The 112036-nt window shown below is 60.6% G+C and carries 113 protein-coding genes, 1 tRNA gene, 2 pseudogenes, 1 riboswitch and 1 other annotated feature (2 of these 118 running past the window's edge); of the genes and pseudogenes, 68 read left to right on the top strand and 48 right to left on the bottom strand.

Translation table 11 applies throughout. From position 1 onward, the window contains the following. Positions 1–622, top strand: the 3' portion of a protein-coding gene (locus K7H22_RS09120) for a sulfite exporter TauE/SafE family protein (protein ID WP_230800435.1). It extends 131 nt beyond the left edge of the window; the window shows 622 of its 753 coding nt (coding positions 132–753); the start codon falls outside the window, past its left edge; the stop codon is at positions 620–622. Positions 623–632: 10 nt separating this feature from the next. Here K7H22_RS09120 and K7H22_RS09115 read toward each other — a convergent pair whose 3' ends face one another. Next, a complete protein-coding gene (locus tag K7H22_RS09115) occupies positions 633–947 on the bottom strand; it encodes a hypothetical protein (RefSeq protein WP_230800434.1) in 315 nt (104 codons plus the stop codon). 196 nt (positions 948–1143) lie between these two features. Here K7H22_RS09115 and K7H22_RS09110 point away from each other — a divergent pair, with 196 nt between their 5' ends. The 11 genes from K7H22_RS09110 to K7H22_RS09060 all read left to right on the top strand — a co-directional run bounded on the left by K7H22_RS09110 (position 1144) and on the right by K7H22_RS09060 (position 9012). Beyond that, complete coding sequence (locus K7H22_RS09110) at positions 1144–1989, top strand: HpcH/HpaI aldolase/citrate lyase family protein (RefSeq protein ID WP_230800433.1); 846 nt, start codon at positions 1144–1146, stop codon at positions 1987–1989. A 14-nt stretch (positions 1990–2003) separates the two neighbouring features. Then, positions 2004–2549, top strand: a complete 546-nt coding sequence (locus tag K7H22_RS09105; protein WP_230800432.1) for an NnrU family protein — start codon at positions 2004–2006, stop codon at positions 2547–2549. Between the two features lie 5 nt (positions 2550–2554). Continuing rightward, positions 2555–2761 (top strand): DUF1737 domain-containing protein, encoded by a 207-nt coding sequence (locus K7H22_RS09100; RefSeq protein ID WP_230800431.1) that lies wholly within the window; start codon positions 2555–2557, stop codon positions 2759–2761. Further along, the gene (locus tag K7H22_RS09095; protein ID WP_230800430.1) at positions 2758–3819 is read left to right on the top strand and encodes a MaoC family dehydratase; all 1062 of its coding nucleotides are present in this window, start codon (positions 2758–2760) and stop codon (positions 3817–3819) included. The genes K7H22_RS09100 and K7H22_RS09095 overlap by 4 nt, the downstream gene beginning before the upstream one ends. 322 nt (positions 3820–4141) lie before the next feature. Then, positions 4142–4525, top strand: a complete 384-nt coding sequence (gene sdhC / locus K7H22_RS09090; RefSeq protein ID WP_230800429.1) for a succinate dehydrogenase, cytochrome b556 subunit — start codon at positions 4142–4144, stop codon at positions 4523–4525. Between the two features lie 12 nt (positions 4526–4537). Next, positions 4538–4909, top strand: coding sequence for a succinate dehydrogenase, hydrophobic membrane anchor protein (gene sdhD, locus K7H22_RS09085; RefSeq protein ID WP_230800428.1), 372 nt, complete (start codon positions 4538–4540; stop codon positions 4907–4909). An 18-nt stretch (positions 4910–4927) separates the two neighbouring features. Next, positions 4928–6733 (top strand): succinate dehydrogenase flavoprotein subunit, encoded by a 1806-nt coding sequence (gene sdhA / locus K7H22_RS09080; RefSeq protein WP_230800427.1) that lies wholly within the window; start codon positions 4928–4930, stop codon positions 6731–6733. Further along, positions 6730–7071, top strand: coding sequence for a hypothetical protein (locus K7H22_RS09075; protein WP_230800426.1), 342 nt, complete (start codon positions 6730–6732; stop codon positions 7069–7071). The genes sdhA and K7H22_RS09075 overlap by 4 nt, the downstream gene beginning before the upstream one ends. Positions 7072–7084: 13 nt before the next feature. Then, positions 7085–7864 (top strand): succinate dehydrogenase iron-sulfur subunit, encoded by a 780-nt coding sequence (locus tag K7H22_RS09070; protein WP_230800425.1) that lies wholly within the window; start codon positions 7085–7087, stop codon positions 7862–7864. Between the two features lie 84 nt (positions 7865–7948). After that, a complete protein-coding gene (locus K7H22_RS09065) occupies positions 7949–8161 on the top strand; it encodes a hypothetical protein (RefSeq protein WP_230800424.1) in 213 nt (70 codons plus the stop codon). A gap of 8 nt (positions 8162–8169) precedes the next feature. Further along, on the top strand, positions 8170–9012 hold the full coding sequence (locus K7H22_RS09060) for an urea carboxylase-associated family protein (RefSeq protein WP_230800423.1): 843 nt from the start codon (positions 8170–8172) through the stop codon (positions 9010–9012). A 3-nt stretch (positions 9013–9015) separates the two neighbouring features. Here K7H22_RS09060 and deoD read toward each other — a convergent pair whose 3' ends face one another. Together deoD and K7H22_RS09050 are read right to left on the bottom strand one after the other, a co-directional pair. Continuing rightward, positions 9016–9726 (bottom strand): purine-nucleoside phosphorylase, encoded by a 711-nt coding sequence (gene deoD, locus K7H22_RS09055; RefSeq protein ID WP_230800422.1) that lies wholly within the window; start codon positions 9724–9726, stop codon positions 9016–9018. Positions 9727–9741: 15 nt separating this feature from the next. Further along, complete coding sequence (locus K7H22_RS09050; RefSeq protein ID WP_230800421.1) at positions 9742–10182, bottom strand: GNAT family N-acetyltransferase; 441 nt, start codon at positions 10180–10182, stop codon at positions 9742–9744. Between the two features lie 200 nt (positions 10183–10382). Here K7H22_RS09050 and K7H22_RS09045 point away from each other — a divergent pair, with 200 nt between their 5' ends. Further along, the gene (locus K7H22_RS09045; protein ID WP_230800420.1) at positions 10383–10826 is read left to right on the top strand and encodes a DUF4168 domain-containing protein; all 444 of its coding nucleotides are present in this window, start codon (positions 10383–10385) and stop codon (positions 10824–10826) included. A 66-nt stretch (positions 10827–10892) separates the two neighbouring features. On the opposite strand, the gene K7H22_RS09040 is transcribed toward K7H22_RS09045, so the two are convergent. Beyond that, entirely contained in the window at positions 10893–12860 is a 1968-nt protein-coding gene (locus tag K7H22_RS09040; RefSeq protein WP_230800419.1) for a protein meaA, read from the bottom strand. Between the two features lie 160 nt (positions 12861–13020). On the opposite strand from K7H22_RS09040, the gene K7H22_RS09035 reads away from it, so the two are divergent. The 6 genes from K7H22_RS09035 to K7H22_RS09010 all read left to right on the top strand — a co-directional run bounded on the left by K7H22_RS09035 (position 13021) and on the right by K7H22_RS09010 (position 19991). Beyond that, a complete protein-coding gene (locus tag K7H22_RS09035) occupies positions 13021–14376 on the top strand; it encodes a 1-acyl-sn-glycerol-3-phosphate acyltransferase (RefSeq protein ID WP_230800418.1) in 1356 nt (451 codons plus the stop codon). Positions 14377–14537: 161 nt separating this feature from the next. Next, on the top strand, positions 14538–15827 hold the full coding sequence (gene ccrA, locus K7H22_RS09030; RefSeq protein WP_230800417.1) for a crotonyl-CoA carboxylase/reductase: 1290 nt from the start codon (positions 14538–14540) through the stop codon (positions 15825–15827). A gap of 480 nt (positions 15828–16307) precedes the next feature. Beyond that, entirely contained in the window at positions 16308–16961 is a 654-nt protein-coding gene (locus K7H22_RS09025) for a helix-turn-helix transcriptional regulator (RefSeq protein ID WP_230800416.1), read from the top strand. A gap of 90 nt (positions 16962–17051) precedes the next feature. Continuing rightward, a complete protein-coding gene (locus tag K7H22_RS09020; RefSeq protein WP_230800415.1) occupies positions 17052–17690 on the top strand; it encodes an acyl-homoserine-lactone synthase in 639 nt (212 codons plus the stop codon). A gap of 46 nt (positions 17691–17736) precedes the next feature. Then, complete coding sequence (locus K7H22_RS09015) at positions 17737–19275, top strand: ATP-dependent DNA helicase (protein WP_230800414.1); 1539 nt, start codon at positions 17737–17739, stop codon at positions 19273–19275. After that, positions 19272–19991, top strand: a complete 720-nt coding sequence (locus K7H22_RS09010) for an SDR family oxidoreductase (protein ID WP_230800413.1) — start codon at positions 19272–19274, stop codon at positions 19989–19991. The genes K7H22_RS09015 and K7H22_RS09010 overlap by 4 nt, the downstream gene beginning before the upstream one ends. A 73-nt stretch (positions 19992–20064) precedes the next feature. Here the strand turns inward: K7H22_RS09010 and K7H22_RS09005 are convergent, their stop codons facing one another. The 10 genes from K7H22_RS09005 to K7H22_RS08960 form a co-directional block, all read right to left on the bottom strand. Beyond that, positions 20065–20856, bottom strand: coding sequence for a TIGR02186 family protein (locus tag K7H22_RS09005; RefSeq protein ID WP_230800412.1), 792 nt, complete (start codon positions 20854–20856; stop codon positions 20065–20067). Beyond that, on the bottom strand, positions 20853–21791 hold the full coding sequence (locus tag K7H22_RS09000; RefSeq protein WP_230800411.1) for a sulfite exporter TauE/SafE family protein: 939 nt from the start codon (positions 21789–21791) through the stop codon (positions 20853–20855). Before K7H22_RS09000 ends, K7H22_RS09005 begins: the two co-directional genes overlap by 4 nt. Positions 21792–21891: 100 nt before the next feature. Next, positions 21892–22857 carry an ABC transporter permease gene (locus K7H22_RS08995; protein ID WP_230800410.1) on the bottom strand — a complete coding sequence of 322 codons (966 nt, stop codon included), beginning with the start codon at positions 22855–22857 and terminating at the stop codon, positions 21892–21894. Further along, entirely contained in the window at positions 22857–23951 is a 1095-nt protein-coding gene (locus K7H22_RS08990; RefSeq protein ID WP_230800409.1) for an ABC transporter permease, read from the bottom strand. The genes K7H22_RS08995 and K7H22_RS08990 overlap by 1 nt, the downstream gene beginning before the upstream one ends. Further along, on the bottom strand, positions 23951–25534 hold the full coding sequence (locus K7H22_RS08985) for an ABC transporter ATP-binding protein (protein ID WP_230800408.1): 1584 nt from the start codon (positions 25532–25534) through the stop codon (positions 23951–23953). Before K7H22_RS08985 ends, K7H22_RS08990 begins: the two co-directional genes overlap by 1 nt. Before the next feature lies 1 nt (position 25535). After that, entirely contained in the window at positions 25536–26531 is a 996-nt protein-coding gene (locus tag K7H22_RS08980) for a BMP family lipoprotein (RefSeq protein WP_230800407.1), read from the bottom strand. A gap of 173 nt (positions 26532–26704) precedes the next feature. Further along, entirely contained in the window at positions 26705–27124 is a 420-nt protein-coding gene (gene rimI / locus K7H22_RS08975; protein WP_230800406.1) for a ribosomal protein S18-alanine N-acetyltransferase, read from the bottom strand. A 7-nt stretch (positions 27125–27131) separates the two neighbouring features. Further along, complete coding sequence (tsaB, locus tag K7H22_RS08970; protein WP_230800405.1) at positions 27132–27749, bottom strand: tRNA (adenosine(37)-N6)-threonylcarbamoyltransferase complex dimerization subunit type 1 TsaB; 618 nt, start codon at positions 27747–27749, stop codon at positions 27132–27134. A 25-nt stretch (positions 27750–27774) separates the two neighbouring features. Then, entirely contained in the window at positions 27775–28338 is a 564-nt protein-coding gene (locus K7H22_RS08965) for a NifU family protein (RefSeq protein WP_230800404.1), read from the bottom strand. A 73-nt stretch (positions 28339–28411) separates the two neighbouring features. Further along, positions 28412–31045, bottom strand: coding sequence for a cation:proton antiporter (locus K7H22_RS08960; RefSeq protein WP_230800403.1), 2634 nt, complete (start codon positions 31043–31045; stop codon positions 28412–28414). A gap of 241 nt (positions 31046–31286) precedes the next feature. Here K7H22_RS08960 and K7H22_RS08955 point away from each other — a divergent pair, with 241 nt between their 5' ends. The 6 genes from K7H22_RS08955 (at position 31287) to K7H22_RS08930 (ending at position 37143) form a co-directional block, all read left to right on the top strand. Then, complete coding sequence (locus tag K7H22_RS08955) at positions 31287–32201, top strand: lipid A-modifier LpxR family protein (RefSeq protein ID WP_230800402.1); 915 nt, start codon at positions 31287–31289, stop codon at positions 32199–32201. 205 nt (positions 32202–32406) lie between these two features. Next, entirely contained in the window at positions 32407–33471 is a 1065-nt protein-coding gene (locus K7H22_RS08950) for a Hint domain-containing protein (RefSeq protein WP_230800401.1), read from the top strand. Between the two features lie 181 nt (positions 33472–33652). Next, positions 33653–34273, top strand: a complete 621-nt coding sequence (rpsD, locus tag K7H22_RS08945) for a 30S ribosomal protein S4 (protein ID WP_230800400.1) — start codon at positions 33653–33655, stop codon at positions 34271–34273. A gap of 229 nt (positions 34274–34502) precedes the next feature. Continuing rightward, positions 34503–35588: a histidinol-phosphate transaminase gene (hisC, locus tag K7H22_RS08940; protein ID WP_230800399.1), complete on the top strand. Its 1086-nt coding sequence runs from the start codon at positions 34503–34505 to the stop codon at positions 35586–35588. Continuing rightward, positions 35585–36505, top strand: a complete 921-nt coding sequence (locus K7H22_RS08935; protein WP_230800398.1) for a prephenate/arogenate dehydrogenase family protein — start codon at positions 35585–35587, stop codon at positions 36503–36505. The genes hisC and K7H22_RS08935 overlap by 4 nt, the downstream gene beginning before the upstream one ends. Further along, on the top strand, positions 36502–37143 hold the full coding sequence (locus K7H22_RS08930) for an extensin family protein (RefSeq protein WP_230800397.1): 642 nt from the start codon (positions 36502–36504) through the stop codon (positions 37141–37143). The genes K7H22_RS08935 and K7H22_RS08930 overlap by 4 nt, the downstream gene beginning before the upstream one ends. Positions 37144–37168: 25 nt before the next feature. Here K7H22_RS08930 and K7H22_RS08925 read toward each other — a convergent pair whose 3' ends face one another. Continuing rightward, a complete protein-coding gene (locus K7H22_RS08925; protein ID WP_230800396.1) occupies positions 37169–38194 on the bottom strand; it encodes a DUF2125 domain-containing protein in 1026 nt (341 codons plus the stop codon). 74 nt (positions 38195–38268) lie between these two features. Between K7H22_RS08925 and K7H22_RS08920 the strand changes: the two genes are divergently transcribed. From K7H22_RS08920 to K7H22_RS08910, 3 genes are all read left to right on the top strand, one after another. Then, the gene (locus K7H22_RS08920; protein WP_230800580.1) at positions 38269–38802 is read left to right on the top strand and encodes a gamma-glutamylcyclotransferase; all 534 of its coding nucleotides are present in this window, start codon (positions 38269–38271) and stop codon (positions 38800–38802) included. 81 nt (positions 38803–38883) lie between these two features. Then, on the top strand, positions 38884–40110 hold the full coding sequence (locus K7H22_RS08915) for a biopolymer transporter ExbB (protein WP_230800395.1): 1227 nt from the start codon (positions 38884–38886) through the stop codon (positions 40108–40110). 3 nt (positions 40111–40113) lie between these two features. Next, positions 40114–41757, top strand: a complete 1644-nt coding sequence (locus K7H22_RS08910; protein ID WP_230800394.1) for a peptidoglycan -binding protein — start codon at positions 40114–40116, stop codon at positions 41755–41757. A gap of 11 nt (positions 41758–41768) precedes the next feature. On the opposite strand, the gene K7H22_RS08905 is transcribed toward K7H22_RS08910, so the two are convergent. The 3 genes from K7H22_RS08905 to gloB all read right to left on the bottom strand — a co-directional run bounded on the left by K7H22_RS08905 (position 41769) and on the right by gloB (position 45990). Next, positions 41769–42707: a M23 family metallopeptidase gene (locus K7H22_RS08905; protein ID WP_230800393.1), complete on the bottom strand. Its 939-nt coding sequence runs from the start codon at positions 42705–42707 to the stop codon at positions 41769–41771. A 26-nt stretch (positions 42708–42733) separates the two neighbouring features. After that, a complete protein-coding gene (clpA, locus tag K7H22_RS08900; RefSeq protein ID WP_230800392.1) occupies positions 42734–45061 on the bottom strand; it encodes an ATP-dependent Clp protease ATP-binding subunit ClpA in 2328 nt (775 codons plus the stop codon). A gap of 161 nt (positions 45062–45222) precedes the next feature. Next, entirely contained in the window at positions 45223–45990 is a 768-nt protein-coding gene (gene gloB, locus K7H22_RS08895; RefSeq protein ID WP_230800391.1) for a hydroxyacylglutathione hydrolase, read from the bottom strand. A gap of 62 nt (positions 45991–46052) precedes the next feature. Between gloB and K7H22_RS08890 the strand changes: the two genes are divergently transcribed. The 8 genes from K7H22_RS08890 (at position 46053) to K7H22_RS08855 (ending at position 52524) form a co-directional block, all read left to right on the top strand. After that, positions 46053–46805, top strand: coding sequence for a class I SAM-dependent methyltransferase (locus K7H22_RS08890; protein ID WP_230800390.1), 753 nt, complete (start codon positions 46053–46055; stop codon positions 46803–46805). 29 nt (positions 46806–46834) lie between these two features. Continuing rightward, positions 46835–47002: a hypothetical protein gene (locus K7H22_RS08885; protein WP_230800389.1), complete on the top strand. Its 168-nt coding sequence runs from the start codon at positions 46835–46837 to the stop codon at positions 47000–47002. Positions 47003–47155: 153 nt separating this feature from the next. Beyond that, on the top strand, positions 47156–47716 hold the full coding sequence (locus K7H22_RS08880; protein WP_230800388.1) for a F0F1 ATP synthase subunit delta: 561 nt from the start codon (positions 47156–47158) through the stop codon (positions 47714–47716). After that, complete coding sequence (gene atpA / locus K7H22_RS08875; protein WP_230800387.1) at positions 47717–49255, top strand: F0F1 ATP synthase subunit alpha; 1539 nt, start codon at positions 47717–47719, stop codon at positions 49253–49255. Positions 49256–49267: 12 nt separating this feature from the next. Then, on the top strand, positions 49268–50143 hold the full coding sequence (locus K7H22_RS08870) for a F0F1 ATP synthase subunit gamma (protein WP_230800386.1): 876 nt from the start codon (positions 49268–49270) through the stop codon (positions 50141–50143). Between the two features lie 17 nt (positions 50144–50160). Next, positions 50161–51585 carry a F0F1 ATP synthase subunit beta gene (atpD, locus tag K7H22_RS08865; protein ID WP_230800385.1) on the top strand — a complete coding sequence of 475 codons (1425 nt, stop codon included), beginning with the start codon at positions 50161–50163 and terminating at the stop codon, positions 51583–51585. Positions 51586–51597: 12 nt separating this feature from the next. Next, on the top strand, positions 51598–51996 hold the full coding sequence (locus K7H22_RS08860) for a F0F1 ATP synthase subunit epsilon (RefSeq protein WP_230800384.1): 399 nt from the start codon (positions 51598–51600) through the stop codon (positions 51994–51996). Between the two features lie 177 nt (positions 51997–52173). After that, a complete protein-coding gene (locus K7H22_RS08855) occupies positions 52174–52524 on the top strand; it encodes an H-type lectin domain-containing protein (RefSeq protein WP_230800383.1) in 351 nt (116 codons plus the stop codon). 24 nt (positions 52525–52548) lie between these two features. Here K7H22_RS08855 and K7H22_RS08850 read toward each other — a convergent pair whose 3' ends face one another. After that, on the bottom strand, positions 52549–53565 hold the full coding sequence (locus K7H22_RS08850) for a ribose-phosphate pyrophosphokinase (protein WP_230800382.1): 1017 nt from the start codon (positions 53563–53565) through the stop codon (positions 52549–52551). Positions 53566–53685: 120 nt separating this feature from the next. On the opposite strand from K7H22_RS08850, the gene K7H22_RS08845 reads away from it, so the two are divergent. Together K7H22_RS08845 and K7H22_RS08840 are read left to right on the top strand one after the other, a co-directional pair. Further along, on the top strand, positions 53686–54285 hold the full coding sequence (locus K7H22_RS08845; RefSeq protein ID WP_230800579.1) for a 2-hydroxychromene-2-carboxylate isomerase: 600 nt from the start codon (positions 53686–53688) through the stop codon (positions 54283–54285). Then, positions 54248–55150, top strand: coding sequence for an alpha/beta fold hydrolase (locus K7H22_RS08840; protein WP_230800381.1), 903 nt, complete (start codon positions 54248–54250; stop codon positions 55148–55150). Before K7H22_RS08845 ends, K7H22_RS08840 begins: the two co-directional genes overlap by 38 nt. Positions 55151–55172: 22 nt before the next feature. Here the strand turns inward: K7H22_RS08840 and K7H22_RS08835 are convergent, their stop codons facing one another. From K7H22_RS08835 to K7H22_RS08810, 6 genes are all read right to left on the bottom strand, one after another. Next, positions 55173–56219: a threonine aldolase family protein gene (locus tag K7H22_RS08835; RefSeq protein WP_230800380.1), complete on the bottom strand. Its 1047-nt coding sequence runs from the start codon at positions 56217–56219 to the stop codon at positions 55173–55175. Beyond that, entirely contained in the window at positions 56219–56689 is a 471-nt protein-coding gene (locus tag K7H22_RS08830) for a YcgN family cysteine cluster protein (protein WP_230800379.1), read from the bottom strand. Before K7H22_RS08830 ends, K7H22_RS08835 begins: the two co-directional genes overlap by 1 nt. Further along, the gene (locus tag K7H22_RS08825) at positions 56686–57624 is read right to left on the bottom strand and encodes a bifunctional riboflavin kinase/FAD synthetase (RefSeq protein ID WP_230800378.1); all 939 of its coding nucleotides are present in this window, start codon (positions 57622–57624) and stop codon (positions 56686–56688) included. Before K7H22_RS08825 ends, K7H22_RS08830 begins: the two co-directional genes overlap by 4 nt. A 59-nt stretch (positions 57625–57683) precedes the next feature. Beyond that, positions 57684–58127 carry a MaoC family dehydratase gene (locus K7H22_RS08820; protein ID WP_230800377.1) on the bottom strand — a complete coding sequence of 148 codons (444 nt, stop codon included), beginning with the start codon at positions 58125–58127 and terminating at the stop codon, positions 57684–57686. 114 nt (positions 58128–58241) lie between these two features. Beyond that, positions 58242–59114, bottom strand: a complete 873-nt coding sequence (locus K7H22_RS08815; RefSeq protein ID WP_230800376.1) for a TIGR01459 family HAD-type hydrolase — start codon at positions 59112–59114, stop codon at positions 58242–58244. 157 nt (positions 59115–59271) lie between these two features. Continuing rightward, positions 59272–60192 carry a manganese-dependent inorganic pyrophosphatase gene (locus tag K7H22_RS08810; RefSeq protein ID WP_230800375.1) on the bottom strand — a complete coding sequence of 307 codons (921 nt, stop codon included), beginning with the start codon at positions 60190–60192 and terminating at the stop codon, positions 59272–59274. A gap of 165 nt (positions 60193–60357) precedes the next feature. On the opposite strand from K7H22_RS08810, the gene K7H22_RS08805 reads away from it, so the two are divergent. The 3 genes from K7H22_RS08805 to groL all read left to right on the top strand — a co-directional run bounded on the left by K7H22_RS08805 (position 60358) and on the right by groL (position 63129). Further along, positions 60358–61002, top strand: coding sequence for a DUF2161 domain-containing phosphodiesterase (locus K7H22_RS08805; protein ID WP_230800374.1), 645 nt, complete (start codon positions 60358–60360; stop codon positions 61000–61002). A gap of 150 nt (positions 61003–61152) precedes the next feature. Next, positions 61153–61440, top strand: a complete 288-nt coding sequence (locus tag K7H22_RS08800; protein WP_230800373.1) for a co-chaperone GroES — start codon at positions 61153–61155, stop codon at positions 61438–61440. A gap of 39 nt (positions 61441–61479) precedes the next feature. Continuing rightward, positions 61480–63129, top strand: coding sequence for a chaperonin GroEL (gene groL, locus K7H22_RS08795; RefSeq protein ID WP_230800372.1), 1650 nt, complete (start codon positions 61480–61482; stop codon positions 63127–63129). 159 nt (positions 63130–63288) lie between these two features. On the opposite strand, the gene K7H22_RS08790 is transcribed toward groL, so the two are convergent. Beyond that, positions 63289–64248: an alpha/beta hydrolase gene (locus tag K7H22_RS08790; protein WP_230800371.1), complete on the bottom strand. Its 960-nt coding sequence runs from the start codon at positions 64246–64248 to the stop codon at positions 63289–63291. A 190-nt stretch (positions 64249–64438) separates the two neighbouring features. Here K7H22_RS08790 and K7H22_RS08785 point away from each other — a divergent pair, with 190 nt between their 5' ends. After that, positions 64439–65290 (top strand): DMT family transporter, encoded by an 852-nt coding sequence (locus tag K7H22_RS08785; protein WP_230800370.1) that lies wholly within the window; start codon positions 64439–64441, stop codon positions 65288–65290. On the opposite strand, the gene K7H22_RS08780 is transcribed toward K7H22_RS08785, so the two are convergent. Next, positions 65257–65700 carry an NUDIX domain-containing protein gene (locus K7H22_RS08780; RefSeq protein WP_230800369.1) on the bottom strand — a complete coding sequence of 148 codons (444 nt, stop codon included), beginning with the start codon at positions 65698–65700 and terminating at the stop codon, positions 65257–65259. The genes K7H22_RS08785 and K7H22_RS08780 overlap by 34 nt on opposite strands. Positions 65701–65739: 39 nt before the next feature. On the opposite strand from K7H22_RS08780, the gene K7H22_RS08775 reads away from it, so the two are divergent. Further along, positions 65740–66555, top strand: coding sequence for an alpha/beta fold hydrolase (locus tag K7H22_RS08775; RefSeq protein ID WP_230800368.1), 816 nt, complete (start codon positions 65740–65742; stop codon positions 66553–66555). Further along, complete coding sequence (locus K7H22_RS08770; protein WP_330165848.1) at positions 66552–67697, top strand: alpha-D-ribose 1-methylphosphonate 5-triphosphate diphosphatase; 1146 nt, start codon at positions 66552–66554, stop codon at positions 67695–67697. The genes K7H22_RS08775 and K7H22_RS08770 overlap by 4 nt, the downstream gene beginning before the upstream one ends. Positions 67698–67781: 84 nt before the next feature. Here the strand turns inward: K7H22_RS08770 and K7H22_RS08765 are convergent, their stop codons facing one another. Next, complete coding sequence (locus tag K7H22_RS08765) at positions 67782–68714, bottom strand: MBL fold metallo-hydrolase (RefSeq protein WP_419248164.1); 933 nt, start codon at positions 68712–68714, stop codon at positions 67782–67784. Between the two features lie 190 nt (positions 68715–68904). On the opposite strand from K7H22_RS08765, the gene gltX reads away from it, so the two are divergent. The 5 genes from gltX to gcvP all read left to right on the top strand — a co-directional run bounded on the left by gltX (position 68905) and on the right by gcvP (position 75684). Next, complete coding sequence (gltX, locus tag K7H22_RS08760; protein WP_230800366.1) at positions 68905–70230, top strand: glutamate--tRNA ligase; 1326 nt, start codon at positions 68905–68907, stop codon at positions 70228–70230. Between the two features lie 231 nt (positions 70231–70461). Continuing rightward, complete coding sequence (locus K7H22_RS08755; protein ID WP_230800365.1) at positions 70462–70908, top strand: RrF2 family transcriptional regulator; 447 nt, start codon at positions 70462–70464, stop codon at positions 70906–70908. Between the two features lie 69 nt (positions 70909–70977). Beyond that, a riboswitch (glycine riboswitch) is annotated at positions 70978–71062 on the top strand. A gap of 154 nt (positions 71063–71216) precedes the next feature. Continuing rightward, positions 71217–72341 (top strand): glycine cleavage system aminomethyltransferase GcvT, encoded by a 1125-nt coding sequence (gene gcvT, locus K7H22_RS08750; RefSeq protein ID WP_230800364.1) that lies wholly within the window; start codon positions 71217–71219, stop codon positions 72339–72341. Positions 72342–72378: 37 nt separating this feature from the next. Continuing rightward, positions 72379–72738, top strand: a complete 360-nt coding sequence (gcvH, locus tag K7H22_RS08745) for a glycine cleavage system protein GcvH (RefSeq protein ID WP_230800363.1) — start codon at positions 72379–72381, stop codon at positions 72736–72738. Positions 72739–72834: 96 nt separating this feature from the next. Further along, on the top strand, positions 72835–75684 hold the full coding sequence (gene gcvP, locus K7H22_RS08740) for an aminomethyl-transferring glycine dehydrogenase (protein WP_230800362.1): 2850 nt from the start codon (positions 72835–72837) through the stop codon (positions 75682–75684). A 126-nt stretch (positions 75685–75810) separates the two neighbouring features. Here gcvP and K7H22_RS08735 read toward each other — a convergent pair whose 3' ends face one another. After that, on the bottom strand, positions 75811–78339 hold the full coding sequence (locus tag K7H22_RS08735; protein WP_230800361.1) for an ABC transporter permease: 2529 nt from the start codon (positions 78337–78339) through the stop codon (positions 75811–75813). Continuing rightward, on the bottom strand, positions 78336–79043 hold the full coding sequence (locus tag K7H22_RS08730; RefSeq protein WP_230800360.1) for an ABC transporter ATP-binding protein: 708 nt from the start codon (positions 79041–79043) through the stop codon (positions 78336–78338). The genes K7H22_RS08735 and K7H22_RS08730 overlap by 4 nt, the downstream gene beginning before the upstream one ends. Positions 79044–79113: 70 nt before the next feature. Between K7H22_RS08730 and K7H22_RS08725 the strand changes: the two genes are divergently transcribed. Continuing rightward, entirely contained in the window at positions 79114–79767 is a 654-nt protein-coding gene (locus K7H22_RS08725; RefSeq protein ID WP_230800359.1) for an arylesterase, read from the top strand. A 57-nt stretch (positions 79768–79824) separates the two neighbouring features. Here the strand turns inward: K7H22_RS08725 and K7H22_RS08720 are convergent, their stop codons facing one another. Then, positions 79825–80031, bottom strand: a complete 207-nt coding sequence (locus K7H22_RS08720; RefSeq protein ID WP_068290543.1) for a cold-shock protein — start codon at positions 80029–80031, stop codon at positions 79825–79827. A gap of 273 nt (positions 80032–80304) precedes the next feature. On the opposite strand from K7H22_RS08720, the gene trxC reads away from it, so the two are divergent. After that, on the top strand, positions 80305–80739 hold the full coding sequence (trxC, locus tag K7H22_RS08715) for a thioredoxin TrxC (protein WP_230800358.1): 435 nt from the start codon (positions 80305–80307) through the stop codon (positions 80737–80739). 76 nt (positions 80740–80815) lie between these two features. Here trxC and K7H22_RS08710 read toward each other — a convergent pair whose 3' ends face one another. Continuing rightward, complete coding sequence (locus K7H22_RS08710; RefSeq protein WP_230800357.1) at positions 80816–81022, bottom strand: cold-shock protein; 207 nt, start codon at positions 81020–81022, stop codon at positions 80816–80818. A 303-nt stretch (positions 81023–81325) separates the two neighbouring features. Here K7H22_RS08710 and K7H22_RS08705 point away from each other — a divergent pair, with 303 nt between their 5' ends. Then, positions 81326–81568 carry a hypothetical protein gene (locus K7H22_RS08705; protein WP_230800356.1) on the top strand — a complete coding sequence of 81 codons (243 nt, stop codon included), beginning with the start codon at positions 81326–81328 and terminating at the stop codon, positions 81566–81568. A gap of 103 nt (positions 81569–81671) precedes the next feature. Continuing rightward, the gene (locus tag K7H22_RS08700) at positions 81672–81875 is read left to right on the top strand and encodes a YgaP family membrane protein (RefSeq protein ID WP_230800355.1); all 204 of its coding nucleotides are present in this window, start codon (positions 81672–81674) and stop codon (positions 81873–81875) included. A gap of 67 nt (positions 81876–81942) precedes the next feature. Here the strand turns inward: K7H22_RS08700 and K7H22_RS08695 are convergent, their stop codons facing one another. Then, positions 81943–82509: a L,D-transpeptidase gene (locus K7H22_RS08695; RefSeq protein ID WP_230800354.1), complete on the bottom strand. Its 567-nt coding sequence runs from the start codon at positions 82507–82509 to the stop codon at positions 81943–81945. Positions 82510–82646: 137 nt separating this feature from the next. Next, positions 82647–84302, bottom strand: a complete 1656-nt coding sequence (ettA, locus tag K7H22_RS08690; protein ID WP_230800353.1) for an energy-dependent translational throttle protein EttA — start codon at positions 84300–84302, stop codon at positions 82647–82649. A 170-nt stretch (positions 84303–84472) separates the two neighbouring features. Between ettA and K7H22_RS08685 the strand changes: the two genes are divergently transcribed. Continuing rightward, a complete protein-coding gene (locus K7H22_RS08685) occupies positions 84473–85087 on the top strand; it encodes a nicotinate-nucleotide adenylyltransferase (protein ID WP_230800352.1) in 615 nt (204 codons plus the stop codon). Positions 85088–85147: 60 nt separating this feature from the next. Continuing rightward, a complete protein-coding gene (dacB, locus tag K7H22_RS08680) occupies positions 85148–86647 on the top strand; it encodes a D-alanyl-D-alanine carboxypeptidase/D-alanyl-D-alanine-endopeptidase (protein WP_230800351.1) in 1500 nt (499 codons plus the stop codon). Between the two features lie 54 nt (positions 86648–86701). Here the strand turns inward: dacB and K7H22_RS08675 are convergent, their stop codons facing one another. Together K7H22_RS08675 and K7H22_RS08670 are read right to left on the bottom strand one after the other, a co-directional pair. Next, a complete protein-coding gene (locus K7H22_RS08675; RefSeq protein WP_230800350.1) occupies positions 86702–87334 on the bottom strand; it encodes a hypothetical protein in 633 nt (210 codons plus the stop codon). Between the two features lie 184 nt (positions 87335–87518). Then, positions 87519–87944, bottom strand: a complete 426-nt coding sequence (locus tag K7H22_RS08670; protein ID WP_230800349.1) for a tellurite resistance TerB family protein — start codon at positions 87942–87944, stop codon at positions 87519–87521. Between the two features lie 136 nt (positions 87945–88080). Between K7H22_RS08670 and K7H22_RS08665 the strand changes: the two genes are divergently transcribed. The 3 genes from K7H22_RS08665 (at position 88081) to K7H22_RS08655 (ending at position 92549) form a co-directional block, all read left to right on the top strand. Continuing rightward, positions 88081–89655 carry a lysine--tRNA ligase gene (locus K7H22_RS08665; protein ID WP_230800348.1) on the top strand — a complete coding sequence of 525 codons (1575 nt, stop codon included), beginning with the start codon at positions 88081–88083 and terminating at the stop codon, positions 89653–89655. 79 nt (positions 89656–89734) lie between these two features. Further along, entirely contained in the window at positions 89735–90148 is a 414-nt protein-coding gene (locus K7H22_RS08660; protein WP_230800347.1) for a DUF4864 domain-containing protein, read from the top strand. A 112-nt stretch (positions 90149–90260) separates the two neighbouring features. Further along, entirely contained in the window at positions 90261–92549 is a 2289-nt protein-coding gene (locus K7H22_RS08655) for a right-handed parallel beta-helix repeat-containing protein (protein WP_230800346.1), read from the top strand. A gap of 4 nt (positions 92550–92553) precedes the next feature. Here the strand turns inward: K7H22_RS08655 and K7H22_RS08650 are convergent, their stop codons facing one another. Further along, positions 92554–93048 carry a HugZ family protein gene (locus tag K7H22_RS08650; RefSeq protein WP_230800345.1) on the bottom strand — a complete coding sequence of 165 codons (495 nt, stop codon included), beginning with the start codon at positions 93046–93048 and terminating at the stop codon, positions 92554–92556. A gap of 48 nt (positions 93049–93096) precedes the next feature. Beyond that, entirely contained in the window at positions 93097–93807 is a 711-nt protein-coding gene (locus K7H22_RS08645; protein ID WP_230800344.1) for a hypothetical protein, read from the bottom strand. Between the two features lie 174 nt (positions 93808–93981). On the opposite strand from K7H22_RS08645, the gene K7H22_RS08640 reads away from it, so the two are divergent. The 3 genes from K7H22_RS08640 to K7H22_RS08630 all read left to right on the top strand — a co-directional run bounded on the left by K7H22_RS08640 (position 93982) and on the right by K7H22_RS08630 (position 95531). Then, entirely contained in the window at positions 93982–94299 is a 318-nt protein-coding gene (locus K7H22_RS08640) for an antibiotic biosynthesis monooxygenase family protein (RefSeq protein ID WP_230800343.1), read from the top strand. A 105-nt stretch (positions 94300–94404) separates the two neighbouring features. Then, the gene (locus tag K7H22_RS08635; protein WP_230800342.1) at positions 94405–94812 is read left to right on the top strand and encodes a universal stress protein; all 408 of its coding nucleotides are present in this window, start codon (positions 94405–94407) and stop codon (positions 94810–94812) included. A gap of 125 nt (positions 94813–94937) precedes the next feature. Beyond that, the gene (locus K7H22_RS08630; protein WP_230800341.1) at positions 94938–95531 is read left to right on the top strand and encodes a rhodanese-like domain-containing protein; all 594 of its coding nucleotides are present in this window, start codon (positions 94938–94940) and stop codon (positions 95529–95531) included. A 2-nt stretch (positions 95532–95533) separates the two neighbouring features. Here the strand turns inward: K7H22_RS08630 and uvrB are convergent, their stop codons facing one another. Further along, positions 95534–97711 (bottom strand): excinuclease ABC subunit UvrB, encoded by a 2178-nt coding sequence (gene uvrB, locus K7H22_RS08625; RefSeq protein WP_230800340.1) that lies wholly within the window; start codon positions 97709–97711, stop codon positions 95534–95536. A gap of 409 nt (positions 97712–98120) precedes the next feature. On the opposite strand from uvrB, the gene K7H22_RS08620 reads away from it, so the two are divergent. Next, on the top strand, positions 98121–98432 hold the full coding sequence (locus tag K7H22_RS08620; RefSeq protein WP_230800339.1) for an ETC complex I subunit: 312 nt from the start codon (positions 98121–98123) through the stop codon (positions 98430–98432). Between the two features lie 218 nt (positions 98433–98650). Continuing rightward, positions 98651–98727: transfer RNA gene (locus K7H22_RS08615), tRNA-Arg, on the top strand. 228 nt (positions 98728–98955) lie between these two features. On the opposite strand, the gene K7H22_RS08610 is transcribed toward K7H22_RS08615, so the two are convergent. Continuing rightward, entirely contained in the window at positions 98956–99117 is a 162-nt protein-coding gene (locus tag K7H22_RS08610; protein WP_230800338.1) for a hypothetical protein, read from the bottom strand. 95 nt (positions 99118–99212) lie between these two features. On the opposite strand from K7H22_RS08610, the pseudogene K7H22_RS08605 reads away from it, so the two are divergent. Then, positions 99213–100446, top strand: a pseudogene (locus K7H22_RS08605) (IS3 family transposase). Further along, positions 99500–99616, top strand: a sequence feature (AL1L pseudoknot). (Overlaps the previous pseudogene by 117 nt.) A gap of 39 nt (positions 100447–100485) precedes the next feature. Here K7H22_RS08605 and K7H22_RS08600 read toward each other — a convergent pair. Next, positions 100486–100599: pseudogene (locus tag K7H22_RS08600) on the bottom strand (IS3 family transposase); the annotation flags it as partial. Positions 100600–100872: 273 nt separating this feature from the next. On the opposite strand from K7H22_RS08600, the gene K7H22_RS08595 reads away from it, so the two are divergent. After that, entirely contained in the window at positions 100873–101805 is a 933-nt protein-coding gene (locus K7H22_RS08595; RefSeq protein WP_230800337.1) for a pirin family protein, read from the top strand. A gap of 54 nt (positions 101806–101859) precedes the next feature. Here K7H22_RS08595 and K7H22_RS08590 read toward each other — a convergent pair whose 3' ends face one another. Beyond that, positions 101860–103317, bottom strand: a complete 1458-nt coding sequence (locus K7H22_RS08590) for a bifunctional sugar phosphate isomerase/epimerase/4-hydroxyphenylpyruvate dioxygenase family protein (RefSeq protein ID WP_230800336.1) — start codon at positions 103315–103317, stop codon at positions 101860–101862. On the opposite strand from K7H22_RS08590, the gene K7H22_RS08585 reads away from it, so the two are divergent. Continuing rightward, positions 103296–103511 (top strand): hypothetical protein, encoded by a 216-nt coding sequence (locus K7H22_RS08585; RefSeq protein ID WP_230800335.1) that lies wholly within the window; start codon positions 103296–103298, stop codon positions 103509–103511. The genes K7H22_RS08590 and K7H22_RS08585 overlap by 22 nt on opposite strands. Before the next feature lie 199 nt (positions 103512–103710). On the opposite strand, the gene K7H22_RS08580 is transcribed toward K7H22_RS08585, so the two are convergent. From K7H22_RS08580 to K7H22_RS08565, 4 genes are all read right to left on the bottom strand, one after another. Next, entirely contained in the window at positions 103711–104952 is a 1242-nt protein-coding gene (locus tag K7H22_RS08580) for a GAF domain-containing sensor histidine kinase (RefSeq protein ID WP_230800334.1), read from the bottom strand. 355 nt (positions 104953–105307) lie between these two features. Further along, a complete protein-coding gene (locus tag K7H22_RS08575; RefSeq protein ID WP_230800333.1) occupies positions 105308–105928 on the bottom strand; it encodes a hypothetical protein in 621 nt (206 codons plus the stop codon). Between the two features lie 137 nt (positions 105929–106065). After that, a complete protein-coding gene (locus K7H22_RS08570; RefSeq protein WP_230800332.1) occupies positions 106066–106800 on the bottom strand; it encodes a sulfite exporter TauE/SafE family protein in 735 nt (244 codons plus the stop codon). Between the two features lie 51 nt (positions 106801–106851). Further along, on the bottom strand, positions 106852–107322 hold the full coding sequence (locus K7H22_RS08565; protein WP_230800331.1) for a DUF3237 domain-containing protein: 471 nt from the start codon (positions 107320–107322) through the stop codon (positions 106852–106854). Between the two features lie 134 nt (positions 107323–107456). Here K7H22_RS08565 and K7H22_RS08560 point away from each other — a divergent pair, with 134 nt between their 5' ends. Beyond that, positions 107457–109217: a feruloyl-CoA synthase gene (locus K7H22_RS08560; RefSeq protein ID WP_230800330.1), complete on the top strand. Its 1761-nt coding sequence runs from the start codon at positions 107457–107459 to the stop codon at positions 109215–109217. A 119-nt stretch (positions 109218–109336) separates the two neighbouring features. Here K7H22_RS08560 and K7H22_RS08555 read toward each other — a convergent pair whose 3' ends face one another. Next, complete coding sequence (locus K7H22_RS08555; RefSeq protein ID WP_230800329.1) at positions 109337–110374, bottom strand: TRAP transporter substrate-binding protein; 1038 nt, start codon at positions 110372–110374, stop codon at positions 109337–109339. 118 nt (positions 110375–110492) lie between these two features. Then, complete coding sequence (locus K7H22_RS08550; RefSeq protein WP_230800328.1) at positions 110493–111689, bottom strand: cytochrome P450; 1197 nt, start codon at positions 111687–111689, stop codon at positions 110493–110495. 125 nt (positions 111690–111814) lie between these two features. On the opposite strand from K7H22_RS08550, the gene K7H22_RS08545 reads away from it, so the two are divergent. Continuing rightward, a protein-coding gene (locus tag K7H22_RS08545; RefSeq protein ID WP_230800327.1) for a LysR family transcriptional regulator crosses the window boundary here: on the top strand, positions 111815–112036 show its 5' end (the start). It continues 708 nt past the right edge of the window; only the first 222 of its 930 coding nucleotides appear in the window; it begins with the start codon at positions 111815–111817; the stop codon falls past the right edge of the window.

Below are 112036 nucleotides of genomic sequence, written 5' to 3'. Positions count from 1 at the left end.
GCAGGCGCTGGGCATCATGTTGCCGCTTCTGATGCTGATGGATGCGGCCAATCTGCGCCCCTACTGGAAGAAATGGAGCGCGCCTGACGCCAAGCTGCTGATCCTCGGCGCATTGCCGGGGGTCGCCTTGGGCGCGTGGCTCTATACCATTGCCAATGCCGATGTATTCCGTCTGCTGATCGGGGTCATTTCTGTGGGCTTCGTGGCATGGCAGTTGGGTTTGAAGCTTGGCTTGATCCGCGCAGCGCGGGCAGAGTTGCCCCTTTGGGCGGGGGCGCTGGCGGGGGCGACTGCGGGGTTTACCAGTTTCGTCAGCCATGCGGGCGGACCGCCCGCCGCTGTGTGGCTGTTGTCGCGCAAGCTGGGCAAGACCCCGTTCCAGGCGACAACGGTGATTGTCTTCTGGGCGGTCAATATCGCCAAATTCGTGCCTTATGCCTTTCTGGGCATTTTCACGGCGCAAACATTGCTGGCCGATCTGATCCTTGCCCCTGTTGCCTTGCTGGGGGCATGGCTGGGCGTGAAGGCGCATCACGTCGTGCCGGAACGGGCCTTCTTTGCCCTGACCTATGTTTTGCTGACGGTGACGGGGTGCAAGCTGATCTGGGACGCGCTGACCTGAAACAGGGGCTTCAGGCCCCGTTACCTTTGGCAGGCGGGGCGTCGGCCAGCGCCTCGAACGCCTGACCGCTGGCGACGAGGCAGGTGATTCCGTTGGGCAGGGTGACTGTGATCGTCCAACTGCCGCTGTCATTGCTGGCAAAAACCTCGACCACAGCATTGTTCGCGCCCAACCCCATCGACCGGCGCGTTTCGCCATAGGTATTGGCCAGCCGGTCCACGACCGTGTCGCGTGGCGCACAGTTGCGGGTATCCAGCGCGATGGCGGGCGCGGCCAACCCCAGAAGGCTCAGCGTTGCCGTCAAAACAGTCTTCGCATGTCGCATTGTGCCAGCCTTTCCCGATATGCCACCTGTCCAGATTGCGGTGGCAAGGTTTCATTAAGGTTAACGATGCGCGCCAGCCGATCTTCCTGTATGCTGTCGCATGCGCTTTTTTCTGCATTGCGGCACGAATGGCCTTGAAGGTTTCCACCAAAAAATGCCATCCCTACGCAAGATAATTACAAGGAAGACTCAAGCCATGGACATCCGCCCCTATCGCTCGGTTCTCTATATTCCCGGCTCGAAAGAACGTGCGCTTGAAAAGGCGCGGGACTTGCCCGTCGATGCGATCATCTTTGATCTGGAAGACGCTGTATCCCCCGATGCCAAGGTCGAGGCGCGCGCGACGCTGGCGCAGGCTTTGGCCGTGGGCGGCTATGGCAACAAGGTGCGGATCATCCGAATCAATGGGCTGGATAGCGCATGGGGAGCCGGTGATGTCGCCGCATTGCGCGATGCGGGCGCAGATGTGTTCCTGCTGCCCAAGGTGAATTCCGCCGCGGATGTGCAGGCGCTGTCGGATATGCTGGGCAATGGCACGCCGATCTGGGCGATGATGGAAACACCGCAAGGCATCTTGAATGCAGCCGAGATTGCCGCGCATCCGCAACTGACAGGCTTTGTCGCGGGCACCAACGATCTGGCGAAAGAGCTGAATTGCCGCTTCCGTGCGGATCGACTGCCGCTGCAAATGGCCCTGCAGACCATCTTGATGGCCGCGCGCGCCGAGGGTGTGATTGTGATTGATGGTGTCTACAACCAGTTCAAGGATGACGAGGGCCTGCGTGCCGAATGCGAGCAGGGCCGTGATCTGGGCTTTGACGGCAAGACCCTGATCCATCCCGCGCAGGTCGATGTCACCAACGCGGTGTTTGCCCCGTCAGAGGCCGAGGTCGAACTGGCCCGCCGCCAGATTTCGGCCTATGAAGAGGTGCAGGCCAGCGGGCAGGGCGTTGCTGTTGTGGATGGCAAGATCGTCGAAAACCTGCATGTTGAGACCGCCAAGAAAACCCTCGCCATGGCATCCGCCATCGCATCCCTTTAAGTGGAGCGTCGCAAATGATCCTTCTGAGCCTCGGTGTTATCCTTTGGGCCGCCGCCCATTATTTCAAACGCTTCGCGCCCGAACAACGCGCGGCGATGGGTGACAAAGGCAAGGGTCTTGTGGCTGTCGCCATCGTGGCGAGCCTGTTGATGATGATTTTCGGCTATCGCGGGGCCGAGTTCATCCATGTCTGGGCACCGCCAAGCTGGACCGTGCATCTGAACAATCTGATGATGCTGGTCGCAGTCTTCGTCTACGGAATGAGTGCCACGACAGGCCGTTTGCGTGGCAAGATGCGGCATCCACAACTGACAGCGGTCAAGATCTGGGCGGTGGCGCATTTGCTGGTGAATGGCGATCTGGCCTCGATCATCCTGTTCGGTGGCTTGCTGGCATGGGCTGTGGGGTCGGTGATCCTGATCAACCGCGCGGGGCCATGGGTGCGCCCGGAACCCGGTGATGCCAAGAAGGATATCCTTCTGGTAGTGATCACCCTTGTCCTGTTTGCCGTCATGACCGCCGTCCACGCCTGGTTGGGCGTCTGGCCTTTCCCTGGATAAAACCGATGATGCTATTTCGTTTGCTAACCGCCGATGACACATCTGCATTCTGTCACAAGGTGACGGATGCGCTGAACAAGGGATGGGTGCTTTATGGCGATCCGACCTATGCTTTTGACGCGGCCAACGGCGTGATGCGCTGCGGGCAGGCGGTTACCAAAGAGGTTGCGGGCAAGACTTATGATCCGGCCATGAAGCTGGGAGAGCAATGATGCAGCATTCGCAGTTCCATGTCGTTCCGATCAAGACAAGCGCCGGACGTTTCTTCGAGGATTACACTATCGGTCAGGTGATCGAACATGCCGTGCCGCGCACTGTGTCTGGCGGAGAACGCGCGCTGTATCATGCGCTTTATCCCGCGCGGCATGCGCTGCATTCCTCGGATGAATTCGCGCGCAATTGCGGCCTGCCGCAAAGCCCGCTGGATGATATGGCGGCTTTCCATATCGTCTTTGGCAAGACGGTGCCCGATATCTCGCTGAATGCGATTGCCAATCTGGGTTATGCGCAGGGGCGGTGGCTGAAGCCCGTCTATGCAGGCGATACGATCCGCTCGACCTCGGAAGTGATCGGGCTAAAGCAGAATTCCAATGGCCAGTCCGGCGTGGTCTATGTCCGCACGCGTGGTCTGAACCAGCGGGACGAGGTTGTGCTGGAATATGTGCGTTGGGTCATGGTGCGGAAAAACGATTTCGACGCGCCAACGCCCGAGACGGTCATCCCCGAACTGGCCCCCGTGCTGACCCCCGATCAACTGGTCGTGCCCGAAAGTCTGGATTTCACCAATTACGATTTCACCCAATCGGGCGAACCGCATCGCTGGCGCGACTACGAGATCGGCGAGACAATCGACCATGTCGACGGTGTCACGATCGAGGAAGCCGAGCATATGATCGCCACTCGTCTGTGGCAGAACACCGCCAAGGTGCATTTCGACGCGACACAGCGTGCGGACGGGCGGCGGTTGATCTATGGCGGGCATGTGATCAGCATGGCGCGGGCGCTGTCGTTCAACGGCTTGGCCAATGCCCAGATGATCGTCGGTCTGAACGCGGGCGCGCATGCGAACCCCTGCTTTAGCGGCGACACGATCCGCGCATGGTCCGAGGTGCTGGACAAGGCCGAAACGAACGTGCCCGGTGTCGGTGCGATCCGATTGCGTCTGGTCGCCAATAACGCCGCCGGTGCGTTCCGGTTGAAAAGCGATGACGGCAAGTATCAGCCGCATGTCCTGCTGGATCTGGACTACTGGGCGCTGATGCCTTTGTGATCACAAACGGGCGGCCCCGTTTTCAATGCCTTGCGGTCACACTGCGGAACTCTTGCTGTGTCGGGGCGGGATCAACGGTCTTTGCGGCAGGTTGATTCCCGAAATCACGCTCACGCAGCAATTTTTGTGATCACACATAATCGACTTGTGATCACGAAAGCTATTCTTGCGTCAATTCGCGCGGTTTTTTCTGTGTTACGGGGCTGTGCTGACGTGACAGGGACGCTAAAAAGAGTATCAAGGCCGCAAAGGCATCGAAGGAAGATCGTCGTGCACATGTCGGGCACCCCGGTTCCTTCGCAACCCAAGAAGGAAGGGACACATGGCTGACGTGAACCGGGGCAACCGCCCGCTTTCGCCGCACCTGTCAATCTATCGCCCGCAGCTGACATCTATGACCTCGATCCTGACGCGGATTACCGGCAATGCGATGCTGGTGTCGGCGTTGCTGGTCGTCTGGTGGTTTCTGGCTGCGGCGACCTCGCCCGAATATTTTGCCGTCGCGGACGGTGTGCTGACAAGCTGGTTCGGCGATCTTGTCATGGTGCTGTCGCTCTGGGGGCTGTGGTACCACACGCTGGCAGGCATCCGGCATCTGATCTGGGACAATGCGATGGGTCTGGATCTCGATACCGCCTACAAGCTGGGCTATGCGGTAATCGGCGGGTCGGTCCTGCTGACCCTGCTGACCGTTGTTGTGATCTGAGAGGGCTGAGACATGCGTTACCTGACTGACCGCAAACGCGCCTCGGGGATGGGTTCTGCCAAATCGGGCACCGCCCATTTCTGGTCGATGAAAGTATCCTCTGTTGCGCTGCTGGTGCTGATCCCGCTTTTCGTGTTCTCCTTCGGGCCAATGCTGGGCGCATCGCATGCCGACGTGCTGGCCACGTTCGCGCGGCCATTTCCGGCGATTATCGCGGCGCTGACACTGATCGTCGGATTTAAACATTTCAACGATGGTGCCCAAACCATGATCGAGGACTATGTCCACGGCACAACGCAGAAGATCGTGATCATCGCGGTGACCTGCCTGAGCTATGGCGCCGCAGCTACCGGGCTGTTCGCCATCGCCAAGATCGCGCTTTAAACTTCGGAGACTGTTGCAATGGCAGCTTATGAATACGAAACCCATGACTATGATGTCGTGGTTGTTGGGGCCGGCGGTGCCGGTCTGCGCGCGACGCTGGGCATGGCCGAGCAGGGACTTCGCACCGCTTGCGTGACCAAGGTGTTCCCGACGCGCAGCCACACCGTGGCAGCACAGGGCGGCATCGCGGCATCCCTGTCGAACATGGGACCGGATCACTGGCAGTGGCATATGTATGACACGGTCAAAGGCTCGGACTGGCTGGGCGATACCGATGCGATGGAATATCTCGCGCGTGAAGCCCCCAAGGCGGTTTACGAGCTTGAGCATTACGGCGTGCCGTTTTCCCGCACGGAAGAGGGCAAGATCTACCAGCGGCCCTTTGGCGGGCACACAACCGAGTTCGGTGAAGGCCCCCCCGTGCAGCGCACTTGTGCCGCCGCTGACCGGACGGGTCACGCGATTCTGCACACGCTTTATGGTCAAAGCCTGAAGCAGAAGGCCGAGTTCTATATCGAATATTTCGCTATCGACCTGATCATGTCCGAGGATGGCGTTTGTCAGGGCGTTGTCTGCTGGAAGCTGGACGACGGCACGATGCATGTGTTCAAGGCCAAGATGGTCGTGCTTGCGACGGGCGGCTATGGCCGTGCTTATTTCAGCGCGACCAGCGCGCATACCTGCACCGGCGACGGTAACGGCATGGTGGCGCGTCAGGGTCTGCCGCTTCAGGACATGGAATTCGTGCAGTTCCACCCGACCGGTATTTATGGCGCGGGCTGCCTGATCACCGAGGGCGCGCGCGGCGAGGGCGGTTATTTGACCAACTCGGAAGGCGAGCGTTTCATGGAACGCTATGCGCCGACCTATAAGGATCTGGCCAGCCGTGATGTTGTGTCGCGCTGCATGACGATGGAAATCCGTGAAGGGCGCGGTGTCGGGGGCGACAAGGACCATATCCACCTGCACCTGAACCACCTGCCGCCCGAGGCGCTGCATCTGCGCCTGCCTGGTATCTCGGAAAGCGCGCGCATCTTTGCGGGTGTGGACGTGACCAAAGAGCCGATCCCCGTTCTGCCGACCGTGCATTACAATATGGGCGGTATCCCGACCAACTATTGGGGCGAGGTGATCAACCCGACTGCCGATGATCCTGACCGGATCGTGCCCGGCCTGATGGCTGTGGGCGAGGCGGGCTGTGCCTCGGTGCACGGTGCGAACCGTCTGGGCTCGAACTCGCTGATCGACCTTGTGGTCTTTGGCCGCGCGGCAGCGATCCGGGCAGGGCAGGTCGTCAAGGCCGGTGCGCCCATTCCGGACACCAACAAGGCCTCGGTCCAGTTTGCCTTTGACCGTTTCGACGGTCTGCGTCACGCAAAGGGCGATGTCGGCACCGCGGAATTGCGGCTTGAGATGCAAAAGGCGATGCAGGCGGATGCGGCTGTGTTCCGTACCGACAAGACGCTGGCCGAAGGTGTTGCCAAGATGCAGGCGGTCGCGGGCAAGATGGACGATATCAGCGTCACTGACCGCAGCCTGATCTGGAACAGCGACCTGATGGAAACGCTGGAACTGACCAACCTGATGCCGAACGCGCTGGCCACCATCGTGGGTGCCGAAGCGCGCAAGGAATCGCGCGGAGCGCATGCGCATGAGGATTATCCCGATCGGGATGATGCCAACTGGCGCAAGCACACCATCGCGCGTGTGGATGGCACCAATGTCGACCTCAGCTATCGCCGTGTGGTGACAGAACCTTTGACCAATCAGGATGAAGGCGGGATCGACATGAAGCGGATCGCGCCCAAGGCGCGGGTCTATTGATCCGTGTTACCGGCATAAGCGCACTGCGCAGGCTGTCGCTGGCGGTGCTCTGCGCCGCCACGCTGGCCGCCTGCACGCCCGCCGATCAGGACCGTCTGACCCGCGACGCCGCGCGCGCCGCGATCACGCCGGTTCTGGTGCAGCGTTTTCCCGGTGTGCCGGTGGCGCCTGCCGTGGATTGCATCATCGAGAACGCAAGCAGCCGCGAACTTCTTTCGCTTGCTGCCGACAGCATCACCGGCCCCACGGCCAATACCGTGGAACTTGTGACCAATATCGTGTCCCGGCCGGACACGTTGACTTGCCTGCTGGCCAATGGCCTGCCAGCCCTTCTGTGACGGGAGAGACATCATGGTGCAACTGACACTGCCGAAGAACAGCCGGATGCGGACCGGCAAGACATGGCCCAAACCCGAAGGTGCCAAGAACCTGCGGACCTTCAAGATCTACCGCTGGAACCCCGATGACGGGGAGAATCCGCGGCTGGATACCTATCATGTCGATATGGACACTTGCGGGCCGATGATTCTGGACGCGCTGATCAAGATCAAATCCGAGATTGATCCCACCCTGACCTTCCGCCGCTCCTGCCGCGAAGGCATTTGCGGGTCTTGCGCGATGAATATCGACGGGATCAACACGCTGGCCTGTCTGCATGGCATGGATGACGTGAAGGGCGATGTGAAGATCTATCCGCTGCCACATATGCCGGTGATCAAGGACCTTATCCCTGACCTCACGCATTTCTACGCGCAGCATGCCTCGATCATGCCGTGGCTGGAAACCAAGACCAACCGCCCCGCCAAGGAATGGCGCCAGTCGGTCGATGACCGCGAAAAGCTGGACGGTCTGTATGAATGCGTGATGTGCGCCTGCTGCTCGACCTCCTGCCCGAGTTATTGGTGGAATGGCGATCGGTATCTGGGGCCGGCCGCGTTGCTGCATGCGTACCGCTGGATCATCGACAGCCGTGACGAGGCGACGGGCGAGCGTCTGGACGAGTTGGAAGATCCGTTCAAGCTGTATCGCTGCCACACGATCATGAACTGTGCTAAGACCTGCCCCAAGGGTCTGAACCCGGCCAAGGCGATAGCCGAGATCAAGAAGATGATGGTTGAACGCACCGTGTGATGCGGGCGGGCTTGAGTATTTGAAGCAAGATGAAAGGGGGGGGCGCGATAGCCTGCCCCTTTTGCGTATCGAAGGGCGTGTAGCATGGTGGTCATTGTCGGGCTGTTTATCGCTTTCGTACTGGTGGCGATTTTTGCACGGCGTGGCGTGCGCGGATGCAGGTGGCGCATGGACCGCACCCGTGACCGTGACGGTTTGCAGTATTTCCGATGCGCGGCCTGCGGGGCGGAAGAGCTTGTCCCCAAGGGCAAATCCCCGCAGGATTGCCGCGCACCACGCAAACCGCCCAAACCGTGAGACAGATGATGACCCAGCCCCTTGATGCCGATGACCGCCGCGCTGTGAAACCTGTGATCTGCTATCCGGTCGAAACTTTGCCGGTGCCCGATCAGGATACCTATGCTGGGTTCAGGTATCACGCGGTCAAAATGGCTGAGGTGGTGGTGCCGCCACGCGATGCTGCGACATTCACGGTGCCTGCGGGTGGATTTTTCCGTATTTCGTCCATTGAGGGGCCGCAGGTGGGCGATCTTAACCTGTGGAATGCCGATGATCTGTCGGAGCGGTTCTATTCCGGCAAGACGCGCGCCCTGCACGGCACGCATGTCACAACAGGCCAGCGGCTTTGGTCCGGTTTTCCAACCCTGCGCCCGATGGCCACGATCGTAGCAGATACGCTGGGCTGGTATGGCAAGGATGCTTTCGGCGGATCGGTGCATGATGTGATCGGCACGCGGTGCGACCCCTATACGCATAACCTTTTGTCCGGCGGGCAGTATCATCATTGCTGCCATTCCAACCTGACCCGTGCGCTGGGCGATGCGACGGGGCTGTCGCTGCACGCAGCCGAAGCGCATGTGCATGACGTGCTCAACGTGTTCATGTGCACGGGCTTTAGCCGAGACACGGGCCAGTATTTCATGAAGGCGAGCCCGGTCCGGCCCGGCGACTACCTGGAGTTTTTTGCCGAAATCCCGCTGCTAGGGGCTTTGTCGGCCTGTCCGGGTGGCGATTGCTCGTCCGAGCATTCCTCGGATCAGGCGGCGTGCTACCCGTTGCTGGTCGAGGTGTTCGAGACCCCGGCCGCGCGCTTGGGCAATTGGGCGTCACCGCCGCCCAACGGGTACAACCGTCGTCACGGGCGCTAGCCGTCACGCGTTGGCAAAGGCGGCTTCGAGCGCGATTTCCACCATGTCGCCAAAGCTGCTCTGGCGCTGGTGGGCGGGCAGGGCGTCGCCTGTCAGCAGATGATCCGACACAGTCAGCACGGCCAATGCGCGCACCTTGTGGCGCAGGGCGAGGTTGTATAGCTCTGCCGCTTCCATCTCGACGCCGAGGATCCCGTGGCGGGTCATGATCTCGTTCAGGTCGGGGCGTTCGTCATAGAAGACGTCGGACGAATAGATGCCGCCGACATGGGTGGGCACGCCGCGTTTTTCCGCTGCGATTGCAGCATCGCGCAGGAGTGACCAGTCGGCATGGGGGGCAAAGTTCAACTCGCGGAAAATGCCTTTGGACGGGGTGGATAGCGTGGTTGCTGTCATCGCAAGGATCACGTCGCGGATACCGACCTGGGCCTGCATCGCCCCGCAAGAGCCGATGCGGATCAGTGTTTTCGCTCCATAGTCGCGGATCAGTTCGTTGGCATAGATCGACAGCGAGGCCATACCCATGCCCGAGCCGTGGATCGTCACGCGGTTGCCGCGCCATAAGCCGGTATAGCCCAGCATACCGCGCACCTCGTTGACCAGTCGCGCCTCGTGCAAAAATGTTTCTGCGGCCCATTTTGCGCGCAGCGGATCGCCCGGCAACAGGACGGTTTCAGCGATCTCGCCGGGATTTGCACCGATATGAATCGTCATGTCATGGTTCCTGCGTCAGCGGTTGTATTTGATGAAGGGTGTCACCTTGGCGATCCGGTCGTAGAGTTGCCGTGCTGTTGTGTTGAAATCCTGCGTCATCCAGTAGACTGCGGGGGTGCCACGGCGGTCAGCCTCTTGATAGACCGCCTCGATCAGTGCGCGACCGATGCCTTTGCCGCGCACATCCGGATCAGCATAGAGATCCTGAAGGTAGCAGACATCCTCGATCCGCCAGTTATGTCCGTGCCAGATCGCATGCACCAGACCCACGGCACGGCCATCCAGATCGGCGATAAAGCAGCAGCGATCCGTATAAGCAGGGTCCAACTGGCGGGCAAAGGTGGTCTGATACACCTCTTCCGGCACTGTGCTGTTGTAAAACTCCAGATAGGCGGTCCAAAGACGGCGCCACTCGGCCTGATCGGTTTCGACAAGGGGGCGGATTGTAAGCGGCATGAAACGGTCCCTCGGTTGTCCGGTTCCATGATGGGGGCTGTTTCCGTTGGGGTGCAAGGCCAATACGCGACTTGCCGCCTGAAAAGCATCCCGTAGCAGGCATGATCCCGCTGCGCGATTTGCACAGGCTGAACAGGGTGACCATGTTGGGCAGACGCGGCGGGATGATCCCGTCAAACGAGAATAACCTGGAGGCATCCATGACACAGACAACGAACCGCAGCCTGAAAGCCCTTGTCCTGAGCACGTCAATCGCTGCCCTGAGCCTTGGCGCCGTGGCACCTGTTGCAGCCCAAAACGCGACATCCGCGTCCGACGGGCAGCCCGAAGTCGTGCAACCCACCCTGCCGCAGATCGATATGACCGATACCAAGCTCGAGGCTTTCGTAGCTGCCTTGATGGGTGTCGAGGAAGTGCGTCTGGACTATACACCGCAGATCGAAGCTGCCTCGAGTGAGGAAGAGCAAGCCGCGCTGGTCAATCAGGCCAATGCCGAGATTATCGAGAAGATCGAGGCTGTGCCGGATCTGACGGTCGACGAATATGTGACCATCGCACAGGTGGCCCAGCAGGATCAGGAACTGGGTGCGCGAATTGCGTCACTGGTTGAAGCGGAATCCAGTTCCGGCACTATGACAGAGTGATCTCAAACGATGCAACAAACGCAAAAGGGGGCCTATGGCCCCCTTTTTTGTGGTTTCTAATCAGGATCACTCTGCCGCGACGGGTTTCGGATCAACCAGCGTTACAATGTCCATCATGATCGTGTTCAGCTCGAAATCCTTGGGCGTGTAGACGCGGGCGACGCCCATTTCCAGCAGGCGCTTTGCGTCCTCCTCGGGGATGATCCCGCCCACAACAACCGGAATATGCGACAGACCTGCCGCGCGCAGACGGTCCATCAGGTCCCGCATCAGTGGCATATGCGATCCGGACAGGATAGACAGGCCCACAACATGGGCCTCGCCCTCGGCGGCGGCTTTCACGATTTCCTCCGGCGTCAGGCGGATACCTTCATAGTCGATGTCCATGCCGCAATCGCGGGCGCGGAAGGCGATCTGTTCGGCCCCGTTGGAATGACCGTCCAGGCCCGGCTTGCCGACCAGAAAGCGCAGGCGGCGGCCCAGCTTGTCGGACACGGTGTTGACCGCATCGCGGATGTCGTCCAGCCCTTCGGTCTTGTTGCTGACCGAGCGCGACACGCCCGTCGGCCCGCGATATTCGCCGAACACTGCGCGCATCTGGGCGGCCCATTCGCCGGTGGTGACACCGGCCTTGGCGGCTTTGATCGACGGCTCCATGATATTGCGGCCTTCCTTCGCGGCGGCGCGCAGGTCGGCCAGGGCTTCGTCAACGGCCTTGGCATCGCGGGTGCTGCGCCATTCGTTCAGGCGGCCGATCTGTTCGGCCTCGACCGCCGGATCAACGGTCATGATCCCGCCATCGCCGGTCATCAGCGGCGAGGGTTCGCCCTGTTGCCATTTGTTGACGCCGACCACGATAGTCTCGTTCCGCTCGATCCGGTTCAGGCGTTCGGCGTTGCTGTCGACCAGACGTGATTTCATATACTCAATCGCGCTGATCGCACCGCCCATGCTGTCGAGGTTCGCAAGTTCGGCCCGCGCACCTTCTTTCAGGGCCTCGACCTTACGATCCACGGCGGGGTTTCCGTCAAACAGGTCATCGTATTCCAGAAGGTCTGTCTCGTAAGCCATGATCTGCTGCATCCTGAGCGACCATTGCTGGTCCCACGGACGCGGCAGGCCCAATGCCTCGTTCCAGGCAGGCAATTGCACAGCGCGGGCGCGGGCCTTTTTCGACAGGGTCACGGCCAGCATTTCGATCAGGATGCGGTAGACGTTGTTTTCGGGCTGCTGTTCGGTCAAGCCAAGGCTGTTGACCTGCACGCCATAACGGAAGCGGCGGTATTTCGGATCGGTGACGCCATAGCGGGTTTCGCAGATTTCATCCCAGAGATCGACGAAGGCGCGCATCTTGCACATCTCTGTAATAAAGCGGATGCCCGCGTTTACGAAGAACGAGATCCGGCCCACAAGCTGCGGGAAATCCGCCTCGGGCACTTTCCCTTTCAGATCGTCCAGAACGGCGGTGGCGGTGGCCAATGCAAAGGCCAGTTCCTGTTCCGGCGTCGCCCCCGCCTCCTGCAGGTGATAGGAACAGATGTTCATCGGGTTCCATTTGGGCACATTGGTATAGCAATAGGCCGCAACATCGGTGATCAGGTGCAAGGACGGTTTCGGTGGCAAGATATAGGTGCCACGGCTTAGGTATTCCTTGATGATATCGTTCTGCACTGTGCCCTGCAGTTTGGAAATATCCGCGCCTTGTTCCTCGGCCACGGCGATATAAAGCGCAAGCAACCACGGGGCTGTCGCGTTGATCGTCATCGAGGTGTTCATCTGCTCTAGCGGGATCGCATCGAACAGCGTCCGCATATCGCCCAGATGGCTGACGGGCACGCCGACCTTGCCCACCTCGCCGCGCGCAAGGATATGATCGCTGTCATAGCCTGTCTGCGTCGGAAGATCGAAGGCTACCGACAGACCGGTTTGTCCCTTGGACAGATTCGATCGATAAAGCGCGTTCGAGGCTTTGGCTGTGGAATGGCCTGCATAGGTGCGGAAAAGCCATGGCTGGTCTTTTTGCGTCTGTGTCATGGGGCCTCTCAATGGATCGCGGTGAATCAGGTTTGGCAACTTTATTGCGTCCCTGCGTTGATACTTGGAATTTTATGGCGCTGTCAATTCGCTGCGTTGCGGCATCGCGCAGTCTGCGCATTTCATTTACCTCGGCCCGCTTTCGCGCCATTGTTGTGCTATGACTGCTGTGGTGGAAATGCCTGTCTGGCTACTGGTTTTGATCCTGTTTTTTGCGGGCGTGACCTTTGCATCGCATTTTCTATTCCCTTCTGTGCGCTGGTTTTTCCGAAAACGCGCCGAACGCGTTATCGCGCAACTGAACACGCGACTCGAACGTCCGATCCAGCCCTTCAAGCTGGCGCGCCGATATGACATGATCCAGCGTCTGATTTATGATCCGACCGTCTTGCGCGCCATTGCCGCGCATGCAGCCAGCGAAGGCGTGCCAGAAAACGTAGCTTTCGAGCAGGCGCGCCGTTATGCGCGGGAAATCGTGCCGTCGTTCAGTGCGAGCGCCTATTTCGGAGTAGCGACGCGGTTGGCGCGGCTGATCAGCACCTCGCTCTACCGCGTACGTCTTGGCCATTACGCAGGCGATGCGCTGGCGCAGGTGGACCGCGAGGCGACGGTGGTTTTCGTCATCAACCATCGCAGCAATATGGATTACGTGCTGGTCACCTATCTGGCGGCGGAACGATCCGCCCTGTCCTATGCCGTTGGCGAATGGGGCCGTGTCTGGCCGCTCAGCGCGTTGATCCGCGCGATGGGGGCCTATTTCATCCGACGCAAACGGTTCGGGCCTCTCTATAAGGCGGTGCTGTCGCGCTATGTGCAACTGGCAACCCAAGCGGGCGTGACGCAGGCGGTTTTCCCCGAAGGCGGTCTGAGCCTGTCAGGGGCGATCATGCCCCCCAAGCGGGGAATTTTGAAATACATCGTCGATGGTCACGATCCCAACGGGCGCGATGTGGTTTTTGTGCCTGTTGCGGTCAATTACGACCGGGTGTTGGAAGACCGTGTTCTGCTGGCCGCGCAAGACGCGGGCGAGCGGCGGTTTGCGGCACGGTTGAGCACCGTTATGGGGTTCCTGTTCAGGATGCTACGTCTGCGCCTGAAGGGAAAGTTCCACCGCTTCGGCTATGCCGCCGTCAGTTTCGGTGAACCGCTGTCGCTCAAGAGTTTTTCGTCGGATGTTCCGGCTTTGGCGGCCGAGTTGATGGCCCGCGTCGCCGCCGAGGTGCCCGTTCTGCCGGTGCCGCTGGTGGCAACAGCCTTGCTGCAGGCGCAAGGGCCGTTGAACCGCGCGGAACTGGACAGGGCTGTGGCGGATCTTGTGGCGGGGCTTCCAGAGGCGCATCTGCATATGCCACGGCAAGACACAGGCTATCTTGTGGAGGTCGGCCTGCGTATGCTGATTCTGCGGCATCTGGTGCAGGAGCGGGACGGTCTGTTGCAGATCGTGCCGTCCGAGCGCACCCTGATTGCGTTTTACGCCTCGTCCATCGCGCATTTGTTTCGCGGACGCAGCATGTAGGTCTATTTCATGCTGCAACTGCGGGGTTATAAAATTACAAAAACCTGCTAAATCAGGTTGCAATGTTGCGCGACCGACTTTATCCCGAAGATCAGAACCGCGATTCTGCATTGCGGCATAACGGGAAACGCACTTTGACAAGTGCCTGCACGGAGGTTGAGATGGCTCTGGACACACATACCGGCATAGCGCCCTATGAAGCACCGGAAAAAGATCTGTACGAGATCGGTGAAATGCCGCCTCTCGGTTATGTGCCAAAGCAGATGTATGCTTGGGCGATCCGCCGCGACCGGCATGGCGAGCCAGAAAAAAGCTTCGAGATCGAAGTGGTCGATACATGGAAGATCGACAGCCACGAGGTGCTGGTTCTGGTGATGGCCGCTGGCGTCAATTATAATGGCGTCTGGGCCGGTCTCGGTCAGCCGATCAGCCCCTTTGACGGTCACAAACAGCCTTATCACATTGCAGGTTCCGATGCCTCCGGCATCGTCTGGGCCGTGGGGGACAAGGTCAAAAGCTGGAAAGTCGGCGACGAGGTCGTGATCCACTGCAATCAGGATGACGGCGACGACGAGGAGTGCAACGGCGGCGACCCGATGTTCAGTCCGACCCAGAGGATCTGGGGCTACGAGACCCCTGACGGATCGTTCGCGCAGTTCACCCGTGTGCAGGCGCAGCAGTTGATGCCGCGTCCCAAGCATCTGACATGGGAAGAAAGCGCCTGCTATACGCTGACGCTGGCCACCGCCTACCGGATGCTGTTCGGCCACCAGCCGCATGACCTGAAGCCCGGCCAGAACGTTCTGGTCTGGGGTGCGTCGGGCGGTCTTGGCTCTTATGCGATCCAGTTGATCAACACGGCGGGTGCCAACGCGATTGCCGTCATCTCGGAAGAGGACAAGCGCGAGTTTGTCATGAGCCTTGGCGCCAAGGGCGCGATCAACCGCAAGGATTTCAACTGCTGGGGCCAGATGCCCACGGTCAATACGCCCGAATATAACGAGTGGCTCAAAGAGGCGCGCAAATTCGGAAAGGCGATCTGGGATATCACCGGCAAGGGCGTGAGCGTCGATATGGTGTTCGAACATCCCGGCGAGGCGACATTCCCTGTGTCCGCTCTGGTCTGCAAGAAGGGCGGTATGGTCGTGATCTGCGCGGGCACCACGGGTTTCAACTGCACGTTCGACGTACGTTATATGTGGATGCACCAGAAGCGGTTGCAGGGTAGCCACTTCGCGCATCTCAAGCAGGCAGCTTCGGCTAACAAGCTGATGGTCGAGCGGCGGCTTGATCCCTGCATGTCCGAAGTGTTCGAATGGAGCCAGATCCCGCAGGCCCATACGAAGATGTATCGTAACCAGCACAAGCCCGGAAACATGGCCGTTCTGGTGCAGGCCCCGCGCACAGGGTTGCGGACTGTCGAGGATGTGATCGCGGCTGGACGCGGCTGAGCCTGCCCGTCGGAAGTCAATGAAAAACGAGGCCCGCGAATCGCATAGATTCGCGGGCCTTGGCTTTTTCTGAGGCTGGTTTGTTTATATTCAAAGGGTTGGGCTGATCCGCCCCGCCATTTTGGGGGGGTTGAAATTCGCGTATAGGGTGTGGCTCCTGCACGTGCCTAAACTGAACCGTTGTCCAAGGAATGACACCGTCCCTCCCCGTGACGTGGTAGCGTTAATGTTTCTTTAACCAGTGCAAAGGCAAGTTGGTCATGCAGAACGAATGGCTTTTGGATGTTCTCTCGGATCTCAAAAGCTTCGCGGGGGCGAACGGGTTGTATCGTCTTTCCCATCAGCTTGACGAAACCCGCGCAGTCGCCTTGTCCGAGATGTCATCCTGTCGCAGGGAGGCGCCAGTGGCGATGTCGACGGATGAACGACGGGTTGGAGCAGATACTTGAAGCGATAGAAAACGCCACTTCCCAGGAGGCGATGCAGGATGCAATCGAAAACCTGCGCGATGCGTTCAAGGTCAGGCATATAGTTTATCATTGGGTCAGTGCGGCAGGCCAGCAATATGGCTGCGGCACTTATTCGGCCGATTGGGTCGCGCGCTACATCGCACATGATTACCTGCGGATTGATCCGGTCGTGCAGGGCTGCTTGCAGAATTTCCAGCCTGTTGACTGGAAGCGACTGGACTGGACCGGCAAGGCGCAACGCGCCTTTCTGAACGATGCGCTGGCCAATGGTCTGGGCGCGCAGGGGCTGTCGATTCCGATACGTGGCCCCAACGGGCAATTCGCGCTGTTCACGGTTAACCACGACGCCGATGATCGTTGCTGGGCCGCATTCCAGCAGCGTCACCGCCGCGATTTGATCCTGATCGCGCATCATTTCAACAGTAAGGCGCTGGAGTTCGAACCGGGCCGCACGCCTGCGCCGTCCCAAGCGCTATCGCCGCGCGAAGTGGATGCGCTCACGCTGCTCGCCATCGGTTACAGCCGCGCACAGGTGGCCAATTCGCTGTCGATCTCGGAACATACGCTGCGCGCCTATATCGAAAGTGCAAGGCTGAAACTGGGCGCGCAGAACACCACCCATGCCGTGGCCCGCGCGATCAGTCGCGGGCTGATCGTGGTCTGATCCAAGACAGGCTTGCGCGCGCATCGTGCAACTTGTGTTAATCTCTAGGCATTAGCTCTTGCGCCTGTCGAGGTTGAACAGGGGTCTGCAATGCTGCGCTATGTAACGGGACAGGATTTGGTGAAGTATCCCAAACTGCGTGCGACCATGCTGCGTGACCGCGCCGCGCAATTCTCGGACAGGTTGGGCTGGGCGGTGGCAGTTGATGATGCGGGGTTCGAGCAGGACCAATATGATGCGCTGAATCCGCTTTATGTCATCTGGCAGCGGCCTGACGGTTGTCATGGCGGCTCGATGCGGTTCCTGCCGACAACAGGGCGCTGCATGGTGAACGAGCATTTCTTGCACCTGAACAAAGGCGCGCCCCTGTATGATCCGGCGATCTGGGAATGCACCCGCTTCTGTCTGGCGCCCGGCGCGGGTCCGCATGTTGCCGCCGCGCTGATGTTGGCAGGGGGTGAGTTGCTGGAGCGGCAGGGCCTACGACATTTTGTGGGCGTCTTCGATGCCAATATGGAGCGGATCTATCGTCGGATCGGGGCCTGCCCCGACATTCTGGGACATGCCGGTGAGGGGCGCGACAAGGTCAGACTGGGCCTGTGGTCGCTGACGCCCGAAGCGCGGACAAGGGTGGCGCGGCGCGCGCGTTTGTCATCCGCATTGTCCGATCTGTGGTATCGGCGCGCCTTTGGGGACGCGACTGATGCGGGGCTTGCCCGCACCGCGTGACCCGTAACCTCTGGCTCTTGGCGCGGGGCGGCTGTAGGGTCCGGCCATGACCTTGCCCGCCGTGACATTCTCCCCCGATCAGGCCGAAGCCTATGACCGTATCGCGGCTGCTTTGCGCGGTGTTGGCGTCGATCTGGACGATGGCCTCCTGTCCCCTCCAACTGAAGGCGCGTCGCGTGTTTTGGCGGTGATCGGCAAGGCCGGTTCAGGCAAGACGCTGCTGCTGGCAGAACTGACCCGCGCGCTCGAGGCGGCGGGTGTGGAACTGGTTTCTGGCGATTACGAGGGAAAGCGGCGCAAGGACAGGCGCACGCTGGCAATCCTGGCGCCCACGAACAAAGCCGCCTCGGTTCTGCGGAACAGGGGCGTGCCGGCGACCACGATCCACCGGATCATCTATACGCCGGTCTATGATCCGCAATATGAGCGCGTCGCGGAATGGCTTGCAGGCAATGGCGAGCGTCCCGAAATCGAAGGGCTGACCGATCTGCTGCTGGACCGTGCCCTGGCATTTTACCAGATTCACAAGTCCATTCCCGGTGCGCTGGCCGCAGCAGGCTTGCGCGGGTCCGATTTCATTACCGGCTGGAAACGGCGCGAGGAACCGCTGGATATCGGGTTTGTCGATGAATCCTCGATGCTGGATGAAAAGCAGTTCACTGACCTCAAGGATATCTTTCCGACGCTTCTGCTGTTCGGCGATCCGGCGCAGTTGGCGCCGATCAACCAGTCGGGCGGTATGGTCTTTGACAGTCTGCCCGCACCCGCAAGGTTGGAACTCAGCCGTATTCACCGGCAAGAAGCGGATAACCCGATCCTCGATCTGGCCCATGCGCTGGCTGATCCCTCGCTGACATTCGAGGATTTTGAACGTATGGTCGAACAGGCGGCGTTGCGCGACGACCGCGTGATATGGGGCCAGCGGGTCGAGGTCGATCTGATGGCGCGCAGCCCTGTTCTGGTCTGGCGCAATGCCACGCGCATCCGGCTGATTCATGCCTTTCGCGCTGTACATGGCGCGCCCGAAGATGCGCTGCTGGAGGGCGAGCCGCTGATTTGTGACGGACTGGAACTGCCTTTGAAGCACCGCAAGAAACGGCTGGATCTTGAGGCGCGAGGCCTGATCAAGGGGGCGCAGGTGATCTATCTGGGGCCAGGCAAGAAACCAGGTTTCTCGCGTCTGCATGTGATCGGGGCGGAAGACCCGCAGGTCAACGCGGCCTCGATCGTCAAGATCGAGAAGCCCGACGAGGAAGAGCCGTTCATCCCCTATGCGGCCAAGATGGGCGCGACCTTCCTGCACGGGGCGGCAGTCACGATCCACAAGGCGCAGGGCAGCCAGTGGGAAAACGTGCAGGTTTTCGCCCCCGATCTATATGCAGCCGCCCGCATGGGCAGGTCCGAAGCGGGGCAGCCCTTGTGGAAACGTCTGGCCTATGTAGCGATCACGCGCGCACAAGAGCGGCTTTACTGGGTGGTGCGTAACCGGCTGTCGAAACCGTCAGGGCTTCTCAGGGTCGATGATCTGAAGGCGCAGACCGCACCCGCGCTCAGCCTTCAGATGCAAGAGGAGGGAGAGCTATGAAAACCATCATCATCACCGGCGCCAGTGCAGGGATTGGAGCCGCCTGTGCGCACGCTTTTCTCGACGCGGGCTGGACCGTGGGCCTGCTGGCACGCCGCGTCGAGGCGCTTGAGGCGGTGGCGGCAGGCCATGCCCGCACGGTGGTCCTGCCTTGCGATGTGACCGATCCCGCTGCGGTTGATGCCGCTTTCGACAATTTCGTCGCGCAGGCGGGGCGGCTTGATGTGCTGTTCAACAATGCAGGCAGCTTCGGGCGGGCAGCACCGATTGACGAACTTGGTGTCGATGAATGGCGGCAGGTGGTCGATGTGAACCTGCACGGTATGTTTCTGTGCGCCCGCGCGGGCTTTCGCCAGATGCGGCAGCAAACCCCCCAAGGTGGGCGGATCATCAATAACGGCTCGATCTCGGCCCATGCGCCGCGCCCCGGTTCTATCGCCTATACCACGACGAAACACGCCATCACTGGCCTGACAAAAAGCTTGTCCCTGGACGGGCGCGACTATGATATCGCCTGCGGCCAGATCGACATCGGCAATGCGCGCACCGAATTGCTGGAAGGGATCATCGCCGCCAATCCCGATGCGCCGCCGCCCACGATGGATGTCGCTGATGTGGCGCGCGCGGTGGTGCAGATGGCCTCGCTTGGACCAGAGGCGAATGTGCAGTTCATGACCATTATGGCGACCAAAATGCCGTTTATCGGTCGCGGCTGATCGCGCGCAAGCTGCTTCTTCTTGCTTCAAATATCCATGGCGCAGCAATTGCAGCACATAGTGCCTGTCGCATTTATCCCTGCCGTAGCACCAACCGGAAGAAGGCCGAGGCGCCCCAACCTGCCAGAACCGCCAGCGCCAGTGCCATCAGCGCGTAGATCAGCGGCTGTTCATGGGCAAGGCTGTAGAGATAGCGTTCCAGACCGACTTTCTGCACGTCGATGCTGGTCTCGTAATTCGCAACGACGTCACCCCCGCGCAGCAGGTAGATCCGCGTGCGGTAAGCCCCTTCGGTCAGATTGGCCGGTAACCTGATCGAACTACGGAACAGGGTCTGCTCCTGCACCTCTACTGCGTTTTCCAACAGGGAATAGAGGCCGTTTTTCATACGGATGCGGATGAGCGCGTCGGTAAAGCTTTGCGCGTCGCCGATGGTTTCCGGTGCGCCGACTGAGCGGATGGCAAGCGGGATCGAGATGCGATGGCGCAGGTCTTCGGTCTGCGATAGCACGCTCTCCAAAGGACCGCTTGCGGCAACGGCGTAAAAGGACGGTGCCGCGTCGATCTCGACAGCTTCGGTATTCAACCAGATGCCCATCCGCTTGGCCTTGCGCCAGACAGTATAGGTTTCTGACGGGCCCGCGATGGTGACGATCACGTCGATCTCGCCGTCGGGGATGAGGGTTTCGCGTTTGATTGCTCCGAAAATCAGAATGTCGGACCCCTCGAAATTCGTGGTGATCGAGATGCTGCTCTGGCTCAGCCCCATGACCACCTGTTCCGCTGTGGCGGGTCGCAGGACCAGCAGGGGCAATGCCACCAGCAGCGTCAGACAAGCGGCGGTGATGCTGCGAAGACGGCTCATCCCTGCCCTCCGCGTTCGCCTATGGAGTAAAGCTCGGACGGGACCAGCAACAGATCCAGCGCCAACTTGCCCGCAACCGCCAGCACGAGGATCGCCAGCAGGATACGCAACTGCTCGGCCTTCAGCTTGACACCGATCCTTGCGCCGAACTGCGCGCCAATCACGCCACCCAGCAACAGCAGCACGCCAAGCACCACATCCACTGTCTGGTTGGTCACCGCATGCAGCATCATCGTGAAGGCGGTGACATAGATGATCTGGAACAGCGATGTGCCGATCACAACCTTGGTCGGCATGCCCAGCAGATAGATCATCGCAGGGACCATGATGAAGCCGCCGCCCACGCCCATGATCGCGGTCAGGATACCCACGCCGACCCCTATGATCAGCGGCGGAATGACCGAGATGTAGAGACCCGAAGTGCGAAAGCGCATCTTGAAAGGCAGGACATGAACCCAGTTGCGATGTCGCCGTTTCGTGGCGGGCATGGGGCCTCCGGACTTGCGGGCCTTGCGCGCGCGCTGGATGGCGCGCAGGCTTTCGATGAACATCAAGGTGCCGATCGTGCCCAGAAAGAACACGTAGAACAGCGTGACCAGTAGATCGACCTGCCCCAGGGCCTTGAGGATGTTGAAGACCAGAACGCCAAGGCCTGCGCCGACCATGCCGCCCGCCAGCAGCACCGTGCCCATCCGCATGTCAACGGTCTTGCGCCGCAGATGCGCCAGAAAGGCCGAAACCGACGAGGCCACGATCTGCGTCGTGCCAGTGGCTACAGCTACGGCAGGCGGAATACCGATGAAGAACAACAAGGGCGTCATCAGAAACCCGCCGCCAACGCCGAACATACCGGATAACAGCCCGACAATTCCGCCCAGACCGAGCAGAAGATAGGCGTTGATCGAGACTTCGGCGATAGGGAGGTAGATCTGCATGACTATCCCTAGCGCGGCCAGCGTTAAAAAGGCAAGCCGAGCGCGCCGGATTGCCTGTCAGGTCTGATCTGGAGCCCGAAACTGGACCTATCGCCCGCTATCAGCGCTCTTTCACGTAGGGCTGGCCACCTGCGCGGGGTGGGACGGCCTTGCCGACGAAACCGGCCAGAATCACCACGGTCAGGATATAGGGCAGCGCGTCCATCGCCTGTGCGGGCAGGGTGACAAAGCCCAGATCAAGGTTCTGGTTCCTGAGCGCGATCGCCTGCAGAAAGCCGAACAGCAGCGTCGCATACAGTGCATGCCACGGCCGCCATTTGGCAAAGATCAGGGCCGCCAGCGCGATAAAGCCGCGCCCTGCCGTCATGTCCTGCACGAAGCCTGCCTGCAATGCTGTTGCCAGATAGGCCCCGGCGATCCCGCAAAGAAGACCACAGATCACTACCGCGGCAAAACGCAGGCGCGTGACAGAGATACCTGCGGTATCCACGGCCTCGGGGTTTTCACCCACGGCACGCAGACGCAGGCCAAAGCGGGTGCGATACAAGACCCACCATGTCAGGGGCACACAGGCAAAGGCGGCATAGACGAGGATCGAATGGCCCGAGATCAGCTCATAATAGATCGGGCCGATCACCGGCACATCGCGCAGCGCCTCGGCGCCGGGCAGGACAACGCCGTTGAAACGGCCGCCGCCGATCAGGGCCGGGGTGCGCCCGCCTTGCTGGAACCACGTCTGTGCAATCAGAACCGTCATGCCTGCCGCCAGAAAATTGATCGCCACACCGGAAATCAACTGGTTGCCCCTGAAGGTGATCGAGGCCAGACCATGCAGCAATGACAATGCGACCGAGGCTGTGATCCCCGCACCCAGCCCGATCCAGACGGACCCTGTCACGGCGGCAATGGCGGCGCTGAAAAATGCGGCCGCCAGCATCTTGCCTTCCAGCCCGATATCGAAAATCCCTGCACGCTCGCTGAACAGGCCTGCCAGACAGGCCAGTAGCAGGGGCGTGGACAGGCGCACAGTGGAATCCAGCACCTGCAGGACAGTCAGCAGTTCCATCAGGCCCCCATGCGCCGGAATGCCATGAACATCCGCTCCAGTGGCAGGCGCACCATATTGTCTAGCGCGCCGGTAAACAGGATCACCAGCGCCTGAATGACAATGATCAGTTCGCGCGGGATATTCGTCCAGAGAGACAGCTCCGCACCGCCCTGATAGAGAAACCCGAACAGGATCGCCGCCAGAAAGACTCCGAACGGGTGGCTGCGTCCCATCAGGGCCACCGCGATGCCGATGAAGCCTGCGCCCTCGGTCGCGTTCAGAACCAGCCGTTCGGCTTCGCCCATGACGTTGTTGATCGCCATCATCCCCGCCAGCGCGCCTGAGATCATCATGGTGACAACCGTGATTTTTGTGGGGCTGATCCCTGCATAAAGGGCTGCGGGTTCGGAATGGCCAAAGGCGCGGATCTCGTAGCCAAGCCTTGTGCGCCATATCAGCAACCATACCAGCACGCAGGCCAGAACGCCCACAAGAAACGCGATATTTGCAGGCGCCGCCTTTGAAAAGCCGATGCCCAAAGGTGCCAGAATGTCATGCAGGCTGGGTAGGTTGGTCGCTTCCGGAAAACGCGCGGTGGAAGGGTCCATCGCTCCGCGCGGTTTCAGTGCGCCGACCAGCAGGTAGTTCAGGAAGGCGGCGGCGATGAAATTGAACATGATCGTGGTGATCACGATGTGACTGCCGCGTTTGGCTTGCAGGATCGCAGGCAGAAAGGCCCAGGCCGCGCCAAACAGGCCAGCGCCAAGGGCGGCTGCGATCAGGGCCAGCGACCAATGCGGCCAAGGCAGATAGAGACAGACAAGGGCTACACCCAGGCCGCCCAGCATGGCTTGCCCCTCGCCACCGATATTGAATAGCCGCGCGTGAAAGGCCACGGCCACTGCCAGTCCGGTGAACATGAAGTTGGTCGCATAATAAAGCGTGTAGCCCCAGCCATAGGTTGACCCCAGCGCGCCCTTGACCATCAGTTGTACGGCGTTGATCGGGTCTTCCCCGATCGCAAGGATCACAATGGCCGAGATCACAGCCGCCAGCAGCAGCGAGATCAGCGGGATCAGCACCACATCGGCCCATTTCGGCATCCGCTCCATCAGGCTGCCTTTCCGCTTGATATACCGGCCATCATCAGACCCAGTTCCTGGGTGCTGGCCGTATCTGCGGCGCATTCGCCCATGATTCGGCCGTCAAAGATCACGGCAATCCGGTCAGACAGCGCCAGAATCTCGTCCAGTTCCACACTGACCAGAAGGATCGCCTTGCCCGCATCGCGCAGGGCGATGATCTGCTGGTGGATGAATTCGATCGCGCCGATATCGACGCCCCGCGTCGGCTGACCGATCAGCAGCAGATCGGGGCCGCGTTCGATCTCGCGCGCAAGCACCACCTTTTGCTGGTTGCCGCCAGAGAAATTCTTGGCCGCAAGGCGCGGATTCGGCGGGCGCACGTCAAAGCGCTGCATCTGGGTTTCCGCGTGATCCAGGATGGCGGCGTTCCGCATCAGCGGGCCGCGCTGGATCGCAGGGTCACGGTGATAGCCGAATACGCTGTTTTCCCATGCGGCATAATCCATGATCAGCCCTTTGCGCTGCCGGTCTTCGGGCACATGGGCGATGCCTGCGTTGCGGCGGCTTTGCCCGTCAGCATGTGGGCCGGACAGGTCGATGGGCTGGCCGTTCACACGTACCTTGCCTGTGGCCTGCATCATGCCGCCCAGCACTTCCAGCAGTTCGGACTGCCCGTTTCCGGCAACACCTGCCAGCCCCAGCACCTCGCCCGCGCGCACGTTCAGGGACACGCCGCGCAGACGTTCAACACCGCTGCTATCGGTCACGCGCAGGTCTTCCACCTCAAGCACCGGCTTGCCGGGAACGGCGGGTGTTTTCTCGACCCGCAGAAGAACCTTGCGCCCCACCATCAGTTCCGCCAGCTCTTCCGGGCTGGTTTCGGCAGTCTTGACGGTGGCTGTCATCTCGCCGCGCCGCATGACGCTGACGGTATCGGTGATCTCCATGATCTCGCGCAGCTTGTGGGTGATCAGGATGATGGTTTTGCCCTCGGCCCGCAGGTTGCGCAGGATACGAAACAGGTGATCGGCCTCGGGGGGTGTCAGAACGCCGGTCGGCTCGTCCAGAATCAGGATATCGGCCTGACGGTAAAGCGCCTTGAGGATCTCGACGCGCTGCTGTTGTCCTACACCGATATCCTCGATCACTGCATCGGGATCGACGTTCAACTCGTATTCCTCGGCCAGCGACTTCAGCGCGGCCCGAGCCTTGGCCAGACTGGGGCGCAGCAGGCGGCCATCTTCGGCCCCCAAAATGACGTTTTCCAGCACTGTGAAATTTTCGACCAGCTTGAAGTGCTGGAAGACCATGCCGATGCCCGCGGCAATGGCCGCCTGACTGTCGGGAATGGCGGTCTTCTGGCCGCCAATGAAAATCTCGCCCGCATCGGCTTTGTAAAAACCATAGAGGATCGACATCAGCGTAGATTTGCCCGCGCCGTTCTCGCCGATGATGCCGTGGATCGTTCCGGGCATGACGCGGATCGAGATGTCCTTGTTTGCCTGCACCGGCCCGAAGGCTTTGGAAATGCCGCGCAATTCGATTGCGGGCAGGTGCGAGCCGGGCGCGGCAGTTGCCTGCCGCGCCCCGTCTGCATCGTCCTGTCTCATATCAGAAGGTTAAAACCGGGCAGCTGTCATCCGAAGAGTAGTCATGCACCGAGATCTCGCCCGCGATGATCTTGGCGCGTGCATCGTCCACGGCGGCTTTCATCTCGGGTGTCACAAGTGCCTCGTTGTTTTCGTCCAGCGCATAGCCCACGCCTTCTGCTGCCAGATCAAGAACTTCGATGCCCGGCTCCAGATCGGCACCGGCCATCATCACGTTGTAGACAGCCACATCAACGCGCTTGAGCATGGATGTCAGAACCTTGCCCGGATGCAGGTGGTTCTGGTTGCTGTCCACGCCGATCGACAGGATGCCTTCGTCTGCGGCAGTCTGCAGAACGCCAACGCCCGTGCCACCCGCAGCGGCATAGACGACATCCGCGCCCTGGCTGATCTGGGACAGGGTCAGTTCGGACCCTTTGACCGGATCGTTCCACGCGGAAGGCGTGGTGCCTGTCATGTTGGCGATGATGTTGATGTCTTCGCTGACAGCTTTGACGCCCTGGGCATAGCCGCAGGCGAATTTGCGGATCAGCGGGACGTCCATTCCGCCGATGAAGCCCACAGTGCCGGACTGCGATGCCATCGCGGCCATCATGCCTACCAGATAGGAACCTTCATGTTCGGTAAAGCCGATCACCTTGACGTTGGGCGCGTCGACATAGCCGTCGATGGTCACGAATTTGGTGTCCGGATAGTCGGGTGCGACCTGTGCGATAGGATCGCTCATGGCGAAACCGGTGGTCACGATCGGGTTGGCGCCTGCCTCGGCGAAACGGCGCAGGGCCTGTTCGCGCTGCGCTTCGGATTGCATCACGGTTTCCAGATAGGTGCCGCCGGTTTCTTCTGCCCAACGCTGTGCGCCGTTGAACGCGGCTTCGTTGAAGCTTTTGTCGAACTTGCCGCCAAGATCGAAAATCAGTGCCGGCTCGGCAAAGCTTGCGCCCGCTGTAAGGGCTGTTGCGGCCACGGCTCCGAGGAATGTCTGTTTGAGGTTCATCTTGGTCTCCCAGTTATTGGCAGCGGCGGTGCTGGTTGAGGTCGCACCCCGTCAAATGGTCGGATTGTTGAGGTCCTACGCGATTTAGGCCGCAGCAGAGTGGGGCGGTCAACAGTAAACTGGTCCTGAACAGAGCCGTTGACGCGGAAATGAAGCCGCTGCACGGCCTGACGTCAGGTCAGCGGGCGCTGCATGATCAACGCATCGGCGGCGGGTCCGCGGGGGCGCTCGTAATAGCCGCGGCGCGTCCCGACCTGTTTGTATCCGCGGCCTTGATAGAGGGTGAGCGCTGCGTGATTGTCCGCAGCAACCTCCAGAAAAGCGGTGGTGGCGCCACGGTTGCGCGCCAAATCGTGAAACTGCTCCAGCAGGCGCAGCGCAAGCCCGTTCCGGCGGTGGTCGGGATGGGTGGCGATGGTTAGAATTTCGGCTTCGCCGGCGATGATGCGGGCCAGAACAAAGGCGCGTGAATCGCCCAGTCTCAGGACATGCGGGCTTTGGACAAGCTGACTGAATTCCGCAAGGGTCCAAGGTCGGTCAAGCACATAGGCCGCTGCATGGACGCGCGCCATGGTGTCCGCATCGGGGGGCATGTGGCCGTCACTGTCCGTCGTCATCGTCGGGCAACATGACGGGCGCCGCGTCCCGCGCTGGCGCGGCATCTGCTGCACGTATGTAGAGCGGAGCAGGCGCGCTTAGCGGTACGCCCGCCAGAATGCGCCTGTGGGCAACGCCTGCCATCGCGACAACCAGATCGGCGGGCGCCGGGGGCAGGGCGAGTGGCAGGCCGAAATCATGGGCCTCGCCCATGCTGGTCAGGGAGGGTCCTGACCCGACGGGCGCAATATAGACCTTGTCTTGCGGTGCAGGCACAACGGCCAGATGCGCCAGCGTCGCACTGGCCGATATCGCGTCGAAGGTGCTGACCCCGACCGCCGGAATGTTCAGCGCCAGTGCTAGCCCGCGCGCCGCCGAGACGGAGATGCGGATGCCGGTAAAGTTGCCCGGCCCGATCCCTACGGCGATGGCGGTCAGATCGGACCAGTCTAAACCCGCGTTTTTCACCACCTCGTCCAGCAACGGCATCAGCCGCTCTGCCTGACCACGTCCCATCTCTTCAGACGCGGCCGCGACGACATCGGTGCCACGCAGCAAAGCGGCCGCGCAATGCGCGGCCGATGTATCAAAAGCAAGAATAACAGGGGTTTGGGACGTCACATCAGCCTCTTGGTCTGTGTTTGACTCAGACAGCGACGGGCCGCACTTCGGTCACTTCGGGGATATAGTGGCGCAACAGGTTCTCGATTCCCATTTTCAGCGTCAATGTGGATGACGGGCAACCCGCACAGGCACCTTGCATATGCAGATAGACAACGCCACGGTCAAAGCCGTGGAACGTGATATCGCCACCATCCTGCGCTACGGCCGGCCGCACACGCGTATCCAGCAATTCCTTGATCTGACCGACAATAACCGAATCTGGACCCTCATGATCTGCGTGGCCCGACACGGCTTTGGCACCAGCGCCCATGACCGGTTGCCCCGACTGGAAATGCTCCATGATCGCACCCAGCAGGGCTGGCTTGATATGATCCCATTCGGTTTCCGCGGTCTTGGTTACGGTGACGAAATCGGTGCCGAAAAACACCCCCGAAACGCCATCGACAGCAAAAAGCCGCGTGGCCAGTGGCGAGGTCGATGCCCCGTCAGCACTGGGAAAATCGGCCGTGCCCATTTCCAGCACGGTCTGGCCGGGCAGGAACTTCAGCGTTGCCGGGTTCGGCGTGGATTCGGTTTGAATAAACATCGCAGATAGACCTTTCATGGCTTGCCCCATGATATGCGCCCGCCAAGGCTTGGTGTCAAGGTTTGGAACGATTCTAAACTGTGTCGGACCTGCGGTTGTCGGGATGTGCAGCCGCTGTGTCCTCTGTCGGTTCCTTTGCGAAACCGGTCTGATTAACCCCTTGCGTTCCGGTCCCGACCGGTGGGGCTGTGACCTCGATGCTTACCCCGACCTCGCCAAGGATTTGCACCGGATCAAGACCGCGCCGCGTGGCGCTGTCGATCACTGCACGCTGCAAAAGCTTGCTGCGCTTCAAAAGGCGACGGAACCGCGCCTCGTCGAGCATCAGCAGGCTGGAGGGGGCGATGGCTGTCACCTCGGTCCGGCGCGGCTTTTGCATCAGAATCGCCATCTGCCCGAACATCTCGCCGCGCCCCAGACGCCATGTCTGGCCTGCGGCCTGCAATTCGACAGCGCCGGAGGCGATGAAATGCACGTTGCGCGCGGGTGTGTCGCGGCGGATGATTTTCTCGCCCGCGCCGACATAGCGGGTCACCAGCGCCTTGCTCAGTCCGCGCAAGGTTGCCTCGTCCAGACCCGAGAATAGCGGGAACTGGCGTACCAGATCGGATTTTTGTACCGCAAGGTCCAGTGTCGGGCGCTCGTCGGCCTTTTTGCGCCGCGCCGCGACGTCCTGAATCAACGCGACATGCAATTCCGAGCCGATCAGACCGTCATTCCGCATCGTATCATATTCATGCTCTTCCAGCCGCAAAGCGGTGCGGCGGATGAATCGGCGCTCAAGTTCTTCGGCATAGCCCGGATATTGCAGGCGCATGCCGTCCAGACCCTGCTCCACCAATTCAAGCCGACGATCCAACAACTCGTGCAGCACGTCCGCCACGCGGCGACCGTGGATACGCCGGATGCGCGTGTCGATAAAGCCGTGCAGATCGCGCAGGATCAGGCGCTGGGTCAGCAACACTTCGAACCGGTCAGCTGTCAAACGCCCCAACGGGCCAGACAGGCGCAGCCGGTTGTGAAGGCCAACGGCAAAGCGGAAGCCCGGCCCGTTTCCAAGGCTGCGCTTGGCTGCGCGCTGATAGCCCGTGCGCCCATCGCTACGGGCTGCTTCGATCAGACGGTCCGCGTCACTGAGGATACGATCCGACAGGCGCGATGAAATGGCGCGCTCGCGAAAGCGCGCCAGAATCAGCTCGCGCTCGGCACCTGACAGGGCGATCAGGCCCAGCGTGATGCGGTTCTTGTCGGAAATCTCGTCGCCTTCCTCGGCGGCTTTGACGGCGCGATCAAGACGACCGCCAAAACGTTTGGCCTCGGAGCGGACGGTTTCGCGTGTCAGTTCGTAGCTTTCAGTTGTGGTCGCTACTTCCTCGCGGACCTTTTGCAATGCAACGGCGATCACCTGATTGGACAGGGCCAGATCCAGCGCTGACAGTCGGTCAAGCCCCAGCCGACGGATCACCAGTCGCAGGGTTGTCCCCTGCACCAGCAACGTGAACAGCGTGAAACCGGTGGCCAGAATACCCACCACACGCTTCACCTCGACAGGGATGCGAAAGCTTTCGGTGACCGCCAGCGCCAGCGCCAATGTGACCGCGCCACGCAAACCGCCCCATAGAATCGCGACGCGGTAGGGGCGTTCGACAACAGGCGAAAGGCGCAGCCGCGACAGAACCGGCATCAAACCGAACAGGATGATCACCCTTGCCGCGATCGCGGCAAGGATCACCACAACGACCAGCCCGATATCGGACAGGCGTACCTCGTCCAGCAGGCGCGGGATCAGCAGGGCGGCCAGAATAAAGATCAACGCCCCTGCCCAATGCGCCAGTAGCCCCCAGACCTCGCGCAGGTTGGCCCAGGTGCCGGGTTGCAGACGTCCTGGCCCCAGCAGGTTAAGGGTCAGGCCCGCTGCAACAGTTGCGATCACACCGGATGCGCCGAACATCTGTTCCGCCGCGACATAGGACAGATAGGGAAGCGCCACCGAGATGGACACAACGGCCAGATCATGCAGCGAGACCAGTATCATCAACCAAAGCGCCGCCCGCGCCATGATCCAGCCGACCAAAAGGCCGCCGACAATCAGCAGCGGGAACTGTGCCAATGCGCCCTGCAGGGTCGGATCGGGCACGCCTGCCATCACAAAGCTCATGAACAGGCCGAACAGCGCAATTGCGGCAGCGTCGTTCAGCAGGCTTTCCCCCTCGATGATACGGGCCAGCCGCTTGGGGGCCGAGATCGAGCGGAAGATACTGACCACAGCCGAAGGGTCGGTGGTCGACACGATGGCCCCGATCAGCAGACAAGCCGCCAAGGGTAACGCACTGGTCCAAGACAGTGCATAGCCGATCACCAGCGTTGCGACGATGACCGCCACGACCGCCAGCACCAGAATCGGCACCCAGTCGTCGATCATACGGCGCAGGTCCATCACCAGTGTCACCTGAAACAGAAGTGTCGGCAGAAAAACGTAAAGAAAGACGTTCGACCGGATCGGCAGCGCCAGTATCGCTTCGGCGGCGGGGTTCAGCGCGTCGGTCAGCTCGGTCCGCAGAAAAAACGAGGCTCCGGCGGCGACCAGAATGCCCAGCAAGGCAAGGATCACGCTATAGGGCAGGCGCAACCTTGCCGCCAAAGGCTCGGCAATCCCGATCAACAGGAAAAGCGAAGCAATGATCGTGGTGACAAGGATAATGTCCATGCAGGTTGGCTAGCCCTAAACCTTTCGGGAAATACAGGTCTATTTTCCAAAATATTGCGTGATCACTGCATTATGCCCGATGCGGTGATGCGCAGCAAACGCAACGCTTTTTTTTTGGCCGGTAGGCTTCAATCTTGCGTTGCGGCAACAGGTTTTATGAATCTACGGGTTGCGTATGGCTATGGCATCGGCTGTTCGCGTATTGGTCGTGCCTGTTATTCTGCTTTCCATAGGACAAATCATGATCCGTCATCTGGTCGCTTTCTGTATGGCCTTGGTAATTCTGCCACAGGATGTCTCCGCGCAAGCACGCGAGCGTATCGGATATGGTCGGCTGATCAGCAATGACTATCTGGCAGACGGGCGCGACCGCTGGCGGACCGGATCTATCGCGTCCAGCCGTGTCTGGGGGCGTGGATGGTCCGGTATGCTGCCCGACATGCCGGGTGATCTGCTGGAACTGCGTTTCGGTGCGGAAATTATCGCGCCCCGCGATCTGGTAACACCTGCGGCAGGCGATCGTCCTTATGCTGGTATCCTGTCGGCAGGCCTTCACACGCATTTCGAGCGGCTTGGCAGTGAATTCGCGGTCGGTGCGAATCTGGTCGTCGTTGGCCCGCAGACGCGCCTTGACGACTTACAGGGCGGCTTCCACGATCTGGTGGGCGTGGACAAGGCATCACCGGCGACACGCGCGGCGCAGGTCGGCAACGGGGTTTACCCCACATTCGTCGGCGAGGTCGGGCGCAATTTCGATCTGTCCGACACTACACAGCTTCGCCCGTTTCTCGAGGTCCGCGCGGGTGTCGAGACTTTGGCCCGTGCCGGTGTGGATGTCACGATCGGCGGTGTCGGTCGCGGCGGATTGATGGTGCGCGACTCGGTTTCGGGGCAGCGTTACCGCGCGATTGCTGGGGACTTTCAGGGAACCGGCTTTGTTCTGGGCGGTGATATTGCCTCGGTCGCCGATAGCAATCTTTTGCCGTCCTCCTCGGGCGTCGAGGTGCGTGACGCCCGTAGCAGGTTGCGTGCCGGTGTGCATTGGCAGGGTGAGCAGACTGCCTTGTTCTATGGCCTGACATGGCTGGGCAAGGAATTTGAAGGCCAGAGCGAAGGGCAGTTGATCGGATCGGTCCGTCTGGATTTCAGCTTCTGAGAAAAGCGCACAAATTCGCGCGAAGATTGCAGGGCGCTGATCCCGCTCACTTTATTTGACCTGAAAGCCGTGGCTTGAATGTCACCATTTGATCACGGTCGGTCCCCCGTGCCGCAAAGAGGGTTTTGTCATCCCCCTTCAGTCTGTTAGCCTTGAGACATAAAAAGACGACCAACGAAAATAAACCGAGGCAGATAGAGCAGGCATGGGAACGGGCTTTCATGGCACGTTCGTCATCTCCTGGTCACAGACGGAAGTGGACGGTCTTGAGGCCGCGCCAGTGCAAGCATTGAATGTCGGGGCGTCGTGGTCCTGGCGTGGTGATGCTGTGCGGGTCGACACTCAGAGTCCCGTTCTGCGGCTGGAACAGGCGGATGGCGAAGCGGAATTGAGAAAAAGAGCGGCGCGCATGGTGCGCCGGCTTGTGGGTGCAGCGATCACCCAGACGCGCGATATCCAGACAGTCGAGGTCAGCAATCCGATGCAGGAAAGCGGCTTTGTCGTCACGGATGGCGCGCAAAGTTTTACTGTTACGGTGATCGAGGTGGGCACAGGTGCTGCACCTTTGTTGATGTTCATGGATCGCTTGCCGCCGCGCGATACCGATCTGTGGGTGGTGCATCACACAATGGATATGGCGCAACTCGGCTTGCCTTCACCGCCAAGTGTCGGCGTCATCTGCTTCACGCCCGGTACATGGATTTCCACGCCGGAGGGGCCGCGTCTGGTTGAGGATCTGCGCGAGGGCGACCGCGTCCAGACCAAGGATAGCGGCGCGCAGGAGGTGCAGTGGGTCGGCAGTCGTCGGATGACCGGTGCCCGCTTGTTCACGATGCCCAAGCTGCGCCCGATCCGATTCCGACCCGGCGCTTTGGGTGTGGAACGACCGGATCAGGAACTGATTGTCTCGCCGGATCACAGGATGCTGTTGCGCGGCCATGCCGCGCGGGCGCTGTTCAATACGGACGAGGTGCTGGTTGCCGCCCGCGATCTGGTGAACGGGACAACCATTGCCGTGGATATGGCCCTCAAAGAGGTGACATATGTCCATTTGCTTTTGCCATGCCATCACGTGCTGTGGGCCAATGGCGTCGAAACCGAGAGCTTCCATCCCGGACAGGCCGACCTGACCAGCCTTGCGGCCTCGGACCGGTCGCGTCTTTTGGACATGTTCCCGGCGCTGGAATATGATCCGCAAACCTATGGCAATTCCGTCCGGCGCATTTTGACAGCCCCGGAAGCGGCCATCCTGATGCATGAGGCCGCCTGACATCGCCCGCTGGCTGGAACAGGGCACCAGAAGGCAAGAGACGGCTCAAAGCCCTGTTGACTCCAGTCGCGGCACGCGTATAACCGCAGCTTCATTGGTGTTGGTGGCCCCCGCAAGGGGTGACCTGTCAGGCGCAAGCCAGAGGACAACGCCCTTCACATTCTGACGAAGGAGATCAGCCGTGACCAAACGCACGTCTGCCAAGTACAAAATCGACCGCCGCATGGGCGAAAATATCTGGGGTCGCCCGAAATCCCCTGTGAACCGCCGCGAATACGGCCCCGGCCAGCACGGTCAGCGCCGTAAGGGTAAACTGTCTGATTTCGGCACCCAACTGCGTGCCAAGCAGAAGCTCAAGGGCTACTATGGCGACCTGACCGAAAAGCAGTTCCGCCGCATTTATGGCGAGGCCGAGCGGGTCAAGGGCGATACAGGTGAGAACCTGATCGGTCTGCTGGAGCGCCGTCTGGACGCCGTCGTCTACCGTGCGAAATTCGTGCCGACCGTCTTTGCAGCCCGCCAGTTCGTGAACCACGGCCACGTCACCGTGAACGGCCAGCGTGTGAACATTCCGTCCTACCGCGTGAAAGAGGGGGATGTGATCGAGGTCCGCCAGAAGTCCAAGCAGATGGCTGTGATACTTGAAGCCACCCAACTGGCCGAGCGTGATGTCCCTGACTATCTGGATGTCGACCATTCCAAGCTGACCGCGACTTTCGTGCGCACACCCAGCCTTGGCGATGTTCCCTATCCGGTCATCATGGAACCGAACTTGGTCGTGGAATTCTACGCGAAGAACTGATCTTCTTCGCCTTACCGGAAATTAGGAAAGGCCCTGCCGGTTTGGCGGGGCCTTTTTGCATTTCGGGCTATCTTCCAGTGGGCGACGATGTGCGGGCGGGTGGCAAGGATGCCTCCGGCGGGGATATTTGAGGCAAGAAGACGCGGATGCGGCAGATGGGTGCCGTCGCGTTTCGCGCTTTTCTTGCTCACAGCGCAAGGCTAAGAGAGGGCGCAAGGAGAGTTTTGTCATGACCCAGATCAAGCCGCAAAATGGCATCATGGAAATCGAGCTCTATCAGGGCGGCGCTGCCCATGTCGAGGGCATGGCCGATGTCGTCAAGCTGAGTTCGAACGAGAACCCTTTCGGGCCAAGCGAGGCCGCGATCGAGGCTTTCCGGCGTTCAGGATATGACTTGCATCGCTATCCGTCCACGGATCACGCCAGCCTGAGGCGCGCGATTGCCGATGTGCACGGGCTGGACGCCGAGCGTATCATCTGCGGTGTAGGCAGTGACGAGATCATCCATTTCCTGTGTCAGGCCTATGTCGGTGCGGGCGACGAGGTGATCCATACAGAACACGGCTTTGCCATGTATCGCATCAGCACGCTGGCGGCTGGCGGCACGCCAGTCGAGGTGAAAGAGCGCGAGCGCGTGACCGATGTGGACGCGATTCTGGCGGCGGTCACGCCTGCGACGCGGCTTGTCTTCATCGCCAATCCGAATAATCCCACGGGCACGATGATCGGCGGCAACGAACTGGCGCGGCTTGCCGAGGGATTGCCGGATCATGCCATTCTTGTGCTGGACGGGGCCTATGCCGAATATGTCGAAGGCTATGACGGCGGCGCCGCGCTGGTCGAGATGCGGCGCAATGTGGTGATGACGCGCACCTTCTCCAAACTTTACGGCTTGGGTGGCTTGCGCGTCGGCTGGGGCTATGGCCCGCGCGAGATCATTGACGTGCTTAACCGGATCAGGGGGCCTTTCAACCTGTCCAGCACGGCACTGGCCACCGCCGAAGCGGCGGTGCGCGATCAGGCCTATGCCACCAAATGCAGGGCCGAGAATGCGCGTCTGCGTGTCTGGCTGGCCGAGGCGCTGGCCGAGCATGGCGTGCAATGCGATACGTCCAAAGCGAATTTCGTGCTGGCGCGCTTTGCCGATCAGGCCGAGGCCGAGGCCTGTGATACCTATCTCAAGTCGCAGGGGCTGATCGTGCGCCGCGTCGCGGGATACAAACTTCCGCATTGTCTGCGGATCACCGTGGGTGACGAGTCAAGCTGCCGTCGGGTCGCGCATGCCGTGGGCCAGTTCAAAGGCGGCGCGCGATGAGCGTCATCTACAACCGTGTGGCGCTGATCGGTCTGGGTCTGATCGCCTCGTCAATGTTCTGGGCGATCAAGCGGGCAGGACTGGCGGGCGAGGTGACAGGCTATGCGCGTTCAGAGGCCACGCGCGATACAGCGCGGCGGATTGGGCTGTGCGACCGAGTCTGTGACACCGCTGCCGAGGCGGTCGAGGGGGCCGATCTGGTGGTCATGTGTGTGCCTGTGGGGGCGATGGGGCAGGTTGCCGCCGAGATTGCACCGTTTCTGGCGGCAGGGGCGACTGTCAGTGATGTGGGGTCGGTCAAGGCGGCGGTCATTCAGGCCGTTGGGCCGCATCTGCCGGATCACGTGCATTTCATCCCCGCGCATCCGTTGGCAGGGACCGAACATTCGGGGCCTGAATCAGGCTTTGCGACGCTGTTCGACAATCGCTGGTGCCTGCTGGTGCCGGTTGACGGAACCGATGCCGCCGCACTGGATCGGCTGGCCCGTTTTTGGCGCGGAATGGGGGCCAATGTCGACAAGATGGAGGCGGACCATCACGATCTGGTGCTCGCCGTGACAAGCCACGCGCCGCACCTGATTGCCTATACGATGGTCGGCGTTGCCGATGACCTGCGCCGAGTGACCGATAGCGAGGTGATCAAGTACTCGGCTGCCGGTTTCCGTGACTTCACGCGGATTGCGGCCAGTGATCCCACCATGTGGCGGGATGTTTTCCTGACCAACAAGGATGCGACGCTGGAAATCCTTGGGCGTTTCACCGAGGAACTGTTCGCGCTGCAGCGCGCGATCCGCACCGGCGATGGAGATCATCTGCACGCCTATTTTACCCGCACACGGGCCATCCGGCGCGGGATCATCGAGGCGGGGCAGGATACTGATGCGCCCGATTTCGGTCGAGCAAAGGTGGGCCGATGAGAACGCGAAACACCTTGATATCACTTGGCCTTGTGGCGCTTGTGTTGAGCGCGGGGGCCTGCAGCTTTCGTGGGGACAGGAATGTGCCGCGCGCATCGGCCTCGACCAGCGGCTTCCCGATGGTCTGCGGCAATCCCGATTTGCGCGGCGAGGTCGTGGGCGGCGTCCCAGGCGGGATTACCGGCTGCGGCATTGATAACGCGGTGCGCTTGCACGAGGTCAACGGCGTGCAACTGAGTACAGGTGCGGTCATCGACTGTCCGACAGCGCGGGCGTTCGGCACATGGGTTGATCGTGGCATGATGCGGGCGGTCGGGAGTCAGGGCGGCGGGGTCGAGACCATCCGGATCGCCGCCAGTTATGCCTGCCGTACACGCAACCACCAGCCCGGCGCGCGGATTTCCGAACATGGACGTGGCAAGGCGATCGACGTCTCCGGCTATACCTTGCGCGATGGCACGCAGGTGACTTTGCTGAAGGACTGGGGTTCGGGACGCAATGGCCGCGCGCTTAAGCAGATGCACCGTGCCGCATGCGGACCTTTCGGAACCGTGCTGGGGCCGGAATCAGACCGCTTCCACCGCGACCATTTCCACTTTGATACGGCGCGCCACAGGGGTGGACCCTACTGCCGGTAAGTTCCCCCCAAGGGAGATTGCGGGTTCAGCGCAGGCGCAGCACGGGGCTTTGCATCACGGGAAGAGGACCGATCCAGATCCGTCCCCCGCGAAAATCCAGCGGGATATCAATGCCGTCATTGCGCCCAGCCAGAAATGACAGCCCTTGTTCCAGCGTATCCGCAAGGCCCGAGGGCAACTCGCCCGAGGCGCGGGCCATCCGCAAAATCTCGCGCCAGTTTTGAGCCTTGACGGTGATGCGGCCTGCCGCCTCTCCCTGTGCGTCCACCTCCAGATCGCCTGCGGCCTTGATGTCGAGATCACCCCAGCGCGCCTCGGCCAGGCGCAGCGAGATCAGGCGCGGTTGCGGGCGGCTATCCTCGATAGCGTGGCGGTCCCATGTGCGGTCAAAGCCCAGCGTGATATCGGCGCGCAGTGCATCCAGTGTGCGAGGAAGGCGACCCGTCGGGTCGATCCGGTCGCGGAAGGTGCTGTCCGGCGCAAAACCTTCGGCAGAAAGGGCGATACGGTAGCGGCTTTCGCCGCCATCTGGGGCGGTGGTGGCCTGCTGGCCATCCGCGCCAAGCCGTTCGGCGGCCATCCGCAGCGCGCTGGCCGAGGTGGCATTTCCGTTGCTGCCTGTGATCTGGATGGTATCGGCCACCATGCGGACACGGTCCAGCGCCAGATCCGTGCTAGGCCATAGCACCACGCTGGCCTGCATTTCGGCCTGTGTCATAGTGAAACGGTCCTGTGGCGTGGCGATCCGCTGGGCTTCCGGCCAGACTGCGATCACGTGGTTGGGCTTGTAGCTGAGGGTCAGAAGCTGAAAAAACGGTGCGTCCCATGCCCAACCGGTCGCCGGGTCGGCCAGAGCGATGTCGGTGAAGGTTGTATCGAAACGGTTGGGAAATCCTTGGACCTGAAGGTCGGCATAGTCGGCGGCCCAGCCCTGTGCGCGGCGATCGGCAAACCATGCGGCAAAGGCGCTTTGCGTGGTAGAGGCGCCGAACAGCCAATAGCCGGACCAGAGCGAAGCTGCGACAAGGATCAGGATGACGAGGCGTTTCACAGGGGCGGACCTCTTTCAACTGCGGCTGAGGTGGTGTTTACAGGGGGGCAAAAGGAAGGACCAGTGCCGCGATGATGTGGGTTTTCGGATATGGATCACTTTTGTGGAACCCCGGATTTGCGGTGCGCCGTTCGGTGCTGGCGCGGTTGCCCGATTATCACCGCAGTTTCTGCATGCGGTCCATTCATCATCGCGGCACGCCGGATGCGCCGGGGCTGGTGCTGGCCTTGGATGCCTGGCAGGGGGCGGCTTGCCAGGGGTTGGCGCTGGGGGTCGAGCCTGCGCAGGCCGATGACGTGCTGGCCTATCTGCGCGAGCGCGAGTTGATCTCTTCGGCCTATCTTGAGCGGATGCTGGAGGTCGATCTGGCCGATGGCACGCAGGTGACAGCCGTGACCTATGTGATTGATCCCGATCATGTGCAGTATTGCGGGGCGCTTCCGCTGGAAGAACAGGCTCGCATCATCGCGCAAGCCGTTGGCGAGCGCGGTCCGAACACCGAATATCTGCACAATACGGTGGCACATCTGGGCACGCTTGGCATCATTGATCCCGATCTGGACTGGTTGGACTGCCGAGTGCGGGATCTGGTTGCCGGTCAGGGCTGATCAGGCCGGATAAACCCTTGGCAGGGCGCGGAACAGCCCCTAGGATCAGGGCAATTATAATCAGTGTCAGGAGCTGTCCTCATGGACCAGCCGGACCGAGAGGCCGAGCCGCAGTTTTCACAGCCTTTGCGCCAGATCGTTTCGATGTTGCTGGTGCTGGGACTTGCCGCCTTCGTGGTCGTTCTGGCCCTGCCGCGCGTCTTGCCCGTGTTCGAGGCGAACCCCTATCTCAACGGATTTATTCTTTTCGTCTTCCTGATCGGGGTGCTTGCCTGTTTCCTGCAGGTCGCGCAGTTGATCAATTCCGTGCGTTGGATCGAAGGCTTTACCAAGGGACGCGATGACGCACGGGCGGCCCCGCGTTTGCTGGCTCCTTTGGCGGCGCTTTTGAGGACACGCGGCGCGCGCATGCAGATCGGCGCCAGTTCGACCCGCTCGATCCTCGATTCTGTTGCGACACGGATCGACGAGGCGCGGGAAATCACCCGCTATATTGTCAACCTGCTGATCTTTCTGGGTCTTCTGGGTACATTCTACGGTCTTGCCACGACTGTGCCCGCTTTGGTCGACACGATCCGCAGCCTTGCGCCGCAAGAGGGCGAGGAGGGGGTTGCCGTGTTTGGCCGCCTGATGGACGGGCTGGACGCGCAACTGTCGGGCATGGGCGTGGCCTTCGGGTCGTCCCTTCTGGGGCTGGCTGGATCGCTTGTCGTGGGGTTGCTGGAGCTTTTTGCCGGTCACGGACAAAACCGCTTCTACCGCGAGTTGGAAGAATGGCTGAGCACGATCACCCGGGTCGGGTTTTCATCGGGCGATGGCGATGCGGCCCCCGACCAGGCGATGTTGGTGCAGGTGGTCGATGGCATGGCCGAACAGATGGAAGCGGTGCAGCGCGTGCTGGAACAGGCCGAAGTTGGGCGCGTGTCAATGGATATGCGGCTGTCCGAACTGTCCGGTGCCGTAGAGCGGCTGGGCGACAGTCTGGGGCAGGGCAACGGGCAGGATGCCGCCCTGACAGATGCTCTGATGCGGCTTGCCGAAGGGCAGGAACGTCTGGCCACTGCGCTGGGCGCGCAGGAACGCGGCGAGGGGCTGGATGCCGAAAGCCGCATGCGCCTGCGCTCGATGGATGTGCAGTTGCTACGGATACTCGAGGAAATTAGCGCAGGACGTCAGGATACGATGGCGGAACTGCGGACCGATCTTGCGGCCCTGACCCGCGCTGTCGAACAGTCGCGCAGCAGACCCGCAGCGCCGCGTCCGTTGGGGGCGATTGGCCAGACCCAGACCAAGGGCGAGGAGGGCTGATCCATGGCCCTGTCGCGCCGCACAGGCCAACGGTTCCAAGGGTCGATCTGGCCAGGTTTCGTGGATGCGATGACTGGCCTCTTGCTGGTGCTGATGTTCGTGCTGACCATCTTCATGGTGGTGCAATTCGTGTTGCGGGAAACGATCAGCGGGCAAGCCAGCGAGTTGAACGCGCTGAATGTGGAAATGGCGGCGCTGGCGCAGGCCTTGGGGCTGGAACAGCGGCGCAGCGCCGATCTGACCTCGCGACTGGGCGAGTTGGACGCAACCCTGACCGACACGCAGGAGCAGCTTGCCGAGCAGGAAGCACTGATCCTGTCGCTGAGGCGTGAACGCGATGCAGGACTGTCGGCCTTGGCGGATGCAGAAATCCAGATCACGGGCTTCGAGGCGCAAGTCGCGGCGCTTCTGGCCGAACGGGATACGGCGCTTGGCGATGTGGCGGTGTTGGAGGAAACACAACAGCAGCTTTTGTCACAGCAGGAAGCCTTGAACCTGGCACTGGCGCAGGCGCGGTCGGAAATCGACGCTGAAACCGAAGCAGCGCGACTGGCCGCAGCACAGCGCGACGCGCTTGAGGCGTTGATCGCCGATCTACGTGCTGAACAGGCTGATACGCAGGCGCAGGCGGATGCGCTCGCTGGGCGGGTCGACGACCTGCAATCCCAGCTATCCGAGGAGGAGGCCGCGCGCCTTGTCGCCGCCGCAGCGGCAGAGGCATTGCGTGAACGCTTGCGGAATGCCGATACCGAACTGACCGCCATGTCGCTCGCGCTGGAAGAACAACGCCGCCGCGCCGAGGAAACGCTGACCCTTCTGGCAGCAGCCGAAGCCACCCGCGACGATCTGGAAGCGCAGCTCAATACGCAGATGACCGAAGCCGAACGCGAGGCCGCCTTGCTGGCGCAGGCGCAGCGGCTCTTGGCCGAGGCGCAGGATAAATCGACCGAAGCACAGCGGGCGCAAGCGCTGCTGAACCAGCAGGTCGCGGCCTTGCGTGGCCAGTTGGGGCAGTTGCAGGCGCTGTTGGACGACTACAAGGAACGCGAGGCTGCAGCCTCGATCCAGGTGCAGTCGCTTGGCTCCGATCTGAACGCAGCCCTTGCGCGCGCTGCAGCAGAAGAACGGCGGCGGCGTCAGCTGGAGGAGGCCGAGCGACTGCGGCTGGAAGCTGAGGCGCAGGACTTGCAACGCTACCGCTCCGAGTTTTTCGGTCGTTTGCGCGATGTTCTGGGTGCTCAGGAAGGCGTGCAGGTGGTCGGGGACCGTTTCGTCTTTGCCTCCGAAGTGCTGTTTCCGCCGGGCAGCGCCGATTTGTCACCCGCAGGTCGGGGCGAGGTTGCCAAAGTGGCCGAGATCCTCCGCTCTGTTGTGGACGAGATTCCCGAGGGTATCGACTGGGTGATCCGCGTTGACGGACATACCGACAATGTGCCGCTGTCAGGACAGGGCGAGTTCGCCGATAACTGGGAACTCAGTCAGGCGCGCGCGCTATCGGTGGTGCGCTACATGTCCGGCGCTTTGGGTATCCCGCCCGACCGCTTGAGCGCGAACGGATTTGGCGAATACAATCCCGTCAACCCCGCCAATACCGAGGCGGCGCGGGCGCAAAACCGCCGGATCGAATTGAAGTTCACAGAGAAATAAGCAGCACGTCGTCAGCGGACATCCAGATACATCTGCCGCTGGCTGATGATCCGGCCTGCACGGATCAATTCCGTCAGGCCGTCATAGCGGCCTTCCGGCCAGCCCCCTTGCGGTGTCCTGCGGCCTGCGGCGCGGAAAAACTGTGCCTGATCTTTCTCCAATATGTCGTTGTGATCAACCACGGAACCACCCGGGCCTGTGATGCGGATACGCAAGCTGTCACCTTGCCGTCCGCCAAACGCAAACCCCCAGAGAACCAGCGCCGGTGCATCGCGGGCGATTGGGTCGATCGCCGCTGTGCCAGCCTTGACGCTGTCATAGTCAGGCACTGCCGTTGCAAAGCCCATATTCAGCAAAGCGCCGGGCATATAGTTGACTGGCAAGGTCCAAAGGGTTTCTGGATCAGGCGCGCCACAGGAAATCTGCCCGTCCGGATCGAAGGGATCAACCACCTGCCCGCTTCGGCGCAGGGCAAGATGGACATGGGGAAATTCGGTATTGCCTGACAATCCCACCAGCCCCAGCCTGTCACCGGCCTGCACTGTCTGGCCCTGCGTGACCGCTACAGAGCCCTGCATCAGATGGCAGTATTGCGTCTGCCACCCGTTCGCATGCGCGATCACCACACCGTTGCCGCAGTCGCGCCCGTCGATGTCACCGGCAGTCTCTGGCGTAAGGCCGGTATCGGGCATGCCGTCACGCAGGGCTGTCACCCAGCCTGTGGCCGATGCAACGACTGCAACGCCGGCCTGCATCGCCGCGAGCGAGGGCAGGGCGAAATCGGTGCCGGTATGCCCGTCATAGGACAGGCCATTACAGGTGAAATCCGATGATGCGGGGCCGTGGTCGTGATCGACAAATTGCTGGATGAAACAGGTTTCGCCCAGATCACAATCAATTGGCAGGCCCATACGAAAAACCTCCGCGCTGGCGGGCAGCGCGGAGGTCATCAGTATCAGCAGACTTGCTGCCCGCATCAGTCTGCGGTCAGAAGCGGCGGCTTGTTACCCGACAGGCGAGCTTGTTCAGGGCCGCTGATCTGCAGATCAATCTCGCCGTCTTTCAGGCCGACACGGACAAGACCGCCCTTGGTCAGCTTGCCGAAGAGCAGTTCTTCTGCCAGCGGTTTCTTGATGTATTCCTGAATCACGCGGCCCAGAGGTCGCGCGCCCATCTTGTCGTCATAGCCCTTGTCTGCCAGCCATTCCGCCGCTGGTTTGGTCAGTTCGATATGGACATTACGATCCATCAACTGCGCCTCGAGTTGCAGCACGAATTTCTCGACGACTTGCATGATCACCTCTTTCGGCAGGGCACCGAAGCTGATCACCGCATCCAGACGGTTGCGAAATTCCGGCGTGAAGGTACGCTCGATCGCCGCCGTATCCTCGCCCGTGCGCTTGTCGCGACCAAAGCCGATAGCTTCCTTGGCCATGTCCGCAGCACCCGCGTTCGAGGTCATGATCAGGATCACGTTGCGGAAATCCACCTTGCGACCATTGTGATCGGTCAGCGTGCCGTGATCCATCACCTGCAGCAGGATGTTGAATACATCGGGATGCGCTTTCTCGATCTCGTCTAGCAGCAGCACGCAATGCGGATGTTGGTCGACACCATCCGTCAGCATGCCGCCCTGATCGAAACCGACATAACCCGGAGGGGCACCGATCAGGCGCGAAACCGCGTGTTTCTCCATGTATTCGGACATATCGAAGCGCAGCAGTTCGACGCCCAGCGTGTCCGCCAGTTGCTTTGCCACCTCGGTTTTACCCACACCGGTCGGACCGGCGAACAGATAGTTGCCGATGGGTTTTTCGGGTTCGCGCAAACCGGCGCGGGCCAGTTTGATCGCGCTCGACAAGGCTACGATGGCATTGTCCTGCCCGAACACCACGCGCTTGAGCGTCTTTTCCAAGTCTTTGAGCACTTCGGCATCGTCCTTGGACACGTTCTTGGGCGGAATACGGGCAATTTTGGCCACGACAGCCTCGATCTCCTTGGCGCCGATGGTCTTGCGGCGCTTTGATTCCGCCACCAGATGCTGCGCGGCACCGGCTTCGTCGATCACGTCGATGGCCTTGTCGGGCAGCTTGCGGTCGTTGATGTAACGTGCGCTCAGTTCGACCGCTGTTTTAATCGCATCGGCGGTGTAACGGACCGAGTGATGCTCTTCGAAATAGGGTTTCAGGCCCTGAAGAATTTTCACGGTGTCATCGACAGTCGGCTCGTTCACGTCGATTTTCTGGAAGCGACGCGAAAGCGCGCGGTCCTTTTCGAAATGCTGACGGAATTCCTTGTAGGTGGTCGAGCCCATGCAGCGCAGCTTCCCGCCCTGCAAAGCAGGTTTCAGCAGGTTGGATGCGTCCATCGCGCCGCCCGATGTGGCACCTGCCCCGATCACTGTGTGGATCTCGTCGATAAACAGAACCGCATCTGGATGCGCCTCAAGCTCGTTCACGACGGCCTTCAGCCGCTCCTCGAAATCGCCGCGATAGCGCGTGCCGGCCAGCAGCGCACCCATATCAAGGCTGAAAATGGTCGTCTTGGACAGCACTTCGGGTGTTTCGCCCTTGACGATCTTGCGCGCCAGACCTTCCGCGATGGCGGTCTTGCCCACGCCGGGATCACCCACCAGAAGCGGGTTGTTCTTGCGGCGGCGACACAGCACCTGAATGCACCGCTCGACCTCGGAGGCGCGACCGATCAGCGGATCGACATCGCCCTTGAAGGCCTTGGCGTTCAGGTCCACGCAATATTTGCCAAGGGCGGATTCTTTCTGGTCCGTCGCCTCGGACGAGGTGCTGGTATTGCTTTCCTCGGCCTCTGGCGCGCCGGATACGGGGCGCGCTTCGCCGTAAGCGGGGTCTTTGGCGACCCCATGCGCGATGAAATTCACCGCATCATAACGGGTCATTTCCTGCTCCTGCAGGAAATAGGCCGCATTGCTTTCGCGCTCGGCGAAGATCGCGACCAGCACATTCGCACCGGTCACCTCGGTCCGGCCGGAGGACTGGACATGGATCGCCGCGCGCTGGATCACGCGCTGGAAGGCCGCTGTGGGTACGGCTTCGGACCCGTCGATATCCGTCACCAGATTGGACAGATCGTCGTCGATGAATTCTACCAGCGTGTTGCGAAGGTCGTCCGTGTCTACGGAACAGGCCTTCATCACGCGGTTTGCATCGGGTTCGTCGATCAGGGCCAGCAGCAAATGCTCAAGAGTTGCGAATTCATGTTTGCGTGCATTGGCCAGCGCCAGCGCCGCGTGGATTGCCTGTTCAAGCGTGGTCGAGAATGAAGGCACGGGCGTGCTCCTCTTTGATCTGGGTCTGACGCGGTCCGTTCCGCGGCAAACGTGGCCTCATAGTATTAAAGTGTGGTCTATATCCGGCGGTCTTCAAGTTTTTTCTTGGTCCCGCGGGTCACATTTTGTTCGGGTTGGTCGCGCTGCGTGAGGTTTCAGCATCAGAAGCTGTCCTTGCGGCGTCGGATTTCGGCAAAGACCTGCACTTGATCTGCACCTGTCATGCCAAGATTGGCCTGTATTTCAGGGCTGTCACATCGCAGGAACGGGTTTGTGGCGCGCTCTGTCGATAGAAGCGATGGAACGGTTGGCCGTCCCTGTGCACGCGCGGTTTCGATCTTTTCAATACGTGAAATAAGCGCTGCATTTTCCGGTTCAATAGTCAGCGCGAATTTCGCGTTGGATGATGTGTATTCATGCCCCGAACACACAAGCGTTTCCGGTGGTAAAGCGGCGAGTTTCGCAAGGCTTGCAAACATCTGCGCGGGCGTGCCTTCGAACAGGCGGCCACATCCCATTGCCATCAGGCTATCGGCGGTGAAGACAACGGCGCTGTCTGCAAAGTGGAACGCCAGATGGTTCACTGTATGGCCCGATACATCGATCACTGTTCCCTGTTCCGATCCGATGGTGATCGTGTCGCCCGCGGACACCCCTACGTCGAGCTTTGGCAGGCGATCCGCATCGGCGGCGGCCCCGATCACTTTGGCGGGATGATCCGCCAGCAATGCGGCCAGTCCGTCCACGTGATCCCAATGGTGATGCGTCAGCAGGACATGGCTCAGCCGCCAGCCGCGTTGGGCCAGAGCCGCTGCAATAGGGGCTGCTTCGGGCACGTCGACCACAGCGGTCTCGCCACTGGCGCGATCATGGACCAAAAAGGCATAATTGTCCTTGAGGCAAGGAATGGTGACGATCTCAAGGGGCATGGCGTTTCATCTTCGGCTTGTTATTGTGGGGGCCAGAGTGGCGGAAGCGAAGGCGAACCGCAATGCATCTTGATGTGCAGGATCTACGCAATTTCTATTATCGCAGCACATTGGGGCGCGCGGCGCAGAAGGCTGTGCGTGACCAGATGTTGCGCATGTGGCCCGAAGCGAAGGGCCAGACGGTGGTGGGATACGGCTTTGCCGTGCCGCTGCTGCGTCCCTATCTGGCAGATGCACGGCGCGTGATCGGGCTGATGCCCGGACCGCAGGGGGTAATGCCTTGGCCTGCAGGTATGCCCAATGTCTCGGTCTTGTGCGAGGAAACGGCGTGGCCGGTCGAGACAGGCCATGTCGACAAGTTGGTGTTGCTGCACGGTCTGGAAACCTCGGAGCAGCCGTCGGCGCTGCTTGAGGAGTGTTTCCGCGTTCTGGGGCCGGGGGGGAGTGCTTTATTCATTGTGCCCAACCGTGCGGGGTTGTGGTCGCGCTCGGACGCCACGCCATTCGGGTATGGCCGCCCCTATTCACTGGGCCAGCTTGAAGCGCAGTTGAAACGGCACGCCTTCTTGCCCGAGCGCCATGTCACCACGCTTTACCAGCCACCATCCGAGAAACGTTTCTGGCGCAAGACGGCGAACTTCTGGGAAGGGCTGGGGTTGCGATTCTCGGTTGTGCTGGCCGGTGGTGTTCTGATGGTCGAGGCGACCAAGCGTGTGCAAGCTTCAAGCGGTCCGGGCCTGCGCGCAGCGGTGCGGCGTCCGCTGAATGTGCTGGACGGACTGGGTAGCCCGACACCCGAGGGCAAACCCGCCTGATACGTCCCAAATGGCCGCCCGCCGACAGGATGGCAGCGGTTCTGGCGGTGATAGCGTTAACAGGCGCGGGCGCTGATGCAGCTTTTTGCGTCAAGGATTCCAAATTCTGCGCCCAAAACGCCGTTTTTTTTTTGCCCGTTTTGTTGGCAAAGCGCCGCAGCTTTGCTAGTGCATTGTTTTATATGGAAATTCATTGATGGGCTAGGACGCTATAGCAGGTTGCTAGGTTAGGAAGGCTCTGCTACACCCACGCCGATTTTGATGCTTTGACGCGCGTCAAGGCAGGGTAACCTCTCCGGCGGCGTTTCGCGCCTCTAGACCCCCGGGGACAGACTATCGGAAGGGTGGACGTGTCCGAACCAGCTTCGATTTCAACGGGCATTGCTGAACGCTATGCCACGGCCGTTTTTGAACTGGCCAAAGAAAGCAAGGGCGTCGCCAAGATCGAATCCGATCTTGATGCCATCGAATCCGCGCTGGCAGACAGCGCAGATTTCAACGCGCTGATCATGAGCCCGATCTACACACGCGACGAGCAAGCTGTGGCGATGGCTGCGCTGGCCAAGAAAATGGGCCTCACATCGACCATGTCGAATGTGCTGGGCCTGATGGCGGCCAAGCGCCGCCTGTTCGTTTTGCCGCAAATGGCCGCATCGCTGCGCGCCATCATTGCGGAAGACAAAGGTGAAGTGACCGCCGAAGTGACCAGCGCAAAAGCGTTGACCAAGGCACAGTCCGACAAGCTGGCAAAGCTGCTGGCGGGTCGCACCGGTAAGACAGTCAAGATCAAAGCGGCCGTCGATGAAAGCCTCATCGGTGGTCTTGTCGTCAAGGTTGGCTCGAAGATGATCGACACCTCGATCGCTTCGCGTCTCAATTCCCTCCAGAATGCAATGAAAGAGGTCGGATAAATGGGTATCCAAGCAGCGGAAATTTCTGCGATCCTGAAGGACCAGATCAAGAACTTCGGCCAGGAAGCCGAAGTGGCCGAGGTGGGTCGCGTCCTGTCTGTCGGTGACGGTATCGCCCGCGTCTATGGACTGGACAATGTCCAGGCAGGTGAGATGGTCGAATTCCCCGGTGGTATCCAGGGGATGGCGCTGAACCTTGAATCCGACAATGTCGGCGTCGTGATCTTCGGTTCTGACCGTGACATCAAGGAAGGCGACACTGTCAAACGCACAAAGTCCATCGTGGACGTGCCCGTGGGCAACGAACTGCTGGGTCGTGTTGTTGACGGTCTGGGCAATCCGCTGGACGGCAAAGGCCCGATCAAGGCAGCCGCGCGCGGCGTGGCCGACGTCAAGGCACCGGGCATCATCCCGCGTAAATCGGTTCACGAGCCGATGGCGACGGGTCTGAAATCCGTGGACGCGATGATCCCCGTTGGCCGTGGCCAGCGCGAGCTGATCATCGGTGACCGCCAGACCGGCAAGACTGCGATTGCGCTCGACACGATCCTGAACCAGAAGTCCTATAACGATGCCGCAGGCGACGACGAGAGCAAGAAGCTCTATTGCGTCTATGTCGCTATCGGTCAGAAGCGTTCGACCGTGGCGCAGCTGGTGAAGAAGCTCGAGGAATCGGGCGCCATCGAATATACAATCGTCGTGGCTGCCACCGCATCCGATCCTGCGCCGATGCAGTTTCTTGCACCCTATTCGGCAACGGCAATGGCGGAATTCTTCCGCGACAATGGCCGTCACGCGCTGATCATCTATGATGATCTGTCCAAACAGGCTGTGTCCTATCGCCAGATGTCGCTGTTGCTGCGCCGTCCGCCGGGCCGCGAGGCCTATCCCGGCGACGTGTTCTATCTCCACTCCCGCCTGCTGGAGCGTTCGTGCAAGCTGAACGAGGATTTCGGCTCGGGTTCACTGACGGCTCTGCCGATCATCGAAACACAGGGCGGCGACGTGTCGGCATTTATTCCGACCAACGTGATCTCGATTACCGATGGCCAGATCTTCCTTGAAACCGAATTGTTCTATCAGGGTATCCGCCCTGCCGTGAACACCGGTTTGTCCGTGTCGCGTGTGGGCTCTTCTGCCCAGACCAATTCGATGAAGTCCGTTGCGGGTCCGGTCAAACTGGAACTGGCGCAGTATCGCGAGATGGCGGCCTTCGCTCAGTTCGGCTCCGATCTGGACGCCGCTACACAGCAGTTGCTGAACCGTGGCGCGCGCCTGACCGAGCTGATGAAACAACCGCAATATTCGCCGCTGACAAACGCCGAGATCGTCTGCGTCATCTATGCAGGCACCAAAGGCTATCTGGACAAGATCGGCGTCAAGGATGTCGGTCGTTTCGAGGCTGGCCTGCTGACGCATCTGCGTGGCAAACATGCGGACCTGCTGGACTACATCACCAAGCAGGACCCCAAGATCAAGGGTGAGGCCGAAGACAAGATCAAAGCCGCGCTGGACGCCTTCGCCGCTGATTTCGCATAAGGGGGATAGGCTATGCCAAACCTCAAGGACCTGAAAAACAGGATCGCGAGTGTCAAGTCGACGCGCAAGATCACCAAAGCCATGCAGATGGTGGCCGCCGCGAAGCTGCGGCGGGCACAGGAAGCTGCCGAGGCTTCGCGTCCCTATGCGGAACGGTTCAATGCCGTGATGGCGGGGCTGGCGGCATCGGTTGGCGGCAGTGATACCGCGCCGCGCCTTCTGGCCGGAACGGGCGAGGACAAGGTGCATCTGCTGGTGGTCATGACCGCCGAGCGTGGACTGTGCGGCGGGTTCAACTCGAACATCGCCAAGCTGGCCAAGCAACACGCAGCCAAGCTGCTGGGGCAGGGCAAGACCGTCAAGATCGTGACTGTCGGCAAAAAAGGCCGTGACCAGCTCAAGCGCGAATATGCCAAGCATTTCGCCGGCCATGTCGACCTGACCGAGGTAAAGCGCGTCAGCTATGCTGACGCGCAGGGTATCGCACGCGATGTTCTGAACCGTTTCGATGCGGGCGAGTTTGACGTCGCCACGATTTTCTTCTCGAAATTCGTGAACGTGGTCAGCCAGATTCCGACAGCGCAGCAGATCATTCCGGCGACTTTCGATGCGCCAGAAGTTGATTCTGCCAGCCTGCTTTATGATTACGAGCCCAGCGAAGAGGCCATTCTGGCCGACCTGCTGCCGCGCGGCGTCGCGACGCAGATCTTCTCGGCCCTGTTGGAAAACGGGGCGTCCGAACAGGGCGCACGGATGTCCGCAATGGACAACGCCACACGCAACGCGGGCGAGATGATCGACAAGCTGACGATCCAGTACAACCGCTCGCGTCAGGCCGTGATCACCAACGAGCTTATTGAAATTATCTCGGGCGCTGAAGCGCTCTAAGGAACCGGAGACGAGACATGGCAAACGCAAAAGGCAAAATCACGCAGGTGATCGGCGCCGTTGTGGACGTGCAGTTCGGGGATCAACTGCCGGAGATCCTCAACGCACTGACCACTGACAACAATGGCAAGAAACTGGTTCTGGAAGTGGCCCAGCACCTTGGGGAAGGCACCGTACGCGCCATCGCCATGGACGCCACCGAAGGTCTGGTGCGCGGACAGGATGTCAGCGACACCGGCGGCCCGATCATGGTGCCCGTCGGAAACGCAACACTTGGCCGCATTCTGAACGTAACCGGCGATCCGATCGACGAGAAAGGCCCCGTCGCGGCGGAAGAGCACCGCTCGATCCACGCGCCTGCGCCCGAATTCTCGGAACAGTCTACCGAATCCGTGGTGCTGGTGACCGGTATCAAGGTGATCGACCTGCTGGCCCCCTATGCCAAAGGCGGTAAAATCGGTCTGTTCGGTGGTGCCGGTGTGGGTAAGACGGTTCTGATTATGGAACTGATCAACAATATCGCAAAAGTGCACTCGGGCTTCTCGGTTTTTGCCGGTGTCGGTGAACGGACCCGTGAAGGTAACGACCTTTACCATGAGATGATCGACTCGGGCGTTATCGTTCCCGACGATCTGACGCAGTCCAAGGTGGCGCTGGTTTACGGCCAGATGAACGAGCCGCCGGGTGCGCGTATGCGTGTGGCGCTGTCGGGTCTGACACTGGCCGAACAGTTCCGCGACCAGTCGGGGACCGACGTTCTGTTCTTCGTGGATAACATCTTCCGCTTCACCCAGGCCGGTTCCGAAGTGTCCGCTCTGCTTGGTCGTATCCCCTCCGCTGTGGGCTACCAGCCGACGCTGGCGACCGACATGGGCGCGCTGCAAGAGCGCATCACATCGACCAAAGCCGGTTCGATCACCTCGGTGCAGGCGATCTACGTACCCGCGGATGACTTGACCGACCCTGCGCCGGCCACGTCCTTTGCCCACCTGGACGCAACGACCGTTCTGTCGCGTGCGATTTCGGAGCTTGGCATCTATCCCGCCGTGGACCCGCTTGATTCGACCTCGCGTCTGCTGGACCCTGCCGTCATCGGGGAAGAGCATTACAAGGTTGCGACCGACGTGCAGCAGGTGCTTCAGCGCTACAAGTCGCTTCAGGATATCATCGCCATCCTTGGCATGGACGAATTGAGCGAAGAGGACAAACTGACCGTGTCCCGCGCCCGCAAAATCCAGCGCTTCCTGTCGCAGCCCTTCGATGTGGCAAAAGTCTTTACCGGTTCCGACGGCATTCAGGTGCCACTGGACGATACCATCGCCTCGTTCAAGGCGGTTGTGGCCGGTGAATACGATCACCTGCCCGAAGGTGCCTTCTACATGGTGGGCGGGATCAAGGACGTGATCGCCAAAGCTGAACGTATGGCCGCAGACGCGGCCTAAGGGAGGGCCGAAATGGCTGAGACCATGCAATTCGACCTCGTTAGCCCTGAGCGCCTTCTGGCCTCGATGCAGGTGACGCAGGTGCAGATTCCGGGTGCCGATGGTGACCTGACAGCGATGCCCGACCATGCACCGCTGATCACGACCCTGCGCCCAGGCATGCTGCGCGTCAGCGGCCCGCAAGGTGAAGCGACCTATGTTGTGACCGGCGGTTTCGCCGAGATCACAGGCGAGGGAACGTCGGTTCTGGCCGAGAAAGCCATGCCGGTATCCGAGGCAACAGCCGCGGATTTCGACACGCTGATCGGCCTTGCCACCGAAGCCGTTGCAAAAGCGCCTGCTGATGCAAAAGATGCGGCAGACAAGCTGGTATCCGATCTGCAAGCGCTTCGGATCGAAGTCGGCGTCTGATATTTTGACGGGACAAAAAATCAAAGGCCCTGCCGGTTGGCGGGGCCTTTTTCATTGATTATGCGCGATTAGATGGGGCAGGTTGCCTCGCGCGGCTGCGATATGTGGCTACATTATTTTGCCCTGATACTGCGGTAATCCTGCTGTATAAAAAAGCGAAGAAAGTTTGAGGGCGTCATGCGTCGTTTCAGGACCAATTCCTTTGGAGTCGATCAGGGTGAAGTGATCCTGTTTTCGGACTTCGAACATGACGGAGAGATGTGGACCGGCAGCGGCCCGCGCCATATCCGCAGCTTTGTGCATTTCCGCGAGCCTTTCGTCAGCCCGCCGGTTGTCCATATCGGCATGAGCATGTGGGACATGTCCAATACAGCAAACTCGCGTGCGGATGTGCAGGCCAGCGATGTTCAAGCCGACAGCTTTGCCATCACCTTTCGGACATGGGGCGATACCAAGGTCGCCCGTGTCAGGGTAAGCTGGTTGGCCATGGGCGATATGTTCGAGGAAGACGACTGGCGCATCGACTGATCGCGCCAGATCGCAGCCTGCCGCTTAGAGTTTGAAAGTGCCCTCGTAGATCGGGTCCAGTGTCTCGGTTTCAAAAAGCGAGGACACCGAGGTGCCGTTCCAGATATTCAGGATCGCCTGCGCAAACATCGGTGCTGTCGGCACGATGCGGATATTGGGCGCGTTGCGGACAGTCTCTGACGCCTCGATGGAGTCGGTGATGACCAGCGATTTCATCACCGATTTGGTGATCCGCTCGACAGCGGGGCCGGACAGAACCCCATGCGTGATGTAGGAATGAACCTCCTGCGCGCCGTTCTCGATCAGCACCTCGGCGGCTTTGCACAGGGTTCCCGCAGTGTCGCAGATGTCGTCAACGATCAGGCAGGTTTTGCCAGTCACGTCACCGATCACGGTCATTTCGGCAATCTCGCCGGGTTTCTCGCGGCGCTTGTCCACGATGGCAAGCGGCGCATTGATCCGCTTCGCCAGTTCACGCGCGCGCGCCACACCGCCGACATCGGGCGAGATGACCATCAGATCGTCCATCCGGCCCGCGAAATGCGCTTTGATATCCAGCGCAAAGATCGGCGAGGCGTAAAGGTTATCCACCGGAATATCGAAAAAGCCCTGGATTTGGGCCGCGTGCAGATCAAGGGTCAAGACCCGCTCGATCCCCGCCTCGACCAGCATATTGGCAACCAGTTTGGCAGTAATCGGCGTGCGTGCCTTGGTGCGACGATCCTGACGGGCATAGCCAAAATAGGGGATTACAGCGGTGATGCGCGCGGCGGATGACCGGCGCAGTGCGTCGGACATGATCAGCAATTCCATCAGGTTGTCATTGGCAGGGTTCGAGGTGGACTGCACGATGAACATATCCTCGCCACGGACATTCTCGAAAACCTCGACGAAAATCTCGCCATCATTGAACCGTTCGATCCGCGCATCGACCAGACCGACCGCAACGCCGCGATGGATCGACATGCGCCGAGCGATGGCCTTTGCCAGAGGAAAGTTGGCATTGCCCGAAATCAGTTTCGGCTCGGTGATGGATGGCATGGCAGCAGTTCCTCTGCGTGGTCATCCGCATAGGGGCAGGATGACAGATTCGTGACGTTGACACTGCCTATCATCTCGTTACCGTCGGGCAAAGCGATGCAGGCACAAGGAAACGCGCAAATGGCCCATATTGATTATTATTTCACGGTTTTATCACCCTATGTCTATCTGGCTGGGACGCGCCTTGAACAGATTGCGGCGGGGAACGGGGCCAGCATCACCTACAAGCCGCTGGATGCCGGTGCCTTGTTCGCACGCACAGGTGGTGTGGCGTTGCCGGACCGCCATCCCTCGCGCAAGGAATACCGCGCGCAGGAACTGCCGCGTCAGGCAAGAAAGCTGGGCATGCCTTTCAACTTGCAGCCCGCACATTGGCCGGTCAATCCGGCTCCTGCCTCTTACGCAGTGATTGCCGCGCAAAGTGCTGGCGGCGGCGATATGGGCGCTTTGATTTCCAGTCTGGGACGCGCTTGCTGGGCCGAGGAAAAGGACATCTCGCAGGATGAGGTGGTGCGTGCCTGTCTGAGCGCCGCGGGTTTTGATCCGGCGCTTGCCGACAAGGGCCTGCTGGCCGGGGCCGAGACCTATGCCGCGAACCTAGAGGAAGCCGTTTCGCGCGGGGTCTTCGGCGCGCCGTTCTATATCGTGGATAGTGGCCAAAGGTTCTGGGGTCAGGACCGGCTTGACGATCTGGACGCGCATCTGTCGGGCAAGCTCTGATATGCCGCAAGACCTGCGGGGCGGATTTCCGACCCATTGGATCAGGTCTGGTGCGGGCCCGCGTCAGGCGCTGCTGATCCATTGCTCGCTGGGCCATGCCGGTGGCTGGTCTGGAATGTTGGCGGGTCTGGATGATCTGCTGAACGCTTTGGCCTTTGACCTTCCCGGTCACGGGCGCAGTGGCGATTGGGACAAGCGCGGCGATCTGCAACAGGTCAGCATGGGCATGGCTGTTGATCTGCTGGAGGATCAGGCGCAGGGACAGCCTGTCGATATCATCGGACATTCCTTCGGCGGCACGATAGCCTTGCGGCTGGCGGTGGAACGGCCCGATTTGGTGCGCTCACTCGTGCTGATAGAGCCTGTCTTTTTTGCTGTCGGACTGGCGGACCGTCCTGATCTGAAAGGGCCTTACGATCTGCATATGGCGGCCTATACGGCGGCCTTGCAAGCGGGCGACATGAGTGCAGCGGCGCAGGCCTTTACCAGCGTTTGGGGTGATGGTCGCGCGTGGGATCTTCTGCCGGAGGGGCAGAAACAGGCGATGACCAAGCGCATCCATCTGATCGCGGAGGGCGCGCCGGCTATCTATGACGATGTTGCAGGCCTGCTGTCTGGCGGCAAGCTGGAGCGTATCGCCGTGCCCGTTCTGCTGATCGAGGGCGGAACGAGCCCTGAATATATCGACGCCATCAACACGGCACTGGCGCGGCGTATCGACAAGTCCGAGCGGCTGGCGGTTGCGGGGGCAGGGCACATGCTGCCGATCACGCATCCAAAAGCCGCGGCCGACGCCGTGCGGGCGTTTCTGCAGCGCGTTCCTGTCGCCTGTTCCGCCCAATGCGGGCCGGATATGGATATTTGAGGCAAGAAGAAATGGTGCTGCGTCAGCCTGCGGCGATTTTCAAGAACTGGTCGATCTGGTCATGGCCGATGGACCAGTCGCAGACCAGTCTTGCGGCCAGAGGTTCAGACGGGTCGTCACCTTCAAGGCTGCCGGACCAGATGTAATAGGCCGCGCCAGCCTCGTGCAGCCGTTTATGGGAGGCGCGGGGCAGGTTTGCAAAGACCATATTGGCCTGCGGTTCGTGCAGGAAAGAGGCGGTCGGCATAGCCTTCAGCCCGTCGGTCAGCCGCGCGGCATTGGCGTTGGCGCGTTTGGCCGAATGTAGCCACAGGTTATCGGTCAGGAAGGCCAGCATCTGCGCTGACAGGTAGCGGTGCTTCGAGAAAAGATGCGCGCCGCGCTTGCGGCGCAGTTCGAATTCCCAGGCTTTTGCCGGATCGAAGAAAATCACCGCCTCGACTCCCGGCAGGCCGTTCTTGGTGCCGCCAAAGCTGACGGCATCGACACCAGCTTTCCAAGTCATTTCGGCTGCTGTGCAACCGAGTGCGACCAGTGCGTTGGCAAAGCGCGCGCCGTCCAGATGGACCGGGAGGCCGTGTTCCTTGGCGATCGCGGAGAGCGCCGCGATCTCGGCGCAGGTATAGACGCGGCCACGTTCAGTTACGTTGGTGATCGAGACAGGCCCGCGCTGCGGACCATGCACGCCGCGGGTCTCCTCGGCCAGAATCGCGCCGCGCAACGCCTCTGCTGTGATCTTGTCGCTGTCGCCCACAAGGGTCAGTTTGGCGCCGCCGGAATAGAATTCGGGCGCGTTGCATTCATCCTCGTGGATATGCGCCACGGGTGAGCAAAAAACAGTCTGCCACGGCTGGCCCAACGTGGCCAGCGCCAGCGAATTCGCGGCGGTGCCTGTTGCGACAAGATAGACTGCGGCCTCGGGCGCCTCGAAAATCTCGCGCAGGCGGGCGCGGACGTCGTTCATGATCGGATCGCTGCCATAAGGCATGGCATAGCCCTGATTGGCGTCCATCAGCGCCTGCATCACCTGTGGATGTGCGGGGCCTGCATTGTCGGAGGCAAAGAACATCAGGTCGGCTCCTCTATGATATAGTCTTCCCAGTCCTCTTCGGGGACTTCGAATTCTGGGATGGTCAACCCTTGCATCGACACACCTGCATCATGCACGGATTGCGGATCGCCCGAGATCAGCGGGTGCCAGTCGTACAACCGTTTGCCGCGCCAGAGCAGTTTGTAAGCGCAGGTGTCGGGCATCCAGTAAAGGTTCTTGTCCATGTTCTGCGGGCTAAGCACAATGCATTCCGGCACGAACTGGTGGCGGATCGGATACTGGCTGCAACGGCAGGTGCTGTCATCCAGCAGCCGGCAGGCCACGCGGGTCAGGGCGACCTCCCCGGTATCTTCGTCTTCCAGCTTGTTCAGACAGCATTTTCCGCAACCGTCGCACAGGGCTTCCCATTCCGCCTGACTCAAGCGGTTGATGGGATATTTCTCCCAGAAGCGGGGGCGTAATCCGTCGCGGTTGATGGGGTCGATCATAGCGCCGCCAATATGGTGCGGGCACGGGCGCAATCGGCATCCATCTGGGTGATCAGCGCATCAAGACTGTCGAATTTCTCTTCGGGGCGCAGGAAGTCCACCAGGCCGACAGACAAGGGCACACCGTAAAGATCACCTTTGAAATCAAAAAGGAATGTCTCGAGATTCGGTGTGTTCACGCCGAACATCGGGCGCACACCTATCGAGGCCGCGCCCGGATAGCTGCCTTTATGCGGGCCTTCCAGCACATCGACCAGAACAGCATAGACACCAAATTTCGGCGGATGCAGCCCGTCGATGGACATGTTCGCGGTCGGATAGCCCAATTCGCGGCCGCGCTGGTCGCCGGTGATCACGCGCCCTTCGATCCTGTGCCAATGGCCCAGCATGGCGGCAGCATCGCGCGGTTTGCCGTCGGTCAGCGCGTTACGGATTGCGGTGGAAGATACCGCGCCGCCATGACCTGCCAGAAGCTTTGCGATGGTGACGCCGAATCCCATCTCGGCCCCGAAGTCGACCAGATGCTGCGCGGTGCCAGCGCGCCCCTTGCCAAAGCAGAAATCGGCCCCGATGACGATGTGTCTCAGCCCAAGACCATCTGCAATGACGCGCTGCGCGAAGTCGCGCGGGGTCAGCGAGGACATGGCGGCGTTGAAATTCAGCTCGTAGAGTTTATCGACGCCCAGTTTTTCCAACCGATGCGCGCGCGCCTCGCGGCCCATCAGGCGGAAGGGCGGGGCGTCTGGGGCGAAATACTGGCGGGGATGCGGCTCGAATGTCATCACGCCCAAGGGTGCACCGATCTGTTCGCCTGCCGCGCGGGCCATGTCGATCACAGAGCGGTGCCCTAGATGGACACCGTCAAAATTGCCGATCGCGGCGGACGCGCCCCGATCTGCCTGTTCTACATATGAGTAGTCCCGGATAATCCGCATGCCGCAGGGTTAGCGCCCGCGTTGGGGCGGCGCAAGCCTGTTTGCGGTGAAACGGTGGGTCAGTCGAACTTGCGGCTCGGAGCCAGAACCGTGGCCTCGCCGATCAGAACCTTTTTGCCGTTGACCATGCAGCGGCAATCCAGTTGCACGCGGCGCTTTGCGTGGTCGATGCTGATCACTTCGACTTCGGCATGGACCATGTCGCCGGGGCGCACGGGACCAAGGAATTTAAGGCTTTGCCCCATATAGACGGTGCCATGCCCCGGAAGCTGTTCGCCAATCACGGCCGAGATCAGGCCGGCAGTCAGCATGCCATGCGCGATGCGGCCTTCGAAAATCGTATCGCGGGCATAGTCGTCGTCCAGATGTACGGGGTTCCGGTCTGTCGACACCTCTGCGAAAAGTTCGATATCGCGGTCGGTCACGACTTTGCGCAGATGGCGGGTCATGCCCATCTCGATATCTTCGATACAGATCGTGCCGCGAGGCAAATTGTCCAACATCTCACCCTCCAGACTGTCCGCAGATGAAATCTGCAAAGTAATAATCAGACAACTATCTGCCCAAAGTTGGAACTTTATTACTTTGCAATCGCAGAAAAGCAAGCGCTAAGTGGGTCAGCGCAGGTGACCTATTGTGAAGGTCGGCGCGGTTTTTTCCTTTTCCAGATAGGCGTTTAACGCCTCTGTGTCGGGCTGTGTCTCTGTTTTGGTTTCAGCGCGGGCCAGCCCCCCGGTGATGAACAGAGAATCGATATCCTCGCCCATTGCGCCACGGATATCCGTGTGGATGCCGTCGCCGATCGCCAGAATGGCACGGTCGGCAATGTCATGGCCCAGTTTGGCAAGACGACGGCGAGCCAAATCATAGATCGGCGGATGTGGTTTGCCAAAATAGAGGCTCTCGCCGCCCATTTGAGTGTAAAGCCGTGCCACGGCCCCCGCGCACCATTCGCGCGCCTCACCACGGTCCACCACGATATCGGGGTTGGCGCAAAGCAGTTTCAGCCCCATCTGCTTGGCATAAAGCAGTTGCGGGCGCAGATCGTCGGGGTCGGCCATCGGATCGAAAGGTCCGGTGCAGACGATGCCTGTGGCTTTGTCCAGATCTGTCAGGGTGATATCGACCGGATCGTCGACCAGCTTGATAGGCTCGAAAAACGGCATGTCGCGGTCTTCGCCGATGAAGAAAATCTTTTCGCCGACAACGCCTGTGAACAGGGCGGCACGTGCGGAATCACCCGAAGTGGCAATCGTGTCCCATGCGTCACGCGGGACGCCGAAATGCTCTAGCTGCGTTTGTACACCACTACGCGGACGTGGCGAGTTTGTCACCAATACGACAACCCCACCAGTGGCGCGGTAGGCCTGCAAGGCCGCCACGGCATCGGGCAGGGCGCGCACCCCGTCATGCACACAGCCCCAGAGGTCCACAAATAGGGCCTCATAATCCTGCGAGATATCGGCAAGGGCGGTGATGATGCGAGTCATGGCGGGCCTTTCGGTCTGGGGGAATACCCCTTCTTGCAGCGACGTATATCAGAGATATGACAGGATGCCGCCCCTTCGGCCGTGATCAGCGCATGACTGCGGCCCGTCTGGGTGGACGGAACACCCCTGCGAGTGCAGGGCCGGTCCACCCTTTGTATCAGAGGGTCAGCACAGGAATGATCTGTTTCTTGCGACTCATCACTCCGGGCAGAACCACGGTGTCGCCCGTGACCTTGACGCCGAACGAGGCTTCCGCCAGTGCCTTGACCAGATCGTTGGGCACCAGCAGGGTTGCTTCCTCGTTCAGGATGTCGACGACGAAGAGTAGCACCTGATCGGCACCGTCCTCTTGCGCGACACTTTCCATTGCGGCCATCAAGCTATCCTTGCGGTCAAGGATCATCTTGGGCGAGGTGGTTTCCAGCACGGAGACACGCAATTCCTTGCCCGCCACGCTGTATTCCTTGCTGTCCATGCGCAGCAATTCGGCGTCCGAGAAGGCCGACACATCGGATTTTGCGGCGAACATTTCGGCAGCATAGGCGGAAATCTCGACGCCCAGTTCCTGGGCCAGATCCCATGCAATCGACTTGTCTTCCTGCGTGGTGGTCGGGCTGCGGAATTCCAGCGTATCGGACAGGATGCAGGACAGCATCGCCCCCTTGATGGCTTTCGGCGCGCGGGCCATATCCTTGCCGATCATTTTGTACATGATCGTCGCGGTGCAGGCCAAAGGCTCGATTCGGATGTCGATCGGCCCTTTGGTTTCCAGCCCGCCCACCAGTTTGTGATGGTCGATGATGCCGATGATATCGGCGTCGTTGATACCTGCGGGCAGTTCGGCAGGGTTGTTGGTGTCCACGATCACGACAGGGGCACCGGCCTCGATGCCCGAAATGATCTGTGGTTTGGGCAAGTCCCAGCGCGTCAGCATGAAGGCGGCTTCGGTATTTGGCTCGCCCAGCAGCTTTGCTTCGGCGGGGGTGCCTTTTACCTCGGTCAGATACCACGCCCAGATCAGGGGCGATCCGGTGGAATCGGTGTCAGGGGATTTGTGGCCGAAAACCTGAATGGTCATTTGAGTAGTCCTGTATCGGATGGAATTGCGCGGTTTATATGCAGGTGCTGCGCGATTGTCACCAGTCTATGCCGCAAGACAGCATGGCAATCGTGGCCACGGGTTGGACAATCGCTGTCGCTTGCGGAATAGTTTGCCACAGATGAGGGCGGGACAGGCAAGCCGGTGCAGGAAAGCGATTTATACGCGCCCGTGAAGGCGTTTCTTGAGGCGCAGGGCTATACCGTCAAGGGCGAGGTCGGCGCTGTCGATGTTCTGGCCTGCCGCGGGGCGGATGATCCTGTGGTGGTCGAGTTGAAAACCGGCTTCTCTCTGGCACTCTTGCATCAGGCGATTGCACGGCAGGCGGTCACCGATGTTGTCTATGTCGCGGTGCCCTACCGTAAGGGCAAGGTCGCGGCGCGGGCCATGGCCGCGAATGTCGGGCTGTGCCGCAGGCTGGGGCTTGGCGTGTTGAGCGTGCGCGAAAGTGACGGGTTGGTTGTGGCCCATGCCGATCCCGGCCCCTTCCGGCCGCGCAAACAGCGCAAGCGCAAAGCGACCTTGCTGCGTGAATTCCAGCGTCTGGAAGGTGATCCAAATCGCGGCGGATCGGTCAGGCAGGGGCTGATGACAGGATACAGGCAAGACGCGCTGCGCTGCGCGGCGGCTCTGGCGCAGGATGGCCCCAGCCGCGGGCGCGATGTGGCGGCGGCTACGGGCGTCACAGTGGCCACAAGGATCATGGCGGACAACCATTATGGCTGGTTCGTCCGGGTTGCGACGGGCGTCTATGCGCTGACGGAACAGGGTCAGGATGCATTGCGCTGACTGCGTGTCAAAACGTGCAGATTTTTCCGAACTCGGCTGTTGACAGCTAGCGACCGCTTCCCTAGCTATGCGTCGTTAGCACTCGACGAGGTTGAGTGCTAATACCCCGAACGGGGTTCAAGAGAAACTTTGAGCCAAGGAGCCTCAGAGATGGCATTTACACCGCTTCATGACCGCGTGCTGGTCCGCCGCGTGGAAAGCGACGAAAAGACCAAGGGTGGTCTGATCATCCCCGAAAGCGCAAAAGAAAAACCCGCGGAAGGCATCGTTGTCTCCGTTGGTGCCGGCGCCAAGGACGAAGATGGCGACCGCATCGCAATGGATGTCAAAGCAGGCGACAAAGTCCTGTTTGGCAAATGGTCCGGCACCGAAGTCACCCTTGATGGTGAAGAACTGCTGATCATGAAAGAATCCGACATCATGGGCATTATTGCCTGATCGTCATCCCTGACATTCTGATATCTAGGAGCAAGCATAATGGCTGCTAAAGACGTCAAGTTTTCTACCGATGCCCGCAATCGCATGCTGAAAGGCGTGAACATTCTGGCAGACGCGGTAAAAGTCACGCTGGGCCCCAAGGGCCGCAACGTGGTTCTGGACAAATCCTTCGGCTCGCCGCGCATCACCAAAGACGGTGTGTCCGTGGCCAAGGAAATCGAACTGGAAGACAAGTTCGAGAACATGGGCGCGCAGATGGTGAAGGAAGTCGCTTCCCGCACCAATGATGAGGCCGGCGACGGCACCACCACCGCGACCGTTCTGGCGCAAGCGATCATCAAAGAGGGCATGAAAGCCGTTGCGGCTGGCATGAACCCGATGGATCTGAAGCGCGGTATCGACCTTGCAACCACACGCGTTGTCGATGCGATCAAGGCGGCTGCCCGTGACGTGAGCGACAGCGCCGAAGTCGCACAGGTCGGCACCATCTCGGCCAACGGCGAAGCGGAAATCGGTCGTCAGATCGCAGACGCGATGCAGAAGGTTGGCAACGAGGGTGTCATTACCGTCGAAGAAAACAAGGGCCTCGAGACCGAGACCACTGTTGTCGAAGGCATGCAGTTCGACCGTGGCTACCTGAGCCCCTATTTCGTGACCAACCCCGACAAGATGGTTGCCGAGCTGGAAGACTGTCTGATCCTGCTGCACGAGAAAAAACTCTCGTCGTTGCAGCCGATGGTTCCGCTGCTCGAGTCCGTGATCCAGTCGCAAAAGCCGCTGCTGATCATCGCTGAAGACGTCGAAGGCGAAGCGCTGGCAACCCTGGTTGTCAACAAACTGCGCGGCGGTCTGAAAATCGCTGCTGTCAAGGCCCCTGGCTTTGGTGATCGTCGCAAGGCGATGCTGCAGGATATCGCCATTCTGACCGGCGGTCAGGTGATCAGCGAAGATCTGGGCATGAAGCTGGAATCCGTCACGATGGATATGCTGGGTTCGGCCAAGAAAATCACGATCAACAAGGACGAAACCACGATCGTGGACGGTCACGGTGCGAAGCCCGAGATCGAGGCACGCGTGTCGCAGATCCGTCAGCAGATCGAAGAAACCACCAGCGATTACGATCGTGAAAAGCTGCAGGAACGCGTTGCCAAACTGGCAGGCGGTGTTGCCGTGATCCGCGTTGGCGGCATGACCGAAACCGAAGTGAAAGAGCGTAAGGACCGCGTCGATGACGCCCTGAACGCGACTCGCGCTGCGGTGCAGGAAGGTATCGTCGTCGGCGGCGGTGTGGCCCTGATCCAGGCTGGCAAGTCGCTTGACGGTCTCAAAGGCGCCAACTCCGATCAGGACGTCGGCATCTCGATCGTTCGCAAGGCCATCGAAGCGCCGCTGCGCCAGATCGCCGAAAACTCGGGTGTGGACGGTTCGGTTGTCGCGGGCAAAATCCGCGAAAGCAACGACAAGACCTATGGCTTCAACGCGCAGACCGAAGAATATGGCGACATGTTCAAGTTCGGCGTGATCGACCCGGCCAAGGTTGTCCGCACTGCTCTGCAGGACGCAGCCTCGGTTGCCGGTCTGCTGATCACCACCGAAGCCATGGTCGCAGATCGTCCGCAGAAAGAATCTGCTGGCGGCGGCATGGGCGGCGGCATGGGTGACATGGGCGGCATGGGCGGCATGATGTAATCTGCCCCCCGCAGAAAACCGGAAAGGGCCCGCCATCGGCGGGCTCTTTTGCATTGGTGTGCCAAAGAACGCGTCCGCGCTGAACAAGGCCAACGGCTGCCGTGCATTGCCGCATCTCGGCCCGACGCTGCGCGGCTTGGCGACCATCTGCCACGTCGATCACGGTAACCGCGTCAGCCCCAGAAACTCCCTGAACGCAGCGTCATAGGCGGCGGGGTCTTCTGCGTGCGATTGCAGATGGTCGGCGCCTGTCAGATGCGGAACGGTCAGCACGCCTGTATCCGAGGCGGCGCGCAGGTCGATCAGGGTCTGGCTTGTCCAGACCGGAACCACGCGGTCCTGCTGGCCATGTGCCACGAACATCGGCCCGTAGAAGCCCGCAAAACGTCCGGTCACGTTGGCCTCGCGCAGGTTTGCGGGATGCGTGAACCACAGCAGAGCCTGCGTTGTGCCGGCTACCATGCCTGGTAGCGGCAGTCCCATGTTGCGGGCAAGATGTTCCAGAATGGCCCTGAATTCCAATGCGGGGGAATCAAGCGCGATAGAACTGACGCGCGCGGCCTCGGGGCTGCGCGACATGAACTGGCCCAGAATGGCCCCACCCATCGAATCGGCGATGACCATCACCTCGCCATAGCCGCGATCGCGCAGCGTCAGCACCGCCGCCTCCAGGTCGCGCCATTCGGTCAGGCCAAAGCCGTAGCGTTCGTCCTCGGTGGCGGGGGCGTTGTCGTCATTGCGGTAGCTGACCAGCAGAAGCGGCAACCCCGCCTCCTGCAACAGCGGCAGATAGCGGTAGCCATCCTCGCGCGCGCCGTCGATGCCGTGCACATAGATCGCGGCCAGATGCGGCTCGGGTGCTGCGGGACGGAAGGGTTCTGGCACCAGCCACGCCTCGGCGGGGCCAAGTTCGGTCTGGATCGCCACTGTCTCGAAGGGCAGGCCGAAGGCCGTCTGTGGATCGCCGCGATAGCCAAGGCGCAAGGGATCGCTCGGTCTGGCGGCACCCTCCTGCATTTGCGACAGCGCGCCGACTGTCAGATACTGGCTGGCAATCCGGTGCAAGCCCAGCGAGGCGCTGACAATGTAGAGCAGGATCAGGACGATCAGGGCCAGCAACAGTGGAGGCCCGTATTTGCGGAGACGGGATCGGCGTCTGACGCGGACCATGGGCATTGGGTTTATCCTCGCGGGCATTGCGCCTGTCAGAACAGCCTAGACTGCCGCGACCACGTGGATCAAGCGTTGCGGCTGCGGGTTTTGCAGATGGGCTATTCTGTCTGGCGGGCAATTGCGCTAGCGGTAGCAGATGCGCCTGTTTCTTCTGACCGCCCTCACTATGCTGGCCTTTGCCGCCAATTCCATCCTGAACCGGATGGCGCTGGAGGATGGCACGACCGGACCTGCCGCCTTTGCCGCGATCCGGCTTGTTGCGGGGGCGTTCTGCCTTTGGGCGCTGGTTGTGTTGCGCGGCGGCGGGCCGCGCCCGATTTGGCAACCTTGGGGAGCGGCCAGTCTGGCGCTTTATGTACTGGGGTTTTCGTTTGCCTATGTCACCTTGCCTGCGGGTGTCGGCGCGCTGATCCTGTTCGGCGGTGTGCAGATCACCATGTTTGCAGGGGCCCTGATCCTGCGAGAGGTCGTGCCACCGAGGCGCTGGGCAGGCGCTGCGCTGGCCTTTGGCGGGCTGGTCTGGCTGCTATGGCCTGCGGGTGGCGTGGCGCCTGATCCGTTGGGGGCAATTTTGATGGCGGCTGCCGCTTTCGGCTGGGGCGTCTATTCGTTGCTGGGGCGCGGGGCGACCGATCCCTTGCGGGCTACGGCTGGCAATTTTGTTTTTGCAGCCCCTTTGGGACTGGGTCTGCTGGCGGTTCTGCCTGACGGGGTCACGCTGTCAGGAGCAGGGCTGGCCGTGATCTCGGGCACGGTGACGTCGGGATGCGGCTATGCGTTGTGGTATGCTGTTCTGCCGCAGCTTGGATCGTCGCGCGCCGCTGTGGCACAGCTTTGCGTGCCGGTCATCGCGGCGTTGGCAGGATTGATGCTGCTGGGCGAGGTGATCAGCCTGCGTTTCATCATGGCTTCGGCTCTGGTGCTGGGCGGCGTTTTGCTGGCGGCGCTGCCGCCTCAGAGGTGCAGGATCAGTTCAAGCGGATCGTAGCCGAACCCCCTTTGCCACGCGACATCGGGCAGTCTGTCGGGTTTGAGGCGCATTGCGCGCGCCTCGGCTTGTGTGACGAAGCGGCGGCGGGTCACGATGCCTTCGGGATCGGACCAGTCATCCGTCAGCGTGCCTGCGATGATGCTGCAACGGAAAAAAACCTCGACCTGATGGAAACCGCGTTCGGGGTCGTGGAACTCGTTAACCAGACAGGGCGGGCCGACACGGATGGTCAGGCCTGTTTCCTCATGCACTTCGCGGATCAGGTTGTGGGGTAGGGATTGGCCTGCATCGACACCGCCGCCGGGGGCGCACCACAAATCGGATCCGGGATCGCGATAGGCATTCACCAGCAACAGGCGGTTGTCGTGCAGGATCACCGCGCGGGTGGCAAGTCTTGGCTGGGGCATCATTCCTCGGATGGTCGGGGATTTATTGGGCTTTTGCGCATGCGCAAAGGTGACTATCTGTCAGGCATGAAACATCGCGCTCTTAGATATGTCACGGGTTCTTTTCTGGCTCTCTTCAGTGCGGCCTGTGGTCTGTCCGGTGAACCTGCCCTGCCGGACGATGCAGACTGCGTGGTGCTGTTGCATGGTCTGGCGCGGACAGAATCCTCGTTCCTTTTGATGGCGCAAGTGTTGGCGGCTGATGGCTACAAGGTTGTGAACCCCGGCTATCCCTCGACCGAGGAAACGATCGGCAATCTGGCCCGAACAGTGCTGCCGCGCGCGATTGCGGATTGCGACGAGCGGACAACGCATATCGTGACCCATTCCATGGGAGGTATCCTGACCCGCTTCTGGCTGGCCGGAAACCGTCCTGCAAAACTGGGGCGTGTCGTGATGCTGGCGCCACCGAATGCAGGGTCGGAGATTGTGGATGTCTTGGGTGATATCGAGGCGTTTGACTGGTGGAACGGGCCTGCGGGTCAACAGTTGCGGACCGGCGAAGGTGGTGTGCCTGCCCGCCTTCCGCCTGTCGATTTCGAACTGGGGGTGATTGCAGGGGACAGGTCGCTGAATCCTGTCTTCTCGACCATGATCGACGGTGCGGATGATGGCAAAGTATCTGTGGAGTCGACCAAAGTTGACGGTATGTCCGATCATATCGTGCTGCATGTCACCCATACTTTCATGATGAACAACCCGCTGGTGATTGCGCAGGTCGAACGGTTTCTGGAAACGGGTGCCTTTGATCCGTCAATCACCTGGGGAGCTGCGATCATGGATCTGCCGGTGACCGAATTTCCGGTGCTCGAGTGACGGGTTCCCTGTCGCTGACCATGACTGGGGCCGAAGTTTTGCGCCCCGATGGTCTGGAAATCGCGCCGCTGTCATTGACGGGGGGGCGGATTGTTGTTGCGGACCAGCCAAACAGGGTTGATCTGACAGGTTTCCGGATCCTGCCCGGAATCGTCGATATGCACGGCGACGGGTTCGAGCGGCATCTGGCACCGCGGCGCGGGGCGATGCGCGATCTGGGGCACGGGCTGGCCTCGACCGAGGCGGAGCTGGCCGCCAACGGAATCACCACCGCGATGCTGGCCCAATTCTGGAGCTGGGAAGGCGGGATGCGCGGGGCCGATTTCGCGCTGCGGTTTCTGGAGGCGCTGGACGGGTATCGCGGTCTTGGCACTGATATGCGCGCGCAATTACGAGTCGAGACCCATTGTTTCGAGGAGTTTGACGCCATCGCCGCCACGGTGCAGCGCTACGGACTGGGCCATGTTGTGTTCAACGACCATCTGCCCCATGCGGCTTTGGCAGCCGGCAAACGCCCGCCGCGCCTGACCGGACAGGCACTGAAAAGCGGTCGCAACCCCGAGGTCTATCTGGCGCTGATGCAGCGCCTGCACGCGCTCGCCGACAGGGTGCCACTAGAACTTGACCTTATGGCCGCGCGTCTGGCCGCGCAGGGTGTGATCCTTGGCAGCCATGACGACACCACAGCCGAGGGGCGCGCGGTATGGCGCGCGCGGGGTGTGCATCTGTCGGAGTTTCCCGAAACCCGAGTGGCCGCAGCCGAGGCGCGGGCCGGTGGCGACGGAGTCATTATGGGTGCACCCAATGTGATGCGGGGCGGGTCGCATTCCGGCAATGTCTCGGCGCAGGAACTGGTCGAGGCGGGATTATGCGATGCGCTGGCCTCGGATTACTACTATCCCGCGCCGCGTCTGGCGGCGATGATGATGGCCGACAGGATCGGACTGCCCTCTGCGTGGAACCTGGTCTCGTCAGGGCCTGCGCGCCTGTTGGGATTGGCGGACCGTGGGCGTCTGGTGCCCGATTTGCGGGCCGATCTGGTGGTGTTGGACCAGTCGGGCGCGCTCGGGGCCACGATTGCGGGCGGGCGCATCACCTATATGGCAGGTGCCGTGGCCGCGCGTTTTGTTGCGGCGATCTAGGCCGCAAACCGGAAAATAACGCGCCACCCCCGAGGGAGGGTGGCGCGCCTCTTCAGACAGCTGTTGCGTCTTGGGAACTCTGGGTCAGCTGTCCATCACGAACTGGTAGCTTGCGGGGACATAGTGGAAACCCGCATCGCGGGTCTCGACGAAACCCAGCGCCGGGAAGGGCATATGGTAGCCGATAAAAGGAATACGGTCGGCTGCAAGCATGTCCAGAATGCTGCGACGGGTCACGGCGGCGGCTTCCTTGTCCATATCGAAACGCACCTCCCAATCGGGATGGGCCAGCGACCAGACATAGTGGTTGGCGAAATCGGCCCCCAGCACAAGCTGCTGGCCCTCGCTTTCAAACATATAGGTCATATGGCCGGGCGTATGGCCAAAGGCCGCCATGCCAGTGATGCCCGAAGCGACGCTGCCGCCGTCCCCGATCATCTCCATCTGTTCCGCCATGGGACGGACATTGTTGATGAAGCCTTCGTTGTCGGTGCCGTTCCAATGGTCGAATTCCGTCGATCCGGTGACGTAGCGCGCATTGGGGAAAGTGGCCGCGCCATCGGTCATCAATCCGCCGATGTGATCGCCATGCATGTGGGTCAGAACGACGACGTCGATCTGGTCCGGCGCATAGCCCGCCGCGGCCAGTGCAGCGGTGATGCCTTCACCGTTCAGGCCGGTATCGAACAGGACCAACTCGGATCCTGTGTTCACCACCGTGGGGGTGAAGAAGAACTGCGACTTGTCTGTGGGTATCATCGCCGCCTCGGAGGCTGCGGCGAATTCTTCTGGCGTGGCGTTCAGGCCGAAAATCGTGTTCGGATCGGGCACGGTGCGTGTGCCTGCCAGCAGAGAGGTGACATCAAAGCCACCCAGCTTGATCCGGTTGAATGGTGCGCGGGCGGGGCCGACAAGCGGTGCAGCAGCGCTGGCCTGCGTAGCGGCCATGCCCGCCAGCGGCAAAGCTGCGGCAGTGGACAGAACGGAACGGCGGGACATTTTCATCTGGCTCATCATGGCCTCCTCTCGATGTGGCAGTTTCCTGCAACATAGCACAGTGATCTGCCAAGGGTTGTGCGCTCGCGCTCAAGTGATGTGCCTGAATGCGGAGGCCGCCCGAAACCCGCGCCTGGCATGGATGGCGCAGGCGATTTCTGGACAAATGCCTGCGCCTGTGACACAGGACGATCCAACAGGAGATGCCCCCATGACCACCACCCGTTTCGCCCCGTCGCCCACAGGATATATCCACGTGGGCAACCTTCGTACCGCGCTGATGAACTACCTGATCGCCCGCAAGACCGGCGGTACGTTCATCCTGCGGATCGACGACACCGATCAGGAACGCTCGAAAGAGGAATATGTCGAGCAGCTCAAGCGTGATCTGGAATGGCTTGGGCTGGAATGGGACCGTGTCGAGCGGCAGTCCCTGCGCCTTGACCGCTATGCCGAGGCGGCTGACCAATTGCGCGCGATGGGGCGTTTCTACGAGGTGTTCGAGACCCCGACCGAGTTGGACCTCAAGCGCAAGAAACAGCTTAACATGGGCCGCCCGCCAGTCTATGACCGCGCGCATCTGGGTCTGACGGATGACCAGAAGGCGGCGTTCCGTGCCGAAGGGCGCGAGGGCTATTGGCGCTTCAAGCTGGATCAGGAACGGATCGAATGGGCCGATGGCATCCTTGGCGATATCTCGATTGATGCGGCCTCGGTGTCCGATCCGGTGCTGATCCGCGCGGACGGCCAGGTGCTCTATACACTGGCCTCGGTGGTGGACGACACGGATATGGGCGTAACCCATATCGTGCGCGGGTCCGATCATGTGACCAACACGGCGACGCAAATCCAGATCATTCAGGCGCTGGGCGGTGCTGTGCCGTCTTTCGCGCATCATTCCTTGCTGACCGGTCCGCAGGGCGAGGCACTGTCAAAACGTCTGGGCGCGCTGTCGATCAAGGATCTGCGCGCACAAGGGATCGAGCCGATGGCGCTTCTGTCCCTGATGGCGCGGTTGGGATCGTCCGATCCGGTTGAATTGCGCGCCAGCATGGACGAGTTGATCGAAGGCTTCGACATCACCCGCTTCGGCGCGGCACCGACCAAGTTCGACGAGCAGGATCTGTTCCCGCTGACCGCAAGACACCTGCAATCATTGTCGCTGGATGCTGTTTCCGCCGATGTAGCAGCGCTGGGTGTGCCGGATGATCTGGCCGCGCAGTTCTGGGATGTGACGCGTGACAATATCACGACCCGCGCCGATCTTGCGGGCTGGTGGACGCTATGCCGCGACGGGGCAGCCCCTGTGATCGCCGATGAGGACCGCGCCTTTATCGCCGAGGCGATGGCACTGCTGCCCGCGCGGCCCTTTGATGCAACGACGTGGAGCCTTTGGACCGCCGCGGTGAAAGAGGCGACAGGCCGCAAGGGTAAGGGGTTGTTCATGCCGCTGCGGCTGGCCCTGACAGGTCAGGCGCACGGGCCGGATATGGGCGCGCTGATGCCGTTGTTACAAGTCATCCGCGCCAAGGGCTGAATTTTCACAGCCAATCGGGAAGGTGGGCTGTCTGCCCCCCCCATGCGCCGAACGATGTTCGACGCCCCCGAGGATATTTATGTCAAGAAGACGCATTGGCCGCGATCCGGGCCGAGTTCGGATAAAACGCATCCTTCATACAACAAACGCGCGGCCGGTTGATCCATGTCAATCACATAAGGGCTAAAGGCGGGCAGGTTGATGGCAACCCCATACAGGGAAGGCTGCGATATGCGAATTACGAAACGAACAAATTTGGCGATGCGCGTCTTGATGTATTGCGCGGCGAACGAAGCGCGTCTGGTAACGAAATCCGAGATTGCCCGCTGTTGCAACACCTCCGAGAACCATCTGGCTCAGGTGATCAACCAGTTGGGGCAATTGGGTTATCTGCGTACCCAGCGCGGCCGCAACGGCGGTTTAATGCTGGGGCGGGAGATGGCTGCGATCCGGATCGGAGATGTGTTTCGCGCGCTGGAAAGTCAGGTGCCCATCGCGGAATGCTTTGCCGATGTGGACAATACATGCCCTCTGGTGGATGCTTGCAGGCTCAGGGTTGCCGTGGCCGATGCCGCAGAGGCGTTTTACGCGCATCTGGACGACATTACTCTTGACGCGCTGGTCTGCGGCAATACGCGTCTGCTTGAAATCATGCATCCGATTGCCTGCCGCGCCTGAAAAGCGCTTTTTGCGCCGCCGCCCGAAAGCGACCACTTGTCGGGATGTTACGACTCGTTTATGGCTTGAATTGTCAGATCGGGAGAACCGGGTAACCGGTGCCGAAGGAGCAACCGCCCCGGAAACTCTCAGGCCCAAGGACCGGTCAGACACGACAGACTCTGGAGAGTGGTGCCTTGAGCACCCGCCGACGGGATAACGATCTCAGGCATCAGGACAGAGGGGGCATCAAGACCTGCGGATTGCGCGGGAAAAGGATGCCGATTGATTGATTCACATGGTCAGCGCGGCGCATCGAAAGGGATACGATGAGCGAGCTTTTGCATTTGCCGCTAGAGGAATTGCACGTCGAGCTTGGCGCCAAGATGGTGCCATTCGCAGGATATGCCATGCCAGTCCAATACGGGCTTGGCGTGATGCAGGAGCATCTGCACACGCGCAAGTCTGCCGGTCTGTTCGATGTCAGCCATATGGGGCAGGTGATCCTGCGCGGACCGGATTTTCAGACCATCGCCCTGGCGATGGAGGCATTGGTGCCGGTGGATATCGCGGGGCTTGGAATGAACCGGCAGCGCTATGGCTATTTCACCAATGAGGCAGGCGGGATCGAGGACGATCTGATGCTGGCCAATCGCGGTGACTACCTTTTCGTGGTGATCAACGCGGCCTGCAAAGACGCCGATGTCGCGCTGATGCGGGCAGGCTTGCCGGAGGGTGTCTCGCTAGAGGTGATCAGCGACCGTGCGCTTCTGGCGCTGCAAGGCCCGCTGGCCGAGGATGTGCTGGCGGGGCTGAACGATGCTGTACGCGATATGCGGTTTATGGATGTGGCCGATCTGGATCTTGCAGAGGCTGTCTGTTGGGTGTCGCGCTCGGGCTACACGGGCGAGGACGGGTTCGAGATTTCGGTGCCCGCCGATGCTGCCGAGAATCTGGCGCGCGCCCTATTGTCTGATGACAGGGTCGAGGCGATCGGCCTTGGTGCGCGCGATTCCTTGCGTCTGGAAGCGGGGCTTTGCCTTTACGGCCATGATATCGACGCCACAACATCGCCGATCGAGGCGGGGCTTGGCTGGGCGATCCAGAAGGTGCGCCGGGCCGGTGGCACTCGCGAGGGCGGATTTCCGGGGGCTGCGCGCATCCTTGCGGAACAGGCGCAATCCGCGTCCCGCGCCCGTGTCGGTCTGCTGCCCGAAGGCCGCGCGCCGATGCGCGAGGGGGTCGAACTGTTCAGCACCGCAGAGGGAGGCGTAGCCATCGGGCGCGTTACTTCGGGCGGCTTTGGTCCGACCATCGGTGCGCCTGTTGCCATGGGCATGGTTGCGCGTGATCATGCCGCAGTGGGAACCCCGCTTTTTGGCGAGGTGCGGGGCAAGCGGCTGCCGGTTGCCGTGGTGCCCTTGCCCTTTACGCCTGCAAATTTCAAACGTTAACACAAAGCGACAGCGCCAACCAAAAGGGACCAGAGCGATGAAATATACTGAAGATCATGAATGGCTGCGTATCGAGGGGGATCTGGTCGTGGTCGGGATCACCGAACATGCCAGCACGCAGCTTGGCGACGTGGTTTTCGTGGAACTGCCCGAGGTCGGCACGATGGTTGCCGCCGGTGACGAGATTGTCGTGATCGAAAGCGTCAAGGCGGCCTCCGACATCGCAGCGCCCCTGGATGGCGAGATCGTCGAGATCAACGAGGTCATCGTGGACGAGCCCGGCAAGGTGAACAGCGACCCCACAGGTGATGCGTGGTTCTTCAAGATGAAGATCGACGATCTGTCCCTGCTGGACCAGTTCATGGACGAGGATGAATACAAGGATCTGGTGGACTGATCCCACAGCATCCTGCACGCGGCCCCGCCGTCTGCGGGGCTGCCTGCGCCAGAATGCGACGACATCTGATATAGTGACAAGCAAGGAATCCGGGCGATGAGCTTCAAGCCAACCGACTATCAGCCGTATGATTTTGCCAATCGCCGCCATATCGGCCCCTCTCCGGCGGAAATGGCCGAGATGCTCAAGGTGGTGGGCGCTACCGATCTGGGCGCGCTGATCGACGACACGGTGCCTGCCGCGATCCGGCAGAAAGAGCCGCTGGCGTTCGAGGAGCCACGGTCCGAGCGCGAATTGCTCTATCACATGCGGCAGGTCGGCAAGCGTAACACGGTCCTTACCAGTCTGATCGGGCAGGGGTTTCATGGCACGGTCACGCCCCCCGCGATCCAGCGCAATATACTTGAGAACCCCGCATGGTATACGGCTTACACACCCTACCAGCCCGAAATCAGCCAAGGCCGGCTTGAGGCGCTTCTGAACTACCAGACCATGGTCAGCGACCTGACGGGCCTTGAAATCGCCAATGCCTCGCTGCTTGACGAGGCGACAGCGGCGGCGGAAGCCATGACCATGGCGCAGCGCGTTGCAAAATCGAAAGCGATGGCCTTTTTCGTCGACGAGAACTGCCACCCGCAAAATATCGGCGTGATCCAGACCCGCGCAGCACCTTTGGGAATCGAGGTTATCGTGGGCGCGCCTGCCGACCTGCAGGCCGACACGGTCTTTGGCGCAATTTTCCAGTATCCCGGCACCAATGGCACCCTGACCGATTTCACCGCCCAGATGGACGCCTTGCATGACGCAAAAGCCATCGGCATCGTCATCGCTGATCCCATGGCGCTGTGCCTGCTGAAAGAGCCGGGCGCGATGGGAGCCGATATCGCTGTGGGTTCGACGCAGCGCTTTGGCGTGCCCTTGGGCTATGGTGGCCCGCACGCCGCCTATATGGCCTGCCGCGATGCGTTCAAACGCGCCATGCCGGGGCGTTTGGTGGGTGTGTCCATCGACGCCAATGGCAACCGCGCTTACCGGCTGTCGCTGCAAACCCGCGAGCAGCATATCCGGCGCGAGAAAGCCACGTCGAACGTCTGCACCGCACAGGCTTTGCTGGCGGTCATGGCCTCGTTCTACGCCGTTTTCCACGGACCGGAGGGGCTGAAAGCTATTGCGCAGCGCATCCACCGCAAAACTGTGCGTCTGGCGCGCGGGTTGGAGGAAGCTGGTTTCAAAGTTGAACAGAGGCATTTCTTTGACACCATCACCGTCGATGTCGGCCCGCTGCAAGCGGCAGTGATGAAGTCTGCCGTGGATGAGGGCATCAACCTGCGCGCTGTGGGCAAGACCCGTATCGGCATCACGCTGGACGAAGTCACCCGCCCCGCCACGATCGAGGCTGTCTGGCGCGCTTTCGGGATCACCCGAAAGGATGAGGGCATCGCGCCGGGGTTTGCACTGCCAGATGCGCTGGTGCGGCAAACCCCCTACCTCACCCATGGCGTGTTCCACATGAACCGCGCCGAGACCGAGATGATGCGCTACATGCGCCGCTTGGCGGACCGCGATCTGGCGCTGGACCGTGCGATGATCCCGCTTGGAAGCTGCACAATGAAGCTGAACTCGGCTGCCGAGATGATGCCGCTCAGTTGGCCGGAATTCTCGGACATGCACCCGTTCGTGCCGCTGGATCAGGCGGCGGGTTACGCGCATATCGTCAATGACCTCAGCGATAAACTCTGTCAGGTGACGGGCTATGACGGCATGTCGATGCAGCCCAATTCTGGCGCGCAGGGCGAATATGCGGGACTTCTGACCATCGCCGCCTATCAGCGCGCGCAGGGGCAAGGACACCGCAGTATCTGCCTGATCCCGATGAACGCCCATGGCACCAACCCTGCCTCGGCGCAGATGGTGGGCTGGACGGTGGTGCCTGTGGAATCCTCGGCCAATGGTGATATTGACCTGGATGATTTCCGCGCCAAGGCGGAAAAGCATGCCGACAATCTGGCAGGCTGCATGATCACCTATCCCTCGACCCATGGCGTGTTCGAGGAAACGGTGATCGAGGTCTGCAAGATCACCCATGACCACGGCGGTCAGGTCTATATCGACGGGGCCAATATGAACGCCATGGTGGGACTGTCGCGTCCGGGCGATCTGGGTGGCGATGTCAGCCACCTGAACCTGCACAAGACTTTTGCCATCCCGCATGGTGGCGGTGGCCCCGGCATGGGACCGATTGGCGTGAAGGCGCATCTGGTGCCCTATCTTCCCGGCCATTTGATGACAGGCGGCGACGAGGGGCCGGTCTCGGGTTCGCCCTACGGGTCGGCCTCGATCCTGACAATCAGCTGGGCCTATTGCCTGATGATGGGCGGTGCAGGTCTGACGCAGGCAACCCGCGTGGCCATCCTGAACGCGAATTACATCGCCAAACGGTTGGAGGGGGCCTATCCCATCCTCTATAAAGGTCCGACAGGCCGCGTGGCGCATGAGTGCATTATCGACGTGCGCCCCTTTGCGGATAGTGCGGGTGTTACGGTCGAGGATATCGCGAAACGTCTGATCGATTGCGGCTTCCACGCCCCCACGATGAGCTGGCCGGTAGCGGGCACCCTGATGGTTGAGCCGACCGAGTCCGAGACCAAGGCCGAACTTGACCGCTTCTGCGATGCGATGCTGGCGATCCGTGCCGAAATCCGCGACATCGAGGAAGGCCGCAGCGATCCCGCGAACAACCCGCTGAAACACGCGCCCCACACGGTCGAAGACTTGGTGGGCGATTGGGACCGACCCTACAGCCGCGAACAGGGCTGCTTCCCTCCGGGGGCCTTCCGCGTCGACAAATACTGGCCCCCCGTGAACCGCGTCGACAACGCGTGGGGCGACCGCAATCTGGTGTGCACCTGCCCGCCGATGAGCGATTACGCAGAAGCGGCAGAATAGCGGATAAGATGGCCGCCAAGGGAAACCTTGGCGGTCCTGCTTCCGGTGCGGTATCTTGTCGTGGCGTCGGCGCTTTCCAGTTCATTCGGGACGCAGTATTGCGCAGGAACTGGTCGTGGGCTGAGGTTATTCCCTTGCGCGCAGCACTTGAGCCGGACGCGCGGCCAAGGGCCTCCATGCAAAGGCCAGACCGGACAGAAGCGTCGCCAGCACCCCGCCCAGCACAATCGCTATGGCCGAGGGCCAGATCACGGTAAAGCCGGTCTGCATCACGAAATGGCTGACCGCCCAACCGCCGCCGATCCCTGCCGCGATAGCGACTACCCCTGCGGCTGCGCCCAGCAGGGCTGCGCGCAAGGCAAAGCTGCGCAGGATACGTGACCGGCTGGCCCCGAGTGTCTTGAGCAATGCCGCCTCGTAGGTGCGGGCACGCTCGCCCGCTGCTGCGGCTCCGATCAACACCAGAAACCCTGTCAGCAGCGTGGCGGCAGCGCCGTAGGATGTGGCAGCGGCCAGACCTGATAGCACTTCAGAGACCTGATCAATCGCGTCGCGCACACGGATCGCGGTGATATTGGGCGCGGACCCTGCCACATCGCGCAGGATCTGCGCCTCGGCCTGTTCCTCGGCATAGACGGTCGAGATGAAGGTATGCGGTGCGCCCGCCAATGCGCGTTCGTTCATGGTCAACACGAAGCCCATCGCGCCGGTGGAAAAATCCACCTCGCGCAGACTGGTGATCGTGCCAGTGATGTCGCGGCCTAGCACATTCATTGTAATCGTGTCGCCAAGGCCGACCCCCATCTCGCGGGCTTCTTCTTCTGCAAAGCTGATCTGGGGCGGCCCGTCATAATCATCGGGCCACCATTCACCCGCCAGGATCTTGGTGCCGTCGGGTATCGTATTGGCGTAGGTGACGGCCCTGTCTCCGGTGACGACCCAGTGATCGCCGGCCACTTCCCGTGCGGGGCGGCCGTTGATCTGCGTGATTACGCCGCGCAACATCGGTGCGCTGTCGATACGCGACACGGCGGGGTCATTTTCCAGACGGTCGAGGAAGGCAGGCATCTGGTCGCGCTGGATATCCACGAAGAAATAGGAGGGCGCCACATCCGGCAGGTCGTTGGCGATAGCGCCGCGCAAATTGCCGTCGATCTGGCCCACAGCGGCCAGCACCGACAGGCCCAAGCCCAGCGACAGGATCACCGATGTCGCCTCGTCCCGCTGCCCGCCGATGGCGGCAAGCGCCCACCGCAGGATCGGACGCCCCTGCGCCGTTCCGCGCAAGCGTTTGGTCAGGGCGCGCACACCGAAGGCGGTCACGGTCAGCAGCACCAGCGCCCCCAGAATACCACCGGCGGTCCAGAGGGTCAGCATGGCTGCACCGGAAAAGGCCATAGCGGTGCCAATCAGCGCGGCCAGTAGCACGATGATGACGCCCAGCATCCGCACAGGTGGCAGCGCGCGGGTGGAGGATAGCGCATCGCGGAACAGCGTGGCCGCGCGCACCTCCTCGGTGCGTGACAGCGGCCAGAGGGTAAAGATCAAAGCGGTCAGTGCGCCGTAAATCGCAGCTTCGATCAAGGGGGCTGGATGGACGGTAAAGACCGCCGGCACTGGCAGGCGCGCTTCAAGGAATGGTCCCAAAGCCAGCGGGATCGCCGCGCCAAGCAAAAGACCCAATGTGATCCCGAGCAGGCTGAGGGCGCCAATTTGTAGGAAATAGGTCTGGAATATCGTGGCGCGGTCGGCCCCCAAGGTGCGGAGCGTGGCGATCACGCTGGTCTTGCCCGCCAGATAGGCGCGCACGGCAGCCGATACGCCGACACCGCCCACGGCCAGACCGGACAGGCCGACAAGGATCAGGAACGATCCCAAGCGTTCGACAAAGCGGGCGACACTGGGGGCACCGTTGCGGCTGTCGCGCCAACGGGCGCCAGCGCCTTCGAAACGGTCGCCAACCTGCGTCTCAAGCGCGTCAAGATCACTGTCTTCGGGTAACAGCATCCGGTATTCTGTCGAATAAAGCGTGCCGGGCGTCAGCAATCCCGCATCTTCCAGCGCTGTGGTTGCCACGATCGTGCGCGGCCCAAGGCCGAAACCGTCCGCGCCGGCATCGGGTTCGCGCATGATTGCGGCCATCAGCCGGAAATCCTGTGTGCCCAGACGGAACGTATCGCCGATCTGCATCCCCATTCTGTCGATCAGTAGGGGATGCACCACGGCACCAGGCAGCCCATCCGCCCCAGCCAGGGCTTGCGCCAGAGGCATCGCGGGTTCCAGCGTCACTTGACCGATCAACGGATAAGCCCCGTCCACCGATTTGACCTGTGTCAGACCACGTTCGGCCGTATCGCCCGCACCCTTGACCACCATCGACCGGAAATCCGTCACCTCGGACACTTCAAGCGCGATTTCGTCCAGCCATGCGCGTTCTTCAGCTGTGGCAAAACGGTAGGTCAGATCAATCTCGGCATCGCCGCCAAGGATCGCTGCGCCCTCGCGGGCAAGCCCCGCCTCAATACTGGCGCGCACCGATCCTACAGCGGCAATCGCCGCCACACCCAGCGCAAGACAGGCCAGAAAGATACGGAACCCTTTTAAGCCGCCACGCAACTCGCGGGCGGCGAAACGGGACGCGACCCGCAGACTCATTCCGCAGCCTCAGCCTTTGCCGGAGCAGAGGCGCCGGTGTCGATCACCCCGTCACGCAGCCGGATGACACGGTCGCAGCGCGCGGCCAGTTCATCGGAATGGGTAACCAGAACCAAGGTGGCCCCGTGCTTGTCGCGCAGGCCGAAGAGCAGATCAATGATCGCCGCCCCGTTGGAACCGTCCAGATTACCTGTCGGCTCGTCCGCCAGCAGGATGGCAGGACGCGGGGCCGATGCCCGCGCCAAAGCCACACGCTGCTGTTCGCCGCCCGACATTTGCGAGGGATAGTGATCGGCGCGGCTGGCCAGCCCGACGGCTTCCAATTCGGCCCGTGCACGGGCAAAGGCGTCCTTGTGTCCGGCCAGTTCCAGCGGGGTTGCGACGTTTTCCAAGGCAGTCATAGTCGGGATAAGATGGAAGGATTGGAACACAACACCCATATGATCCCTGCGGAAGCGGGCCAGTTGGTCCTCGGTCATATTGGTCAGGTCCTGACCCAATGCCGTGATCCGGCCCCCCGTGGCGCGTTCCAGCCCGCCCATCAGCATGAGGAGAGAAGATTTGCCAGAACCTGACGGACCGACCAGCCCGAGGGTCTCGCCCTTCTGGACATCAAGGGTGATGCCGTGGAGGATATCAACGCGACCAGCATTGCCATCAAGCGACAGCGCTGTATCTGTCAGGGAAAGAACCGGAGAGGTCATTGGGATGCGCCTGCTATCTATTCGTTTTTTGTCATATGGTGCCTTGGCCGGATGGGGCAAGGTGTGGACTGTGTTTGTCGTGGCCCTAACCATGTTTGTGATGCCTTTGCAGGCACAACAAACCCGCGAGCTGCCTTTGTCGATCGTGGCTTTCGGAGACAGCCTGACCCAGGGCTACGGGTTGATGGATGACGAAGGCTTTGTGCCGCAGATGCGGGAATGGCTGGCGGCGCAGGACGAGACGGTGCGCGTGGTCAATGCGGGTGTGTCGGGTGACACGACTGCCGGCGGTCTATCGCGCATCGAATGGACGCTGACGCCGGATGTTCACGGGATGATCCTTGCGCTGGGCGGTAATGACCTGCTGCGCGGGCTGGACCCTGCGCTGACGCGGGCGAATATCGAGGGTATCCTGCAGGTCGCGGCCAAGACCGATGTGCCCGTTCTTCTCGTGGGCATGCAGGCGCCCAGCAATTACGGCCCAGAATTCAAGGCCGATTTCGAGGCGATCTGGCCCGAACTGGCCGACACCTATGGCGTTCTCTATTTCGACAATTTCTTCAAAGGGCTGGGCGAAAGCGATCTGTCCGCGGCGCGGCAGTATTTCCAGCCAGACGGAATCCATCCGAATGCCGAAGGAGTCGCGCTGATCGTCAAGGCAATGGGTCCGGCGGTGCAGGCGCTGATCACCGAGGCGCAGACGCGTCGCGCTGCGCAGGACTAGGCACAAAAATACAGGCCCCGATGCGGGACCCGTTCTGGTCTTGGCACGTTAGTAATCTTAGGCCAGCGAGATATTCACGGCAGATTCGCGACCATCACGGCCCGGTTCGATGTCGAACTTGACCTTCTGGTTGTCAGCAAGTCCGGTCAGACCCGACCGTTCAACTGCTGAAATATGAACGAAAACGTCCTTGCTGCCGCCATCGGGCGCAATGAATCCGTAACCTTTGGTGGTGTTGAACCATTTCACGGTGCCAGTGGCCATACCGCATCTCCTTGACAGTTCTGCTGCCCGCACTGTGCGGCAGCCCGGCTAGTCAGTGCATAATCGAGGTACTGACCTGTGAAGGAGCAGGCTATTCGATAGTGGTAACGTCGCATTTATCAGTATGTGATCGGTCCAGAGTCGTTTCAAGAGGGAATCTGAGGGCCAAATCGGGTGTTTTAGGGCTGTTTTCAGCAAATTTCTGCCGAGCCGAGCTTTTTTGCGTCACAACACTTCATATATTGAAACAAGAATGTTTTTGCGGAGATAACCATGTCCGATGCCAAGAAACTGACCTGCCTGCAATGCGGGCAGGTGAACCGCGTCCCGCAGGCGCGTCTGGGCGCTGGCCCGAAATGCGGCACCTGTGGCGCCCAGCTTTTGTCTGCCAAGGCAGTCGAAGTGGATTTGCCGACATTGCAAAAGGCAGCGCGCAATGACGATTTGCCGTTGGTGGTCGATTTCTGGGCGCCGTGGTGCGGCCCGTGCCGGATGATGGCGCCTGAGTTCTCGAAAGCGGCGGAGGTTCTGGCGGGGCAGGCACGACTGGTCAAGCTCAATACCGAGGCGCATCCGCAGGCGGGCGCGACCTATAACATTCGCGGGATACCCACGATGGCTGCTTTCGCTGGTGGACGCGAACGTCAGCGCCAGTCCGGTGCGATGCCTGCCGCGTCGATTGTCGACTGGATCAAATCGGCAGTCTAAAGCACGTCGCCTCAACGAATACGGGCGCGCAATATCTTGCGCGCCCGTATCATCTCAAACCCCGAGGGGCAGAAAATTATGCCAGCGAAAGGTTGGTCGCGGATTCGCGGCCATCACGACCCGACTCGATGTCGAAGGTCACTTTCTGGTTGTCGGCGAGGCCGGTCAGACCCGAGCGCTCGACTGCCGAGATGTGCACGAACACATCTTTGCTGCCGCCATCGGGTGCAATGAAGCCGAAGCCTTTAGTGGTGTTGAACCATTTCACGGTGCCTGTGGCCATATCCGTGGTCTCCTGTCTTAAGTCGCCATCCGCAGAGTGCGATGGCCTGGCGTTGGTCGGTCTGGATCGAATGGACTGAGCGCCGTTGGACGGAAGACAGTGGTCGAAAAAGAATAACGTAGCGAGGCAATGTATGACAGGTTGGTCTTGCGATAGCAAGGGAATTCCCTGCCCGGATCGGAACCCTTTGAATTTGTGTGATTACGTGAGAAAACTCGGCGAGTAGCCCTCGACAATTCCAAACTGCGGCTCATTTACTCGAATGGATTTTGAAGGAGCGCTTGCATGGACGGAGGGTTCATTATGTCACGCGAACAAGAGGTACAGCGTCAGGCTGCGGTGACAGAGGCTGCGATGGCGTCGATCCGGCGCAAGGAACAGTCGCAACTGGCCGGAGGCTACGCATTGATGGCCGGAACGATGAGCTTCGGCGAAGCGTCCAAGGGTCGTGGTGTTTTTCCTGCGATCGTTCACGGTGCAAAACTGCTTTGTATCGCATTCGCCTTTCTGGTGCCGAACTATCTGGTCTGGTCACTGTTGCTCTGATTGCCTCAAGTCGTATTCCAATACTTGAATGTCAATGGCGGCCAGTGTATATCAAGGTCAACGCAGCCCTGAGGTGGGGCTGCTCTGACCAAGGATGACAGAAATGACACTTGACCGTAGCGTGATGATGTTTGCCGGATTTATGGTTCTGCTGAGCGTGGTGCTGACCGCTTTGGTATCACCACTGTTCATGTGGTTCACCGTGTTTATCGGCGTCAACCTGATCCAGTCCTCGATTACCGGCTTCTGCCCTGCGGCCAGCGTGTTCCGCAAGCTTGGAGTCAAAAGCGGTTGCGCGTTCAAGTAACCGACGGCGGCAGGCCAAACAGACAAGGGGGGGCATCGCGCCCCCCTTTTTCATTTTCTGCCAGTTGTCAGAGCACTGTCACGACAGTTCCGACCGGCACCCGGCTATAAAGGTCGATCACATGGTCGTTGATCATCCGGATGCATCCGTTTGACACGGAGCGCCCGATGCTTTGCGGTTCGGTCGTGCCGTGGATGCGGTAATAGGTGTCGCGTCCGTTCTGGAACAGATAGAGCGCGCGTGCGCCAAGCGGGTTCCCGGCACCGCCGGGCTGCACATAATCATTGTCAATGAACTTGGCATAGGCCCGTGGATCGCGTTCGATCATCTCGTTCGTAGGGCGCCAGGTGGGCCATTCCTTTTTGACCGATATCGTTGCTGTGCCGGTGAAATCCAGACCGGCCTTGCCGACACCGACGCCGTAACGACGTGCGCGCCCGCTATCGGTGATGAAATACAGAAAATGCGCGCGCGGCAGTACCAGAAGCTGTCCGGCACCGTATTTGGCGTCAAATGCGACTTCTTGCGGGGCAAAGCGCGGGTTCAGGGTGAATGTCTTGGCCTGTGCAAACACTGTCTGCGGCAAGGCGGTTGCGGCGAGGGTCGAAGCGACAAAGCTGCGGCGAGAGATCATCTGAAGCTCAATTCCTTGTTGGATATGATGAAAATGTGCCACCCGAGGGGGATTCGTTCAAGCGATGCAAGATCGTATCGGACAAATCAGGGCAAGCCGTGCCTTTTGGGTCGGCTTGCCCCATGTGATCAAAGCGATCAGCGGGTGAATTTCTTGAATTTGATCCGCTTGGGTTCCAGTGCATCGGCTCCCAGACGGCGTTTCTTGTCTTCCTCGTATTCCTCGAAGTTGCCTTCGAACCATTCGACATGGGCATCGCCCTCGAAGGCGAGGATATGGGTGCATATCCGGTCAAGAAAGAAGCGGTCGTGCGAGATGACGACAGCGCAGCCTGCGAAATCCACCAGCGCATCTTCCAATGCGCGCAGGGTTTCCACATCAAGGTCGTTGGTCGGTTCGTCAAGCAGCAGGACATTGCCACCCGACCGCAGCAGGCGCGCCATGTGTACGCGGTTCCGCTCGCCGCCCGACAGCAACGAGACCTTTTTCTGTTGGTCGCCGCCCTTGAAGTTGAAGGCTGAACAATAGGCCCGCGCGTTCACTTCGGCGTCGCCCAGTTTGATGATATCCTGCCCGTCGGCAATCGCTTCCCAGACGTTTTCGTTCGGGTTCAGGTCGTCGCGGTTCTGATCGACATAGGACAGCTTGACCGTGTCACCATATTCCACAGTGCCCTCATCCGCCTTTTCCTGTCCGGTCAGGATTCGGAACAGGGTGGTTTTACCGGCACCGTTGGGGCCGATCACGCCGACAATACCACCGGGCGGGAGGGAGAAGCTCAGGTCCTCGACCAGAAGCTTGTCGCCCATGTGTTTCTTGAGGCCGTTCACCTCGATCACCTTGTTGCCAAGGCGGGGGCCGTTCGGAATGACGATCTGGGCGTTGGCCAGTTTCTCGCGTTCCGACTGGTTGGCCAGATCGTTATAGGCATTGATACGCGCCTTGGATTTGGCCTGCCGTGCCTTGGCACCCTGCCGCATCCATTCCAGTTCCCGCTCCAGCGTCTTCTGCTTGGACTTATCCTCGCGCGCTTCCTGCGACAGGCGTTTGGCCTTCTGCTCCAGCCAGCTGGAGTAGTTGCCTTCGTAGGGGATGCCGCGACCACGGTCGAGTTCCAGAATCCAGCCGGTGATGTCATCCAGGAAGTAACGGTCATGCGTCACGATCAGGATGGTGCCGGGATAGGCGATCAGGTGGTTTTGCAACCACGCGATGGTTTCAGCGTCAAGGTGGTTGGTCGGTTCGTCCAAAAGCAGCATGTCGGGCGCCTGCAGCAAAAGTTTGCACAGGGCCACGCGGCGCTTTTCACCGCCCGACAGCAGGGTCACGTCCGCATCGTCAGGCGGGCAGCGCAACGCCTCGAGCGAGATGTCGATCTGGCTGTCCAGATCCCACAGGTTCTCGGCGTCGATCTTGTCCTGCAACTCGGCCATCTCGTCGGCGGTCTCGTCGGAATAGTTCATCGCCAATTCGTTGTAGCGGTCCAAAATGGCCTTCTTCTTGGCAACGCCCAGCATCACATTGCCGCGCACATCCAGCGAGGGGTCCAGTTCCGGCTCTTGCGGCAGATACCCCACAGTTGCCCCTTCGGCATGCCATGCTTCGCCCTGAAAATCCTTGTCCATGCCGGCCATGATCTTGAGCAGCGTCGACTTACCAGAGCCGTTGACGCCCACGACACCGATCTTCACGCCGGGCAGGAAGTTCAGGTGGATATTCTCGAAACATTTCTTGCCGCCGGGATAGGTCTTTGAGACCCCCTGCATGTGGTAAACATATTGGTAGGATGCCATTCGGATCGCTCCTTCGGAGAATGCGTGTATTTTGCGCCTAGATAGCGGTCATGCGGCGCGGGGGCAATGCGCTGCGGCTCAATAGGGCTTGGCAATTGACAAGTCCCTAACACGCTGGGACTACTGCGGCGCGAAAGCATGCGCCCAGAACATGCGTCGATGGAGGCCTGATGCGCCATGAAATACCCTATGCCCGCGCCGGTCAGGTGATCGGGCTGTTGGGCGGGTCGTTTGATCCGGCTCATGCAGGGCATGTGCATATCACACGGGTGGCGCTGCGACGGTTCGGGCTGGACCGGCTCTGGTGGCTGGTCAGCCCCGGAAATCCGCTCAAGGCGCGCGGACCTGCACCTATGGCCGAACGGATCGCCCGCGCCCGTGCCATGATCGTCGATCCGCGCGTGACTGTCACCGATTTCGAAGCCCGCGCCGGCACACGCTACACAGCCCAGACCATCGCCGCGTTGCAGCAGGCTTATCCGGGCGTTCGGTTCGTCTGGCTGATGGGGGCGGATAACCTTGTGCAGTTCCATCACTGGCAGGACTGGCAGCAGATTATGATGCGCGTGCCTGTCGGCGTGATGGCGCGGCCGGGGCAGAACCTGCCAGCCCGTGCCGCGCGTGCGGCACGGATTTTCCATGCGGCGCGGATCAAGGGTTCCCAAAGCCAGCGGCTTGGTCTGGCCGCGGCCCCTGCATGGTGCTTTGTGAATGCGCCGCTCAAGGATATCTCGTCTTCCGCGATCCGCGCGCGGGGCGATTGGGGCGGGGATCGGGGCGCGTAATTGCGCCCTCACGCGGATGTGGGCTTGCCGGATGACGGGAAGGGCAGCTAGGTTTCTGGAATGAATGACATGTTTTCAAGGCGGAAATTTCTGGCTGGGTCGGCCGCGGCGGTGGCGCTTTTCGGGGCGCCTGCCTGCGCCAATGCCCCTTCGCAATCATTGCGCCCCGTGGTGCGGCCCGCTGGAGGGCGTGCCACAACCGCCCCTGCCATTGATGCGCTGATCGGCAAGGCCCAACTGGGCGGGGATGTGGTTTTTGCGGTGGCAGACGCGCAAACAGGCAGCCTGCTGGAAGTGCGCGATCCCCAACGCGGCTTGCCGCCTGCAAGTGTCGTCAAGGCGCTGACCGCGATCTATGCGTTGGATACGCTGGGACCGGCGCACCGGTTCGAGACCCGATTGATCGCGACCGGCCCCGTGCAGAACGGAATCCTGTCGGGCGATCTGGTGCTGGCGGGTGGCGGTGATCCCGTGCTGGATACGGACGGTCTGGCCGAGATGGCGGCCAGCCTCAAGGCGGTGGGTATCCGCGAGGTGCGCGGGCGGTTTCTGGTCTGGGGCGGGGCGTTGCCTTATGCCCGCGTAATTGACGACAGCCAGCCTGACCATGTCGGCTATAACCCCGCTGTGTCGGGACTGGCGCTGAACAACAACCGCGTCCATTTCGAATGGAAGCGCAACGGACAGGGCTACGGGGTCACGATGGATGCCCGCACGGCGCGCTACAGGCCGGATGTGCGGATGGCGCGCATGTCGGTCGTCGCGCGGGATCTTCCGGTCTATACCTATCGTGACGCGCAGGGCAGCGACGAATGGACGGTGGCGCAATCGGCCTTGGGCAATGGCGGTGCGCGCTGGTTGCCGGTGCGACGCCCCGAGGTTTACGCAGGCGAGGTGTTCCGTATCCTTGCCGGTTCGCAGGGTATCCGCCTGCCTGCCGAGGAAGTTGTACGAAACATGCCGGGGGGCACGGCGGTTGTGCGACGCCAAAGCCCGCCTCTGACCGAGATCCTGCGCGATATGCTACGCTATTCCACCAACCTGACCGCCGAGATGGTGGGGCTTGCGACTACGCAGGTGAGCGGCGCGCAGGCGGGATCGCTGGCCGCGTCAGCCGCTGTGATGAACCGCTGGGCCAATGGCGCGCTGGGAATGTCGTCAGCTGCGTTGGTCGATCATTCAGGGCTGGGAGACCGGTCACGCCTTGCTGCTGCGGATATGGTGGCAGCCCTTGTTCGGGCGCGGCGGCAGGGTTTGCTTCCGGATATCCTGCGCGATTTTCCGATGAAGGATGACAACGGGCGCACGGTAAGCAGTCATAAGATCAAGGTCAGTGCCAAGACCGGAACCCTCAATTTCGTTAGCGGCCTTGCAGGCTACATGACCCGCGAGAATGGCAAGCCGCTGGCCTTCGCGATCTTTGTGGCCGATGTGCCGCGCCGCGAGAACATCCCCCGCGCCGAGCGTGAAAGACCCGCAGGCGCGCAGGGATGGAACCGCAGAGCCAAGACGCTGCAACAGAATCTGATCGAGCGGTGGGGTGTGCTTTACAGCACTTAGGCAAGCGGTGCGGCGGGCCGCGGCTTGATCCGCGCGCCCAGCCTGTTTTCAGGATCAGAACCTGTAGCCGACGCCCAGCGTGATGAAGGGTAGAAGCTTGATGTCGCTCAGGTCGCTGTTGACCTGCGCCAGATCCACGTCGAATTGTGCGCGTTCGGTCGCGCTCAGGGCATCCTGTCCGGTTGTGCTGACCTCAAGACTTGTGATGCGCGCGCCCAGTTCCGCGACGAAGCCCCAGTTGCTGCCCAGATCGCGGGCGTAGCCGACAGCAAGAACCGGCGTGACATTTCTTTTCTGTTCCACTTTCGCGGTGAAGTTTCCGTTGTAGTCGGTACCGTCCAGCGTCAGCGTTGTGGCGGTGCCTTCCAACTCGTATCCGCCGACCGAGAAACCACCCGATACACGGAAGCCTGCGTCGCCGATTTTGTAGTCGGCCATGATTGCAACCGAGTTCGAAGTGATCTTGCCGTCGATATCGCTGCCATCGGCATCGAAAGTATCCGACAGGCTGCCCATGTAGAGGGGCGCGCGTATCTGCCACTGGGGGGCTAAATCGGCTTTGGGAGCGATATAAAGGCCAAGGGTCGAAAGGCCTGCCTCGACCGAGAAATTTTCGAGGCTCTGTGCCGATGCGGTGGCCGCCATGCTGGACAGGACGACAGCCAGCGCGGGTAATGTCTTTTTCATCTTTAACTCCTACACTCGTTATCTTGCCGTAACAGGTATGCAAACGGCACAGCCCGCTCCGTCACAGACGGGTGTAGATTCGGGCTATGGATGTAGCAAGAAGTTGTGCCACGACGGATAATTCAACCCATGCCTGTATCATTGATGCCACGGCAAGGGCCAATAGCCGTTCTGTTCTGACACTTTAACCCGGAAGATGCCGTGCCCTTGCGCCGCGTTCGATGGCGGCGGCATGCAGGCGGTCTATGCTCAATTCGTACCGGATCTCTTCCAGCAGGCGCAGTTCTGTTTCCAGAATGATCCCGTCCGCTGCGGCCACATCACAGGCGAGCGCATAGGCGGTCTCGTATAGATGTTCGGGCAGGTTGTCGCGCACCAGACCGAACAGCGCATCCAGACCGTCTTCTTCCGAAAACAGGTCGAACACAGTTTGCGCCATGCGTTTCATCCGGTCGATGTCATATTCGCGAAAGATCGGCAGGTGGTTTACCGTCGCCTGTATCTTGACCAGTTCCGAGGTGCGGATGTTTTCATCCGACAGCGATACCGCGATCATGACCACCACAAGGCAATCCTGCGGGCTGAGAGGGTGGGGCAATGCGTCGGTCATGTCATGTGGTCCTGATCATTCGTGTTGCAGTGCAGAATATTGACTGTCAGGGGACGGAGCAATAGGAAGCCTCGATTGACGCCGCGCGACATGCGCGGTTCCCCGCCGTATATCCTGCCACAGGATGGAGACTGATATGACCGATCTGCGCGACGCCGCTCTTGCCTCGAAAGCCTGGCCTTTTGAAGAGGCGCGCAAACTGGTCAAACGCTACGAAAAAGCCCCGCCCGCCAAGGGGCATGTGCTGTTCGAAACCGGCTATGGCCCCTCGGGTCTACCACATATCGGCACTTTCGGCGAGGTGGCACGCACAACCATGATCCGCCGCGCATTCGAGCTGATCTCGGATATTCCGACCCGCCTGATCTGTTTCTCGGATGATGTGGACGGGATGCGCAAAGTTCCCGAGAACGTGCCCAACACCGAGATGCTGCGCGAACATCTGCAACGCCCGCTGACATCGGTGCCCGATCCCTTCGGGCAGTATGACAGTTTCGGTCATCACAATAACGCGATGTTGCGCCGGTTTCTGGATACGTTCGGGTTCGAATACGAATTCATCAGCGCGACCGAGTTCTACAAGACTGGCCAGTTCGACGCCGTGCTGCTGCGTGCGGTAGAACGCTATGACGATCTGATGGCGGTCATGCTGAAATCGCTGCGTGAAGAGCGTCAGCAGACCTATTCGATCTTTTTGCCGATCCATCCTGAAACAGGGCGGGTTCTCTATGTCCCGATGAAAGAGGTGAACGCCAAGGATGGCACGATCACCTTCGACGACGAAACAGGCCGTGAATGGACGCTGCCGGTTACGGGCGGGCGGGTCAAGCTGCAATGGAAGCCCGATTTTGGCGCGCGTTGGGCCGCGCTGGATGTGGATTTCGAGATGTATGGCAAGGATCACAGCACCAATACGCCGATCTATGACCGCATCTGCGAGATACTGGGAGGGCGCAAGCCCGAGCATTTCACCTACGAGCTATTCCTTGACGAGAACGGCGAGAAGATCAGCAAATCCAAAGGAAACGGTCTGACAATCGACGAATGGCTGACCTATGCCAGCACGGAATCCCTGTCCTATTTCATGTACCAGAAACCCAAAACGGCCAAGCGCATGCATTTTGACGTGATCCCGCGTGCGGTGGACGAATATCACCAGCAGTTGCGCGCCTATCCAGATCAGGATGCAGCGGGAAAGGTGAACAACCCTGTCTGGCACATCCACGGCGGCAACCCGCCCGAAAGCCGGATGGTGGTGCCCTTCTCGATGTTGCTCAATCTGGCATCCGTATCGGCGGCTGAGGAAAAAGCAAAGCTCTGGGGCTTCATCAAGCGCTATGCGCCCGAGGCGGCGCCCGACACCCATCCCGATCTGGATCAGGCGGCCGGTTTTGCCGTGCGCTATTACAACGATTTCGTCAAACCGCACAAAACCTATCGCACGCCCAGCGATCTGGAGCGTGCAGCGCTGGTCGATCTGCGCGACCAGTTGAAAACCTGGGATGGCGGGCTGGATGCCGAGGCCCTGCAAGGGCTGGTCTTTGCCGTGGGGCGCGACCGTTTCGATCCGCTGCGCGACTGGTTCACCGCATTGTACGAGGTTCTGTTGGGCGCGAGCCAAGGTCCGCGTTTTGGGGGCTTTATCGCACTCTATGGTGTCGATGAAACTGTGGCCCTGATCGACCGCGCGCTGGCGGGTGATCTGGGCTGACCCCAGGCGTCCGACGCATAGGATTGACCCGGCGTCAGGCCGTTCTAGCTTCAGTGTCACACAGATGACGGAGAAGCAGATGACCCGCCTGTACGCATTCCTCATGACTCTTGTTCTGGCCTTTTGGGTCGGGGGCAATCCCGCAACCGCGCAGGATCGCGGAATCGAAGACACGATCGGCCAGCAGCTTGAGGCGTTCAAGACCGACGATGTCGGCACGGCCTTCGGTTTCGCCAGCCCGCTGATCAAAAATATCTTTCGCACGCCGGAAAACTTCGGCGCGATGGTGCAGCAAGGCTATCCGATGGTCTGGCGTCCGGGCGAGGTGACATTCCTTGAACAGCGCGAGATTGCGGGGGCTATCTGGCAGAAGGTAAGGATTATCGACGGGACGGGTCGCGTTCATATCCTTGACTACCAGATGATCCAGTCGCCTGATGGCTGGCAGATTAACGGCGTGCAACTTCTGCGCGAGCCCGAGGTCAGCGCTTGAACCATGTGTCTGCAAGAGCATCGTCACGGTGCTCTCGGTCTTCATTAACCGCTTGTTGATAGATCCCTGACCATCCGGGCGTGACGCCCGTGCTTGGTGCAGAGGGAATACGATGAACAAAGCGATTACCGATGGTGTGGTCTTGATGCCTCCGCCGTTCGAAGCGGGTTTGGATATGTGGTCCAGCCAGAACGGCACACCCGGTTCGGATACTTATGCTACGGCGGGGAATGCGGGCTATGTGCCGGCCGATCAGGATTTCGGCGGTTGTCTGGAAATGCAGAAAACCCAGACGGTGCAGCGCCTGCGCTATATGGGGGAAACACCGCTGTTGCCCGGTTGCTATCTGCGGATCACCGCGCGGGTCAAGGCCGTCAGCGGGGCGCTGCCCACGGTGAGGATCGCCGGATGGGCCGGCGGCGCAGGTGGTGTCAACGTGGCGACCGTTATCCAGACAGGGCCGCCTGTTGCCTTGCAAGACTTTGGTCGCGTGACCGAGATCAGCGCCATCGTCGGGGCAGGGTCACGCAATGGCGTGGATATGGTCTGGGGCGGTCAGGCACTTTACGGCCATTTCGGGCTGGATCTGACAGGGGCGAATGGCGGCATCCTGCGGATCGACGATCTGGTGATCGAGGATATCACGTCGGTGTTCCATCGTGACATGATGAACTGGGTCGATGTGCGCGACTATGGGGCCGCCGGTGATGGCGTGACCGATGACTGGGCGGCATTTGTCGCGGCTGATCAGGCGGCTGCAGGGCGTCGGATCCTGGTCTCGCGGGGCGATTTCTTTTTGGGGCAAAGCCTGACGATCAACAACCGTATCCAGTTCGAGGGGACGGTGACGATGCCCGCGGATGCAATCCTGTCATTGACCCGCGATTTTGACTTGCCCACTTATATCGACGCTTTCGGGGACGAGGTGCTGGCCTTCCGCAAGGCGTTTCAGGCGCTTCTGAACAATGTGGACCATGAGGCGCTGGACCTTGGCGGGCGGCGCATCCAGTTGCGCGGCCCCATCGACATGGCGGCGGCCGTGCCCAACCGTCCGCAATTCGCGCAACGCCGCGTGATCCGCAACGGGCAATTCTTCTGCGAGGAAAATGCAGCCTGGACCCCCGAGGTTTTCACCTCACAAGCCAGCTATGCGCTAAGCGACCTATTTCGCCTGACGGGGGTGGGCAATGTTGCCAATATCCCCGTCGGTTCGTTGATCGAGGGCAATGGCGTGGGCCGCGAGGTCTATGTCCGTGCCAAGGATGTGGGTACGGGCGAAATTACTTTGTCGGCACCGCTTTTTGATGCTGCGGGCACGCAGAACTACACCTTCCGACGGTTCAAATATGTTCTGGATTTCAGCGGCTTCGCGCAATTGTCGCGGCTGATCATCTCGGATGTCGAGTTTCTGTGCGGCGGACGCGCCAGCGGCATCATGCTGTCACCCACGGGGCTGACCTTTCAGGTCAAGGAGTGTTTCTTTACAACACCGCGCGACAGGGGGATTACCTCGATCGGGTTGGGGTGTCAGGGCATGTTGATCGACCGTTGCCAGTTCCGCTCGAATGATACCGGTTTGCTGGCGCAGGATCGGACGTCGATCGCGCTGAATGCCAATGGCAGCGATGTCAAACTGCGCGACAATCGGATCACCCAGTTCCGGCATTTCGCCGTCCTGGGCGGCACGGCCAGCATTATCACGGGCAATCACTGGTATCAGGGCGACAATGCCCCGGGAGGGGTGCGAACAGGCGGACTGATCCTGACCTCAAGCCATAACCGGGCCACGATCACCGGCAATTACATCGACAACTGCTTTATCGAATGGACGAACGAGCATAACCATCAGCCAGACTTCGGCAGCGAGTACTCGTTCAGCGCCCTCAGCGTGACTGGCAACATCTTTCAGGCCATCGACGTGGCTCCGTGGTTCCGTTTTTTCGTGGTCAAGCCGCATGGCACGGGGCATTTCATCAGCGGACTGACGATCACGGGCAACGTTTTCCGCGCGATCCGCGGCGATATCGACCGGATCGAGGCGATAGACACCTCTTTCGCCGATCTGGATTTCAGCCGCATGCGGAACATTCTGGTGGCGGGTAACACATTCAACGCAGTCGTGCAGGGTATCCAGAACCCCGTCACGATCCAGCACGAACAGAATACTCCGGCTGAAACATGGGTAGTCGATGGCGCAGGCCCCTTGCCCTTTGGCGGGCGCGCCCGTCAGGTCGAGGCAGTCGTTGCGCGGGGGTCGATCCGCAACGCCGCGAATGCGCTGCTCTTTGATATGCCACATGCGCTATCCGAACAGGGCGCAGACCGCAATCTGGTGCATCTGGGATGGTCGCAAGCGGTGCGCGGGACCGTCGGTGTGACCATGCGGGTCGACAATATCTGACCGCTCAGAAGCCCATATCCTGCGGGGTCAGCACAAAGGCGCGTCCGAAGCCGCCGTTCAGATAGGCACCCTGCACATCGAACAGCACAAAGGAAAAGTCGGCAAACCCGATATAGAGTTTGGCCTTGGGGTGGTCGCGCAGGTAATGCGCGGCCAATTCGTCATACCCTGCCTCGCCGTGGCGCAGGAAACGTGCACGCGCCTGCAAAGTCACGCGGGGATGGGTCAGCGGGTCCCCGCGCGGTCCCGGCTCGCCCAGCAGCAGGGATGCGGCGGGATCGGCTTTCAGCGCGCGGGTGTGGTGCGACAGATCCGAAATCAGCGTCAGGGGCTGGCCATCCGGTGCGGTACCAAAGGCGATGCGCGTGACCATCGGACCGCCGGTATCGGGGTCCGTGACGCCAAGTGCTGCGAAGCGCGCCTGCGTGATCAGACCGCGCGCAAGGCTGCGGGCTTCGGTATCCGTGGGGCGGATCGGATTGGGGGCATCGTTGCTCATGGCCGATAACCTAGGGTCAAGACCATGACCGGACAAGTTAATTTCAGGTCAGAAGCGGGTCCAGACACCCAACTTGATCCCTGCATCGCCACTGCTGGTCAGGCTTTTGTAGTAGCCCAGTTCCAGATCGGTCCTGTCGCTTAACCGGTAGGTGACCGAGGGAACGATCCGCATAAAGCTAGGTGTGGGGTTCATCCCGACTTCTTGCAACAAGATCAGACTGTGCTTGAGGTCAACAAGCCCTGTCTGAACCTGCAGCATCAGCGTCCAGTCGGATGGCGCGCCGGATGTCTTCCGGGGCGTGAACCCCAAGGTCGCATCGGCCTTGATGTCGACGGCCTGCGTTTCGAGATCCAACTCCAGCACCGTATCCACAGACAGCCAACCCGCCCCCAGCGTCCCTTCCAGACGGCGCCCGAAGGACAGGCCGGGGCGCAGGACAGGCTGTCCCGCAATCTCGCCCAGTCCCAGTTCAAACGCGACGGGACCGCCCCCCGAATTTCCAAGTGAAGCGCGCAGGAAGATGACTGTCTTGATCGCGCCCGACACGCTGCGCCCCGCATCCAACCCGAGGGTCAGCCAAGGCCTCAGACCATATTCCGCGAACAAGGCGGTATAGCTGTCGGACCCTTCGGTACCTCTGCGTGCCGCATGCCAATGGCTGATGCTGACAAACCCCTCACCGGTGCCACGCGGCCAGGCTCCGGCCCAGAGTTGGCCCGTCATCAGCACGAGAAGAAGAACAGACAGCCGGATCATAGCGAGGCCTCTTTACACGCAGAGCATCGCTCCGAAGCGGTAAACGGCTGGTTAATGCAGGTGGGAACCGCAGGCAGTGCAGCAGCGTTTGGGTCCGGCGCGCAAGGGTGCTATCCTGATCGGGCCAGATCGGGGCGCGGTCGCTGCGCGCCCTTTGCCAAAGGGAGGATCACCATGCCGACCATACAGTCTCCGGCCCGCGGCCAGACCGTGCTGACAACCTTCGAGATGACGCCCGGCACCTGCCAGGACCTGCTTGACGCGTTGCACGAAGCCTATGCCGAGTTCATCTCGAAACAGCCAGGCTTTATCGCAGCCGGGTTGCATGTCAACGATGCCCAGACACGGATCGCGAATTACTCGCAATGGCGCAGCCGCGAGGATTTTCAGGCCATGCTGCGGACACCTGAAATGCGGGCACGCAACCGGACGCTGTCATCGCTGTGCAAGACGTTCGAGCCGGTCATGTATGATGTGGTGGCCACCTTCTGAGGGCAAAGGTATTTCAGACAACCAGCCGGGGAATGACATGGATCAAGGAACTGCTACGCGTTTGCCTGTCTGATGGGGCTTGCCGATCAAGAGGAGGAGAGACCGATGTACAACAATATTCTGGTGCCGATTTCATTCGACGAGGATCGTGATTCAAACAAGGCGATCAAGGTTGCCCAGACGCTTGCGGGCGATGGCGGCACTGTCACACTGTTTCATGTGATGGAACAGATCCCCAGCTACGCGATCTCGTATATGCCGACCGATTACATCACCGAAAGCCGCAGCGCGATCCAGACCGAGCTTGAGACATTGGCCGGAAACGTGAAGGGCGGAAAAGCCGTGCTGGTCGAAGGGCATTCCGCGCGCACCATACTGGAATGGGCTGATAAACACGCAGTCGATTGCATCATCATCGCCTCGCACCGGCCGGGGATGCAAGATCTGCTGCTGGGCTCGACCGCGACTACGGTTGTGCGCCACGCGCGTTGCGCGGTCCATGTCCTGCGATAGCTGACGCGGCGAACCGGCCGCTGTTGTCGCCATGGATATTTGAAGCAGGAAGAAACAGCTGGAGGTTTGCAACTGCCAGCCGTTGCCATCATGCTAGTCGTGGCACGAGCGATGGAGGAGAGATCATGTTGAGGATTGCATTATCCGTTTGCGCGGTTCTGGCGTCCGGCTCGCTGTTGGCCGAGGAAGCAGGACCGGTCAATATCCGGCCCGATATAACAACAGTGACGGTCCAGACAGCAGATGGACCGGTCGAGATCGGGCGCATTCAGGACAATGAGCACGAGGTCACCGGCGAATGGGCGCGCACCTCGCGCGCTTGCCCGCCTTTCTGCATCCAGCCGATGACACCGGCCGAGGGCGTAACAACCATCGGCGAACTGGAATTGCTGGATATGCTGGCTGATCCCGAGGTGATGGTAATCGACAGCCGCACACCCGACTGGTTCGCCGGTGGCAGTATCCCGGGGGCGGTGAATATGCCCTATGACCGCATGGTTGACCGCTTGGGCGAACTGGGCTGCGAGCCGGATTTCGATGGTTGGGATTGCGACGGCGCGCAACAGATCGTGCTGTTTTGCAACGGGCTGTGGTGCGGGCAATCGCCCTCGGCGATCCGGTCGATCATCGCCGCAGGCTATCCGGCAGAGCGGATCAGCTACTATCGCGGCGGCATGCAAAGCTGGCGCGTACTGGGGCTGAGCGTAACTGGCGGATAAGGTCAGCGCCGCCTTGGACGTGCCTTGCCGCCGCGCATTCCACCGCGTCCGGCGGTCGATCTGCCCGCGCTGGCGGTTGAAGCCTCGACCGCCACATCAATCGCGGACTGGCGTGCCAGCGGATCGTCTGCGATGGCCAGATCGACCGCCTCCAGACGCTTGACTTCGTCGCGCAGGCGGGCGGCTTCCTCGAATTCAAGGTTCTCGGCGGCCTTTCGCATATCGGCGCGCAGACCATCCAGGACGGCCTTGAGGTTTGCCCCTGCCAGTGGTTTGTCGATCTTGGCGGTGACGCGGTTCATGTCCACGTCGCCCTTGTAGAGACCCGCGAGGATATCCTCGACGTTCTTCTTGACGGTTTGCGGCGTGATTCCGTGTTCCGTGTTATAGGCGATCTGCTTTTCGCGGCGGCGGTTGGTTTCGGCCAGTGCCCGCTCCATGCTGCCGGTGATGCGGTCGGCATACATGATGACACGCCCTTCGGCATTACGCGCCGCGCGGCCGATGGTCTGCACCAGCGAGGTTTCCGAGCGCAGGAAGCCTTCTTTATCCGCGTCCAGAATGGCCACCAGTCCGCATTCGGGAATATCCAACCCCTCTCGCAGCAGGTTGATCCCGATCAGAACATCGAAAGCGCCCAGGCGCAGGTCGCGCAAAATCTCGATCCGCTCGATCGTGTCGATATCCGAGTGCATGTAGCGCACGCGGATGCCCTGTTCGTGCATGTATTCGGTCAGATCTTCGGCCATGCGCTTGGTGAGTGTCGTGCACAGCGTGCGATACCCTGCGGCGGCAACTTTGCGGACCTCGTCCAACAGATCATCGACCTGCATGCCGACGGGGCGGATTTCCACGACAGGGTCCAGAAGGCCGGTCGGGCGGATCACCTGTTCGGTAAAGACGCCGCCGGTCTGCTCTATCTCCCATTTGGCAGGGGTTGCGCTGACGAAGACCGATTGCGGGCGCATCGCATCCCATTCCTCGAACTTCAGCGGGCGGTTATCCATGCAGGAGGGCAGGCGGAACCCGTGCTCTGCCAGGGTGAATTTACGCCGGTAGTCGCCCTTATACATGCCGCCGATCTGCGGCACAGAAACATGGGATTCATCGGCGAAAACGATAGCATTGTCGGGGATGAACTCGAACAGGGTGGGGGGCGGCTCGCCGGGGGCGCGGCCTGTCAGGTAGCGCGAGTAGTTTTCGATCCCGTTGCAGACGCCCGTTGCTTCGAGCATTTCCAGGTCGAAATTCGTGCGCTGTTCCAGCCGCTGCGCTTCCAGCAGTTTGCCGTCGTTCACCAACTGGTCCAGTCGCTGGCGCAGCTCTTTCTTGATGCCGATGATGGCCTGCTGCATTGTCGGCTTGGGCGTGACGTAATGGGAATTCGCATAGACGCGAATTTGGTCGAAACTGCCGGTTTTCTGGCCTGTCAGCGGATCGAATTCGGTGATGCTTTCCAGATCCTCGCCAAAAAACGACAGCCGCCATGCCCGATCCTCAAGGTGGGCAGGGAAGATTTCCAGACTGTCGCCACGCACACGAAAACTGCCGCGCTGGAAGGCCTGATCGTTGCGTTTGTATTGTTGCGCCACCAGGTCGGCCATGACCTCGCGCAGGTTATACCGCGCGCCGACCCTCAGATCCTGCGTCATCGCGCCGTAGGTTTCGACCGAACCGATCCCGTAGATGCACGAGACCGAGGCCACGATGATCACATCGTCGCGTTCCAGCAGCGCGCGGGTGGCCGAGTGGCGCATCCGGTCAATCTGCTCGTTGATCTGGGATTCCTTCTCGATATAGGTATCCGACCGCGCGACATAGGCTTCGGGCTGGTAGTAGTCATAATAGCTGACAAAATATTCCACAGCGTTGTCGGGAAAGAAGCCTTTGAACTCGCCATATAGCTGCGCGGCCAGCGTTTTATTGGGCGCAAGAATGATTGCGGGGCGCTGCGTTTCCTCGATGATGCGGGCCATCGTAAAGGTCTTGCCCGTGCCGGTCGCGCCCAGCAGCACCTGATTATGCTCGCCCGCAAGGATGCCTTCGGTCAGTTCCGCAATCGCGGTGGGCTGGTCTCCTGCGGCCGTGAACTCTGTCTTCAGCGCGAAACGCTTGCCGCCCTCCAGCTTGGGGCGTGATTTCACATCTGGCGCGGGGGCATGCAGGACCGGCTGGTTCATGGCGGGAGATTCCTTTTCACAGCCAAGAGATTGTCCCCTTTGCGCCGCGTTTCAACCCCTGACTCCGTTGCTGGTCAAATGGGCTTTCTGCGAAAATGTCGTAGCTCAGGAAAAGTCGAGCATATTCATTTGCATAGCGGAAGTGTTCGCCTAGCGGTGCAAAAAATCTGAGAGTCGTCACCATAATTCTTGCCTGACACGATGTGTTTTACGGGCGTTTTCATCGCATGCGCCCCCGGATTTCCGGTAGGGGCGCCGAACCCGACCATCACACCCCGCGCGGGTACGGGTCATCAGGGGATCGCGTGACTCCCCCTGATAAACCTGTGTTGTCCATCGTTTTTCAGCGCAACGGGCTTGTCATGTGGCCCGAATGCCTTGATATAAGGCCCATAACCGGAGGGATGCCATGCGCGCGCGAATCTATAAACCTGCGAGGACAGCGATGTCTTCGGGCACTGCCAAGACCCGCGATTGGGTGCTTGAATTCGCACCCTCCGAGGCGCGCGAAGTCGATCCGTTGATGGGGTGGATCTCGTCGGGCGATACGCAGGCGCAGGTCCGTTTGTCCTTTGACAGCAGACAAGCCGCATTGGATTATGCCGAGGCACACGGGATTGACGCGCTGGTCGTCGAACCCAAGACCCGCAAACCCAATATCCGTCCCGGCGGCTATGGCGAGAATTTTGCTACCAACCGGCGCGGCGCCTGGACCCACTGAACCATCCGGCCCAAGCCCGTTTCAAGACCCCCGTATTGATGGCTTGCCTTCGGGCGCGGGGGATTGCACATAGTCATAACGCGATCCCATAGCTCAACTGGATAGAGAAACTAACTTCTAAGCGGAGGCTCTGGGGCCAGAAATGGATGGAGTAACAACACCCTAAGCGGGGAGGCGCGGCTTGCGAACCGTTTTCCGAACCGTTATCACAGAGCCACGGTCCCGTAGCTCAACTGGATAGAGCACCTGACTTCTAATCAGGATGTTGGGGGTTCGAGTCCTCCCGGGATCGCCAAAACCATTGAGGATATGCCAATCGGGCATATGAGTGCACGAATCATTTCGGCATATCGATTTGATTAAAACTAAATCATTCATTATCAGTAGCTTATATATCCGCGGATAAAGTGATGGGCCATAAGCGTGCACGCCAGAAGCATAAGCATGCAAATAGTAACCCAAAAAAAGGCCCGCCAGACGGCGAGCCAATTTTTCTTTGTTAAATTTGTTGCCGTTTATCGGTCTATCCGTTGAGAGCAAACAACCGCTGCGGGTCGAACGCTTCCGTAAAATCGGGTGCGGAAAACGGCGAATATTGCTTTGGAATACCTTTCTTGGCGGCGAACTGTTTGGCGAAATCATGAACGTTGAGTTGTGACTTGCCCACCAGTTTTGCTTCAAACAAAGTGTCGATCAGTAGTTCTATGACCAAGCCCCATCGATGGGAACTGAACCGCACCGGGTTTGCCGGAGACTTGAAACCCTAGAAGGATGAGAGTCATGGAAAAGAGCAAGATGGCGAACCGCTATTCACCGGAGGTCCGCGCCCGCGCGGTGCGGATGGTGCTGGAACACCAGAGTTCCTATGAGACGCAGGGCGCCGCGATAGCGGCGATTGCACCGAAGATTGGTTGTATTCCTCAGACGCTTGCAGTCTGGCCGAGGAAGGCCGCGAAGGATGCCGGTGCTGCGGGTGGCTCGGCAAGCGACGAACGCGATCGGATCAAGCTGCTTGAACGCGAGAACCGTGAGCTGCGTCAGGCGAATGAGATCCTCCGCAAAGCATCAGCTTATTTCGCTCAGGCGGAGCTCGACCGCCCGTTGAAGCGATGATCGGGTTTATCGACGATCATCGTGACGTCTATGGGGTCGAGCCGATCTGTCGGGTTCTGCCGATCGCCCCATCGACGTATTATGCGCACGTGGCCATCCGTGCCGACCCGTCCAAGGCGTCGGCGCGACAACAAAGGGATGCAGCGTTGTGTCCCGAGATTCAGCGGGTCTGGGACGCCAACTTCAAAGTCTACGGCGTGCGCAAAGCCTGGCATCAGCTCAGACGTGAAGGCTTCGATGTCGCCCGTTGCACGGTGGCGCGGCTGATGACCCAGATCGGGCTGCGTGGGGCCGTGCGTGGCAAGGTCATCAAGACCACGCAGAGCGATACGGCAGCACCATGTCCGCAAGACAAGGTGAACCGCCAGTTCCGGGCACCGGCGCCAAACATGCTGTGGGTGAGCGACTTCACCTACGTCTCGACCTGGGCCGGCTTTGTTTGCGTGGCCTTCGTGATCGACACATTCGCCAATCACATCGTTGGCTGGCGGGTATCAGGGTCGGCAAAGACGGACTTCGTTCTGGATGCACTGGAGCAGGCGCTTTACAAACGACGCCCGATGGCGACGGCAGCCTGGTGCATCACAGCGATCGCGGGTCCCAATACGTTTCCATCCGCTACGCCGAGCGCTTGGCCGACGTTGGCATCGAGCCCTCAGTTGGAAGCGTTGGAGACAGCTACGACAACGCCTTGGCCGAGACGATCAATGGCCTCTACAAGACCGAGGTAATTCGCCGTCGCGGTTCTCGGAAAAACCTGGAGGCCGTTGAGATGGCGACGCTCGAATGGGTAGACTGGTTTAACAACCGCCGACAGCTTGAACCCATCGGGAACATCCCGCCTGTCGAGGCTGAAGCCAACTACTATGCGCAGCGTGCCGCGCTCGATATGGTCGCATAAAGTGAAGCAAATGGTCTCCGGCAAACCCGGTGCGGTTCATAGCGTCGAAAGCCCAACACCCAGATCGTCGACAACCTGACGCCCTGTCAGCCCGCTGGTCAGTGCAATTCGCACCGCATCCCTGCGAAATTCATCCGTTCTTCCGGTGCCGATAGTTCGTCTCCTTTGCTGCACATTATGCTATCAAAGGAGCGGCACCAAACCGCGACAGGTCCAAACACCCGCCGACGTTTACTTCGGGTGCGGCCCGACAATCCTGGCAGAAAGGGAGAAGATCAAAGCACAGAGCATCCAGAACCGGCGCTTGATCCATCAGCGCAAAGCAGCATAACATCAACCAACAGAGCCGGAGCCCGTCAGACCAAAATCACGCCGCCTGTGCCAAATCATTCGACGACGGACAGGATAGCAACAGGAGGACGTGCCATGAGCTGGAACCCGACCCTCGACCCCGGATGCCCCGACGACATCGGCATCGACGCGATTGAAACCCTGATTGTACCGCGCGCGCGTGACCTTGGCGACTTCGAAGTGCGGCGCGCCTTGCCCGCCCCGAAACGCCAGATGGTGGGACCGTTCATCTTCTTCGATCAGGCAGGTCCGGCAGAATTCCTGACTGGAAAAGGTGTCGATGTGCGCCCGCATCCGCATATCGGGCTGGGCACCGTCACCTATCTATATCAGGGCGAGTTCCACCATCTGGACAGCACCGGCGCGGATCAGATCATCCGTCCGGGCGCGCTGAACTGGATGATGGCGGGCAGGGGGGTGACCCATTCCGAACGCACGCCGGAACTGACACGACAAGGCCCGTCCAGCCTGTTCGGGATTCAGACATGGATTGCCCTGCCCGAGGACCGCGAGGATGACGCGCCGTTTTTCGAGCATCACAGCGCCGCCGCGCTGCCGGAAATTCTGGATACAGGCATCAAGGCGCGGCTGATCCTCGGAGAGGCTTATGGCGCCAAGGCTCCGGCCACGATGTATTCCGAAGCCTTCTATCTGGATGTCATGCTTGAACCTGGCGCGCGTTTTCCCTTGCCTGACAATCACGAGGATCGCGGGGTCTATATTACCTCTGGCAGGGTCGAAGTCGCGGGCGAGGTGTTCGAGGCCGGACGCATGATGGTCTTCCGTCCGGGCGACCGGATCACCGTGCGGGCGGGTGAACAAGGCGCGCGACTGATGGTGCTGGGCGGTGCGACGTTGAACGGTCCGCGCCATATCTGGTGGAATTTCGTCGCCTCGTCGCGCGACCGGATCGAGGCCGCGAAGGAAGACTGGCGCGCGGCCAAGTGGGGCCAGGGCATGTTCGATCTGCCCGCCAAAGACAATGCCGAGCATATTCCGCTGCCGTAGTCAGGCAGACCTGCAAGTTATACCGGGTGAATCGGCGGGGCCGCGCCGCAGACGTCACCTTTTCGGAATTGTGACGGGTTGCCCCAACCGCGCCTGCGCCGCAATACGGAGCGGCGCATTGGGCGCGCCATAGCCGTCATAGTGATCCGTGCGCTGCACGATCTCAAAAAACAGACCGTCACCGAAGGGGCGGCTGTCGAGTTGGAAAAACTGCCCCGCCGCGTCTTGGTCAAACAGAATGTTATGGGCCTTCAACCGCGCCAGCAAGTCGGGTGGCAGATCATAACGCGCGTCCAGATCGTCATAGTAATTGGCGCCGATGGGCAGCACGGTAAAGCTGTTTTCCGACAGGGCCTGTGCTGTTGCGAAGATATCATCGCAGGCGAAGGCGATGTGCTGCGTAGCTGCGCCAAAGGAATCCGCCAGAAACCGCGTGGCAAGGGTGCGCCGTGCCTCGGCCCCGTTCAGGGTGACACGTAGCGCGCCCGATTTGACTGCCTGACTGCGGACCAGACCTTCGGGATCGGCCACATCGATCATCGGCGCTTTGCGGCCCTCAAAAATTGCGGTGTAGAACTGGGTCCAACTGAGCATCTCGTCAAAGGGCATGGTCTGCAAAATATGGTCAATCGCCGTCAGCCCCGTGCCGCTGTCGGCTTGCCCAGCAGCTTTGAAATCCACATCCCACAGGCGGGCCAGATCGCTATGCGCGTCCAGCAGGCGCAGCAGGCTACCGCCGACACCGCGCAGGGCGGGGATATCCAACTCGCCGGGATTGGGGCTATCACCGAAAGGTTCCGCCAGCAACGCCTTGCCCCGCGCGAAGGTCTGGCGTGCGTCCGGCACGACCACGGCAATCTCGCTCACGCAGGTGCCGTGGCTGAGAAATGCGGCATGGGCGTAGCCCTGCTGTTCCGTGTTGACCAGAATATTGACGCCGTTTTGTTGAAACCGGCGTACCGCCTTCGAGACATGTTCCCCTGTCAGGCGAAACCCGAGCGTTTGCAAAAGCGCCTCAAGCTGCGCTGCCTCGGCTGGCGCGGCAACCAACTCGATGAACGCGACTTTCTCGACCGCGGCAGGTGTGGGTATTTCCGGCAGATCGACTGCAAGCGCCGGTTCTGCACGGCGAACCGCGTCCATCAGGTTGATCAGCGAACGGTGTCCGTCCAGTGCTACAAGCCTTGGCAATCCTGCGCGGAACTGGTCGTTGAAGACCTCAAGGCTCAGCGGTCCGTCATAGCCTGTGGCCTGCACCGCACGCATAAATGCCGTCACGTCCAGTTTGCCTTCACCAGGCATGCAGCGAAAGTGGCGCGACAGGTAAAGCAGGTCCATACGGATCGCTGGCGCATCGGCCAGTTGCACGAAAAAGATCTTCTCGCCCGGGATGCGCCGGATGGTCTCGGGGTCAATGCCGCGCGCCAGCGTGTGATAGCTGTCAAGGATTAGCCCGATATTGGGATGATCGGCGCGACGCACGATTTCCCATGCGTCGCGGTGGTCGTCCACATGCCGCCCCCACGCCAGCGCCTGCGGTTTCCGGCGTGCTGCGGCAGTTCCACGGCGCGAATTTTGACAAGTATCTGCGTTATCAGATGATCGCGCTGTCCTTTCGCGGCGATGTCGCATCGGACGAGCTTCGTGCCCTGCTGGATGCGGCAATGTCACGCGATGCCGATGCAGCCCGCTCCATCTTGCAATAACACCTGATGGGCGGGGTCGATCACGCGCTGTCCAGTGGCACCATTGGGCAAGGTTGCGTGTCAACGGCTTCCACCAAGGCGAAACCCGCGCCAGCAGCGCAATAGGCGGTCGCGCGACGCTTCCAGAATGCGGGCGGGGACCGGTTAGGTCGTCAAATCCGCCTGAAACTGGTCTAAAGAATGGACAGGGCGACCTATTTCAGCACCAGCCGCGATCCGCCTGATGCGGGACAGTCTCGGCCCTTTCCAGAGGAAGCGAGACCGCAAAGGTTGCTCCTTTGCCGATTTCGCTTTTAATCCAGATCTCGCCGTTCATGGCGTCGACCAGCCGTTTCACAATGGCCATGCCAAGGCCGGTGCCGCCATACTTGCGGGCGACCCGCGGGCTGGCCTGCTCGAACTCGTCGAAGATGGTCGCGTGATGCGCTTGATCGATGCCGATACCGGTATCGGCTACCTTGATCTCGATCAAACCATAGGGGGTCTTGGACAGCGTAACCGTCGCACCGCCTGTATCGGTGAATTTGACCGCGTTGCTGAACAGGTTGTGGATGATCGATTCCAGCGCCCGCCTGTCGGCCATCAGCACTTGACCGTCAAGCTGGTCATCTACCACGAGCGTCAGCCCCTTTTCCTCAGCAAGCGCGCGAAACGAGTCCACAATCTCGGTCGCAAGCGCGCCCAGATCACAGGGCTCTTCCGCGATCACGAAATGGCCTGCATCCAGCTTTGCAAAATCCAACGTATCATTGACGATGTCGAGAAGGTTGGTCGAGGATCGGTTCAAAATCTGGACCAGTTCTCCTGCTTTGCCATCCAGATTCATGGTGTTCAGCAACCGGATCGAACCGACAAGCCCTGTAAGGGGTGTCCGGATCTCATGGCTCAAATGCGCGGTAAAACTGCTGCGCGAGGCGAGAAGTTTCTTCAGTCGGGTATTGGTCTCTTCCTGTTCAAGATTGCGCGCCCGCGCGACGATGATGCCATCGACCGCCTGCGCGAGCCTGAGCAGGGAATCGACGCTGTCCGCATGCCATTCACCCGGCTCCATTTTAAGGCAGCACAGAGACCCGATGACCGCACCCGTGTTGGAATGGATCGGTACACCGATATAGGCGCGAAAGCCGTACTGGATGATCGACCACATACACATCGTGCGTTCATCGGCCAGCAGATCGGGAATGATCAGCGGTGCGCGTTCGTCATGCACAATCTGACATACGGACTGGTCAAGCGTGATCTGGCGGTCTTTTTCATCCTCAAGGGCGATTCCGGCGCCGGCCGCGATATACTGACGGTTTTTGTGTTTCTGGATCACCGATACCAGAGCAACAGGCGCACCAAGAGACTTGGCCGCAAAATGCGTCACGTTCGACAGAAATCGGTCGTCACCGTTCTCAACCAAGCCGAGTGCTTCGAATGTGTATTTCTTCGCGGCCAAACCGTGCTCGCTTTCGTGTAACTGATTGTGTGATCCTCAGGGTAAACGCAATAAACGCACGCGCGTTCCCTTTGGGGGCCGCCGTGCTGTAGAAAACTGCAAACAGAGGAAGGTAAGCTATGCTGCCTTATTTCTTGTTCCGACACCTACAGAATTTCGACGCTGTCGACAATGGGCAGATCAAGTAGTTTTTCTAAAATTAAACAAATGGTCAAAAAAATCATGCATATCAAAGAGGACGGGTTTCCTGTGACACCGTTTTGCGCGGCCAACTTGCAACAATTGCCGATAAACAGCCTGAAATCGGCCCAAGTGCCCCAGGCCTCATGGCCCTGACAGCCCGCTTCACGCGCCGCTATTCACTGCATAGATAGACGGCACCGCCAATCACAACAACGCTTGCAGCAGCACCCACCAGAACGGCAGGTGTGCTGAGGGCGGTGCCGATGCCGGTTCCCGCCGTGGTCAGCAGGCTCGAGATGCTGCCCGCATTGCCTGACAGAACCATCGCGCCCGAACTATGCGTGACCGCGGATACGGTCGAGGACAAGCGCCCTCCGAGCGTGCCCTTTTCGGCCTGTTCGCCGATCCCCACAAGCGAAAGGGCTTCCTGCTTTGTAGTGTTTACCAGTTTGCAGGTGTTGGAAGGCTTCTCGCAACGACCAAAAGCGTCTCGGCTGCCTTGCGCGGGCATAGAATGGCTGCGCGTTTCGGGATCGTAATTGGCGCAAAAGACCTGCCGCTCTTCGGCTGTCAGATCCGGCATCAGATAGGTGATCACCACAGCACCCGGGCAAGTGTTGCTACGGGTAAAATACCGCTCGCGGAACGAGGAATAGGTCGGTTCGGCATCGTCATAAAAGATGGTGACGGACTCGCTGTCAATCTTGGTCGTGCATTGCGTTGGGGCTGCGGCCGCTGACTGTGCCAAGACCACAAGCAGGGCACACGTAGAAAATGCGGGCAAAAACCACATGACCTTCGATCCTTTCGTGCCTCATCCGCAAGGTTCATTCCCTTGCTTTGGGTCCGGCTATGCTGCCGGTTGCGTCTTTTTGCAAATCAAAATGCCGACAGTGGCGCGCCGGTTCCAGGGTGATCCAAGGAGCAGACTCAGCCCGCCAGCGCCTGCCAGATCAGCCGCAGCGACAGGATCAGCAGCAAGCCAAGTATCACGCGGTCAAAGGCGTTGGCGGCAATACGCCGCGCCAGCCACGCGCCCAGCGGCATCGCGACCATCAGCGGGATCAGCGCCAGACAGCTAAGCAAAAACCGCTCGCCTGTCAGGATGCCCAGTACGGTCAGAAGCGGAATCTGCACCAGCGCCATCGCGAAAAAGAATACCGAGATGGTGACGATGAATTGCGGTCTTTCCAGCTTGATTGCGTTCAGAAAACTTAGCGATACGGGTGCAGACAAGCCCGCGGCTCCTTGCAGAATACCGCCCAGAACACCCATCGGAGCCGCCAGCCGTTCGGCCTTGTGCATGACCAGAACCCAGTCGGGCCGCAGCATACGAAAGCCGACATAGGCCAGCACTGAAAACGCCACGGTCAACATCAACATCTCGGAAGGCAACCAAGCCAACATGAAACTGCCCACGCCAGCGCCCAACGCGCCGGCCACCGCAAAGCGCAGCATCAGCGGGCCTTTTGGGGCATGGTGGCGATAGAGCCAGCCCTGCCAGATATTCGTCACCAGATTGGGGATCGCGAAAACGGCGACGGCGAAAGGTGCACCGAAAAAGATCGTCATCACGGGTACGGCAATCACAGGCGCACCGGCACCTGTGGCCCCTTTCAGGATACCGCCAAGGGCAAAGGCGATGATGACAAGAATCAGGCTCATATCCGACTGACTGTCGGCCACTCATGCGCCAAGGTCCAGCGGCGCTGTGATCTATTCCAGCGCGAAAAGCGACACGACGACCTGTCCGGCCTTGCGCGCGCCGCTGCCTACAAACAGCGTCCGGTTCACCCAGTCATAGCGCGGATCGCCGGTCTCGAGACGCGCATGGGTGCGCATGTAATAACTGTCAGGCGACACCTCTTCGCCACGGGCGATGGCGGCCAGCACCTCGGCAGGTCCATGACGATAGCCATAGTTGCGGATCTCAATGGTTGCGCCGTCTTCGGTCTCGATCGCATAGCGCGTGTCCAGTTCGGCCACCCCATTGGCCCAGATGGTCTGCCAGTCTGCCCCGAGGTTCAGGATAAGACCGTTCAACGCGGGGCCGCTGACCCTGCCGCCGACAATCGGTATGATCCTGCGTTGTCCGGCTTGCCCAGCGCCCATGTCACGGATTGGATCAAGCAAGACAAACAGATCGCAAATGTGGCGCAGTTTCGGGCTGGGCAGGGTCTGGGTCATGGCGGTTTCCGCAACTGGGGCAGTAGATTGCCGATTGAGTTTCATGCAAGATTGCTATAAATCATAACTAAATTTGACGGATGCTGTCCAGAAGGCTCTGGCCGATCCCGCAATTTCCTTGGGAGGGGAATCATATGGCGCAACCGCGCTTCTGGACACCGGAAATCACTGTTGACCGTCGCGCGGACGGCTCCATCCTGATGCGCCACGAAGGTGTTGCACCGCGTCTGGCTGATACGGTCGTCGCGCGGATCAGTCACTGGGCGCGCCGGACGCCGGACCAGACCGCTTTTGCAGCGCGCGGACCGGACGGGCAGTGGCAGCGGATCAGCTATGACCAGTTGTTGCAAAAGATGCGCCATTTGGGGGCAGGGCTGCTGGAACGCGGTTTAGGGCAGGGTCGTCCGGTGCTGATCCTGTCGGAAAACGCGCTGGACCATGCTGTTCTGGCTTTGGCGGGGCAGTATGCCGGTGTGCCCACAGCGGCGCTCTCCACAGCGTTTTCGCTGGTGTCGGACAGTTTCGACAAGCTGCGCGATGCCGTGGCTTTGTTGAACCCCGGCCTGATTTATGCTTCTGACGGTGCGCGCTACGGGCGGGCGCTTGCGGCGGTCAGTGACGGGGTGCTGACTGCATGTTCTGTCAATCCACCCGCAGGTGCGGTGCTGTTTACTGCTTTGCCAGCTACGGATGCCGGACCGGCAGATTCCGCCTTTGCCAGATTGCGGGGCGATATGGTCGCCAAATACCTGTTTACCAGCGGCTCGACAGGTAGCCCCAAGGCGGTGATCAACACCCATGACATGCTGGCGCGCAATCAGGATATGGTGGCCGATTGCTTCCGCTTTCTGGCAGATCATCCCCCCGTTGTTGTGGATTGGGCGCCGTGGAGCCACACCGCCAGCGGCAACAAGGTCTTCCACATGGTCCTGTCCAACGGCGGCAGCTATTATATCGACGATGGTAAGCCAACCCCCGCCCTGATCGGGCGCACGCTGGACAACCTGCGTGAAGTATCGCCGACATGGTATTTCAACGTCCCCGCTGGCTACGAGATGCTGCTCGGGGCGTTTCGCGCCGATCCTGCGCTGGCGCGGCGGTTCTTTGGTGGGCTGGACATGATGATGTATGCAGGTGCTGGCATGGCGCAGCATATCTGGGATGGCTTGCGCACCATGTCGCGCGAGGTCACAGGCCGCGAGGTTTTGCTGGCCACAGCCCTTGGCGCGACCGAAACCGGCCCTTTCGCGCTGATGTGCACCGAGGCGCAGAATGCGCCAGGCAATGTGGGTCTGCCGTCCCGTGGGATCACCCTGAAACTGGTGCCCAACGAGGGCAAGCTCGAGGCGCGGATCAAAAGTCCTTCGGTCACACCGGGCTATCTGGGGGATGCTGCGACAAGCGCGAAGATGATCGACGATGAGGGCTTCTACTGTCTGGGCGATGCACTGCGCCCCGCAGATCCAGACGATCTGACCAAGGGCTTTTTCTTTGATGGGCGGATCGCCGAGAATTTCAAGCTGGCAACAGGCACATGGGTCGCCGTGGGCGCATTGCGTGCAAAGCTGGTGGACCATTTCGGCGGGCTGATCCGTGATGCGGTGATTGTGGGCGAAAACCGTCCCAGCCTTGCAGCGCTGCTTTTCCCCGCAGAAGGCGTGATGGACCGGCCGGAGATCATGGCAGAGTTGCAGGCGCGGCTGGACAGTTTTGTCGCCGCTTCCACCGGCAGTTCGACCCGGATCGCGCGCATGCTGATCCTGCGCGATGCGCCCAGCCTTGACCGTGGCGAGGTAACGGACAAAGGCTCGATCAACGCCCGCGCGGTGATCCGGCATCGGCCCGATGCGGTGGCGCAGGTCTATGCGACCGACGAAGGGATCACCCGCGAATAAGGGACAAGTCCTGCCGTTTCAGCTTGTACGAAATATTCACTGCACCATGCCAAACAGATGGAAAAAGGCCGCCGGTTTGATCCGGCGGCCTTCGCATTTCCTGGCGTTATGGCCCGTAATCAACCACCGTTTTTCACGATCAGTTCCTTGGCTTCTTCGATCAGCGCGCGACCGTCGATGCCTTTGGTATCCATATCCGCCACCCAGCGGTCGATCACGGGCTGGGCTTTTTCCTTCCAGCGTGCGACTTCCGCCTCGTCTAGTGTGACGATGTTGTTGCCGCGATCCACCGCGATCTGGCGGGCAGGGGCATCATAGTCCCACATCACCTGCGAGGCGAAAGCCGACAGAACCTCTCCCGATTCCGCGTCGATGGCGGCGCGGATGTCTTCGGGCAGGGATTCATAGCGGTCCTTGTTCATCGCCAGAATGATCGTCGCGGTATAAAGCGCCTCCGGTCCGCCGAATTCGGTGTGGTTGCCGACCAGTTCCGAGACGCGCACGGCGGTGGTGACTTCCCACGGGATCACGGTGGCGTCGATCACGCCTTTGGAGAGCGACTCTGGAATCGCAGGCAGCGGCATGCCGACAGGCGTTGCGCCAAGCTCGTTCAGCATGTCAGTGATCACGCGGGTCGGGCCGCGCAGTTTCTTGCCCGCCATATCCTCAAGGCTGGCGATTGGCTCTTTCGAGTGGATCATGCCGGGGCCGTGGACCCATGCCCCCAGAATTTTGACGTCCTTGTATTCCTCGTCTTGCAGATCGGATTCCACCAGTTGCCAGAAGGCTTTGGCCGTGGCGACAGGGTTGGTCATCATGAAGGGCAGTTCGAACACTTCGGTCTTGGGGAAGCGGCCCGGTGTATAGCCCACAACGGTCATGATCAGATCGGCCGTGCCGTCGATGGCCTGATCGATCAGGTCATTTGGGCGACCGCCCAGCGACATTGCGTCGTAGTGCTCGATCTTCAACTTGCCATCCACGCGCGCCTCGACAGCCGCAGCCCAAGGCTTGAGGATATGCGCCGGAACGGGGGCAGGGGGGGGCAGGAACTGGTGCAGTCGCAGGGTCACTTCCTGCGCGGACAGGGTTGCCGGGGCCAGACCCAGCGCAAGCGCTGCGGCAGTCACCGTCTTCACCAGGGTACGTCTGTTCATTGGTTTCCTCCCAGAAACGGGCTGGTTCTTCCGGCCCTTAATTGCAGTTTGTGCCAGAGTTGACGTCAGCGCAATTGATTATGGCTTATAGCAATAAACTTTCTGCCACCATCCTTGTTCAATTCAGTGTGACGGGCATGCTGCGCGGACCGCGAAAGCCGAAGCCATAGAATTGCACGGCGTCTGGATCAGGCATCGACATGCTCGGGAACCTGTCACACAGCAGCGGCAACATGATATTGGCCAGCATCCGCCGCGCCACATGGGTGCCCTGACAGAAATGCGGACCATTGCCAAAGGCTTGATGGGGCAGTTTAGGGCGGAACACGTTATAAAGATGCCCGTCCTCATAGATATCCTCGTCATGGTTGGACGAGGCTTGCACCGTCATGATGGTATCGCCCTTTGGGATCAGATAGCCGCGAATCTCGGTGTCTTCGGTCACCAGACGGGACGACACCTGAATGGGCGCGACCCAGCGCACGCCTTCCTCGAACGCATCCCCCCACAGACCGTCGCGCTTGACTGCGTCGAACTGGTCGGGATTCTGGATCAGCCCGTAAAGGATGGTGAGCAGCGCGTCGCGCGGCTCGTTGATGCCGCCACCGATGGCGATCTTGATGTTGGAATAGATCTGGCTGACGGGAATCGGGTCATCCGCATTCACCATCACAGACAGCGCGCTTTGATCCGGCTCTGCCCGCAACCGTGTTGCAGCCGCGTCGAAGAGCGCGTCCATTTCATCATTGGCAGCGTCGCATTGCGCAAACAGCGCGTCCGTCCAGCCGAAATTGCCAGCCCCGTCGATCAGGATCTGCGACCAGCGCTGCATGTCATCGTCTGATGCTTCGGGAATGCCCAGAAGATGCGTCAGGCAGCGCCCGGAAAACGGACCGGCCAGCGCGGTGAACAGATCCACAGTCTCGCCGCGCGGCAGGCGGCTGACATATTCTTCGGCAATTCTTGTATAGATCGGCTCCCAGCATTGCTTGATATTGCGCGCAGTGAAGGCAGGGGCCATCGCGCCCCGCTCAGCGGCATGTTCGGCCCCGTCCTTACGCATCAGTGTATGGGCGCGGAAGGCCCGCTGCATCGGCGTGTTGGGATCATTCGAACTGAACAGCGCGGGGTTGTCCTTGACGTATTTCGTGTCCGCCGCCTTGGTCAGCAAAGTGCGCCCCACGGATTTCACGCGCAGCACGGGTGCTTCGGCGCGCAGGCGTTTGTAAACAGTGTAGGGGTCCAGTGTCAGCTGCTGGATCGTGATATCCTCGTCCAGCGGCGCTTCCTGTGAACTGGCTGTATCAAGTGTCACGGTCCTGCCCTCCCCTGCCTGAACGCGTTGGGAGACACTAGATGATCGCATTACATAGGACAATCCGATAGATTTGATAGTCATTATCGGATAATTTGATAGGTAACTGGTAGGAGATCAGGCCAATGGCTTCACCGAAAGATGCCGACCCGCTGGCCGTGGACTTTGCGGCATTGCGGGTCTTGCGGCTGGTGCATGATTACGGATCGTTCTCGCGCGCGGCCGAGATGCTGGGCGTCAACCAGTCCTCGGTCAGCTACACGGTGGACCGTCTGCGCCGCGCCTTCGGTGATCCGCTATTCGTGCGTCAGGGGGTAGGGGTCGTGCCCACTGACCGCTGCGAGGAT

It is taken from the genome of Seohaeicola saemankumensis, assembly GCF_021021435.1.
Classification (GTDB): Bacteria; Pseudomonadota; Alphaproteobacteria; order Rhodobacterales; family Rhodobacteraceae; genus Seohaeicola.
Note: the sequence above shows the minus strand (reverse complement) of the source record. Positions and strands in the feature narration are given on the sequence as shown.

Excerpts from the sequence above, each read along its gene's own strand:
- K7H22_RS08675 (WP_230800350.1), bottom strand. The coding sequence starts at position 87,334 with ATGAAAAAGACATTACCCGCGCTGGCTGTCGTCCTGTCCAGCATGGCG.
- gltX (WP_230800366.1), top strand. The coding sequence starts at position 68,905 with ATGACCACCACCCGTTTCGCCCCGTCGCCCACAGGATATATCCACGTG.
- hisC (WP_230800399.1), top strand. The coding sequence starts at position 34,503 with ATGACCCAGATCAAGCCGCAAAATGGCATCATGGAAATCGAGCTCTAT.
- K7H22_RS08835 (WP_230800380.1), bottom strand. The coding sequence starts at position 56,219 with ATGTTCTTTGCCTCCGACAATGCAGGCCCCGCACATCCACAGGTGATG.
- K7H22_RS08830 (WP_230800379.1), bottom strand. The coding sequence starts at position 56,689 with ATGATCGACCCCATCAACCGCGACGGATTACGCCCCCGCTTCTGGGAG.
- K7H22_RS08890 (WP_230800390.1), top strand. The coding sequence starts at position 46,053 with ATGCATCTTGATGTGCAGGATCTACGCAATTTCTATTATCGCAGCACA.
- rimI (WP_230800406.1), bottom strand. The coding sequence starts at position 27,124 with ATGCCCCCCGATGCGGACACCATGGCGCGCGTCCATGCAGCGGCCTAT.
- K7H22_RS08635 (WP_230800342.1), top strand. The coding sequence starts at position 94,405 with ATGTACAACAATATTCTGGTGCCGATTTCATTCGACGAGGATCGTGAT.
- K7H22_RS09020 (WP_230800415.1), top strand. The coding sequence starts at position 17,052 with ATGCTGCGCTATGTAACGGGACAGGATTTGGTGAAGTATCCCAAACTG.
- gloB (WP_230800391.1), bottom strand. The coding sequence starts at position 45,990 with ATGCCCCTTGAGATCGTCACCATTCCTTGCCTCAAGGACAATTATGCC.
- K7H22_RS08630 (WP_230800341.1), top strand. The coding sequence starts at position 94,938 with ATGTTGAGGATTGCATTATCCGTTTGCGCGGTTCTGGCGTCCGGCTCG.
- K7H22_RS08820 (WP_230800377.1), bottom strand. The coding sequence starts at position 58,127 with ATGTTGGACAATTTGCCTCGCGGCACGATCTGTATCGAAGATATCGAG.
- K7H22_RS08780 (WP_230800369.1), bottom strand. The coding sequence starts at position 65,700 with ATGCCCCAGCCAAGACTTGCCACCCGCGCGGTGATCCTGCACGACAAC.
- K7H22_RS09095 (WP_230800430.1), top strand. The coding sequence starts at position 2,758 with ATGATGCAGCATTCGCAGTTCCATGTCGTTCCGATCAAGACAAGCGCC.
- K7H22_RS08670 (WP_230800349.1), bottom strand. The coding sequence starts at position 87,944 with ATGACCGACGCATTGCCCCACCCTCTCAGCCCGCAGGATTGCCTTGTG.
- K7H22_RS09105 (WP_230800432.1), top strand. The coding sequence starts at position 2,004 with ATGATCCTTCTGAGCCTCGGTGTTATCCTTTGGGCCGCCGCCCATTAT.
- K7H22_RS09115 (WP_230800434.1), bottom strand. The coding sequence starts at position 947 with ATGCGACATGCGAAGACTGTTTTGACGGCAACGCTGAGCCTTCTGGGG.
- K7H22_RS09045 (WP_230800420.1), top strand. The coding sequence starts at position 10,383 with ATGACACAGACAACGAACCGCAGCCTGAAAGCCCTTGTCCTGAGCACG.
- K7H22_RS08655 (WP_230800346.1), top strand. The coding sequence starts at position 90,261 with ATGAACAAAGCGATTACCGATGGTGTGGTCTTGATGCCTCCGCCGTTC.
- K7H22_RS08855 (WP_230800383.1), top strand. The coding sequence starts at position 52,174 with ATGCGTCGTTTCAGGACCAATTCCTTTGGAGTCGATCAGGGTGAAGTG.
- K7H22_RS08980 (WP_230800407.1), bottom strand. The coding sequence starts at position 26,531 with ATGAACCTCAAACAGACATTCCTCGGAGCCGTGGCCGCAACAGCCCTT.
- K7H22_RS08950 (WP_230800401.1), top strand. The coding sequence starts at position 32,407 with ATGGGAACGGGCTTTCATGGCACGTTCGTCATCTCCTGGTCACAGACG.
- K7H22_RS09035 (WP_230800418.1), top strand. The coding sequence starts at position 13,021 with ATGACTGCTGTGGTGGAAATGCCTGTCTGGCTACTGGTTTTGATCCTG.
- K7H22_RS08565 (WP_230800331.1), bottom strand. The coding sequence starts at position 107,322 with ATGACCCAGACCCTGCCCAGCCCGAAACTGCGCCACATTTGCGATCTG.
- K7H22_RS08710 (WP_230800357.1), bottom strand. The coding sequence starts at position 81,022 with ATGGCCACAGGCACCGTGAAATGGTTCAACACCACTAAAGGCTTCGGC.
- K7H22_RS08850 (WP_230800382.1), bottom strand. The coding sequence starts at position 53,565 with ATGCCATCCATCACCGAGCCGAAACTGATTTCGGGCAATGCCAACTTT.
- K7H22_RS08915 (WP_230800395.1), top strand. The coding sequence starts at position 38,884 with ATGGACCAGCCGGACCGAGAGGCCGAGCCGCAGTTTTCACAGCCTTTG.
- K7H22_RS08785 (WP_230800370.1), top strand. The coding sequence starts at position 64,439 with ATGCGCCTGTTTCTTCTGACCGCCCTCACTATGCTGGCCTTTGCCGCC.
- K7H22_RS08885 (WP_230800389.1), top strand. The coding sequence starts at position 46,835 with ATGGCAGCGGTTCTGGCGGTGATAGCGTTAACAGGCGCGGGCGCTGAT.
- K7H22_RS08905 (WP_230800393.1), bottom strand. The coding sequence starts at position 42,707 with ATGACCTCCGCGCTGCCCGCCAGCGCGGAGGTTTTTCGTATGGGCCTG.
- K7H22_RS08845 (WP_230800579.1), top strand. The coding sequence starts at position 53,686 with ATGGCCCATATTGATTATTATTTCACGGTTTTATCACCCTATGTCTAT.
- K7H22_RS08755 (WP_230800365.1), top strand. The coding sequence starts at position 70,462 with ATGCGAATTACGAAACGAACAAATTTGGCGATGCGCGTCTTGATGTAT.
- K7H22_RS08960 (WP_230800403.1), bottom strand. The coding sequence starts at position 31,045 with ATGGACATTATCCTTGTCACCACGATCATTGCTTCGCTTTTCCTGTTG.
- K7H22_RS09060 (WP_230800423.1), top strand. The coding sequence starts at position 8,170 with ATGACCCAGCCCCTTGATGCCGATGACCGCCGCGCTGTGAAACCTGTG.
- K7H22_RS08990 (WP_230800409.1), bottom strand. The coding sequence starts at position 23,951 with ATGGAGCGGATGCCGAAATGGGCCGATGTGGTGCTGATCCCGCTGATC.
- K7H22_RS08800 (WP_230800373.1), top strand. The coding sequence starts at position 61,153 with ATGGCATTTACACCGCTTCATGACCGCGTGCTGGTCCGCCGCGTGGAA.
- K7H22_RS08575 (WP_230800333.1), bottom strand. The coding sequence starts at position 105,928 with ATGTGGTTTTTGCCCGCATTTTCTACGTGTGCCCTGCTTGTGGTCTTG.
- ccrA (WP_230800417.1), top strand. The coding sequence starts at position 14,538 with ATGGCTCTGGACACACATACCGGCATAGCGCCCTATGAAGCACCGGAA.
- deoD (WP_230800422.1), bottom strand. The coding sequence starts at position 9,726 with ATGACGATTCATATCGGTGCAAATCCCGGCGAGATCGCTGAAACCGTC.
- K7H22_RS08955 (WP_230800402.1), top strand. The coding sequence starts at position 31,287 with ATGATCCGTCATCTGGTCGCTTTCTGTATGGCCTTGGTAATTCTGCCA.
- K7H22_RS09050 (WP_230800421.1), bottom strand. The coding sequence starts at position 10,182 with ATGCCGCTTACAATCCGCCCCCTTGTCGAAACCGATCAGGCCGAGTGG.
- K7H22_RS08695 (WP_230800354.1), bottom strand. The coding sequence starts at position 82,509 with ATGATCTCTCGCCGCAGCTTTGTCGCTTCGACCCTCGCCGCAACCGCC.
- K7H22_RS08660 (WP_230800347.1), top strand. The coding sequence starts at position 89,735 with ATGACCCGCCTGTACGCATTCCTCATGACTCTTGTTCTGGCCTTTTGG.
- K7H22_RS08910 (WP_230800394.1), top strand. The coding sequence starts at position 40,114 with ATGGCCCTGTCGCGCCGCACAGGCCAACGGTTCCAAGGGTCGATCTGG.
- K7H22_RS09005 (WP_230800412.1), bottom strand. The coding sequence starts at position 20,856 with ATGAGCCGTCTTCGCAGCATCACCGCCGCTTGTCTGACGCTGCTGGTG.
- K7H22_RS08815 (WP_230800376.1), bottom strand. The coding sequence starts at position 59,114 with ATGACTCGCATCATCACCGCCCTTGCCGATATCTCGCAGGATTATGAG.
- K7H22_RS09065 (WP_230800424.1), top strand. The coding sequence starts at position 7,949 with ATGGTGGTCATTGTCGGGCTGTTTATCGCTTTCGTACTGGTGGCGATT.
- K7H22_RS08735 (WP_230800361.1), bottom strand. The coding sequence starts at position 78,339 with ATGAGTCTGCGGGTCGCGTCCCGTTTCGCCGCCCGCGAGTTGCGTGGC.
- K7H22_RS08595 (WP_230800337.1), top strand. The coding sequence starts at position 100,873 with ATGAGCTGGAACCCGACCCTCGACCCCGGATGCCCCGACGACATCGGC.
- K7H22_RS08705 (WP_230800356.1), top strand. The coding sequence starts at position 81,326 with ATGTCACGCGAACAAGAGGTACAGCGTCAGGCTGCGGTGACAGAGGCT.
- K7H22_RS09070 (WP_230800425.1), top strand. The coding sequence starts at position 7,085 with ATGGTGCAACTGACACTGCCGAAGAACAGCCGGATGCGGACCGGCAAG.
- K7H22_RS08870 (WP_230800386.1), top strand. The coding sequence starts at position 49,268 with ATGCCAAACCTCAAGGACCTGAAAAACAGGATCGCGAGTGTCAAGTCG.
- sdhC (WP_230800429.1), top strand. The coding sequence starts at position 4,142 with ATGGCTGACGTGAACCGGGGCAACCGCCCGCTTTCGCCGCACCTGTCA.
- gcvT (WP_230800364.1), top strand. The coding sequence starts at position 71,217 with ATGAGCGAGCTTTTGCATTTGCCGCTAGAGGAATTGCACGTCGAGCTT.
- K7H22_RS08585 (WP_230800335.1), top strand. The coding sequence starts at position 103,296 with ATGCGTCGCGGTGGTCGTCCACATGCCGCCCCCACGCCAGCGCCTGCG.
- K7H22_RS08825 (WP_230800378.1), bottom strand. The coding sequence starts at position 57,624 with ATGCGGATTATCCGGGACTACTCATATGTAGAACAGGCAGATCGGGGC.
- dacB (WP_230800351.1), top strand. The coding sequence starts at position 85,148 with ATGAATGACATGTTTTCAAGGCGGAAATTTCTGGCTGGGTCGGCCGCG.
- K7H22_RS09015 (WP_230800414.1), top strand. The coding sequence starts at position 17,737 with ATGACCTTGCCCGCCGTGACATTCTCCCCCGATCAGGCCGAAGCCTAT.
- atpD (WP_230800385.1), top strand. The coding sequence starts at position 50,161 with ATGGCAAACGCAAAAGGCAAAATCACGCAGGTGATCGGCGCCGTTGTG.
- K7H22_RS09000 (WP_230800411.1), bottom strand. The coding sequence starts at position 21,791 with ATGCAGATCTACCTCCCTATCGCCGAAGTCTCGATCAACGCCTATCTT.
- K7H22_RS09100 (WP_230800431.1), top strand. The coding sequence starts at position 2,555 with ATGATGCTATTTCGTTTGCTAACCGCCGATGACACATCTGCATTCTGT.
- K7H22_RS09025 (WP_230800416.1), top strand. The coding sequence starts at position 16,308 with ATGCAGGATGCAATCGAAAACCTGCGCGATGCGTTCAAGGTCAGGCAT.
- K7H22_RS08645 (WP_230800344.1), bottom strand. The coding sequence starts at position 93,807 with ATGATCCGGCTGTCTGTTCTTCTTCTCGTGCTGATGACGGGCCAACTC.
- K7H22_RS08920 (WP_230800580.1), top strand. The coding sequence starts at position 38,269 with ATGTGGGTTTTCGGATATGGATCACTTTTGTGGAACCCCGGATTTGCG.
- K7H22_RS08965 (WP_230800404.1), bottom strand. The coding sequence starts at position 28,338 with ATGTTTATTCAAACCGAATCCACGCCGAACCCGGCAACGCTGAAGTTC.
- K7H22_RS09010 (WP_230800413.1), top strand. The coding sequence starts at position 19,272 with ATGAAAACCATCATCATCACCGGCGCCAGTGCAGGGATTGGAGCCGCC.
- uvrB (WP_230800340.1), bottom strand. The coding sequence starts at position 97,711 with ATGAACCAGCCGGTCCTGCATGCCCCCGCGCCAGATGTGAAATCACGC.
- K7H22_RS08685 (WP_230800352.1), top strand. The coding sequence starts at position 84,473 with ATGCGCCATGAAATACCCTATGCCCGCGCCGGTCAGGTGATCGGGCTG.
- K7H22_RS08665 (WP_230800348.1), top strand. The coding sequence starts at position 88,081 with ATGACCGATCTGCGCGACGCCGCTCTTGCCTCGAAAGCCTGGCCTTTT.
- K7H22_RS08935 (WP_230800398.1), top strand. The coding sequence starts at position 35,585 with ATGAGCGTCATCTACAACCGTGTGGCGCTGATCGGTCTGGGTCTGATC.
- gcvP (WP_230800362.1), top strand. The coding sequence starts at position 72,835 with ATGAGCTTCAAGCCAACCGACTATCAGCCGTATGATTTTGCCAATCGC.
- gcvH (WP_230800363.1), top strand. The coding sequence starts at position 72,379 with ATGAAATATACTGAAGATCATGAATGGCTGCGTATCGAGGGGGATCTG.
- atpA (WP_230800387.1), top strand. The coding sequence starts at position 47,717 with ATGGGTATCCAAGCAGCGGAAATTTCTGCGATCCTGAAGGACCAGATC.
- K7H22_RS08985 (WP_230800408.1), bottom strand. The coding sequence starts at position 25,534 with ATGAGACAGGACGATGCAGACGGGGCGCGGCAGGCAACTGCCGCGCCC.
- K7H22_RS08650 (WP_230800345.1), bottom strand. The coding sequence starts at position 93,048 with ATGAGCAACGATGCCCCCAATCCGATCCGCCCCACGGATACCGAAGCC.
- ettA (WP_230800353.1), bottom strand. The coding sequence starts at position 84,302 with ATGGCATCCTACCAATATGTTTACCACATGCAGGGGGTCTCAAAGACC.
- K7H22_RS09110 (WP_230800433.1), top strand. The coding sequence starts at position 1,144 with ATGGACATCCGCCCCTATCGCTCGGTTCTCTATATTCCCGGCTCGAAA.
- sdhD (WP_230800428.1), top strand. The coding sequence starts at position 4,538 with ATGCGTTACCTGACTGACCGCAAACGCGCCTCGGGGATGGGTTCTGCC.
- K7H22_RS08640 (WP_230800343.1), top strand. The coding sequence starts at position 93,982 with ATGCCGACCATACAGTCTCCGGCCCGCGGCCAGACCGTGCTGACAACC.
- K7H22_RS08775 (WP_230800368.1), top strand. The coding sequence starts at position 65,740 with ATGCGCAAAGGTGACTATCTGTCAGGCATGAAACATCGCGCTCTTAGA.
- K7H22_RS08860 (WP_230800384.1), top strand. The coding sequence starts at position 51,598 with ATGGCTGAGACCATGCAATTCGACCTCGTTAGCCCTGAGCGCCTTCTG.
- K7H22_RS09040 (WP_230800419.1), bottom strand. The coding sequence starts at position 12,860 with ATGACACAGACGCAAAAAGACCAGCCATGGCTTTTCCGCACCTATGCA.
- groL (WP_230800372.1), top strand. The coding sequence starts at position 61,480 with ATGGCTGCTAAAGACGTCAAGTTTTCTACCGATGCCCGCAATCGCATG.
- K7H22_RS08730 (WP_230800360.1), bottom strand. The coding sequence starts at position 79,043 with ATGACCTCTCCGGTTCTTTCCCTGACAGATACAGCGCTGTCGCTTGAT.
- K7H22_RS08555 (WP_230800329.1), bottom strand. The coding sequence starts at position 110,374 with ATGAACAGACGTACCCTGGTGAAGACGGTGACTGCCGCAGCGCTTGCG.
- K7H22_RS08765 (WP_419248164.1), bottom strand. The coding sequence starts at position 68,714 with ATGATGAGCCAGATGAAAATGTCCCGCCGTTCCGTTCTGTCCACTGCC.
- K7H22_RS08930 (WP_230800397.1), top strand. The coding sequence starts at position 36,502 with ATGAGAACGCGAAACACCTTGATATCACTTGGCCTTGTGGCGCTTGTG.
- K7H22_RS08570 (WP_230800332.1), bottom strand. The coding sequence starts at position 106,800 with ATGAGCCTGATTCTTGTCATCATCGCCTTTGCCCTTGGCGGTATCCTG.
- K7H22_RS08620 (WP_230800339.1), top strand. The coding sequence starts at position 98,121 with ATGCGCGCGCGAATCTATAAACCTGCGAGGACAGCGATGTCTTCGGGC.
- K7H22_RS08700 (WP_230800355.1), top strand. The coding sequence starts at position 81,672 with ATGACACTTGACCGTAGCGTGATGATGTTTGCCGGATTTATGGTTCTG.
- K7H22_RS08995 (WP_230800410.1), bottom strand. The coding sequence starts at position 22,857 with ATGGAACTGCTGACTGTCCTGCAGGTGCTGGATTCCACTGTGCGCCTG.
- sdhA (WP_230800427.1), top strand. The coding sequence starts at position 4,928 with ATGGCAGCTTATGAATACGAAACCCATGACTATGATGTCGTGGTTGTT.
- K7H22_RS08560 (WP_230800330.1), top strand. The coding sequence starts at position 107,457 with ATGGCGCAACCGCGCTTCTGGACACCGGAAATCACTGTTGACCGTCGC.
- K7H22_RS08810 (WP_230800375.1), bottom strand. The coding sequence starts at position 60,192 with ATGACCATTCAGGTTTTCGGCCACAAATCCCCTGACACCGATTCCACC.
- K7H22_RS08720 (WP_068290543.1), bottom strand. The coding sequence starts at position 80,031 with ATGGCCACTGGCACCGTGAAATGGTTCAACACCACCAAAGGTTACGGA.
- trxC (WP_230800358.1), top strand. The coding sequence starts at position 80,305 with ATGTCCGATGCCAAGAAACTGACCTGCCTGCAATGCGGGCAGGTGAAC.